Here is a 115,343-nt window from a genome sequence, read left to right as displayed (position 1 = left end):
TGGCCGGGGGCCGCGCCCTTCGCGTCCTGCCATTCGCCGCTCTTGCCGCCGTCGGTGACGTTCTGCCAGCCGCGGCCGTAGTAGGCCAGGCCGAGCGTCAGCTTGCGCGGATTGACCCCCGCGTCGAGGTACGGCTTGACCGCGTTCTCGACGCTGAAGTGGAACGGGTACGGGTCGTCGGTGTCGGTGTACAGGTTGCCCTGGTGGCCCGTCCGGTTGGGCTCCCAGGAGTTGTCGCTTCCCGCGCCGTGGAAGTCATAGCCCTGGACGTTGAAGATGTCCATGGACTTGGCGACCTCCGCCAGCTCCCAGCCGGCCTCGATCTTCGCCGGGTCGGCGGGGGTGAAGGCGGTGAGCAGGTAGCGCTGGCCGGTCGACTTCGTCATCTCGTCGAGCTGACGGCGGAACTCCTCGATCAGCAGCGTGTTGTTGCGCTTGTCGTCCTTGCCGACGTGGTTGCCCGGGTGCCCTTCGGCGCCCGGCCACTCCCAGTCGAGGTCGATGCCGTCGAAGATCCCGGCGCCGGTGCCCGGGCCGCCCTTACCGGCGTACACGGGCAGGTTGCCCTTGATGTAGATGTCGAGGCAGGACTGGACGAACTTCTTGCGGGACGCGTCGGTCTTGGCGACGTCGGAGAAGTACTTGGAGTACGTCCAGCCGCCGAGCGAGATCAGCACCTTCAGGTGCGGGTACTTCTTCTTGAGCTTCAGCAGCTGGTTGTAGTTGCCCTGGAGCTTCTCCCAGCCGCTGTCGGCCACGCCGTCCACCGACTGGGCGGCGCTGAACGGCCGTCCGTAGTCGGCCTCGGCGTCGCCCGCGCCGTCGCCCTGGTTCGGGTCCTGCGGGTTCTGCGAGGTGCCCTTGGTGACGCCGTGCAGGCAGGTCAGGTTGACCGGGTCGATGTTGCCGAACGCGTAGTTGATGTGGGTGAGCCGCCGCGCGTTCCCTGTGGTGTCCAGGTTCTTCACGAAGTACTGGCGGCCGTAGATGCCCCACTGGACGAAGTAGCCGACCTTGGCGTAGCCGTCGCCGACCACGTCGTCGGTCTGCACCTTCACGGCCGAGCTGGCCGCGGACACGTTGTCGTACATGTCGCGGGCCCGGACGGTGAAGCTGTACTCGGTCGACGGGGACAGCCCCGCGACCTTGGCGGTGGTGGCGGTCGAGGTCGTCGCGACCTTGCCGTCCACCAGCACGTCGTAGTTCGCGACGCCGATGTTGTCAGTCGAGGCGGTCCACGCGAGGGTCACGCTGGCGCCGTCCTTGCCGGTGCTGCGCAGGCCGCTGGGGACGGAAGGAGCCTGCGTGTCATCGGCCGGGTTGTTGGTCTTGACGGTGACGGGCGCGCTGGCGGCCGACAGCCCGCCCTTGCGGTCCCGCGCCTTGACCGTGAACGTGTACTCGGTGTTGGGCGTGAGGCCGGTGACCGTCGCGTTCGTCTCGGGGACGGTGGTCGCGAGCGTGCTGCCGTTGTAGACCTCGTACCCGGTGATCGGCAGGCTGCCGGGCTTGGCCGCGTCCCACTTCAGCGAGACGGTCTTCGTCGTCTTCACCGGCGAGGTCAGGCCGCCGGGGGCGGCGGGCGGCGCGTCGCCGGTGCCGTCGCAGTTGACGTCGTTGATCCGGCAGCTCGTCGGCTCCGCGCCCGACCTGCTGACCGTGAACGTCGGGCTGTACGGTTCCGTCGTCCGGCCCGGCTGGACGGTGCCGTTGTAGTGCGCGGGCGACAGGGTGACCGTGGTCCCGCTCTGGGTGAGCGAGCCGTTGTCGGCGTTGCTCGCGGTCACCCCGGAGGGCAGGTCGAACACGATCGACCAGTTCTGGATCGTCGCCGCGGAGTTGTTCGCGACGATGAACTTGGCGCGCGACCCGTCGACGGAGTACGCCGCGGTGACGCCCTCCGCCTTCGGCGGCGCCTCACCCGTGCCGTCACAAGCCGCGCCGTTCAGCAGACAGCTCGTCGGCTGTGCCGCGGTGCTCAGCGAGAACGTCGGGCTGTACGGCTCGGTGCTGCCGCCCGCGCGAAGGGTGTCGATATAGAACAGCGGACGGAGCGTCACCTTCGTCCCGTTCTGCGACAAGGTGGCGTTCTGCGGGTTGCTGGCGGTCACACCCGAGGGGAGCTCGAACTGGAGCGTCCAGCCGCTGGCGGAGGACGTGCCGGGATTGGTGACCACATATTTTCCGGTCGTCCCGGACAAGCTGAAGGTCGCCGTCAGCCGGTCCGCCGCCCGGGCGGGAGCGACGACGAGAGCGGCAACGACGACGAAAGTGGTCAGGACTGCGATTATTCGGCGCATGCCGAACACCTACTTCCGGTGGGAGTCTTCCGGGGGTCGGGATCCTTCCGGGGATCGGGGGCCGTCGGTGGATGGGGATGGGGGACGGAGAATCGCCAGCATCTGTTCGATCTGCGCCGACCGTGACCGGTCGACGCGTTCCGCCAGCCGCCGCGTCCAGGCGTCCTCGCCCCTGCCGGTCTCAAGCCGGGCCATCTGGACGGCGTCGTCCTGATGGCCGATCAGCAGGTTGAGGAACTCGCGCTCGAAACGGGCCGGCGGGGTCCGTTCCAACGCCGCCAGTTCGGCGTCGGTGGTCTCCGGCATGCCGCCGTGCGCGGCATGCTCGTGCGACTCCGCGCGCAGCGGCCGCCGCCACCCGCGCAGCCGCTCCTGCATCTGCCTCGCCTCGGCGATCTGCGTGGTCTCGATCGCCGCGGCCAGGGTCTTCACTTCGGGGCGCGCCGAATGCCGTTTCGCGAGGCGGACCAGCTTCACGCCCTGTTCCTGATGGGGAAGCATCATCTGCAGGAACATCACGTCGTCGGCGTTGAACCCGTGCCCGCCGCGGGAAGCGGGGGCGGGGCCGCCGGACGGCGAACCGCCGGCGGCCCCGCATTGGGCGAACACCAGGAGGGCGCACACGGCGAGGAGCGCCAACCCGCCGTACTTGAACACGCCGCGTTTCACCGCGGGGCGTCCCGGCGCGTGGCCATCCGCCACAGGGGGTTCGGCCGGAGGGGGTGGTTCGGCCGTGTGGCGGCCGGTCACGCGCCGGTCGGCAGCCGGGCGGTCGGCCGCGGGAGGTTCGGCCGCGGGTCGTCCTGCCGTCGGACGGCCCGTCGCGGGGTGCCCCGCCGCGCGGCGGCCCGTCGCAGGACGGTCGCTCGCGCGGCGGTCGGTCGCGTTGCGCTTCATCTGGGGAGACTCATCGCGTGCGCCTCATCCTGTCGCGCTCAGACTTTTCGCCAGAGCGCGGCGGTGTTCGCGGGTTCCCAGCCGGCCAGCGCCGTGTGCGCCTGGAGGCACTCGTAGGTCGCGCCGTTGAACGTCACCTGGTCGCCCGCGCCGTACGCGGTTCCGGTCGTCCAGGTGCCGCTCGGCGGGTCGGTGGGAGGGTCGGTCGGGGGATCGGTGGGCGGGTCCGTGGGCGGGTCGGTCGGCGGCGTGGTCGTGCCGCCGAAGTCGACGTCCGAGCAGGTGTAGAAGGCCTCCTGGCTGCCGACCACCCGCTGCCAGATCGAGTACAGGACGTGCCGCCCCGAGCGCGGCGGGATGTTGATCGTCCACTTGGTGAACGTGGTCGGGTTCTGGCGGTTGAACGTCTGGATGTGCACCAGGTCCGACCAGCGCAGCGGCATCGTCGGGTTCCAGCCGTCACGGGTGATGTAGAACTCGAAGTTGCTCGCCGAGTGCGGCGCGGTCGCGTGGTAGGTGATCGTCTGCTGCCCGGACGACATCCTCTTGGCGGGCCAGTCGGCGCGCTGCAGGTCGAGCCCGCGGTACTTCGCCCGTCCGGCGCCGCACAGCTGGCCGTCCGGGATGATCTGCCGGTGCCGCCCGCCGGCGTCCAGCAGCGACACCTCGTTCCAGTCGTAGAAGGCCTGGGTGCCGTTGGCGGCGACGGCCGCCTTGCACGCGTCCGACTTCGGGCTCTCCGGGCCCTCGTTCTTGCAGACGTACACGCGGCTCGGCGGGTCGGACATGGTCCCGTGCGCGCTCGCGCCGGACGAGGTGCCGAGCACCACCAGCGCGGACGCCGCCGGAACTGTGACCGCGACCGCGGCGGCCCTTCTGGAGCGGGTCGATCTCATGGATTTCCTTCCGGTGGGGGTGGTTTCTCCGAGGAGGTCTGTGGAAGGGGTGGCGCCGCCCTACGGGAGGCCGTTGAGGAATGGCTCGTGGGCGTTCATGAATTCCCACTTGTAGTAGCGGTCCCAGTTGATCGACCAGGTCATCAGCCCGCGCAGCGCGGGGGACGTCCCGCCGCGCAGCGTGTACGAGCCGCAGCCCGTCCCCTTGACCAGGCAGTTCACCGCCTGGTGCACCTGGGCGGGCGGGGTGTGGCCGTTGCCGGCGCTGACCGCGGCGGGCAGCCCGATGCCGATCTGGTCGGGGCGCAGCCCGGGGAACGTGTGACCGGTCTTGGCGACCGGGAATCCGGCCTTCACCATGTCGGTCATCGCGATGTGGAATTCGGGGCCGCCCATGTTCTTGTACTGGCCGTCGAGCCCCATCACGGGTCCCGAGTTGTAGTCCTGGACGTGCAGGATGGTCAGGTCGTCCCGCATCGCGTGGATCACCGGGAGGTAGGAGCCCGTCCGGCCGTCCCCGCCGCCGGCGCCGCCGTAGAACTGGTAGCCGACCTGCACGAAGAACGTCTCCGGCGCCATCGTCAGGACGAAGTCCTGCCCGTACTTGGCCTTCAGCGTCTTCAGCGCGGAGATCAGGTTCACGATCACCGGGGTGGTGGGGTTGCGGAAGTCGGTGTCGCCGCTGTTGAGGTAGAGCGAGTGGCCCTCGAAGTCGACGTCCAGGCCGTCCAGCCCGTACCTGTCGATGATCGCCGAGACGGACCGGACGAACGCGTCCCGCGCGCCCGCCGACGTGAGCTGCACCTGGCCGTTCTGGCCCCCAATGGAGATCAGCACCTTCTTGCCCTGCGCCTGCTTCGCGCGGATCGCCGCGGTGAACTCCTCCTCGCTCTCCACGTTCGGGCATTCGCTCACCGGGCACCGGTTGAAGCGGATGTCGCCGGACGTGACCGACGTCGGCTCGCCGAACGCGAGGTCGATGACGTCCCACGCGTCCGGGACGTCCGCCATCCGGATGTAGCCGGACCCGTTGGCGAAGCTCGCGTGCAGGTAGCCGATGAGCGCGTGCTTCGGGATCCCGGTGTCGGCGCAGCCGCCCGTCCGGCCGCCGACCGGCACGGACTTGGGCGACTCGCCGACGTCGTTGTAGGCGGCGACGGTGTAGCTGTGCGAGCTGCACGCCGCGAGGCCGGAGATGGTGGTGCTCGTCCCGGTCACGGTCGCGCGGACGGTGGAGCCCTCGTAGACGCGGTAGCCGGTGACGGTCCCGCTGGCGGGCTCCCACGACAGCGCGATCGAGTCGTCGGTGACCGCGCCGACCTTGGGGCCGGCGGGCGCGCCCGGCACGCCGGGCTGGGGTTCGCCGCCGGGGCCGTCCAGGACGACGTCGTCCGCGTGGTAGGCGCCGTTGCCGTACCAGCCGTGCAGGAAGATCTCCGCGGTCTTCTGGTCGGCGCCGGTCGTGAACGAGACCGACAGCCTGGTGTAGTCGGACGCGGACGGGGTCCACGTGGACGCCCCGCCGGTCACGCCCATGTACACGTAGCTGCCGCGCACCCAGGCCGACAGCGAGTACGCCGTGTTCGGCTGGACGCTGACCGTCTGCGTGCACTGGCCCGTGCTTCCGGCGGTCACGCCGCCCGCGAGAGCGTACGACCCCGTCCGCACCGGGCCGGTCACCACGGAACCGCCGCCCGCGCACGTCCAGCCGCTCAGCGACCCGTTCTCGAAACCGGCGTTGGCCAGCACGTTCTCTGCGTTCGCCGGGCTCGGGAGCCCGACGAGCAGCCCGGCGGTCAGAACCGCCGGGGCCCAGATCTTCTTCATGTCCGTCCCTCTGCGAGGCGTGTCCGGCTACGGAAGCGGGACCGGTTACGGCAGCGTGTCCAGGTGCGGGCCGACGGTCCCGGCGAACCGGCCGCCGTTCGAGACGTCCCAGTTGATCGACCAGGTCATCGCGCCGCGGATGTCCGGATACGTCTTGGACGGCTTGAAGGACCCGCAGTTCGTGCCCTTGGCCAGGCAGTCCAGTGCGTTGTTGACCAGCCCCGGCTGGACGACTCCGCCGCCCGCCGCGCCCGCGCCCGCCGGCAGTCCCAGCGCCACCTGGTCGGGACGCAGCCCGTTCTCCAGCTGGATGCACGCCAGCGCCGTCATGAAGTTCAGCGTTCCCTGCGAGTACACCTGCTGGTCGCAGCCGAGCATTGTGCCCGAGTTGTAGTACTGCATGTGGACGACCGTGAGGATGTCCTTGATGTTCAGCGCGAGCTGGAAGTAGGCCGCGCCGGTGGACTGCATGTCGACCGTCTGCGGCGCCATCGTGATGATCATTTCGCTGCCGGCCTTGGCGCGCAGGGCGCGCAGCGCCTGCCCCATGTACTGCGGGCTGATGCCGTTCTCCAGGTCGATGTCGACGCCGTCGAAGCCCCACTCGGCGATCAGCGCGGCCATGGAGTTCGTGAACAGCTCCGCCGCGGCGGAGTTGCCGACCCAGATGGCGCCCTTCTCGCCGCCGACCGACAGGATGACCTTCTTGCCCTTGGCCTGGAGCGCCTTGACGTCCGCCTTGAACTGCTCGTCGGTGTAGCCGCCGACCGCCTTGGCCAGACCCGGGTCGACCTTGAAGCTGACCTCGCCGAAGCGGCTCGTCGACTCGCCGAACGCGACCGCGACGACGTCGTACTGGTCGGGCACCTGGGAGAGCTTCAGCGGCCGGGCCTGGTTGACGAAGTCGTGCCAGTAGCCGGTCAGGAAGTGCTTGGGCAGCGCGCTGCTCACGCATCCGCTGGTCGTGCCGGTGACGGCGGTGCTGGCGGGCGACTCGCCGTCGGCGTCGTACGCCTTGACCGTGTAGCTGTGCGTCGAGCACTTCGCGAGGCCGCCGATCGTGGCGGTGGTGCCGCTGACGGTGGCCCGCAGGTCGGAGCCCTCGTAGACGTGGTAGCCGGTGGGCGTTCCGGAGGCGGCCTGCCAGCCGAGCGTCAGCGAGGTCTCGGTCCGCGCGGTGACCGCCGGGGTGCCGGGCGCGCCGAGCTCACCGGGGTTGCCGGTGTCGCCGCCCGCGCACGGGGCGCCGTTGAACGTGCAGTTCACGGGGGCGCCGGGACCGTTCCCGAGGAATCCGAACGTGACGGAACCGCCGGCCGGTACCGCGGCGTTGTAGTCGCGGTTCTCGAACACCTGGTGCTGGCCGTCCTTGGTCAGGAGGGCGTCCCAGTAGGAGCCGACAGTGGTCCCGGCCGGCAGGTCGAACTCGACCTTCCAGCCGTTGATCGCCGCGGTGGACCCGTTGGTGAGCGTGAAGCGCCCCTCCCAGCCGGAGCCCCAGTCGGAGGGCTTGCTGAACGTCGCGGCGGGAGCGTCGGCGCGGGCGGGGGAGGCCCCGCCGAGCGGCGCGAGGAGCGCGACGAGGAGGACGGCGAGAACACCGAGAACGGAACGGGGGCGCAAGTCTGCGTGGGGGCGCAACTCTCACTCCATCGGTAGGAAGCTGGCGGATTCCCCCGAACCCCGAGTAGGTCACACTGTTTGTCTCTAGATCGCCTGTTGTCTCTAGATCGCTAATCGATAGGAAGGTTTCCTATCAGTTTTAGAGCAAGGTAACGAGCGACCGTGACCTGGGCAAGCCCTTTCCCGAACCTCCTCCACCTGCATAGGGCAACCACCCCAGCTTGAACACCGAACCAGCGCGGGCCCTCCCGAATATCGGCACTACTTGCCTGAGCCTGGCCTCATCTGATGGCCATTCTCGCCAATTAGCCCATGCGGGCCGGTAGCCGGAAAACCACCCACGTGCGCCAATCGGTGGTGGAACGGGTAGCCGGGGCCCGTCGTCCGTCGTCCGGCTCGGCGGGGCGAAAGGGTGCGGCCCGCGTCCCCGGAGCTGGGACGCGGGCCGCCTGGGGAATGGTCAGAAACCGGCTGTGATCTTGGAGAACTGCCAGTCGGTCTGGTCGGTGCCGCTGCCGGGACGGTCGCGGTTGACCGCCCAGAACGTCAGCCGGGACAGACCCTTGGACTTCGACCAATCACGGATCTGGGTCCAGATCGCGGGGGTCGTGATCTCGCCCACGTCGGACCGGCCGTTCATGCCGGAGATGCCCATGTGCGTGTAGGCGACCTCGTCGGTCCACTTGTTGGCGGCCTTCAGGGTCTCCTTGAGTCCCTCGGACGACTTGACGGTGTTGCCGTACATGTCCGAGTGGCCGTTGAAGTTGAACGGCATGATCGACCAGATGTCCACCGGAACCTGCAGCTCGGCAGCGCGGTCGATGAGGCGCTTGCCCCACGAGTTCGGCCCGCTGCTGAGGACCGGGAGCGTCAGGATCGTCTGGATGCCGGGGTTCTTCTGCTCGACGATCTTGAGCGCGCCGAGGATCCGGTCCTGGACCGCCGGGCTCTCGAACTCGTCGGTGTTCTCGATGTCGACGTCGATCGACTTCAGGCCGTAGGCGTCGATGACCTTCTGGTAGGCGCCGGCCAGGGCCTCGGGCGTCGAGCAGTTCGGGCCGAGCTTGTTGCCGGACCAGCCGCCGATGGACGGGATGATGTCACCGCCGGCCGCGCGGATCTTCGCGATCGCCTGCTCGTCCACGCCGCCCTTCAGCGGACGCTGGCTGTCCCAGGCCGGGTTGCAGCCGTTCTGCGCCAGGATGAACGCCATCGTGAACATGTTGGTCCCGGACGCCTTCATGACGGTGACCGGGTCGGGCGGGTTGCCCCAGCCCAGGTAGAGGTAGGGAGCGGCGTGCTTGCCGACGGCCGGCGTGACGCAGCCGTCCGTCGTGCCGGACACCGAGGTTCCCCCGGACTCGCCGGCGTCGTTGTACGCCTTGATCGTGTAGGTGTGGTTGGAGCAGGTCTCCAGCCCGGAGAGGGTGGCGCTCGTGGCGTTCACCGTCGCGCGGACGCTGGAGCCCTCGTAGACCTTGTAGCCGGTGACCGTCCCGGATGAGGGGGCCCACGACAGGGTCAGGGAGCTGTTCGTCTTGCCGGTCACGGACGCGTCGCCGGGCGCGGAGGGCGCCCCCGGCGTGCTGTCGCCGGTACAGGAACCGCTGTTGATGGTGCAGTTCGCCGGCGCGCCGGGACCGTTGACGAGGAACCCGAACGACACGGACGCGCCGGCGGCGATGCCCGAGTTGTAGTTCCGGTTCGTGAAGGTGGCGTGCTGCCCGGACTGGCTGAGCAGCGCGTCCCAGTAGGAGCCGATGGTCGAGCCGGACGGGAGGTCGAACTCGACCTTCCAGCCCGAGATCGCCGAGCCGGTCCCGTTGGTGATCGTGTACTTGGCCTCGTAGCCCGAGCCCCAGTCCGCGGCCTTGGTGAAGGTCGCCGTCGCCGTCGTCGCGGCGTTGGCCGGAGTCGGGACGAGCAGGGCGAGGACGAGGGCGAAGAGGGCGGTGAAGAGGAGGCCAGGGCGAAGTCTTCTCAATGTCACTCCCGGGAAGGAGATGGAACAGGCGGGAATCCCCCGAACCCCGAGGTACGTCGTACGGCATGGCGGAGGGCTGGCGGGGGGCGAGCGGGGCACGGGTGGGACCTCTGATCTGATAGGAAACTTTCCTTTTAATCGACTGAACGGTAACCAGCCCGCCGCCGCCCGGCAACCCCGTCCCGCCGGCGGGCCGCCGCCCCAGCTCAGCCCACCCCAGCTAATGGACCGAACCACACCGGCACCAGGAGAATGTCGGCACTTCTCGCCAACGAAGGCCCCGATCCTTGGGCAAGATCAGGCCGGACCCGCCGGCGAGACCTCCTGGCGGTGGACGATCACGTCGAACCACTCCGACAGCGCGCCTCCGGTCGTGATCGAATCCGGCCCGAAATACGGGAGTCCCCTGGTCACAGTGGGCGCGCTCAGCCAGCGGCGTACCGGCGCGGGCGCGGGGGCGCGCAGGTCCAGGACGAACTGCGCCGCGCCGACCCCACCGAACCGCCGCTCGAACCAGTTCGGCGCCGGACGCGCGAGGGCGACCGTCCGCCCGGGGCCGAGGAGCGCGGCGCCGTGGTCGAAGGTGAAGCCGATCGACCGGTACCGGCCGCCGTACCGGCGCCGCAGGTGCGAGCCGGCGGCCGGGTAGCGCAGGTCCTGGCCGTCCTGGGCGGTGACGTGCAGCGCGGGGGCGTTCGCCGTGTGTGCGCTCGCGGCCCAGTAGACGATCCTGTCGCCGCCGCTGTGCCCGCGCCACCACGCCAGGTTCCCCGCGGCGTGGGCGTCCCGGTAGGCGTTGGCCTCGTTGAACTCCAGGACGAAGTGCTCGTAGAACGACACGATCTGCCGGGCGTGGTGCAGCGCCAGCCTGTGGTCGCGGCCTCCGTCCGGGAGGTGCTTCACCAGGTCGTACACCTGGCGGGCGTGCCGGACGTACGAGTGCTTGTCCTGCACCGTCTCGCGGTACCAGGTGGTGTACTTCAGCATGTTCGACGTCCACGGGCGGACCACCTTGTGTTTCCGCAGGTCGGCGAGCCTTTCCGGGGCCGTCTTCGCGACCTGGGCCTTGATCGCGTCGTAGGCCGACGGGCGCGTGAAGTAGTACTCGACGCCTACGAACTCGACCTTGTCGCCGTCCTGGCGACCGGCGTTGTAGCCGCGGAGCCACCGCAGGACGTCCGCCACCTCCCGGTTCTGATACTGGGGGCTCATCTCCCGCACGAGCGCGGCCGGATCGCCCTTCCCCGTCCGGACGTACTCGTTGATCTTGAGCCCCATCGTCCAGTCCTCCTCCCAGGCGAGGGAGCGGAAGCCCATCCGCTCGACGAGGAAGCGGAGGGCGCGCAGCTTGAGCGCGGTCTGCTCCGCCGTCCCGTGCACCGACTCGCCGAGCCCGACGACCGCCGCGTCCCCGACCGACCGGCGGAGGGAGGCCAGGTCGTCCAGCGGCGCGGACGGGTCGGCGGTCGCCAGCGGGACGGCCTGCCGCGCGATCCACCGCTCCACCGACCCGGGCGGCTGGGACGGCCGGGCTGACTGGGGTGGCTGGGCGGCGTTCGCCGCGGGCGCGCCGCCGAGCAGCACCGCGATGCCGACACCCGGGGCGAGCCACGTGAGAGCGCGAATCCGACGGTTCATGAGAGCCCTGCCTTTCTGGGGAACCCCAGGCCCCCCGCTCGATGCCGCCGCAACGATCGCGTCTCCGTCCAGGCCCGGACATCCCCCAGCGGGCTGCACGCCGGCTACGCCGCCGGGAGTACGTCGACCACGACGCCCGCGGCCCGGGTTGTTTAGGCGACCTCGCGCTGCGCAGATTGTCAGAGGGGTGGCGAGCCGTCACGGGGGGTGGCGCGGTGCGGATTCATGGGTGCGGGCCTGCGGCCGCCGGGGCCGGGCTGTGCCTCGCGATGCTGGCCGCGTGCGGAGGGTCCTCCGACGACGACCGGCCGTCGTCCCCGGCCACAGCGACCACCGGCGGGTCGCCGGCGTCCACCGCGACCGGCGGCGGTGGGTCGGCGGTGAGCGGAAAGGTCATCGTCATCGATCCGGGTCACAACGGCGGGAACGCCGACCACCCTGACGAGATCAACAAGAAGGTGTTCATCGGCAACGGCTACAAGGCCTGCAACACGGTCGGCACCAGCACGCGGGACGACTACAGCGAGCACGCCTTCACCTGGGACGTCGCCGAACGGCTGGCGCGGATCCTGCGCGACCGGGGCGCCCAGGTGACGCTGACGCGGAAGGACGACACCGGCGTCGGGCCCTGCGTCACCGAGCGGGCGGAGATCGGCAACCGGCTGCGCGCCGAGGCCGCCCTGTCGATCCACGCCGACGGCGCCGACCCGGCCGGGCACGGGTTCCACGTCATCGAGCCGGTGGCCGTGGGGAGGAACGCGCCGATCGTCGAGCCGTCCCGGAGGCTCGGCACGGCGGTCCGCGACGCGTACCGCTCCGGCACCGGCATCCCCTACTCGACCTACCGGGGGCAGGACGGCCTGGACCGGCGCGGCGACCTCGGCGGGCTGAACATGTCCACGGTGCCGATCGTGTTCATCGAGTGCGGCAACATGCAGAACCCGGGGGACGCGGCCAAGCTGTCCAGCGCCCCGTTCCGGCAGCGCATGGCCGAGGCCCTGGCCGCGGGCTTCGAGACCTACCTACGCTGACCTCGGTCTCCGCCGACCTTGGATACTTTCTTCGGGAAGTATTCCTTTCTGAAGAAAGAGTCGGGTCAGGCCAGCCGCGCGGACATCCTGGTCAGCAGGACGCGCAGCAGCGCCAGTTCCTCCTGGCCCACGGTGTCCTGCACGCGGCGCCACTCGTCCTCGATCGCGGTGGTCAGCCGGTCGAAAGACGCGCGGCCATGTTCGGACAGGAACGCCAGTACCCTGCGCCGGTCGGCGTCGTCCACGCGCCGGAACACCAGCCCCGCCGACACCAGTCGGTCGATCACCTTGGTGAGCGTCGGCGCGGGGAGCAGGGCGAAATCGGCAATCTCGGTCATCGTGTGCCCGGCGCCGTCGGCGAGCAGGGAGATCACGCGCCATTCCTCGACGGTGGAGCCGGCCGTCTTCAGCGCGGCGGCGAGCCTGGCGGCGATGCCGCGTTCGACCCGCGCGAGCACCCGCGGCAGGTCCAGCTCGTCCTGCGCCATACCTGTTGTAGTCATCGCGAGACACAAGATTACCGTCTCATCGAAACTATTTTGGGCGAGCATCCACTAACGTCCCGGATATGGACGACTTGGGCGTCGCCCTGGTGGTGCCGCGTCAGGGGCCCGCGGGACTCTTCGGGCCCTCCGCCGAGCTGTGCGCCCGGCTCGCCGAGGAGGAGATCAACGAGGAGGCGGGCGTGCTCGGCCGCCGCCTCCGGCTGACCGTCGTGGACGGCGGCGCGCCGCCCGCGCGGGTCGCCGACCAGGTCGGCGCGATGGTCGGGTCGGGCGCCGTGCAGGCGGTCACCGGCTGGCACGTCTCGACCGTCCGGCAGCGCCTCGTCCCGCGCATCGCGGGCCGCGTCCCGTACGTCTACACCGCGCTCTACGAGGGCGGCGAGCGCTCGCCCGGCGTCTTCCTCACCGGCGAGACGCCCGAGCGCCAGCTCCGTCCCGCGCTGCGGTGGCTGGCGTCCGAGCTGGGCATCCGGCGCTGGACGATCGTCGGTGACGACTACGTCTGGCCGCGCGGCACGGCCCGGGCCGTCCGGTCCTATCTGGCCGAGCAGGACGCCGTCCTGTGCGACGAGATCTACGTCCGGCTCGGCACGCAGGACTTCGGCGAGCCGCTGCGCAGGATCGAGACGAGCGGGTGCGAGGCCGTCCTCATGCTGCTGGTCGGCGACGACGCGGTCGCATTCAACCGCGCGTTCGGCGCGGCTGGCCTGGAGCAGCTGCGGTTCAGCCCGCTGATGGACGAGAACATGCTGCTCGCGTCGGGCGTGGAGGGCACCCGCGGCCTGTTCGCCGCGGCGGGGTTCTTCGAGACGCTCCCGACCGGCGACGGGCTGGACTTCGGCGCCCGCTACCACCGGCGCTTCGGCCCGCAGGCGCCGCCGCTCAACAGCATGGGGGAGTCCTGCTACGAGGGCGTGCGGCTGCTGGCCGAGCTGTTCCGGCGCAGCGGCGGCGACCCGGACGTCCGCCGGATGACCGCCGTCTCCGAGGGCCTCGGCTACGACGGGCCGCGCGGCCCGGTCGAGGTCCGCGACCGGCACCTGCGGCAGAAGGTGTTCCTGGCCGCCGCCGACGGCCTGGAGTTCGACGTGCTGTACCAGCTTCCCCGCGACCCCCTTGACCATTGATTCCGCACGAAATAGTTTCAGCAGGAACTAAGGGGGGCTTATGGCCACGACCTATGACCTTGGCGACTTCGTCCTGCAGGGCGGCGCGACCCTGCGCGGGGCGCAGCTGACCTACGAGACCTACGGCGACCTGGCCGCCGACAAGAGCAACGCGATCGTCTACCCCACCTGGTACTCGGGCCGTCATCAGGACAACGAGTGGCTGATCGGCGAAGGCATGGCGCTGGACCCGGCCCGTTACTTCATCATCGTGCCGAACATGCTCGGCAACGGCCTGTCCAGCTCGCCCAGCAACACCCCGCCCCCCTACGACCGGGCCCGCTTCCCGAACGTCACCATGTACGACAACGTCGAGGCCCAGTACCGTCTCGTCACCGAGCACTTCGGCATCGAACGCCTGCCCCTCGTGACGGGCTGGTCCATGGGCGCCGGGCAGACCTACCAGTGGGCCGTCAGCCACCCCGAGATGGTGGACCGCATCGCCCCGTTCTGCGGCTCGTCCCGCTGCAGCCTCCACAACTTCGTGTTCCTCGAAGGTGTGAAGGCCGCGCTCACCGCCGACGCCGCGTTCGAGTACGGCTGGTACACCAGCCCGCCCACCAGGGGCCTCCGCGCCGCCGCCCGCGTCTACGCCGGCTGGGGCTTCTCCCAGGCGTTCTACTGGGACCGCCTCTACGAGCAGCTCGGCTACAGCTCGCTCGAAGACTTCCTCGTCGGCTTCTGGGAGGGCTTCTTCCTGGACGACCGCGACGCCAACAACCTCCTCACCATGCTGTGGACGTGGCAGAACTCCGACGTCGGCCGCACCCCCGGCTTCGACGGGGACACCAAGGCGGCCCTCGCGTCCATCAAGGCCAAGGCGCTGGTCATGCCCGGCGAGAAGGACCTGTACTTCCCGCCCGAGGACGAGGCGTGGGCCGTCCAGCACATCCCCGGCGCCGAACTCCGCGTCATCCCGAGCGTCTGGGGCCACTTCGCGGGCCATGGCAGCAACCCCGTCGACACCGCGTTCATCGACGCCGCCCTGAAGGAGCTCCTCGCCCGCTGATCTCCCGCGCCGGCGGCTCCGCTTTCGTCGGGATTTGCCATTACCCCGCCGCCGCGGTGATCACTACGTTGGGGCGCTATGAGACCGCGCTGGACCGTCGTCACGCTGGCCGCCGCCCTGGCCGCCGCGCTCCTGCCCGCGGGCGCCGCCCAGGCGTCGCCGGCGTCCCCCGCCGGCGGCGGGCACAAGGTCCGGTGCGTGTTCACCCCCACGCCCGACAACCCGCCCGCGAAGCCGGTGCGCCCGCCCCGGTCCAAGGCCCGCGCCCACGGCGAGGTCGACGTCGTCCTGGTGACCAACTTCGGCCCCGTCGCCATCCGGATGAACCGGGGGAACGCGCCGTGCGCGGTGCACAACTTCGCGAGCCTCACCCGGCAGCGGTTCTACGACCGCACGCGGTGCTGGCGGCTGACCAACTCGAAGCGGCTCGGCGTCCTGCAGTGCGGCGACATCTACGAGGCGGAGAAGGGCGGGCCCGGCTACAAGTTCGACGACGAGCTGACCGGCAAGGAGACCTACCCGCGCGGGACCGTCGCCATGGGCAACTGGGGCCCGGACACCAACGGCAGCCAGTTCTTCCTCGTCCACTCCCGCGCCGACATCCCGCCCGCGTACACCGTCCTGGGCAAGGTCACCTGGGGCCTCCCGGTCCTCGACCGGATCGTGAAGGGCGGCATCATCCCCGGCCCGAACGGGCCCGAGGACGGCGAGCCCGCCAAGCCGGTCAAGATCCACCGCGTCTTCGTCCGCGGCTGACCCCTGCGCGTGCCGCGCTCCCCGGGCGCGTGCCGCGCTCCCCGGCTCGGCGGGATCGGCGATCGGGGCCGCTTCATCTGGATCTCCGAGGGCACGAACTACGCCGACGCCGCCCGGTGGCGGTGGCCGGCCGCCGTGCGGAGGGTCTCGGCCTCACATCCGGCCGGGCTGCGTCGTCAGGAGGGTGAGACAGCCGACGCTCCAAGGAGGCCACCATGGACGCCCGTATCGACTACCACGGCATTCCCATCGCGGCGAAGTACATGAAGTACATCCAGTCGGCGGGCAAGGTCCTGTCCGACTCGGCGCTGCCGGCCGCGACGCGGGAGCTGGTGCACATCCGCGCCAGCCAGATCAACGGCTGCGGAGTCTGCGTCGACATGCACACCAAGGACGCCGAGCACGCCGGGGAGACCTCGGTCCGCCTCAACCTGATCGCGGCCTGGCGGGAGGCGAAGGTCTTCACCGAGGCCGAGCGCGCCGCCCTGGAACTGACCGAACAGGGAACCCGCATCGCCGACGCCGCGGGCGGCGTGACCGACGACGCGTGGGCGAACGCCGCCAAGCACTACGACGACGACCAGCTCGCCGCGCTGGTGTCCGAGATCGCCCTCATCAACGCCTGGAACCGGGTGAACGTCCTCGTCCGGCAGCCCGCCGGCGACTACCGGCCCGGCCAGTGGGGGTGAGCGGAAGGACGGCGTGAACGCCGAACAGCCGAGGCCTCGCCGGCGTCCCGATTCGGCGGGGCCTTCGCACGTGCCCGCAACACCACCCCCGTGGTCGGCCGGCCGGCGTGGAATGGTCCGCGGACGCGGTCCTCCGGGCCGAGCGGCCTGAACGCCGCACGACGTCCGCCGTGCCGGCGCGATCGGCGGCATTATGCCGACAACGGCCGGGTCTCTGCAATTTGTTTTCCGGCCGCCCGCCGGTCCGCACCTCGCCGAGGCCGTTCGGCGATCGCCGGAAATCCGATGTGCGATCCATTGACCACATAGCGTTACGGTCGCCGATCGGCCGTACTCGGAAATCGCCAGGTCACATTTCCGGTCGCGGCCTCGAAGCGGGTCCTGAAGGGGCGTACCCCTGACACTGGTACCCCTCGCGGTGACACTTGCGTCCGGCAATCTCGGCATGCAAGGTTGCTCCCAACCGCCGTTCGGCGTGCCATTAGGCCGCCGACGGGGCGGCGGTCGACCGGTTTGGCGCACCTGCTCATCGGATCTGGGGGCAGTTCTTCGAGCTTGAAGGGTGTGAACACATGTCCGCGAATGTGAGAAGTCTTCACAAGATCGCGAACGGGGAATTTCTCGGTGCAGACAATCAACGGCTACTGCATGGCTACGAGTATGTCATCGAGCACATTTCCATCGGCGAGATCGTGCACGGGGACTCCCCACGTCTTTCCGGGGAGAGCGACGCACACATTCGCCTGCTAGTCGAGTTATCGGGAGACCTTCCGCTCATTCTCGTCAACCGCAGGACGATGCGGGTCATCGACGGCCTGCACCGCGTGGCGGCGGCGAAGCTGCGCGGCGAGAGCACGATGGAGGCCGTGCTGGTCGATCTGGACGAGCGGGAGGCGTTCCTGCTCGCCGTCCAGGCCAACGCGGAGCACGGGCTGCCGCTGACGCGAGCCGACCGGAACGCCGCGGCCGAACGGCTGATCACCTCGTATCCGGGCTGGTCGGATCGCTCCATCGCGCGGACCGTCGGGCTGGCGCCCGGCACGGTGGGCGCGATCCGGGAGCGTTCAACTGGCCAGATCGGACAGCTGAACACGCGGGCCGGCCTGGACGGACGGCTGCGTCCCGCCGGCACCACGGAGGCGCGGCGCCGCGCGGCGGAGATCATCCGCGCCCGGCCCGACACACCGCTCCGCCAGGTCGCCAAGGAGTCGGGCCTCTCGCTCGGCACCGCGCACGACGTCCGGCAGCGGCTCTGCCGCGGGCAGAGCCCGGTTCCCGGCGGCGAGGAGATCACCGAGCCGCCCGCCGCGCCCCGCCAGAGCCGGAACCGCGGCCGGGCCCGGAGCAGGAACGGCGGCGGCGAGGTCTCCTGGCCCTCGGTGCGGCACCAGGTGGTCAAGGATCCGACGATCCGGTACGCCGACTGGGGCCGCGCCTTCGTCCAGTGGCTCGACGCCAACGCCGGGAACTGCGGCGAGTGGAAGCACCTGGTCGACAACATTCCGCGCTACTGGGTCGACGTGATGATCGACGTCGCGTTCTCCTGCCGGGACGAATGGCAGGACTTCGCGCTGGCGCTCGAACGGCGCAAGAGCGACGCGCCCTGACCGGACCCGCGCACCGGACCCGCGCACCGGACCCGCGCACCGGACCCGCGCACCGGATCTGAGGAGAGGCATATTCATGGGCGGCATGGCATTTCTTTTTCCTGGGCAGGGCTCCCAGAAGCCGGGCATGGGGAAAGACCTGGTGGCTCGCTATCCGTATCTGCGGGCCCGCTATTTCGACGCGGCGGACGAGATCCTGGGCAGACCCCTGAGCCGGATGTGCTTCGAGGGGGACGCCGAGGAGCTGAACCGCACCGAGAACACCCAGCCCGCGGTCTTCGTGGTGAGCATGGCGATCCTGGACGTCCTGCGGGCGGCGGGGCTCGAACCGGACGCCGTCGCGGGCCACAGCCTGGGCGAGTACTCGGCGCTGGTCTGCGCCGGGGCCCTTGACTTCCCCGCTGCGCTCCGCCTCGTCGACCGGCGCGGCACGCTGATGTCGCAGGTCAACGCGGCGAACCCGGGCGCGATGGCGGCGCTGATCGGGGTGCCGGCCGACCGGGTGGGCGCGATCTGCGCGGAGGCCCGGCTGCACACCGGGGAGGTGGTCGAACCGGCGAACTTCAACGAGCCGGAGCAGACCGTCGTCTCGGGTACCGAGCGGGGCGTCGACCACGCGATGCGGCTCGGCCGGGACGCGGGCGCCCGCGTCGTGCGCCTGCGCGTGGGAGCGCCTTTCCACTGCAGCCTGATGTCCCAGGTCGCCGAGCGTTTCGCCGCCGACCTGGAGGCCGCGCCCTTCACCGACCCCGACCTGCCGGTGATCGCGAACGTCACCGCCGCGCCCCTGTCGACCGCGCGTGCGGCGCGGCAGGCCCTGGTCCGGCAGATCGCGAGCCCGGTCAGGTGGTCCGAGACCATGCGGCTGCTGGTCGACGACGGCTGCCGGACCTTCGTCGAGGTCGGCCCGGGGCGCGCGCTGTCCGGCTTCGCGATGAAGATCGCCCCGGACGTCCCGGTCCACAGCACGGGCCAGGCCCGCCGCGTCGACAAACTGCTCGAACATTTCGAGATGGCATCCGTCACACCTATCTGACCCGAAAGGATTCCCCTGAGCGCGGCCATTCGGCCGCGCTTTTTTCTTGCCCGGCAAAATGTTCTCGCCGCGCAATGCATGAACGGCTGAGAATTGCTGCGCCCGCCGATCGGCCGTGTGATTCTAGGTCCGCAGAGAAGAACCGCATGAGGCTTCGTACAGGGGGCAGGGCATGACGCAGACCACGACCATCACCGATATCCAGGACGCCGTTCTCGTGGCGGTGGCCGACGCGCTCGGGCTAGAGACGGACGAGGTCACACCCGAGTCCACGCTGATGGACGAGCTCGGCGCCGAGTCCATCGATCTGCTCGACATCCTGTTCCGGCTGGAGCGCGCGACCGGCATCAAGATCCAGGCCGCGGACCTGTCCGAGCACGTCCAGGGCGGGATCCCCGACGAGGAGTTCGGGGACGAGGACGAGGTCATCACGGCCAAGGGCCTCGCCCAGCTCAAGAAGGTCATGCCGCAGATCGACGTCGACGCGCTCGCGGGCGAGCTCACCGCCGAGCAGGTCATGGGCCACTTCACCGTGGCCAACCTGGTCGCGCTCGTGGTGCAGCGCGCCGGGAACTGAGATGGATCTCACCGAACGGGTGGCCCTCGTCACCGGGGCGTCCCGCGGCATCGGACGGGCGGTCGCGCTGCGGCTGGCCGCCGAGGGAGCGGCGGTCGGCGTCAACTACCGCAGCGGGCAGGAGGCGGCGCTCGACGTCGTCGAGCGGATCGAGGACGCCGGCGGCCGGGCCGTCGCCGTCCAGGGCGACGTCTCCGACCCCGCCCAGGCCGAGGCGGCGGTCGCCAAGACCATTGCGGAATTCGGCGGCCTCCACGTGCTGGTCAACAACGCGGGCATCGCCAAGGACGCGCTCATCTTCACGATGGAGCCCGCCGAATGGCTGGACGTCATGAAGGTGAACTTCGGCGGCGTCTTCAACTGCACCAAGGCGGCGCTACCACATTTCGCCGGGCAGCGCGACGGCGTCATCGTGAACATGTCGTCGATGATGGGCGAGCGCGGCTGGACGGGCGAGGCCAACTACGCGGCGTCCAAGGGCGCGATCAACGCCTTCACCCGCTGCTGCGCGGTCGAGCTGGCGCGCTTCGGCATCAGGGTCAACGCCGTCCTCCCCGGGTTCTCGCCGACCGACCTGGTCGCCGGGCTCCTGGACAAGGACGGCGGCAAGTCCATCAAGAAGCAGATCCCGATGCGCGACTTCGCCTCGGTGGAGGACGTCGCGCAGGCGGTGCTGTACCTGGCCTCGTCCCGGTCCGCGTATCTCACCGGCACGCTGCTGCCGGTGGACGGCGGCGTCGGCGGCCAGCTCGGCCTCGGGCGGGTGAGCTGGTGAGGACGGACGAGCCGGTGTCGTCGCGCGGCTCAAGTGAGCCGGTGACGGCGGGTGAAACAGCTCGGGCGGGCGGCTGCGACGTCCGGGTCGGCGTCGACCTGGCCGAGGTGGCGCGGGTCGGGCGGCTGCTGGCCGACCATCCGGGCGGCGTGCACGAGCTGTTCACTCCCCGCGAGATCGCCTACTGCCGCCGCAAGCGCGACCAGGACGTGCACTTCGCGGGCCGCTTCGCCGCCAAGGAGGCGGTGCTCAAGGCGCTCGGCACCGGGCTCGGGCCGCGGATGCGGTGGACCGACGTCGAGGTCGTCAACGAGGCGCTCGGCCGGCCGGTCGTCCGGCTGCACGGCGAGGTGGCGGCCCGCGCGAACCGGCGCGGGCTGGCCGGGATCGACGTGTCGCTGTCGCACTCGGGACCGCTCGCGATCGCGGGCGTCGTGACCGTCTGGACCGGGGGAGGCGCACCGTGCGGTTCCACCTGATCGACCGGATCGACGACTACGAGGCGGGCAAGAGCGTCCGCGGACGGAAACTGACCTCGGCCGGCGAGGAGATCTGGGACGAGTCGCCCGGCGGGCCGGTCATGTCCCCGCCGCTCGTCCTGGAGTCGCTGTGCCAGGCCGCGACCTGGCTGATCGTCGCCAGCACGGGACGGCGCAAGCGGGCCGCGCTGCTGCAGCTCGGCTCGGTCCGGTTCGACGGCGACGTCGTCCCGGGCGACGTGCTGGAGCTCTCCGGCGAGATCGAGACCATGTCCGCGGAGATGGCCGTCCTGTCCGGCACCGCCGCCGTCGGCGACCGGTCCGTGCTGCGCGCGGACGACATCATGTGCGCGCTCATCGACGCCGACGACCTCGAAGGCGCCCCGGAGACGGAAGTGATGCTGCGCCGGCTGACGAGGGAGGCCTCCTGATGGACAGAGCAGTCGCCGTCACGGGCGTCGGAGCGGTCACGCCGCTCGGCAACGACACCGCGGCCACCTGGGACGGGCTCGTCTCCGGACGCAGCGGGATCGGCCCGATCACCACGTTCGACGCGGAGAACTTCCCGGTCCGGATCGCGGGCATGGTCAAGGACTTCGACGTCGAGCCCTACCTGCCGTCCCCGGGGTTCGGCCGGCACTTCAGCCGCGCCGCCAGCTTCGGCTTCGCGGCGACGGACCAGGCCGTGCGCCAGGCCGGCGACCTCGGCGGCTACGCGCCCGAGGAGCGCGGCATCGCGATGGGCGCCAGCGCGGGCCGGCCCGAGCAGCAGGAGCTGGCCGAGGTCATGGCGGCCAGGGCGCGCGGCGAGGTGATCGCGCAGGCGCCGACCAGCCTGCTGGCGCGCCAGCAGAACCTCGGCGTCGAGGCCATGGCCCGCCGCTGGGGCCTCGAAGGCCCGATGGTCGGCGTGAGCACCGCCTGCGCGGCGTCCACGCACGCGATCGGCGAGGCCTTCCGGCACATCCAGGAGGGCGACGCCAAGGTCATGGTGGCGGGCGGCTTCGACGCCCTGACCACCTGGCTGGACGTGCTCGGCTTCACGCTCCTCGGCGCGCTCGCCGAGGCCAACGACGACCCCGGGCACGCGTCGCGTCCGTTCGCGAAGGACCGGGCCGGGTTCGTCCTCGCGGAGGGCGCCGTGACGCTCGTCCTGGAAGACCTGGAGTCCGCGCGGGAGCGCGGCGCGACGGTCCTCGCCGAGCTGGCCGGCTACGGCACGAGCCTGAACGCCTACCGGATCACCGACGCCCCGCCAAGCGGGGACGGTCCTATCCAGGCGATGCGGTGGGCGCTCGACGACGCCGGGCTCGGCCCCGCCGACGTCGACGTGGTCGTCGCGCACGGCACCAGCACGCCGGGCAACGACCTGTGCGAGACGAACGCGATCCGCGCGGTCCTCGGCCCGGACGCCGACCGGGTCGCGGTGACCGCGCCGAAGTCGATGGCGGGGCACCTGACCGCCGCGTCCGGGGCCCTGAACGCGCTGGTCGGCGTGCAGGCGATCCGGACGGGCGTCGTCCCGCCGACCGTCAACCTGGACGTCCCCGACCCGAAGCTGGACCTCGACTACGTCCCGCACCGGGCCAGGCGCACGCCGGTGCGGGCGGTCGTGGCCAACGCGTTCGCGTTCGGCGGGACGAACGGCGCGCTCATCCTCAGGGAGGCGTCATGAGACCGCCGACGCTCGACCGCATCGTCTCGATCGAACCCGGCGAACGGGCCACGGCCCTGCGCAACGTCCCGCACACGCTGGCGATCTTCGACACGCACTTTCCCCGCCGTCCCGTCCTGCCGGGCGTGCTGGTGCTCGCGAGCATGGGCGAGCTCGCAGGCGTCCTGCTCGGCGGGCAGGACGGCGCGCACTGGCGGCTGGCGGGGGCCGACCGGGTCCGCTACCGGCACTTCGTCCAGCCGGGCGACCAGATGGAGATCGAGGTGAAGATCATGGAGCACGGCGACGCCACGGCGGTGCTCGGATCCGCGGTCCGGGTCGACGGCAGGGTCGTCACCAGCGCGGGAGCCCTGCGGATGGTGCGGTCATGAAGCGGGTCGTCATCACCGGGATCGGTGTGATCAGCGCGCTCGGCACGGGCGCCGGGGAGAACTGGCGCGGCCTGCTCGACGGGCGCAGCGGGATCGGACCCGTCACGACGTTCGACGCGTCCTCGCTGCGGACCCGGCTGGCCGCCGAGGCCACCGGCTTCGACCCCAAGACGCTGCCCGACCGGCGCAGCGCCAGGAAGATGACCCGGAACGAGCAGTTCGCGGTCGGCGCCGCGGCGCTCGCCGTCCAGGACGCCGGGCTCGACGGGCTGCTGGACGCCGAGCGCACCGCGGTCTACGCGGGCGGCAGCAAGGAGGTCTCCGACCTGGACAAACTGGTCGACGCGGTCGTGGCGTCCACCGAGGGCGGCAAGTTCGACGTCGCCAAGGTCGGCACGAACATCTCCCTCTTCCACCCCCTGTTCTACGTCGAGGGCCTCCAGGGCGCGTCCCTGTTCTACATCTCCGCGGCGTTCGGGCTGAAGGGCGCGAACACCTACTACGCGGGGACGTCCGAGGCGGGCCTGACCGCGGTCGGGCGGGCGTTCCGCGCCGTCCGCCGGGGCGAGGCCGACCGCGCGATCGCCGGCGGGTCCGACGACCCGGTGTGGTGGTGGCCGATGTCGTCGTTCGACGCGCTCGGCGTGCTGAGCGGCGCCAGCGATCGGGGCGCGGAGGCGTTCCGGCCGTTCGACCGCGACGGCGACGGCGCCGTGCTCGGCGAGGGCGCCGCGTTCCTGATGCTGGAGGAGTACGAGACGGCACGCGCGCGCGGGGCGCGGATCTACGCCGAGGTCTCCGGCTACGGCAACGCGGGCGACGCGCACAAGCTCGCCACCCCGCACCCCGACGGACGTGGCCTGGTCCGCGCGCTGCGCCGGGCGCTCGACGACGCGCGCACGGCGCCGGACGACGTCCGCTACGTCGCCGCCCACGGCAGCGCGACACCGCTGGGCGACCTCAGCGAAGCAAGGGCCCTGCGCACGGTGTTCGGCGACCGCGGCCCCGCGGCCAGCAGCGTCAAACCCGCGACGGGACATCTGGTCGGCGGCGCGGGAGCGCTCAACGCGGCGGTCGCCGCGCTGGCCGTCCGGGAGGGCGCCGTGCCGCCCACCCTCAACCACGAGCGGACGCGGCCCGGCTGCGAGTTCGACTGGGTCCCCGGCACGGCCCGCGAACTTCCCGTCTCCGCCGCGCTGGCCGTGGCCCGCGGGCTGGAGGGCCAGAACGCCGTGCTCGCCCTGCGATCGGTCTAGGAGTTGATGAACATGTCGTATCCTCGCGTCGCCGTCGTCGGGCTCGGTGCGATCACCTCGCAGGGAGGGACCGCGCGCGAGCTCTGGGACGGCACCAGGGCCGGACGGGTCGCGATCCGCCCGGTGGAGCACCTGCCGATGGACGGCTACCGGACGCGCGTCGCCGGTGAGATCCGGCGGCACCGCGAACCGTCCGCCGACGCCGGCTACCCCGCCGGCTACCGGGACAGGGCGCTCGACTTCCTGCTGACCGCCACCGCGGAGGCGCTGGCCGCCGCGCCGCGCGTCCGGGAGGCGGTGCCGCCCGAGCGCGTCGGGCTGGTCCTCGGCACGTGCAACGCCGGGCTGATCAGCGGCGAGCACTGGTACCGGGCCCGGCTGGACGGCACGCAGGCCGATCCGCGGCTCGCGCTCTTCGTCCCGCCGCAGGCGCTGGCGGAGGCCGCCGCGGGCGCCCATGGCGTGCTCGGCCCGGTGCTCTCCGTCGACACGGCCTGCGCGGCGGGCGCCAACGCGATCGGCTACGCCGCCGACCTGATCCGCTTCGGCCGGGCGGACGCCTGCCTCGCGGGCGGGACGGACGCGCTCTCCGACGTGCTGTTCGCCGGGTTCAACTGCCTGGAGTCGCTGTCCCCCGAGCCGGCCGCGCCCTACTCCAAGGACCGGCTGGGCCTCTCCCTCGGCGAGGGCAGCGGGATGATGCTGCTCGTCCGGCACGACCTCGCCGAGTCGCTCGGCCTGCCGTGCACGGCCGAGGTCGCCGGGTACGGCCTGTCCGCCGACGGCTACCACGCGACGGCCCCGCACCCCGAGGGCCGGGGCGCGGCCCGCGCGATCCAGGTCGCGCTCGGCGCGGCGGGCGTGGCGCCGGAGGACGTCGGCTACGTCAACAGCCACGGCACCGGGACGGCGAAGAACGACCCGGCGGAGACCAGGGCCACCCGGCTGGGGCTCGGCAACGCGGCCAAGGCCGTCCCGGTGAGCAGCACCAAGTCGATGATCGGGCACCTGCTCGGCGCCGCCGGGGCCGTCGAGGGCATCGTGACGGCGCGGGCCCTGGAGGAGCAGATCGCGCCGCCGACCGCGAACTTCACCGAACCGGACCCGGACTGCGATCTCGACTACGTGCCCAACACGGCCCGCCCTGTCCGGATGTCGGTCGCGGTCTCGAACAACTTCGCGTTCGCGGGCGCCAACGCGTCCGTCGTATTCACCCGCGGCCGGGACGAGACCCCGCCGCCGCCCGCCACCGACCGCGTCGTGATCACCGGTCTGGCCGCGCTCACCTCGGCGGGCCCGGACCTGGACGCCCTGTGGGACGCCTTCGCCAAAGGACGGGACTGCACGTCCGAGGAGGACGGTGTCCGGCTGGGGCGCGCCTCCGTCGAGACGGACGGGCTCCTCACCCCGCGCGACCGGCGCCGCATGGACCGGCTCGGCGTGCTGTCGGTCGTCGCGTCCGCACACGCCCTCGCCGACGCCGGGCTGGACCTCGACGACGCCGACCGCGAGCGCGTCGGCGTGATCTTCGGGACCGGGGTCGGGCCGATGGAGGCGATGGAACGGTTCTCGCGCCCCCTCTTCGAGGACGGCCCGCGGGCCGCGAACCCCGCCGTCTTCCCGAACACCGTCTACAACGCCGCCGCAGGGCAGGTCGCGATGCGGCTCGGCACGATCGGGCCGACGTCGACGGTCACGACGGGGCACGCCGCCTCGTCCGGCGCGCTGGTCTACGCGCGCGACCTCCTCGAAGCGGACCGCGCCGACGGGATCATCGCCGTCGGCGCCGACAGCCTCACCGGCACCGTCGTGGACGCCTACCGGGGTCTCGGCGCGCTGGCCCCGGAGACCGGCTTCGGGCTGGCCGAGGCCGGGATCGCGGTGGTCCTTGAACGGCGTACGGCGGCGCTCAGGCGCGGAGCGTCGCCGTACGCGGAGGTCCTCGGCTACGGGATCGCGTCCGACGGGCGGGGCCCGGGCCGCTGGGACCTGCGCGGCCGCGGCGTGGAGCGCGCGATCCGCACCGCGTTGGACGCGGCCGGTCTCGCCGCAGCCGACGTCGGATCCGTGTGGACGTCCGCGGCCGGCCTGCGCACGGCCGACCGTCCGGAGGCCGCGGCGGTCAGGCGCGTCCTCGGCCCGGACGTCGCGGAGTTCGCGCCGAAACGGCGGCTGGGCGAGCCGATGGGCGCGGGCGGGGCGCTGAACGCCGTCCTCGCCTCGCTCAGCCTGCGCCGCGGGCACACGGCGGGCCCGGCGCTGGTGCTCAGCTCCTCGCTCGGCGGCACCCACATCGCCCTGCTCATCGACGGCTGACCACCAGGGGAGACACATGACGCTGCAGAAGGCCGAAGTCCTGGGCACCGGCGCGTACCTGCCGGGGGACCCCATCACCAACGAGGACGTGGAACGGCTCGTCGGCCCGCTGCCGGAGGACATCCTGGACGGGCTCCAGGTCGGCGTCCGGCACTGGATCATCGATCCGGAGACGGGCGAGCACCGGGAGGGCAACTGCGATCTGGCGTACAAGGCGACGCTGGACGCGCTGGAGCGGTCGGGCGTCGAGCCCGCCGAGGTCGATCTGATCATCACTTCGACGGCCAGCCCCGACTACCTTCTCCCGCCGATGGCCACGTTCCTCCAGGAGCGGCTCGGCCTGCGGGCCTGCTCGGTCGTCGAGGTCCGCTCGGGCTGCGCCGGGTTCGTGGAGGCGGCCGACATCGCGCGGCTCTACCTCGAACGCGGCCTGAAGCGGACGGCCGTGATCGTCGGCTCCGAGACCATCTCGCCGCTGCTGGTCCCGGTGTACCGCGGCGTGGAGCCGCGGAAGATCCGGATGCGCGACCGGATGAACCCCTACAACTTCGGCGACGGCGCCGCCGCGATGGTCATGCGCGCCGCCGCGAACGAGGGCGACGAAAGCGGCGCGGGCGGCGGCCGGGGCGGCGGCGTCCTGGGCGGGGCGATCGCCTGCGTCGGCGGCGACCACAAGCCCGGCATGCAGATCTTCGGCGCGGGCGGCACGCACGCCCCGATCCACCGGCAGCTGGAGGCCAAGCGGCTCATCGACCTGAAGGTGGACGTGATCGAGTCGGGCCGCTTCACCCCGCACGTGATCACCGAGGCCATGCGGGAGACGCTCGCGGCCACCGGCCTCGCCGCCGGGGACGTCGATCTCTGCGTGCTCCCCGAGGGCAACGCCGGCTACCTCACCGAGGAGCTGGCGGAGGCCGGGCTGCTGACCCCGGAGTGGACGGCCCTCCAGCCGAAGATCTTCGAGAACCTGGCGCTCGTGGCCGCGACCGGCTCGGCCGCGGTGCCCCTGGCGCTCGACCACGCCTGGCGGACCGGCGCGGTCAAGCCGGACGACCTGGTGATGCTGCTGGCCATCGAGACCAGCAAGTGGAAGTACGCGGGGCTGGCCGTCCGCTGGACCGCCGCCCCGCCCGCCTGACCTCCCGAGAACCATGACGCTCCCGACATCAAGGAGGATTTCCATGAGTGACGTTCAGCGGAACAAGGCCCTCGTCCAGAGCTTCTTCGACGAGGTCTGGAACAAGGGCAACTTCGACTACATGGACGACATCTACACGGCGGACTTCCAGCTCAACGCCCTGTGGGAGAACACGTCGCTCGGCCGGTCGGGGACCGCCGCCAAGGACGAGGCCAGGACGACGATCGAGGGCTGGCTCGACGGCTTCCCCGACATGCACGTCACCGTCGAGGAGCAGATCGCCGAGGGCGACTACGTGGCGTCCCGGCACATCGCCGTCGGCACCCAGGCCCGGGAGTTCCGCGGGCTGCCGAACACCGGCAAGCGCGGCGCGATCACCGGCATCACGATCAACCGGGTCAGCGGCGACCGCATCGCCGAGGTCTGGACCTGCTGGGACGCGGCGGGCATGATGCAGCAGCTCGGCATCTTCCCCGGCCCCGACCCGGAGCTCTCGTCCGAGGAGACCACCGCGATGTGGGCGGCGCTCCCGTCCCTTCCGGCGCCGGACGGAGCCGCGGCCGGGGACGTCAAGGCCGTCGTCCGCCGCCTCTACGACGAGGTGTGGACCGGCGGCGACCTTTCGGCGGCCGGCGCCCTGGTCGACGACGGCTATGTCGGGCACGCGTCCGGCCGGTCCCTCGTCCGCGGGCCCGGCGGTCTGGGGGAGTTGGCCGCGCAGTGGCGGGAGGCCGTCCCCGACCTGACCTTCGAGCTCCACGCCCAGCACGCCGAGGGCTCGCGGTGCGTGACGCGGCTGACCGCGAGCGGCACCCACAAGGGCGACTGGCTCGGCCTGCCCGCGACGGGCCGGGTGCTCAAGCTGTCGGGCGTCTCGATCGCCCGCGTCGCCGGCGGCAAGGTCGTCTCGGAATGGAGCGAGTTCGACGCGATCGGACTGCTGGGCCAGCTCTCGTAGGCGGGGTAGCGGGTAGCGGGGTAGCGGGGTAGCGCCGCTCGTGTCAGCTCGCCGGGGGGAAGTCGGGATGGGTGAACTCGATCGGGCCCAAGTCCCTTTCGAGCAGCGCCAGCTGGGCCGTGTGCAGGCCCGAGACGAGGGCGCGCAGCGATCCCGTGCCGGGCTGCGTCCAGTGCCCGGCGAGCAGGAGCCCCTTCAGCGGCGTCACGTGCGGGGACCGCTTCGCGCCGGTCTGGTTGGGCGTGTTCGCCCAGCCGTAGGCCGCTCCGGCGCGGTTGGCGGTGTGCCTCTCCAGGGCCCGGGGCGTGGCCGTCTCCAGATGGACGAGGGAGTCGCGCAGCCCCGGGAAGACGGGCTCGAAGGCGTCCAGCACCCGCTCCTCGTACACCTTCACCTCGTCCGCCCACGGCCGGCCGATGTCGTAGGGGGCCGTGCAGTGGACGGTGAGCAGGTGCTGGCCCTCGGGCGCCATCGACGGGGACGCGATGGTCGGGACGGTCCCGTACATGCCGCCCGGCCTCCCGGCGAGGACGTCCCGGTAGGTCTCCTCATGATCGAGGTGCAGGGGCCGGAACACCTCGTGCACCGCGCCCGCGCCCGGCAGGTCCATCCCGGTCGCCATGAACACGATCGCGGCGGACGTGGACGGCGTCATCCGGCGCAGCCGCTTCATGAAACCGGACGGCAGGTGCTCGTCGCCCACCAGCTCGGTGAACGTCGCGGTGGCGTCGGCGTTCGAGACGACCGTCCCGGCCCGGACGACCTCGCCGTCGTCGAGCTCGACCCCGGCGGCGCGGCCGTCCTCGACGAGGATCCTCGTCACCGTCCGGCCGAGGACCACCTCGCCGCCCGCCTTGCGCAGCGCCGTGTGGAAGGCGTCGGCGAGCGACTGGAAGCCGCCTTCGGGATAGAAGCACCCCTCCAGGTAGACGTTGAGGATCGTGGAGAACGTGACGAAGTCGAGCCGTGACGGCGGCGACCCGAGGTACGGCCACAGCACGCTGACCGCCGACTTCACGACCGGGTCGTCGAAGTACTCGTCGAGCACGTCGGCGGTCGTCGCCTTGGCGTAGCGGAAGAGCACGGGGAAACGGCGCGCCGCCTCGTCGAGCCCGGCGAGGCCAACCCGGGGCGGGAGGTCGTGCGCCTCCTTGTGCAGCCGCTTGCAGAGCGCGAAGAATTCCCGCAGCGGGCCGGCGTATTCGGGGAAGAGCTCGCAGTGCACGTCGGTGAACTCCGCTAGCCCGAAAGGCGTCTCGAACTCGAAGCCGGGGAAAACGGCTTTGTAGTTCGAGTCGAGCGGCACGAATCGGCATTCGTCGCGGACGCCCAGCCATTCGAGCAGCGCGGCGGGCAGGGCATGGTCATGGCCCTGCGGAAAAACCGACATGGCGGGATCGAAGGTGTACGGCCCGCGCCGGAAAGCGCGCGCGTAGCCGCCGACGCCCCCGGTCCTTTCCACGAGCAGGACCCGCTGGCCCGACCTGGCCAGGCTCGCGGCCGTGACCAGGCCGCCGATCCCTGCCCCGATGATCACGAAGTCGTACATCGAAGACGACACCCCTTCCCGGGCGGAGAATGCTCGATCCGTGTGAGAGTGGCGCACCGGCTCCACCGAAAGCAAGAGAAAATGTCATCCGGTCGGGCGGGCGACGGTAAATCCGGATGAACACCGATGGGCCGCTGAATCGCTGGCCGATTCCGCGTGTTCTGGCGACACTGGAGAAATGTCGATCACCTCTCCGGTCAGCCCACCGCGGCGGGAAGAACGGCCGCCGGCCGTTCCCGACCGACCTGTCGCCGTTCCCGAGCGACCCGCGGCCGATACCGAACGGCCCGCGGCGGACAGCGCAAAGCTCGCGACCGACGCCGCAAAGCCCGCGACCGAAACAGAATGGACCCATTGCCCGCGCTGCCGGGCCACCCTTTACCGGCGCCGCCTGGCGCGCCTGCGGCACGTGTGCCCGGAATGCGGGCACCACCACCGCCTCGGCGCGGCCGACCGGGTGGAGCAGCTCCTCGACCCGGGCTCCTTCAGCCCCCTGGAGCCCGTCTTCGGCGCCGATCCCCTCGGCTTCGCCGACGCCAAGCCGTACACGGCGCGCCTGGCGTCCGCCCGGGGGAGGCGCGGCCTGGCCGACGCCGTGCTGAGCGGGACCGGCGCGATCGGCGGCGAGCCCGTCGTGGTCGCCGCGATGGACTTCGGCTTCCTCGGCGGCAGCATGGGCTCCGCGGTCGGCGAGGCGGTGACGCGCGCGGCGGAGGAGTCGCTGCGCCTGCGGGTCCCGCTGCTGCTGGTGTCGTCGTCCGGGGGCGCCCGCATGCAGGAGGGGGCCCTGTCGCTGATGCAGATGGCGAAGACCGCGCGGGCCGTCCGCGACCTGCGCCGCGCGGGCGTGCTCAGCGTCGGGCTGCTCGCCGACCCCACGTTCGGCGGCGTCACCGCGTCGTTCGCGACGCTCGCCGACGTGCTGGTCGCCGAGCGGGGCGCGCTGATCGGCTTCGCCGGTCCGCGGGTGATCGCCAACGCGACCAGGGAGCGGCTGCCCGACGGCTTCCAGACCGCGGAGTTCCTGTTCGAGCGCGGCATGCTGGACCGGGTCGAGGACCGCGACGGCCTCCGCCCTCTCCTGACGCAGCTGCTCCGCCTCGGACGCCGGGCGGAGACACCGCCACCGAACGCCCCCGCCCAGCTCGCGCACGCCGCCGCCGAGCGCGCGGACGTCCCCGCCGAGCGCGCGGAGCGGGCGTCGTCGCTCAGCGCCTGGGAGACCGTGCGCTTAGCGCGCGACACCGGCCGCCCGACCACCCTCGACTACCTCGGACGGATCTGCGACGACTTCGTCGAACTCCACGGCGACCGGACCGCGGGCGACGACCCGTCGATCGTAGGCGGTCTCGCCGACATCGACGGGCTGCGGGTCGTGGTCGTCGGCCACCAGAAGGGACACGACACCCGCGAACTGGTGGCGCGCAACTTCGGGATGCCGCAGCCGGAGGGCTACCGGAAGGCGCTGCGCCTGATGCGGCTCGCCGAGGCGCTCGGCCTGCCGGTGGTGACGCTGGTCGACACCCAGGGCGCGGCGCCCGGCGTCCAGGCGGAGGAGCGCGGGCAGGCGTGGGCCATCGCCGAGTCGATCGCGGGCATGGCGGAGCTGAGGGTGCCGGTGGTGAGCGTGGTGACGGGCGAGGGCGGCAGCGGCGGGGCGCTCGCGCTCGCCGTGTCCAACGTGGTGCTCATGCTGGAGCACGCCGTCTACTCGGTGATCAGCCCGGAGAGCTGCTCGACGATCCTGCACGGGGACCCGTCGCAGGCGGCCGGGATGGCGGCGGCCCTGCGGATGACGGCGCCGGACCTGGTCGCGCTCGGGGTCGCGGACGGCATCGTCGCCGAGCCCGCGGGCGGCGCGCAGGCGGACCACGCCGCGGCGGCGGCCGCGCTCAAGGCGGCGGTGCTCGGCGCGCTGCACCGCCTCCGCGACCTTGGGCCCGAGGAACTCGTCCTGCACAGGCACGCGCGTTTCCGAAGGCAGGGAGAGGTGGCGGAATGAGGGAGGACGAGGTCACGGCCATCCGGCTGCTGCGCGAGGAGGTGCACGCCCTCGCGAACGGGACGCCCGGCAGGGTCGCGCACGTCTCCCTGCGGGTCGGCGACGTCGAGATCCGGGTCGGCTGGGAACCGCCGCCCGCCGCCGCGCCGCCCGCTCCCGCGCAACCCCTGCCGTCGGCCGCCGAAGCAGGCGGACAGGACGTGGCGTCCGCGCCGTCCATGGAGCCTCCGCAGGCGGCGGCCGTCGACGAGGACGAGGGCGTCCGCAGCGTCGTCGCCCCGCTCGTCGGCACGTTCTACGTCGCTCCCGAACCGGGCGCCGGCCCCTTCGTGGCGCCCGGTGACCTGGTCGTGCCCGGGCAGGCCGTCGGGATCGTCGAGGCCATGAAGCTGATGAACCAGGTGACCTCGGACTGGACGGGCGAGGTCGTCGAGGTGCTCGTCAAGGACGGGGAGCCGGTCGAGTACGGGCGGGAGCTGGTCCGCATCAGGGTGGCCGAGCGATGATCCGGAAGGTGCTGATCGCCAACCGCGGCGAGATCGCGCTGCGGATCGCCAGGACCTGCCGCGAGATGGGCATCGCGACCGTGGCCGTCCACTCGGAGGCGGACCGGTTCAGCGCGGCCGTCGAGTACGCGGACCAGGCCGTGCACATCGGGCCCGGCCCGCCGAAGAAGAGCTACCTGTACATGCCGAACATCATCGAGGCGGCGCTGCAGCACGGGGTGGACGCGATCCATCCCGGCTACGGGTTCCTCTCCGAGGATCCGGACTTCGCGCAGGCCTGCGCGGAGAACGGGCTGATCCTCATCGGCCCCCGGCCGGAGGTCATGGAGAAGGCCGGCGACAAGGCCGGGGTCCGCGCGCTGATGGCGGCGGCGGGGCTGCCGGTGCTGCCCGGCAGCGACGGCCCGGCGGGGACCGTGGGGGAGGCCGAGCGGGTCGCGGCGTCGATCGGCTTCCCGTTGATCATCAAGGCCAGCGGGGGCGGCGGCGGACGCGGGATCACCGTGGTCCACTCGCCCGCCGACTTCGCCGCCGCCTACCGGCGGACCGCCCACCAGGCTCGGATGATCTTCGGGAACGGCGAGGTCTACCTGGAGCGGTACCTGCCGGCGGCCCGCCACGTGGAGGTCCAGATCCTCGCGGACGAGCACGGCCGGACCGTGCACCTGGGCGAGCGCGACTGCTCGCTGCAGCGGCGCAACCAGAAGCTGATCGAGGAGGCCCCGGCGCCCGACCTGCCGCCCGGCCTCGCGGCACGGCTCGGCGAGTACGCGACGGCGGGGGCGCGGGCCATCGGCTACACCGGCGCCGGGACGATGGAGTTCCTGGTCGCGCCGGACGGCTCGGCCACGTTCATGGAGCTGAACGCGCGGATCCAGGTGGAGCACCCGGTGACCGAGATGGTGACGGGGCTCGACCTGGTCCGGGAGCAGATCCGGGTCGCCTCGGGGCTGCCGCTTTCCCTCACGCAGGACGAGACGCGCCCCCGCGGGGCGTCGATCGAATGCCGGAGCAACGCGGAGGATCCGGACGCCGGGTTCCGTCCGGCGGCGGGCCGCCTCAAGGTGTTCCGGCCGCCGGGCGGGCCGTTCGTCCGGGTGGACTCCGGCTTCGCCGAAGGGGACGAGATCCCGCCGCACTACGACTCGCTGATCGCCAAGGTCGTCGTGTGGGCGCCCACGCGGGACGAGGCGATCGCCCGGGCGGACCGGGCGCTCGCCGAGTTCGCGATCGACGGCCCCGGCGTGCGGACGACGGTGCCGCTGCTGCGCCGCCTGCTGGCGGAACCGGACTTCGTCCACGCCAGGCACACGACCCGCTTCGTCGACGGCCTCACCCCGTGACCGCAAGCGGCCAGCCGAGGACATGCCACGGCCAGCCGAAACGGGCCGCAGTCAGTCGAGGACGGGCCGCCGTCAGCCGGAACGGGCCGTGGTCAGTCGAGGACGGGTGGGGCGAGGCACGCCTCGGCCCAGGGCTCGTGGAGGCTGGCGAGGTCCATCGCGGCGGCCGCGTTGAGCAGCATGCCCATCGACAGGAAGCGCTGCACGTTGGCGTCCTCCAGGCCGGACAGCTCCTGGGCGGTGGTCCACAGGCTCTTGAAGCCGGTCCGGACCGTCTCGCGTATGTCGGGGTCGTCGCAGGCCGCGAAGCCGTGGAGCTGGATCAGCAGGAAGGTCTGATCGGTGAGGAGCCGCTGGTAGGCGTCGCCCATCGCGCGGAGCGCCGGGCTTCCGGTGAGCCCGGCGGCGTGCTCGGCGAAGGTCTCGTTCACCTGCTCGAAGCAGCGGGTGACGACGGCGCCGAACAGCACCTTCTTGGACCCGAAGAGCTGGAAGACATACGGCTGGGCGATGTCCGCGCGGCGGGCGATCGTCTCGACGGAGGTGCCGTGGAAGCCCTTCCTGGCGAACTCCCTGGTGGCGATCTCGAGTAGCTGGGTCCGGCGCTCGGTCGCGGTCATCCTGGCCATGCCCTGCATCAAATCACGACCCGGGCCCTGACGAGACCATTGCCTTAGTACTTGCTAAGTACTAAGTTAGCCATTGTCACCCGCCTCCCATGGAGAGACCAATGACCGAGACGGATACGAAGACGGGCAGCCGGAAAGGGCTGGCACTCCTCGTCATCGCGACCGCGCAGCTGATGGTCGTCCTCGACGGCACGATCGTGAACGTCGCGCTGCCGAACCTGCAGGGCGCGATGGACTTCTCGGGCGAGGGGCTGGAATGGGTCGTCAACGCCTACGCGCTCGCGTTCGGCGGGCTGATCCTGCTCGGCGGCCGGGCCGGTGACATCCTCGGGCGCCGCCGGGTGTTCATGGCGGGGCTCGGGGTCTTCATCGTCGCCTCCCTCGCCGGGGGCTTCGCCAACGACCAGTGGCTGCTGCTCACGGCCCGGGCCCTGCAGGGGATGGGCGCCGCCATCGTCGCACCCACCTCGCTCGCCCTGGTCAGCACCACGTTCGCCGAGGGCAAGGAGCGCGCCCAGGCGCTGGGCGTCGTCGCGGCCATGGGCGGCCTCGGCGCCACCCTCGGGCTGCTGCTCGGCGGCGTGCTCACCAGCTACATCTCCTGGCGGTGGGTGTTCTTCGTCAACGTGCCGATCGGGCTCCTCGCCCTCCTCGCGGCGCCGTCGGTCATCTCGGAGTCGACGCGCAGGCGCGGCCGGTTCGACCTGGTGGGCGCGATCCTCGGCACGGCAGGGATCACCCTGCTGACCTACGGCCTGGCCGAGGCCGCCGCGAGCCGGGACGGCAAGACCCACTGGGCGGACACGAATGTCGCCGGCTCGCTCGCCGCCTCCGTCGTCCTGCTGGTCGCCTTCGCGCTGATCGAGGCGCGCAGCCGCAACGCGCTCATGCCGCTGCGGGTCGTCGCCGACCGCAGCCGGGCCGGGTCCTACCTGATCGGGCTGTGCGTCGGCTGCTCGATCGCCGGGGTGTTCTTCTTCCTGACGCTGATCGTCCAGACCGTCTGGGGATACAGCGCGGTCAAGACCGGTATGGCCTACCTGCCGATGAGCCTCGCCATCACGGCGGCGGCGATCGGCGGGGAGGCGCTGGTCGCCAGGTTCGGGCCCCGGACGATCCTGGTGGCCGGCGGGCTGCTGACCGCGGTGGGCATGACCTGGGTGTCCCGCGTCGGCGCCGAGCCCGCCTACGTGACCGAGATGCTCGGCCCGACGCTCCTGTCCGGGTTCGGGCTCGGCCTGATCTTCACCCCGATGACGATCGTCGGCGTGTCCCGCATCCACGAGCGGGAGATGGGCGTGGCCTCCAGCCTGGAGCACGCGGGCCGCCAGGTCGGCGGCGCGATCGGGCTCGCGGTGCTCGGCACCCTGGCCTGGACCAAGGTCGTGCACGACGAGCGCGCCGGGCAGGCGGCGGGCTCGGCCCTTTCGGAGACGGTCCGGAACGAGGCGCTCGTCTCCGGGTTCTCCCGCGGCTTCCTGGCGGCGGGCCTGGTGATGCTGCTCGCCGCCGGCATCGCGGCGGTCTCGATCGTGCTGAAGCGCGACGAGATACCGCCCCCGCCGGGCGAGGCCGTGCCCGACGGCGCCGTGTCGGCCGTCTGAATGGATCCGCCGCCGCCCGGCCGGGACGCCCCCCGACCCGGCCGGGCGACGGCCCCGACTCGCACGTCCCAGCGAAAGATCAAGGGTTGATCATGATCACGAAGGCGGTCATCGCCGGCGGCGGCATCGGTGCCCTCACCACCGCGCTGGCACTCCAGCAGGACGGGGTCGAGGTGACGGTGCTGGAACGGCGCCGGCACCTCGCGGACGTGGCCGGCGGCGTCGGCCTCATGGTCTGGCACAACGGGACCAGCGTCCTCCAGCGGCTCGGCGTGGGCGCCGAGATCGCCGCGGTCAGCGCCGAGATCCGCGCGTTCGAGTTCCGGAACTGGCGCGGCGCGCACCTCATGCGCTGGGACGTCGCCGGGCTCGCCGAACGGCTCGGATCCCCCACCATCGGCATCAACCGCGGCGACCTGCACGCGGTGCTGCTGGACGCGCTCAAACCGGGCACCTTCCAGCTGGGCGTGGAATGCACCGGCTACAAGCAGGACGCCGACGGCGTCACCGTCACGTTCGCCGACGGCGGCTCCGAGCGGGGCGACGTCCTCATCGCCGCGGACGGCATCAACTCCGTGATCCGCACCCAGCTCCTCGGCCCGCGCAAACCGCGCTACGCGGGCTACACCACCTGGCGTGGCCTGGCCGACGTCCCCGAGGCGGACGCCCCGACGGACTACGCCTGCAAGTTCTGGGGCCCGGGCAAGCGGTTCCTCTACTACCGGGTCGGCGGAGGGCAGCTGTACTGGCTCGCCCTGACCCGGGCCGCCGAGGGCGGCCAGGACGCCCCCGGCGGGCGGCGCGCCGCGATGCTCGAACACCACCGCGGCTGGCACGCCCCCGTCGAGGCGATCATCGAGGCCACCCCGGAGGACGCGATCGACCGGCACGACATCACCGACCACAAGCCGTTCAAGACCTGGGGCTCCGGCCGGGTGACGCTGCTCGGCGACGCGGCGCACGCGATGACCCCGAACATGGGCCAGGGCGCCTGCCAGGCGATCGAGGACGGGCTCGTCATCGCCGCCGAGCTGGGCAAGGCGCGCGATCCCGAGCAGGGGCTGCGCTCCTACGAGGACGAGCGCCGCAAGCGGACGGCCTATTTCCAGAGCCACTCGCGCCAGGTCGGCGTGATGGGCCGCTGGAAGTCGCCCCTCGCCGTGCGGGCGCGGGACGCGATGGTCAGGGCCGCGTTCAAAGGCCGTGTCAGCCGTATGCACGAAACGGAGATGCGGACGGGCCCCTGAGTCCGATTGCGGCCACCCGCAGCCTGATTGCGGCGCCGTGAGCACCGATCGAGGCCCGCTCAGTCCGATTCTGGCCACACATTCGCCGCAGTCGACAATTAACCCCGACCCCGCTCACTCCTACTATAGGAGGTGTCAATTACGCGAACAGGAGGAAAGACGTGGTCGGTCGGAATGCTGCTGGCACCCTGGGTGCAACTCGTTAGTCATGTCCGCACTTTCGCAGCCTAGTTTTGCCGAGTATCTCCGCTATCTGCGCTCAGCCTCCCCCGCGGCCAGAGCTTCCAAGAACGGCCTGCTCAGCCGGACGAACCTGGCGGCCAGGGCGTCCGTGAGCGTCGGCTATGTCATCAAACTCGAACAGGGGCGGGCCGTCCGCCCGTCGCCCGACGTCGTCGACCGGATCGCCGGCGCCCTCGAAGTGGGCGCGGTCGAGAACCGGCATCTGCATGATCTTGCCAATTACGGTCACACCGCGGACGATCTCGCCGCGGGCGCCGCGACCTCGACCCTGATCACGCCGGTCATGCGCGAGGTCGCCGACAATCTTTACCCGCATCTGGCCGCCTACTTCGACGAAAATTGGAACATCCTCTACGCCAACTCGGAATTCAGCAGGATTCATCGCGGCATCGAGTCGACGGGAAATGTGCTCAAGTGGCTGTTCTTCAGTCCCGAGTCGCGGGCCGTCCTGGTCGACTGGGACGCCGAGGCGCGCCTCATCGTGGCCTGGTTCAGGGCGCACATGGTCCGCCGGCCGGGGAACGGCGAGTTCACCCTGCTGCTGGACGACCTGGCGAGCAGCGCCGAGTTCCGCCAGATGTGGGAGCGGCAGGAGGTGTGCATGGGCCGCCAGTCCCTCCACATGCTGGTCCGGGATCTGGACTTCGACGAGCAGACCGGCCTGCTGGCCCAGGTCTATTCGTGGCCTCCCCCTTCGGACGACGTCCAGATGTTCCTCGGCGTCAACTGCTGACGGCGCCGTCCACCGAACAAAGGCCCCCGGCCACCGAACACAGGTCCACGACCGCCGGACCGTCCCTACCGAAAGTGACTGAAGCACATGGATCTGTTCTCGGGTTTCGTCCTGCGACACAAGCTCCTCGTCGCCTTGCTCTGGCTGGCCGCTTCTATCGCGGGCGTGTTCGCGACGCTGCAGCTGGGCGACCGATTAAGTGAGGGCTTCGACCAGCCGGGCCAGGACGCCCAGCTGGCCAACAGCGCGATTGTCGACACCTACGGCACCGGTGGCGCGGGCCGGCCGCTCGTCCCGGTCATCACCCTCCCCGGCGGCACCGGGCCGGAGTCCGTCGGCAAGGCCTTCGCGGCGGGCGCCAAGGCCGTGCAGGGCCGGGCCGTCTCGTTCGCCACGACCGGTGACCGGCGGCTGGTCAGCGCCGACGGGCGGATCACGGTCGGGCTCGTGTTCCCCAAGGCCACCCCGGACGCGGGCCCCAACGCCCCCGACCTGAGCGGCCCCCTGACCGCGGCGATGCGTCCGGAACTGCCTCCAGGAGCGCAGCTGAAGGTCACCGGCATGGACGCGCTCGAAGGCGGCGGCAGCGAGAGCGAAGGGCCGGGGGTCCTCGTCGAGACGCTGGTCGGCGGGCTCGGCGCGCTGATCGTGCTGGCGTTCGTGTTCGGCTCGTTCCTCGCGCTCGTGCCGCTGCTGATCGCGGCGGCGTCCATCCTGACCTCGTTCCTGGCCGTCTACGGGCTGGCGGGGATGGTCGAGGTGAGCGTGATCGTGCAGTTCATCGTCGCGCTGATCGGGCTCGGCGTCGCGATCGACTACTCGCTGCTGCTGGTCACGCGGTGGCGCGAGGAGATCAACCGCGGGGCGTCCAGCGAGGACGCGGTGCGCGCGGCCATGAACACCTCCGGGCGGGCCGTCCTGTTCAGCGGGTTCGCGGTCGCGATCGGCCTGGTGGCGATGGTCGTCCTGCCGGTGCCGTTCCTGCGCAGCGTGGGCTACGGCGGCATGCTGATCCCGCTCCTGAGCGTTCTCGCGGTGCTCACGCTGCTGCCGATCGTGCTGGCCACCGTCGGCGAGCGGCTCGACTGGCCGCGGCTGCGCAAGGACGTCTCCGCGGGTCGCGGCTGGACGGGCTGGGCGCGCGGCGTGGTCCGCTTCCGGTGGGTCGCGCTGGTGGTGTCCGGCGCCGCGCTGGCCGGGCTCTCCCTCCTCGCGCTGGACCTCCACCTCGGCAAGCCCGAGAGCGACGCCTACGCCGGGTCGGGCACGGCCGCCGAGGGACGCGCCGCGCTCGACCGGTCCGGGATCCCCTCGGGGATGTTCACGCCGATCGACGTCCTGCTGCCCGGGAGCAGCCCGGACGCGGCGGTCGAGAAGCTGGCCCGGGTCAAGGGCGTGTGGACGGTGGTCGACGACCCGTCCCTGCGGCGGGACGGAACCTCGCTGGTCACCGTCGTTCCCGTCAAGGAGGGCGGCTCCGACGAGGGCAAGGAGGTCGTCAAGCGGCTCAGGGACGCCGTCCCGCCGGGCGCACGGGTCGGCGGCGCCACCGCGGAGGACATCGACTTCACCGACTCCGTCTACGGCGCGTTCCCGCTGATGCTCACGATCATCGCCGTCTTCACGTACCTGTTCCTGGCGCGCGCCTTCAGGTCCCTGATCCTGCCGCTGAAGGCGGTGCTGCTGAACCTGCTCTCGGTGGCCGCGATCCTCGGCGCGATGGTCCTGATCTGGCAGCGGGGCCACGGCTCCCAGCAGCTCTGGGACATCGAGCCGACGGGGACGATCACCGCCTTCATCCCGCTGGTGATCTTCGCGTTCCTCTACGGCCTGTCCATGGACTACGAGGTCTTCATCCTGCACCGGATGCGGGAGGAGTACGACCGGACGGGCAACACCACCGAGGCGATCGTCGAGGGCCTCGGCCGCACCGGACGGCTGGTGACCAGCGCGGCGCTGATCCTCTTCCTCGCGTTCGTCTCGATGGCCTCGGCCCCCGACCTCGAACTCAAGATGATCGCGACCGGTCTCGGGCTCGGCATCCTGCTGGACGCCACCCTGATCCGGGCGCTGTTCGTGCCCGCCCTGGTGGCGGTCATGGGCCGGTGGAACTGGTGGCTGCCCGGCTGGGCCGCCCGCCTGCTGCGCGTGCCGCAGTCCGTCCCGCCCCCGCCGGCGGACCGGGTCCCCGTCGGCGCCGGCCGTCCCTGAGCCCGCCGGGCGAGGCCCACACCTCACACCGTCCCTGAACCCGCCGGGCGAGGCCACAACCCCCCGCACCACGGCCTCGCCCGGCGCCGCACCCGTCCGAACCGGCGGGTCCGCGGCCGGGGGAGGACGAGCCGACCGATAAATGTCCGGGCGGCGGGTCGCTGATGGCTCTTGAATTTGGAGCCATTCGATGGGAGCGACCAAGGTTCAGGAGAAATCCGGGAGCGCGGACGGGCCTGTGGTCTGCCAAGACGACCCAGGTCACATCCTGCGGGAAGTCCATTTACTGGAGCTGCTCCAACCTTTTAAGAATTGGCGGGTCGGTCGAATGATCGGGTACCCGGTTATTGGTGAAATCGGTCATATTCGATCCAGATCGTGTTCATCTCGGATGCGACGGTAATTTCATTCCGTCTCCTTACACTGGGCGACGCCGCGGCAACGGATCGTCTCGACCCCCCGAAGGAGACACCTCCGATGAAACGTCGCACGTTCCTCCGCACCTCGGTGGCGGGAGCCGGAGCCATCGCGTTCTCCGGGACCCTGTGGGAGGGCGCCGCCCTCGCCGCGCCCGCCCAGCTCGGCCCCGGCCCCTACGGCGCCCTCCAGGCCGCCGACGCCAACGGCATCCAGCTGCCGCCCGGCTTCACCAGCCAGATCGTCGCCCGCTCCAGCCAGACGGTGAGCGGCACCTCCTACACCTGGCACAACGCCCCGGACGGCGGCGCCTGCTTCGCCGACGGCAGCGGCTGGATCTACGTGTCCAACGCGGAGATCGGCTCGGGCGGGGGCGGATGCTCGGCGCTGCGGTTCAACTCCAGCGGCGCCGTCACGTCCGCGTACTCCATCCTGTCCGGCACCAACCGCAACTGCGCCGGCGGCAAGACGCCGTGGAACACCTGGCTGTCCTGCGAGGAGGTCGACACCGGCTACGTGTACGAGACCTTCCCGTTCGGCGGCGCCGCCGTGCGCCGCGACGCCATGGGACGGTTCAACCACGAGGCCGCGGCGGCCGACCCGGTCCGCCAGGTCGTCTACCTCACCGAGGACAAGAGCGACGGCGGGCTCTACCGCTTCGTCCCGACCACCTGGGGCGAACTGTCGTCGGGCACCCTCCAGGTCCTCAAGGCCGGAACCGCCACCAGCGGCTCGTTCACCTGGGGAACGGTCCCCGACCCGGACGGCTCGCCCACCCCCACCCGCGACCAGGTCTCGGGCATGAAGATCTTCAACGGCGGTGAGGGCTGCCACTACGCCGGCGACAACGTCTGGTTCACGACCAAGGGCGACAACCGCGTCTGGCAGCTCAACCTGGCCAACAGCACCTACGAGCTGGCCTACGACGACAACCTCGTCAACCCGGGGCCGGCCCCGCTGACCGGCGTCGACAACATCACGGGCTCCACCTTCGGCGACCTGTACGTCGCCGAGGACGGCGGCAACATGGAGATCTGCCTGATCACCCCGGACGACAAGATCTCGGTGTTCCTGCGCATCAACGGGCAGTCGTCGTCGGAGATCGCCGGTCCCGCGTTCACCCCGGCGGGCAACCGGCTGTACTTCTCGTCCCAGCGCGGCACGTCCGGGTCGTCGTCCGGCGGGATCACCTACTGCGTGACCGGCCCGTTCCGGACCTGACCTCCCCGGCGGGTGCCGTCATCACCTCCCTGACGGCACCCGCCGCCCCACCTCGCGGCGGCGGGGTCCGGATCAGACCGGCTGGTAGTTCAGGATGACCACACCGGAGTCGTAGTGCCGCACGTCGGCGAGATGGAACTTGGCGTCGATCGCGTGGTGCGAGATGAGGTCGCCCGGCTCGGTGCCGCCGCAGAAGAGCGGGTGCAGCCAGATGTGCAGTTCGTCGAGGAGACGCTCGCGGATCAGGGCGGTCGTCAAGGGGCCGTACCCGTACTGCACGATGTTCTGCCCCGGCTTGTCCTTCAGGTCGCGGACCAGGCTCGGGAAGGCGTCGACCCCGGTGACCGTGGTGTTGTTCCAGGCCGGGTTCGTCAGCGTGTCGGACGCGACGAACTTCGGCAGGGCGTTCATGCGGTCGGCCATGCCGGTGTCGTCGGTCATCTTCGGCCATGCCCCGGAGAAGACCTCGTAGGTCCGGCGTCCCATGATCAGCGCGTCGGCGTCGAACAGCAGGTCCTGCGCGTACTGTGCGGCGTCTTCGCTGCGGTAGCCGAACGTCCAGCGCTGGGGCTCCTGGACGACGCCGTCGATCGACATGTAGGTCGAGTTGATGACACGTCGCATTGCCTTCTCCTTGTTTCGTCGGCCGGTGACGGGTCGAACGTCCTGATCGTGTCCCCCGGCGGACGGCGGTGACATCCGTGCCACCACTGAACCGCCACGGACCGGCCCGAAGAGACTCCGGCCCGAAATCGTTTCCTGATTCGGCGGGCGCCGGAACCCGCCTATGCTGACGAGGGCGGCCACTGTCCTTTCGCCGCCGCGCCCTGAAACGTCTGACCAGGGCGGTCATTGAATACGTAGACCTATCTTTCGATTCCTGGATTGCTTCTCCCTCCTCCTCCATTGACCGTGTGTCCCGGTGGCTGCCAGCCGCCGGGAGGTACACCCCCAACCCCCCATGGAGGAGAGGCTCATGCCGAGCACACGGCTGAGGAGATCTGGACTGGCCGCGCTGACGGTCGCCGCCGTCGTCGTGATGGGCGCCCCCGCGCAGGCCGATCTCACCCCGAGCGGTCACGGCGACGCCGCGTCGCACGAGACCGCCAAGACGCACGGCGCCAAGGCGCACGCCGGCGAGGCGCACGGAATCACCGCCGAGGAACTCGAAGCGTCGGGCTCCACGCTCATGGAGCCCCCGCCCGGCGGCTGGCCCGTCCCGAGTGACCGCAGCTACCGCCTCCAGGCGTCGTGCCAGCAGTACGCGGCGACGATCGCCCAGGGCGCGGCCGCGTGGAAGGGGCTCGACCAGAGCGGCGGGACCCCGGTGGAGTGCCGTAACAGCTACATCACCGACTGCGGCGGCGGCGGACGGATCGTCGGCTGCAACTGGGGCCAGGGCCAGCGCATCGCGCTGTACATGGGCGGCGTCAGAGACCAGAGGTTGCTCGCCGCGCACGAGTTCGGCCACGACTGGTACGGGCACAGCAGCTACCGGTGCGCCGGCTGGGGCAGTGCCCAGGAGGTCATGGCCCCGTCCATGTGCGGCATCCAGAAGGGTAAGACGACGTTGGTCCCCATCGACTGAACGTTCCGCGGCGCGTGAATGCCGCACCCACCGCACCCCGAGACGGCGTGTGTCCTCGCCAGGAAACCGGCGAGGACACACGCCGTTTTGTGCGGACCGCAGGGTGCGGGCGAACCCTCCGGCGCCACGGGCCGAGGGCCAGGGATTTTGGGTTGCGGGGTTGTCGCGGACCGGTACAAGACTTAACTTCACTGTCACCGCGGTGACCGGCTGCCAATCCCCCCGCCACAGTCCCTGCCGCGGCGTCACCCGCCGGAGTCGTCCATGAATCCCCCGCTCATTCGCACCCCGGCCGCGCCCGTTCTGATCGGCCGTACGGGCGAGCTGAACTCGTTGCTCGAAACCGTGGCCCGTCCTCCCGCCGTCGCGCTGGTCGAGGGAGAGGCCGGGATCGGCAAGTCCCGCCTGATCCACGAGGCGCTCCGGCATCCGCCGGTCCGGGACCGCGTGATCCTGCTCGGCCGCTGCCATCCGCTCCGCGAGCCGTTCCCGTACGGGCCCGTGTTCGAACTGCTGCGGCACCTCCCCATGGACCAGGTCGCCGGGCTCAGCCCGGTCTGCGGTGCGCTGCGCCCCTACCTGCCCGAGCTCGCCGACCGGCTGCCGCCCGCGCCGGAGCCGCTGCAGGACGTCCGCGCCCGCGAGCACCGGGTGTTCCGCGCCGTCCATGCGCTGCTGGACGCGCTCGGCGAGACCGTGATGGTCGTGGAGGATCTGCACTGGGCCGACGACGGCACCCGGGATCTGCTGCGGTTCCTGGTGGACGATCCGCCCGCCGGCCTGTCGGCGGTGCTCAGCTACCGTCCGGAGGATCTGTCGGGTGACCGGCTGCCGCTGGGACGCGCCTTCCGGCACCCTCCCGGCACCACGGCCCTGCTCCTGCCGCTCCGTCCGCTCGACGTGCAGGGCGTCCGCGGGTTGTTCGCCGCGGTCACCGGCGCTCCCGAGGCGGCGATGGATCTCGCCCAGGAACTGCACCGGCGCAGTGCGGGCATTCCGTTCGTGGTGGAGGAGGTCGTCCGGGCCCTGCCCGCCTCGGTGCGGGCCGAGTCGGCGGGGGACGTCGGGGTGCTCGACGGGATGGAGGTGCCCACGCTGCTCCAGGAGGCGATCGCGGATCGGATGAGACTGCTCTCGCCCGCGGCGGCCGACGCCGTCCGTGCCGCCTCGGTGCTTCGCCTGCCGGCGGGGGAGGCGCTGATCGGGGCGGTCATGGGCTGCGCGCCGGAGGGACGTCCGTCGTCCGCGGACTGCTCGTCGGCCGTCCGCGAGGCGCTGCTCGCCGGGGTGCTGTACGAGTGGGCCAAGAACAGGTACGGGTTCCGGCACGCGCTGGCCCAGCGGGCCGTCTATTCCGCGCTGCCCGGTCCGGACCGGTGCCGGTTGCACCGGCAGGCGGTGCGCGCGCTGGCGGACGAGGAGCCGCGGCCGCTCGTCCAGCTCGCCTACCACGCGAGAGAGGCCGGGATGGTGGCGGAGTGGCAGCGCTACGCCGAGGCCGCCGCGGCCTCCGCGCGGGAGATGGGCGATCTGGCGGTCGCCGTGGAACTGCTGGAAGAACTGCTGTCCGACCCCCGTCTCGGACGGGAGGAACGCGCCAGGATCGCGGTCGAGTTCAGCCGGGACGCGGTGCTCGGGCTCACCAACCGCCGGGCCGTCGAGCTGTTGCGGGCCGTCGTCCGGGACGAGCACATCCCGGACGCCGTCCGCGGGGAGATCAGGCTGAACCTGGGGCTGCTGCTCTACAACCAGATGGGCGACTACGAGGCGGGCCGGATCTGCACCGAGACCGCCGTGGAGGAGCTGCGGGAGCGTCCGGCGCTGGCGGCGCGGGGGATGGCGGCGCTGGCGATGCCGAGCTGGGACGTCCATCCGTTCCGGGTCTACCGGCGGTGGATCGAGCGTGCCGAGGAACTGGCGGCCCTGGAGCCCGACCCCGCCGTGCGGACGGCGGTACGCGGCAACCACCTCGCGCTGCTGATGATCGCGGGCGACCCGGCCGTGTGGGAACGTGCCGAGGCGCTCATCGACGGCGCGGGCGTCGACACCGACCGCAGGCAGACCGCGCGCGCCTGCGGGAACTTCGCCGACGCCGCCGCCTGGCTCGGCCACTACGCGCGGGCGCAGCGGTTCCGCACCGAGGGCGGACGGCTCGCCGCCGAATGCGGCGCCCCGTTCGTCGAGGGGATGATGGAGGGCACGGCGCTGCGCCTCGACTGGTCCGCGGGCCGCTGGGACGGGCTCGCCGAGCGGGCGCGGCGGACGCTGGAGATCGTCCAGGGCGTGTCCAGCATCGCGGCGGAAGCCCACCTCGTGCTCGGCCTGCTGGCCGCCGCGCTCGGCAACTGGCGCACCGCCGCCGCGGAACTGGACGCCGCGGGGCTCGCCCGCCCCCGGAACGCGCCCGCGACGGTCCTCGCCACCGCCTCGGGTGCGATGGCCCGCCTCCACACCGCGCGCGGCGAGCTCGACGAGGGAGTGGCCGAGGCCCGGCGGGGCATCGCCCGGATCCGCGCCAAGGGCATCTGGGTGTGGGCCGGCGACCTGGCCCCGATGTCCGTCGCGGCCCTGGTCCGCGCGGGCGCCCGCGTGGAGGCCGAGCGGGTGACCGAGGAGTTCGCCGAAGGCATCGCCGGACGGGACGCCCCGCTCGCCGCCGCCGCGCTCCCCGCCTGCCGGGGCATCCTCGCCGCGGCCCGCGACTCCATGGCGGACGCGGCCGAGGCGTTCGGCGCGGCCTGTGCGGCCTACTCCGCCCTGCCGCAGCCGTACCATGCGGCGCTCGCCGCGGAGGCGGCGGCCCGGTGCCGGATGACCATGGGCGGCGGCATCCGGGAGCTGATCGTGCTCGTGGACGAGTTCGCGGCGCTCGGCGCGTCCCGGGACGCGGCGCGCTGCCGCCGGGTGCTGCGCGGTCACGGCGTCGTCCTGCCGTCGCGCCGTGGCCGCCGCGGCTACGGCGACCAGCTCTCGCCCCGGGAGAGCGAGGTGGCCCGGCTGGTGGCGCTGGGCCACACCAACCGGCAGATCGCCGACGCGCTCGTCCTGTCGACGCGGACCGTCGAGCAGCACGTCGCCAAGGTGCTGCGCAAGCTCAACGTGCGGTCGCGGGCCCAGGTCACCCGGATGTGACCGGCCAGCGAGTCGTTGGGAACGAGGCCCGAGCCCTCGGTGGCGAGGACTCGGGCCACGCGCCGCCTTCGGCGACGTCCCGCCTCAGGTGGCCTTGCCGTGGGCGATGTAGAGGTTCATGCCGGTGAAGTCGAGGGTGACGTTGTAGGGCTTGTAGAAGCTGTGGGAGAAGTGGCCCAGCACGTCGAACCCGAAGTCGCCGGGCCCACCGGCCTCTGCGGCGCCGGCCAGGGCGGCGTTGCCCTGGGCGTCCGCGGACGCGAAGCCGCCGGTCCCGCCGCCCTTGTCCGCGTAGCAGTAGACGTTCTTGGCGGCGGCGTCGCCGAGGCGGACCTCCTTCGGGTAGCAGGGGTAGCTGATGACCGGCTGACCACCGGCATAAGCCTCCAGCGGGCGCTCGTAGTCGGTGCGGACCCGCAATTGTGCGGCCGTTTCCACGGACATGCCCGCGACCTGTTCTCCGGTTCCGCCGATGTCCAGGGCCACCACCTTCGTCCCGGAGTCGGCGATGCTGCCCTGGCTGTGCAGCAGGTGCTCACGGGCCAGCCACAGCGGCAGCGGCTTGACGCCCGCGCGGGCGGCGTCGGCGCGTGCTTTCCTGGCCGTCTCGGGAGTCCGGCGGCGCAGGATCAGCGACCGGCCCGCATAGTCGACCGTGGTCAGGAAGTGGTACAGGATCCACGTGCCGATGATTCCGTCGTGGGTGGGAGCGTCCGCGTCGTCCGACCATTGCACGGGGATGTTGCGCAGCTCGATGCCGCCGAGCTTGAAGGAGCCCAGCACCCCGAAGTACATCCAGATGGTGCGGCCCGCGTACTCGATCTTCTGGCTGGCGACGGCGCTCAGCCCGGCCTCCTTGGCCGTCCTCGCGGAAACGCCCAGCCACGCGACGCGGGTGTAGAACATGAAGTTCTTCGGCGGTCCGCCGTTGATCGAGCCCTCCAGCAGCGGAAACGGGTCCATCTGCCGCCACGGCACACGTCCTGTGTCGCCGTGGACCTGGTACGGCTCGCCGCGGAACGCCGCGAACCATTTCGCGTAGACGTCCTCGCCCGCCGCCTGCCAATGCGGGACGGCGAGAGAGAACTTGTCCTGCCGGGTGTAGCAGTCGGCCAGGAACTGGCTGGCCTCCTTGTCGCCGGGCGCCAGCCCGAGGGCCATCGTGAGATATTTCTCGGCCTCGGGGAATCTGTTGCTCAGCAGCCCGACATAGCCGCGCCGGCGGGCCGCGTGCACGTTCTTTGGGTCCTTTTTCAGGATCTCCTCGTAGGCGCGGCCGGCCCGCTCGAACTCCCCGGCCCGGAACAACGCGTCCGCGTCGTCCGCGTCGCCGGGGCCGGCGTGCGCCGTGGCCGCCTTGCCCAGCAGCGGTGCGGTCGCGGCGGCGCCGGCCACCACGGCGGCGCCGCGGAGCAGCGAACGCCGGTTCCATCCTCCGTCAACGGGCACGTGTTTCTCCTCTTTGTGGTCACCTTCGGAAGCCGGGGCGCCATGCCCCCGGCACGGACCGCGTGGTCCGTGGCTCCACCCAAGAGGGAGAACTGTTGTGGCGGCGTATGCGATTTTCGATACGCCCGCGATACACCCCGTCGATCTAGTGGAACCCGTTCGGGGACGGCGCCTGCGGCTGGTGGGGGAGCCGGATCGTGACGAGGAGGCCCCCAGAGAGGCGGGGCGCGAGATCGAGGGTTCCGCCGTGCGCCCGGACGATGCTCTGCACGATGGCCAGCCCGAGCCCGACACCGGCGTGCTGGTCGGTGCGAATGCGTTGTGTTCCGCGCTGGAATGGCTCGGTAAGGGTCGGTACCAGTTCCTCAGGGACCCGATGCCCGGTGTTCTCGACCTGCAGCACGCTCGCGTCGTGCAGCGCCCTGGTGTGGACCGTCACGGAGCCGCCGGCGGGAAGGTTGTGCACGATCGCGTTCTGGACGAGGTTGGTCACCATCCGCAGCAGGAGCGCCTCGGAGCCGACGGTCTGCGCCCTCTCGCCGGTGACCTCCACCGTGATCTGACGGTGCTCGGCGAAGGGGAGCAGCGTCTCGGCGGCCTCCTCGGCGATGAGGGACAGGTCGACCGGCTCGCGGGTGAAGCTCTGCCGGTCGGCGCGGCTGAGCAGCAGGAGGGCCTCGGTGAGGTCGATCGCCCGCGTGTTGACGGTGTGCAGGCGGTCGAGGACCTCGCCCTGGTCCCGCGCCGGGTCGTTGCGGGCGACGTCCAGCAGCGTCCGCGAGATCGCCAGCGGGGTGCGCAGCTCGTGGGAGGCGTTGGCGGCGAACCGCTGCTGTTCGGCGACGTGGGATTCGAGCTGTTCGAGCATGATGTCGAACGCGTCGGCGAGTTCGCGGAACTCGTCGTTGGAGCCGCCCAGGCGGATCCGGTGGGACAGCGACCCGTTGGCGGCGAGCCGCGCCGCGTCCGCGATCCGGGTGAGCGGCGCGAGCATCCGGCCGGCGAGGATCCACCCACCCAGGAGCCCGAACACCAGGAGGAAGCCCAGCGCCTGGAGCGCGCGGGGGACGAAGGCGCGCTGGAGGTCGGAGCGGTTGGGGATGAACGGCGGCGAAGGCTCCCCGCCGCGCGGGCCGCGCCACGGGCCGACGTCGATCGTGCCGTCGGGTACGTAGCGCAGCAGGAACACCCACACCACGGCCAGCAGGAGCGTGCCGGCGACCAGGAGGAACGCGGCGTAGCTGAGGGTGAGCTTCATCCGGGCGCTGAGCCCCGGCTGTCTATTCATGAGTGTCACCCGGGCGGACGGGGTCGTCATCGGGCTCGTCTCCGGGGTCGATGCGGTAGCCGACGCCGGGCACGGTGGCGATGAGCCACGGCTCGCCGAGCCGTTTGCGCAGGGCGGAGACGGTGATGCGGACGGCGTTGGTGAAGGGGTCGGCGTTGGCGTCCCAAGCCCGCTCCAGCAGCTCCTCGGCGCTGACGACGCCGCCCTGGGCGGCGACGAGGACCTCGAGCACCGCGAACTGCTTGCGGGTGAGCGCGACGTAGCGACCGTCGCGGAAGACCTCCCGCCGGAAGGGGTCGAGCCGCAGGCCCGCGATCTCGCTGACCGGGGGCCTGGCGTGCGCGCGCCGCCGGTCCAGCGCCCGCAGCCGCAGGACGAGCTCCCGGAGCTCGAACGGCTTGGTGAGGTAGTCGTCGGCGCCGAGCCCGAACCCCGAGGCCTTGTCGTCGATCCGGTCGGCCGCGGTGAGCATGAGGATCGGGATCCCGCTGCCGGAGGCGACGATCCGCTGCGCGACCTCGTCGCCGGACGGGCCCGGGATGTCACGGTCCAGGACCGCCAGGTCGTAGGAGTTGACGCTGAGCATCTCCAGGGCGGCGTCGCCGTCGCCGGCGATGTCCGCGGCGATGGCCTCCAGCCGCAGACCGTCCCGGACGGCTTCGGCCAGGTAGGGCTCGTCCTCCACGATCAGCACGCGCATACACGCAGGGTATGCAAGACGACCTATCGTCGGCATATGCGAAGCGGACGCCCCCGCCGCGGCGGCCATGATCTCCACCGCCGTTCGCGTCCACGCGGCCTTCCCGGGTCGGCGGGATCATGGCCTCAGACGCTCAGCTCCTCGGGCCGGTGGGTCCGGGGGACCGTGGCGGCGTCGACCAGGCGTGCGACCAACTGTTCGTAGGTCAGTCCGGCGGCGGCGAACATTCTGGGCACCTGGGAGTGGGCCGTCATTCCCGGCATGGTGTTGATCTCGTTGAGGACGGGTCCGTGCTCGGTGAGGAAGAAGTCGACGCGGGCGACCCCGGCGCAGCCGAGCGCGTCGAACATCCGCAGCGCCGCCCCGGTCAGGGCCGCCAGGTCCGCGCCGCCGAGGTCGGCGGGCACGCTGAACCGGGCCGAACCGTCGTACTTCGACCGGGTGTCGAACAGGCCGTCGGCGTGGATCTCCAGCGGCGGCGCCGCCCATCGGCGTCCGCCGGCCTCACGCAGCACGCCCACGTCGATCTCCCGGCCCTCGACGACGTCCTCGACCAGGATCCGGTCGTCGAACCGCGCCGCGTCGCGCAGGGCGTCGCGTAGCCCGGACGCGTCGCGGGCCAGGGCGACCCCGTAACTCGACCCGGCCGAGACCGGCTTCACCACCGCGGGCGCCTCGAACTCGACGCCGTCGACGTCCGCCGCCGCGACCAGCCGTCCGGGAGCGGTGCGGATCCCGACGGCCTGCGCCACGAGCTTGGTCGCCCACTTGTCCATGCCGAGCGCCCCGGAGCGCAGCCCCGAGCCGACCATCGGCGTGTCCGCCAGGGCGCACAACGCCGCGAGCGTCCCGTCCTCGCCGGACGGGCCGTGCACCGCGGGGAAGACGGCGTCGGCGCCCTCGATGACGCCCAGCGCCGCAGCCAGGGACCCGATCGCCCGCGACCCGAGCGCGTCGGCTCCGCGCCGCCACGTCCCGTCGCGCCCGATGGTCAGCTCCTCGACGTCGAATCCGCCGGAACGCAGCGCCCCCGCGACCGCAGCGGCCGTGCTCAGGGACACGTCATGCTCGGCGTTGGCCCCGCCCCCGATCACCACGACCCGCCGCATCACACCCTGCTCTCTTTCACGCTTTGCTCCCCTTCGCACGCTGCTCCCGTTCATGCGCTGCTCCCCTTCATGCGGCGGTCGTCTCACACTCGGCTCCTTTCAAGCGCTGGTCCTTTTCGCGCGCTGCTCTTCTCAAGCGGTGTTCCTTTCAGCGCATTTCCTTCAGGCGGTCGTCCTTTTCACGCGCGGTCCGATGCCGGTGACGATGGTGTGCGGAATGGTCCCGGCCCAGCGGGCCCAGTCCTGGACGGACGGCGTCGCGCCCCCGTCCGGGCCGAAGACGGTCGCCGTCGTGCCGGCGGGGAAGGACGCGGCGCCGGTGTCGATCACGATCTGGTCCATCGAGACGCGTCCCACGACCGGGAAACGGCGCCCGCGGATCTCAACGCCCGCCTGGGACGAGCACTCCCGCGGGATCCCGTCGGCGTACCCGACGGGCAGGACGCTCAGATGGGTCGCGCGATCGGTGACGTACGCGCCGGAGTAGCCGACCGGCGTCCCGGCCGCGGCCGCCGTCGTATGCACGATCGTCGCGGTCAGACGGGACGCGCCGCGCATTTCCACGGTCTCCGAGGGGTCGATGCCAACCAGTCCGGCGCCGACCCGGACCATGTCGAAATGCGTCGCCGGGTCGGTCAGCGTCCCCGACGTGGCCGCGAGATGCGCCGGCGGCGTCCCGAGCCCCGCCGCCCGGACGGCCCGCCGCGCCTCGCGCATACCGGCGACCGCCGCCGCGTTCGCCGCGGGGTCGGCCCGATCGGCCAGCGCGAGATGCCCCATGACGCCCCCGACGCTGACCCTCCCGATCTGCTGACCGCGCTGAGCGAGACCGATGAGCTCGTCCCACTGCCCGCGGGGGCAGCCGCCCCGCGACATCCCGGTGTCCATGTGCAGATGGACCCGCACCGTCGAGGGGGCTCGCGCGACGAGCGCGTCGAGTTCGTCCACCGACCCGACCGCCACGTCGACGCCTGCGGCCACCGCCGCCTCGGCGTCGATCCCGTAAGGGTGCAGCCAGGTGAGGATCGGCACCGCCAGCCCCGCGGCGCGCAACGCGCAGGCCTCCGCGACGCTCGTCGTCCCGAGCCACCCGGCGCCGGCGGCGACGGCGGCCCTGGCGACCGTGACGGCGCCGTGACCGTAGCCGTCGGCCTTGACCACCGCCATGATCGTGCTCGCGGTCCGCGCGCGGACCCTGGCCACGTTCGCGGTCACCGCCACCGGCAGCGTCTGCAGGGTCGGCGGCCGCACGGCGCCCGACCGCCGCTCAAGCGCGACCGGGACCCGGCTCACGGCCGCGACCTCGGGTCCTCGGCCGGATCCGCGAACATCGGCGGGCGGCCGTCGCCGGCGGCACCGGGGCGCAGCCCGTAATGCCAGGAGTCATCGCCGTAGGTCCGGCACAGTCCGTACACGGCGCCGTGCTCAGGCGGCCAGGCCGCGGCGTCCGGATGCGGCAGCCGGACCGGTTCGACCGTGCGGTACTCGAAGTGCCACCACTCGTTGTCGTAGACGCGGTAGAGCCCGTACCGTCCGCCGTGCCGTTCGAGCCACCGCGCGCCCTCGGTCGGCCGGACGTCGAGCGCGAGCCCCCGCACGTGGCTGGACTCCTGCGGCGGCAGCACCCGGCGCCGCGCCGCGGACACCGAACCGGTGCGCCGCACCTCCGCGGCGAAGATCCGGTGCTGCTCGGCCGGGTCGCGGTATCCCGAGGTGAGGCCGATCAGCTGCCCGTCGCGCCAGAACGCCTCGGCCCGCGCGTGCGTGAACGCCGCCAGCGCCTCCGGCGCCAGCCCGCGCAGGTCCTCGGCGGGGAAGCGCAGCCCGAGCGCCCACTGGCAGGCCAGGAAGCGGGCCCGGCCCGGTGCGCGGCAGCACGCGACCGGCACCAGCAACACCGCGACGAGCCGGGTGACGGCCGCCAGGACGCGCACTTTGATCGCCATGGATGGATCCGCCATGACTACCGCGCGAGGGTCGGGCCGTGATCAGGGCCCCGGTCGGCGAGAGCGGGGCGTGATGCGCTGTGTTCCATGCCTTCACTGAAGGCGGAGGGCCGTTGCGACGGCGTATGCGGTTTTCGATACGCCCGCAATACACCGCAGCCACCACCTCTAACCCTCCGGGTAGAGGAGGAACAGCGTGCAGCCCGCCGTCGTCCGCGGGACGTGCGAGGTACCTGGGTGCGCGCGGATACCTGGGAACAGCTCGCGGATGGGGGCGTCCTGGACGGCGGACCACACGTGGTCTGGCGTGTTCTGCTCTGCTCTCATGAGGCCAGCCTGGCCGACCGGGCACCGCCTCGCCGAGTGTCATGAATGACATCGGGAGGTACTTTCCGGCCATGCCCCGGGGTCGTGGACGGCGCCGGAGCGAAACCATGCCGACCGTTTCCGGCCATTCGCGGATGCGCGTACCGCCCGCCCGTCGTCCTGCGCGGCGCACGGAACGCCTGTTGGAACGATGCTTTGTCAAAGAGTCGACACTGCCGCTCGATAATCGATGATCAAGCCGGCCGAGACGCCTCTCGCCTGTCAGTTCAAGTGAATCGAAATGTTGAAAACACTTGATTGACACTACTTAACCATTGAGGTTACCATTCGTCCAGATCTTAAGCATGTAGCCATTTGACGATCCGTTCAATCCATACCTACAGCGGAAAATCTAGTTTCGAGCAGGGGAATCGCATGCGTAAAGGGATCGCAATTTCTGCCGCCGCCGCGCTCGCCATGACCGCGGTGTCCGTCGCCCCCGCCGCCGCGTCCGAGCAATTGCTCGAACACGGCCCCAAGGGGGTCACCATCGACATCGCGACCGTCAACGGCACCGGATGCCCGCCCGGCACCGCCGCGATCGCCCTGTCGGACGACAACGACGCCTTCACGGTCACGTACAGCAAGTACGTCGCCCAGACGGGCGGCTCGTCCGCGCCCACCGACGACCGCAAGAACTGCCAGATCAACCTCAGAGTGCACGTCCCCCAGGGCTTCACCTACGCCGTCTCGTCGACGGACTACCGCGGCTACGCCTCATTGCAGAAGGGCGCGAGCGCCACCCAGCTCGCCGGCTACTACTTCCAGGGCGATCCGAACACCAGGGAGTTCTCGCATTCCCTGGCGGGCCCCTTCGAGGACAACTGGCAGAACACCGACCGCGTCGACGTGTCCCAGCTCGTGTGGTCACCCTGCGGTGAGCAGCGGAACTTCAACATCAACACGGAAGTACGAGCCGACCAGGGGACGTCGGACGCGTCGCAGGTCAGCTACATCGGCATGGACTCCGCCGACGGCAGCATCGAGACGACCTACCACTACTCCTGGAAGCAGTGCCCGTAATCGGAACACGCACCCGAGCGGCGCTCAACGGGTGCGGACGTCGATCACGAAGCGGCAGGCGCGGGCCTGCCGCTTTGATCATCGTCGGCCTGTCCGGGCAGCTCGGCTGACCGGTGGCCTGGAACCCGCGCACGGCCGTTGGACGTCGGGGTCCGCGCTGCTCATGGAACGCAGGGCAGGGCCGGGCCGGGCGGTGAGCCCGGCCCGCAGGTCGGGGCGGGCTCACCGTGGCGGTCGTCCGGTGGGAGTCAGCTCGGGTCGAGTGCGATGGCGACGTCGGTGATGGCGAGAGGGAATCTGCCCACCGGGGTGGCCGCGCCGGTGAGCGGATCGGCGGTGTAGAAGGTGGCGCCGCCGCCGGCCGGGACGAAGGTCCCGAAGGCCGAGTTCGAGATCGTCTTGCCCTTGCTGAGGTCGCTGTAGATGTCGAGGCCGGCGTTGGGCCCCGCGTTCACGCCAAGGGAGCCGGTCGCGACCAGGGTGCCGTTGTTGGGCGGGGACTGGATGACGACCTGGTCGGTGTCGGTGCCGACGTCGAACAACGTGGTCGCGGTGTCGGGGTTGAGGTCGTTGTTGGTGTAGGCGGCGGCAGTGACGTTCGTGGCGGACAGGGGGCTGTCAATGGCCGTGGTGTTGGTGTTGAGGTCGTGCCGGAGGTTCTGGCCGGTGTCGCTGATCAGGCGCAGCCGGTCGGCCGCCGGATTGAAGTCGACCCCGAAATAGGTGCCCTTCAGTGCCACGGTGAGCTGGGAGACCTTCGTGAGGGTGCATTCGGATCCCGCGTCGAGCGACACCGTGTAGATGCCGCCGTAGTTGCCGACGGCGTACAACTTGCCGTCCTGCACCCGGAAGTCGATCCCGATCAGCGAGGTGTCGGTGACCAGGCCCACCGGGTTTCTCACCCAGTCGAGCACCTGCGGGTTGTCGGTCTTGAACCCGGCCATCAGCGTGCCGTCGCTGGAGATCCCGTAGGCGTTCAGCTTGACGGTATCGGCTGAGCCGTTGCCCGGAACCACGGCGACCAACGCCGCCGCGGTGGCCAGAGCGGTCATTCCCCACTTGATTCGTGCCTTCATCGACCCTCTCCTTTCACAAGCCATGCCGGACGATCCGGTGGCTTCGCCAGAAAACGCCATGGGTGATCGAGGCCATGTGCGGTTTTATGCAGGCGAAATTGGCCGGGCGATTCTTCGTGCCGGCCTCGAGAGAAAAGCGCGACTGTCGGGGGAGCGGTGCGGAAGGCGGCTTTTCGTCCTCCGCACGCTCATCGTGCACCAGGTGCGGGGACGGGTCATCGCCGACGGCTGTCCGCAGACGGTCATTCCAGGGTGACCTGCGGGTTTCGCCGAACGTCCGCACCAGGACATCGCCTGGCCCTGCCGATGCGGGGAGATGGCCTTTAATACGCGTGCCCGGCCAGCGGATGGCGGCTGCTGGCCGGGCATGAGTTTCGTGCGGCGACGCCTGGACTTATGCGTCGTCTGCCTAAGGACTTTATGCGTCCTGCTTGAACTGGATGATCTGGAGGTAGTTGCCGTCCGGGTCTGCGAACGTCCCGAAGCGGCCGGCGGGGCGGTCCGCGACGGGAACGACCCAGTCCACGCCGGCCGCCCGCAGCTGCGCCTCGACGGCGTCGAAGTCGTCGACGTGGAAGTTGAGGATCATCCGGCCCGGCTCGTTGTTCTTCACGTCGACGTCGTCGCGCTGGTCGATGACCAGGAGGAGGCCGCCGAGATCGATCGGCCCTTCGCCTTCGTGTCCCGGCGCGAGCGCCTTGCGGTACCAGTCGCGCAGTTCCGCGGGCCGGGTGGTGCCAAGAAGGATGCTGCCGGGTTTCGGCGTGATCATTCCAGATCTCCTCGTCGTCGATTCATGCGCGGGACTGCTCGGCCCGCTCGGCCGGCCGTGGTGAAATTCCGACCCTGAGCCGCTTGCATCATGCAAGTCACCGTAACCTAGACGCTTTCATGAAGCAAGTACCCCCGGTAGACTCGAGTGCATGCTGGGGAAGACCTACGACTCACAGGTGTGCTCGATCGCCCGCGCACTGGAGGTGGTCGGCGAACGCTGGAGCCTGCTGATCGTTCGCGACGCCCTGTTCGGGGGCGCGACCCGCTACAGCGACTTCCAGCGCGGCCTGGGCATCGCGACCAACGTCCTCAAGGCCCGGCTCGACGGCTTCGTCGACGCCGGGATCATGCGGCGCCACAGGTATTCCGAGCAGCCCGCACTGTACGAGTACCTGCTGACCGACAAGGGGCGTGCGCTCGCGCCCGCGCTGGTGGCGCTCTCCATGTGGGGCGACCGGTGGGAGACCGACGGGGAGCCGCCGATCATCTACACCCACTCGGTGTGCGGCTCAGGAATCACCCAGCAGACGGTGTGCGCGCACTGCGGCCGCGTCGACGACCCGGCCGAGATCCAGGCCACGATCGGCCCCGGCATGCCCTCCGCCCCCGCGGCAAAGGCCGCAGGCCCGAGCTGAGCCCACGCTGGCAGGACGAGCCGACGCGCTGACGGACGCCTTTGTCCGTCGGCCGAGTCCCAATTCTTCGCCTTTGCAGAAAGGCTCGTTGAGGCTTCTGATCGTTCGCTTGGGCGGGTTGGCCGGTAATGCGTCAGCGTTCGGTCAGCCCTATGTCAAGAATGGTTGGCATATTGGGCGTCACCCATCAGATCGGAGAACGCCATGCGGCTGCCCGCTCCCCGAGGACCCGTCAGCACCGGGCTGTTCGCCTGCCTGGCCGGCGAACCCGGACCGGTGCCGTCCCAGCTCGCCGAGCTGGTCGACGCGCTCCCTGAGACCACCGCGGACGCCCGGTCCGATGAGGACGTCCAGATCAGCTTGTGGACCTGCTACGGGCTCACCTACGACGGCTTCGACGGCGTCGACGAGCGGTGGGAGTGGCAGCCGTCGCTGCTGGCCGTGCGCGGCGCGCTGGAGGACGTGTACGACCGGGACGTCCTCGCCGAGGTGCGGCCGCCCGAGGGCCTGACCCCGGAGGGGGTGCCCGCGTTCCTGATGGACGTCTGCGGCCCCGCCACCCCGGCCGGGCTGCTGAAGTTCATGCACCAGAACGCGACCATCGAGCAGTTCAAGGAAATGGTGATCCACCGGTCGATCGACGGCCTGCACGAGGCCGACGCCCACACGTGGGCCATCCCGCGGGTGAACGGCCGCGCCAAGAGCGCGCTGATCGAGATCCAGGCCGACGAGTACGGCGGCGGAATGCCGGGCCGCAGCCACGCCGACCTGTACGCGATCCTGATGTCCGAACTGGACCTCGACCCGGAGTACGGGGCGTACGTCGACCGGATCCCGGCCGTCGCGCTCAGCATCCACAACCTCAGGTCGATGTTCGGCCTGCACCGCCGCTGGCGCGGGCGGATTCTCGGCAACCTCGCGGCGACCGAGATCGGCTCGTCGTTCATCAACCGCCGCTTCAGCGAGGGCCTGGGCCGGGTCGGCGCGTCGAAGAAGGCGCGCTGGTTCTACGACGAGCACGTCCTCGCCGACGCCGTCCACGAGCAGCTGGCCGCCCACGACATGTGCGGCGCGTTCGTCGCCGACTACCCGGCCGAATGGGACCGCGTCGTCGTCGGCGCGCTGGCCACGCTCAACGTCCGGGGCCTGTTCGCCCGCACGGTCGTCGACGCGTGGGCGGCGGAGGGCACGTCGCTGCACGAGCTCGCCGCGGTCTGAGAGAGAGCAGGAGCAGATCATGTCGGACGAGCAGCCACCGGTCGAGATCACCGTCTACGAGAACGGACCGGCCGTCGTGCGGGGCGCCTACAGGCTCCAGGACAAAGACCGCGAGGAGATCGACCCCGGACGGGAGACCATCGCGCTCTGCCGGTGCGGCCTGTCCGCCCTCAAGCCGTTCTGCGACGGCAACCACGCGCTGCGCGGCGCCGCCCGCAGCGCCACCTGAGCCGTTCCCGCGCTCGACACCCGGACGCTCAGAGCGTGTGGGTGCGGGCGACCAGCGTCTTACCGGAATCGATGGCCGACCAGGTCAGGTCGGCCGGGAGCGCGGTGCCGAGCGCGGCGGCCGGAACGGTGCCGGTCTCCGCCGTCAGCCGCATGCGGACGGGCCCGGGGCCCTTGATCCGCAGCGCCAGATCGACCCGCTCGCCGGGCCCGGCGAACTCGACGCCCCATTTCCAGGCGCCGTCCGCGAACGGCCGGTTCCTTCCGCCGTGCACCGCGGCGCCGTCGACGCGGGCCGCCTCGACGGTCTGCCGCCGCACGTCGAGGTAGACGCCGAGGACCGACGCCTTCCCGGGCCCGATGGTCACCCGGACCCGGAACTCCCGGACGCCCGGCGCCACGTCCTTCACCGTCGCCTTGGAAACGGCCGGTGCGGGCACCGGCGCGATCGGTGCGGGCCCTGTGCGGTATCCGCCGGGCGCGAGCAGAGCGGGGAAATCGTCCTCAAGATTGGTGGAGCGGCCGGGCGTACGACGGTCCACCCACGCGGGGCCGGACGATTCGCTCGCCCACCGGGCCGTCCCTCGATCGGCGTCCACGAGGTAGGCGAGGGAGACGTGCGCCGGGTGCCGCGCGTCGGCCGTGTCACGGACGGCTCCCGCGCCGAGGACGAGCACCCCCGCGACCGCGCAGACCGCGACGGCGACCCGAGGACGGGGCAGCCGGGCGACCAGCGGAGCACCGGCGAGCCCGCTGAGCGTCAGCAGGACGAGCGGCGCCATCCCCAGCGGCAGCCCCAGGACCGGGAACAGCAGCACGGCGAACGGGACCACCAGGACGATCGTCGTGGCCGCGAAGAGCGCCCCGGCCGCCATCCGCCATCCCCGGACGGCGAACGGGAGGAACGCGACCGTCCCCGCGAGGGCCGGCAGCGTGAACAGGTAGTGCGCGCCGGGCACGACCAGCGCGGTCAGCACGGACAGGAGGCAGAGCCAGCCGGTCACCGTCGCGATGAGCTCCGGGGTGCGGAGCCTTCGGCGGGCCTTGAAGATCCACGCCAGCGCGGGCGCCGCAGCGAGGAGCGCCAGCCCGGCCGCGAGGGGCCCGGCCCGGTAGGGCTCGCCGGTCGGCAGCGTCCCGTAGCCGGGACGCGCCATGGCCAGCACCGTCCAGCCCGCCCAGCCGACGACGGCCGAGGCGAGGAGCGGGAGCGGCAGGGACGCCGCGCCGATCGCGACCTCCCGCGGCCGGATTCTCTCCCGCCGCCGCGACCACCACAGGGCGGCGGCGAAGGCCGCGATCCCGGCGAGCGCCAGCGGGAGCGCCAGCCAACCGGGATAGACCACGAGCTGTCCGAACACGGTGAAGAACACCGCGTCCGGCCCCCGGGCGGCGCCGAGGTCGGAGCGGGCGAGCTCCCGGGTCGCCGCCAGCACGACGGTCCCCATGTCCTGGAGGCTGTCCTGGCTGAAGTTCCGGATGCTGTCCTCGGCGGTGTGGTAGCGGGCGCCTCCGCCGACGATCGCGAAGTTCATCCCGGTGAAGCCGGCGTCGCGGAACTCGGTGAAATCGGTGTCGTTGGGCAGGCGCCGATACACCTCGTCCGCGACCGACGTGGTGAACGGCGGCGCGTGGCGTAGCGACGAAACCAGCCGCCGCCCGCCGGGGCCGGTCTCGAACATGAGCACCGGGCCGCTCGTCCCGCGGGCCTCCAGGTTGAGCACCACCGACCGGTCCGGGGACGGCGCCTGCCCGCCGTGCAGGTACGCGTGGGCGCCGAGCAGCCCCCGCTCCTCGCCGTCGGTGAAGAGCAGCACGACGTCGTTGCGTGGGCGCGGCCCGGCCGTCAGGACGCGCGCGATCTCCAGCAGCGCGGACACGCCGATCCCGTCGTCGGACGCCCCCGGGGACTTCGGCGCCGAGTCGTAGTGGGCCACCAGGATCACCGTCCCGGTGCTCCGCCGTCCGGGCACGGTGGCGTGGACGTTCTCGACCTTCCCGGCGAGATGGTCCCGGCGGGACGCCCCGGCCGCGGTGCCGGCCGACTGCACGCGGGGCGCGAGCCCGAGCCCGCGCAGCCGCTCGACGATGTGCGCCCGCACCGCGCGGGCGGCGTCGGACCCGGTCGGATGGGGCCGCGCCGCGATCGCCCGGACGTCGGCGCGCGCACGCCCGGCGGAGAACTCGGCGGCGGGCGCGCCGGCCGGGGACGGGTCCCGCGGCTCCAGGGGCCGGAGGGCCAGGAGGCCGAGCACCACGACCGCCAGGACGAGGGCGGCAAGGATCAATCGGTCGGCGCGCACGCGCATCCGGCGATCGCCTCCATTTCGGTCCTGGCGGAAATGTGCGGGGCACGCCGATCATTTCGCCGCCGGATCCCCGATCTCAGTCGGGACTTCCCCCTACTTGCGGCGCGTCAGAGGGGTGGCAACGCTCGACGGAAGGAGAAGGCCGGGACCGCACAGTGAAGGCCGGGACCGCACAGTGACGGAGGCAACACCGCGTGAACGATCGTGTCGACGGCCCGAGCGACGTGAACGACGAGCTGCTCCAGGCCTATGAGTCGCTGTCGGCGGACGAGCGTGATCTGCTGATGACGGAGCTCGCCCGGCGGCGGCACGCCGAGCCGGAGATACCCCAGGTCGACCGGGGCCAGGGGCCGCCGCCCGCCTCCTCAGCCCAGGAGCGCGTGTGGTTCCTCGACCAGCTCGACCCGGGGTCGGTGGCGTACCTGATGCCGGGCAGCGTACGGCTCCGTGGCCGCCTGGACGTCGACGCGCTCACACGCGGCCTCACCGAGATCGTCCGGCGGCACGAGATGCTGCGCACGACGTTCACCGCCGTCGACGGGCGCCCACGCCAGGTCGTGGCGGCCCCGGCCCCGGCGCCGGTGCCGCTCCCCGTCACCGACCTGCGGGGCCTCCCCGCCGCCGACCGGGAGGCCGCGGTGCGCACCCGGCAGCGGGAGGAGGCCGGCACGCCCTTCGACATCGGCGCCGAGCCCGGACTGCGCGCGCGCCTGCTGGTGACCGGCGACGAGGAGCACGTCCTGCTGGTCACGATGCATCACATCGCGTCCGACGGCTGGTCGCTTGGCGTCTTCCTGCGCGAGCTCGCGGCCCTGTACGAGGCGTACGTCGCGGGGGCGGCGTCACCGCTGGCCGACCTCCCGATCCAGTACGCGGACTTCGCCGCGTGGCAGCTCGGCCGGGTCGAGGACGTCCTGGACGCGCACCTGGAGTACTGGCGGCGTTACCTGGCCCACGCACCCGTGCTGGAGCTGCCCGCCGACCGGCCGCGACCGGCGGTGGCCACGTCCGCCGGAGCGGCGGTGCGGTGGCGGCTGGAACCCGCGGTCATGAAGCGGGTGGACACGCTGGCGGGCTCCGTCCGCGCCACCCCGTTCATGGTGCTGCAGGCCGCGTTCGCGGTCCTGCTCTGGCGGTGGAGCGGCCAGGAGGACCTGGTGATCGGCTACCCGATCGCCGGACGCCCCCACCCGGACCTCGAAGGGCTGATCGGCTTCTTCGCCAACACGCTCCCGCTCCGGGCCGACCTCGGCGACCGGCCCGCCTTCACCGAACTGCTCGGACGGGTCCGCGACGACTGCGCCGACGCCTACGAGCACCAAGAGGTGCCGTTCGACCAGATCGTCCGGGAGCTGCACCCCGACCGGTCCGCCGGGCAGGTGCCGCTGATCCAGGTCATGCTCGCCCTGCGCGACGTGCCGATGCCGGAGTTCCGGCTGTCCGGCCTGACGCTGGAGCCCCTCGCGCCGCCCTCCCTGTCCGCCAAGTTCGACCTGTACCTCGACCTTGTCCCGGACGGAGCGGGCGGCCTCGACGTGGGCGCGGAATACCGCACCGGCCTGTTCGACGCAGAGACCGTCGAGCGCATGATGCGCTGCTTCCGCGTGCTGCTCGACGGGCTGCTCGACGACCCCGGAGCCCCCGTGTCGGCGGCGCCCATGCTGGACCGCGCCGAGGCCGGCCGGATCGTCGCGGAGCTGGCGGGCGAGGACGCGCCCGTCCACGGCACGCTGCACGGCCTCTTCGAGGAACGGGCCGACGCCGACCCGCACGCGGTCGCCGTCCTCGCCGGAGACGCGCGGCTCACCTACCGGGAGCTGGAGCGGCGCGCCAACCGGCTCGCGGCGTACCTGCGGGACCGCGGCGTCGGCCCGGAGGACGTCGTCGGGGTGTGCCTGCCCCGGTCGGCGGAAATGGTCGTGGCGCTGCTGGGGATACTCAAGGCGGGCGCGGCCTACGTACCGCTCGACCCGCTCTACCCGCGCCGCCGGGTCTCCTTCATGCTCTCCGACGCGCGGGCACGGCTGGTGCTCACGGTCGACTCGGTGGCCGCGTCGGGCCTGTTCGACGCCGACGCCGACGACGCACACCCCGCGGCCGCCGCGCCGGGTCTGCTGCTCCTGGACGGCGAGGCCGGCGCGATCGCGGCCGCCCCGTCCGGCCGTCCGTCCGACCGCCCGGCCCCGGCCGCCACCGAACGCAGCCTGGCGTACCTGATCTACACGTCCGGGTCGACCGGCACGCCCAAGGGCGTGATGAACGTGCACGGCGGGATCGCCGGGAGCATGCGCGGCATGAACGGCCTGTACGACCTGACGCCGGACGACCGCATGCTCGCAATCTCGTCGCTCAGCTTCGACATGTCGGTGTACGAGATCTTCGGGACGCTGGCCGCCGGCGCGACCGTCGTCGTGCCGTCCGACATCGAGATCACCGACCCGGTCCAGCTCCTCGCCCTCCTCCGCCGCCAGGGCGTGACGACCTGGAGCTCGGCGCCGGCGCTGCTCGACATGCTGGTCAACCACGCTCACGACCACGACGGCATGCCCGGCGTGCGGCTGCGCGCCGTCGCCCTCAGCGGCGACCGGATGCCGCCGACCCTGCCGGTGCGGCTGCACGCGCTCGTCCCCGGCGTCCGGCTGTTCAACACGGCCGGCGCGACCGAGGCCTCGTACATGTCGACGGCGCACCTCGTGCGCGACACGGGCGAGCCGCGCCCGGTCATGAACTGGGGCCGGCCGCTTCCCGGCCACCGCGTCTACGTCCTGGACCAGCGACTGAGGCCGACTCCGGTCGGGGTGCCCGGCGAGCTGTACCTCGGCGGCGCCGGGCCCGGCCGCGGCTACTGGCGGCGGCCCGGCCCGACCGCCTGCCGGTTCGTGGCCGACCCGTACGCGAGCGGGCCTCCCGGCCGGATGTACGCCACCGGCGACAGCGCCCGGTTCCTGCCCGACGGGAGCCTGGAGTTCCTCGGCCGGCTCGACCACCAGCTGAAGATCCGCGGGTTCCGGATCGAGGCCGGCGAGGTGGAGGCCGCCGTCGCCGCGCACCCGGCCGTGGTGGAGCCCGTCGTCACCACGTACGAGCAGCCCGGAGCGGACCGGGTGCTCGTCGCCTACCTGACGACGCGGGACGACGGCGACCCGCCGCCCAGCGCCGCTGAGCTGCGCCGCTTCCTGGAGGAGCGGCTGCCCAGGCACATGGTCCCCGCGAAGGTCGTGTTCCTCGACGAGTTGCCGCGGCTGCCGAACGGCAAGCTGAACCGGGCCGCGCTGCCCGACCCCTTCGCGTCGTCGCCGTCGCTCGACACCCCCTACGCGCCGCCGGACGGCCCGCTGGAGCGAGTGCTGGCGGACCTCCTGTCGGGCGTCCTGGAGGTCGAGAAGGTCGGCGCGCTGGACGACTTCTTCGATCTGGGCGGGCACTCGCTGCTGGCGACCCAGGCCGTGTCCCGCATCAGGGAGCTGTTCCGGGTCGGCCTGACGATCCCGGTGTTCCTCGGCGCCGGACGGGTGCGCGAGCTGGCGCAGGAGCTCCGCGATCTCGGGATGCGGGGCGGCGTGGACGTGGACGCCGTCGCGGAGTTCGTGCTGCAGGTCGCCGACTGAACGACCCCCTCCCGACGGTCCTCCCGGACTTCTCAGCGGACCGGGACGCAGGCTCAGCGGACCGGGACCTCGCGGCCGTCCCTGTACAGGCGGACGGCGCCGGACGGGCAGGCCCGGGCCACGTCGCGCGCCCGGTCCTCGGGCAGGGCGCCGGCCGCGCCGGGGATCGGCTCGGCCAGCGTGTCGGCGTCGAACCTGAACGCGCCGGGTTCGTCCAGCACGCACCGGCCCGAGCTCATGCACACGTCCTTGTCGATGTCGATCGCGATGTCGAGCGGCTCTTCCATCCGATGCTCCAGCGGTGGGGACGGCGGCATTGCGGACATCGCGGAAAGTACTCCGCGGGCGCCTCGGCGGCACGTCGGGAATTGACCCGACGTGCCGCCCATCAGGCCGCGGCCGAAGATTGAGCGGAAGCCGGCGCCCTTTGCCGCCGCACCATGACGAGACCAGGGGTTTCTCACTATGGCGTCCATCCGCTCGTGCCGCCGACCCGGCGAGAGGCGTCGGGCATCGTGAGCCGTACGGCCATGTCCGCCGACCGGGTCAGGCTTCTCGCCCGGCTGCTGGACGAGAAGGGGATCGCGCCGGCCACGTCGTCGATCTCCCGGCGCGCGGCCGGCCGCGAGGACGTTCCGCTCTCGTTCGCGCAGCAGCGCATCTGGTTCTTCCACCAGCTGCAGCCCACCTCCACGCTGTACAACATCGCGGGGACGGCGCGGCTGCGCGGTCGCCTCGACGTGGACGTGCTCCGGCGGTGCCTCGCCGAGGTCGTCCGCCGCCACGAGATCCTGCGCACGACGTACCGGCTCGCCGACGGCCACCCGGTGCAGGTCGTCGGTGCGGCGCCCGCCGCCCTGGACCTGCCGGTGGCGGACCTGACCGGACTTGCCGCCGCCGAGCGCGGCGCGGCCGAGCGCGCCTGGCGGCAACGTCTCGCCGACCGGCCGTTCGACCTGGCGAAGGAGATACCGCTGCGGGCCGCGCTGCTGCGGACCGCGCCGGACGAGCACCGCTTCCTGCTCGTCCAGGACCACATCGCCACCGACGGGTGGTCGCTGGGCGTGCTGCTGCGCGAGCTCGCCGCGCTCTACCCGGCCTTCCGCGACGGGCGGCCCTCACCGCTGCCGGAGCCGCCGGTGCAGTACGCCGACTTCACGCTCTGGCAGCGGGAGTGGCTCGCCGGCGACGTGGAGCGCGACCAGCTCGACTACTGGCGCGAGCGGCTGGCGGGCGCGACCCTCCTGGAGCTGCCCACCGGACGGCCGCGGGCCGCGCGGACGGGCTGGGACGGCGGACGGGTCCCGTTCGGCCTCCCGCCCGACCTGGTCAGGCGCCTGTCGGCGCTGGGCAACTCGGAGCGCGCCACGCTCTACATGGTCCTGCTGGCGGCGTCCGCGGTGGTCTTCTCCCGGTGGAGCGGGCAGGACGACGTGGTGATCGGGTCGCCGATCGCCAACCGCAACCAGCTCGACGTCGAGGACCTCATCGGGTGCTTCGTCAACACCCTGCCGCTGCGGCTCGACACCTCCGCCGACCCCACGTTCCGCTCCCTCCTCCGCCAGGCGCGCGAGGTGTGCCTGGGCGCCTACTCCCACCAGGACGCGCAGTTCGAGCGGATCGTCGAGGCCGTCAACCCCCAGCGCGGCGCGGGCGGGCAGACGCCTCTCGTCCGCCACATGCTCGGCCTGCACAACGCGCCCCGGCCGGTGCTCGACCTGCCGGACCTCGACATCGACTTCGACGACGTCAGTACCGGCAAGGCGCGGTTCGAGCTGGAGCTGGAACTGGAGCTGACTCCCGAGGGCGGCATCGGCGGCCGCGTCTGGTTCGCGACGGACCTGTTCGACGAGGCCACGGTCGAGCGGCTGCTGGGCTGCCTGCGCACGGTCCTCGCCGCCGCGGCGGACGACCCGGGCCTGCCCGTCGAGCGGATGCCGATGCTGCCCGAGGGGGAGCGGGTCCGCCTGATCGAGAGGTTCAGCGGCGCCGCCGAAGCCGCCGCCGAAGCCGCCGCCGACGCCGCCGCCGGTGCCGCGCCCGCCGGCCCCGTGGGCGAGCTGGCCGGGCGGTGGACGGCGGCCGCGCCGGAGGCGGTGGCCGTCACCGACGCGCGGCGCGACTGGACGTACGGCGAACTGGCCGCCGAGGCCGCCGATGCGGCGCGGCGGCTCCGCACGCCGGGCGCACTGCCGGACCGGACGGCATCGGCGCCGGACGACGGCCGGTCCGTCGCCGCCGCGCTGGCCGCCCTCGAAGCCGGCCCGGCCGCACCGGCCGCGCACCTCCTCGCCTTCGCGGACTGGGCGCGCGACGCGCTAGGCCTGCGTCCGGGCGAGGCCGTCCTCCGCCTCGGACCGCCGCCCACCCCGGAGACGCCGGTCGAGGCGGTGGCGCCGCTACTGCTCGGCGGGCGCGTCGTGCTGCCGGACAGCGGCCGCGCGGCCGAGGCCCTGGCGGCCGAGCGGCCCGCCGTCCTCATCTGCTCCCCGTCGCAGCTGGCCGCGCTGCTGGCGAGCGACCCGGCCGGCGTCCGGGCGCCCCGGCACGTCCTGCTCGGCGGCGAGCCGCCGTGGCCGGAGCTGCTCGCCGAGTGCCGGCGCGTCCTGTCCGGCGCCACCGTGTGGAGCCTGTACCGCTGTGGCGGGCTCCCGGTGATGGCCGGCCGCCTGGAGCCGGGCGGCCCCGGAACGCGCCTTGTCGGCCGGCCCATCGCCGGTGCCGTCCTGTACGTTCTCGACCGGCACGCCGGGCTCGCGCCGATCGGGGTGACCGGCGACCTGTACTGCGGCGGGACGGTCGCGGGCTCCGTCCCGGACCCGCACCGTCCGGGCGGCACCCTCGTCCGCACGGGCGAGCGCGCCCGGTGGCTCGCCGACGGGGAACTGGAGATCATCGGCCCGGCCGGCGGCGCGGCGCGGGCGGCCGACGTGCGGGACGCGCTGCTGGCCCTCCCCATGGTCGAGCGCGCCGAGGTCGCCGGTCCGGCCGCCTACCTCTCGCTGCGCCGCGACGAGACGTCCCGCGGCGACCCGCGGGCGGCGTTCGAGGAGCGCTACGCGGGCCGGAGCGTCGAGGACGACCCCGCGCTCAACCCCACGGGCTGGACCAGCCCCTCGACCGGCGCGCGGCTGACCGCCGAGGAGCTGCGCGAATGGTCCGACGCCACGGCACGGCGGGTCCTGGACCTCGGGCCGCGCCGGGTCCTGGAGGTCGGCTGCCGGAACGGGGCCCTGCTGCTCCGGCTGGCGCCGCAGTGCGAGGGCTACTGCGCGACCGACCTGTCGGCCCGCGCCCTGAACCACATCCGCGAGAGCAAGGACTGGGTCGCCGGACGGGACGACGCCGTCCGGCTCCTGCGCCGGGCGCCCGACGACTTCGCGGGCCTGGAGCCGGAGAGCTTCGACCTGGTGCTGGTCAACTCGCTCGCGCAGTACGCCCCCGGCCCCGGCTACCTCGAACGGATGATCACCGGGGCGGCCGCCGTCGTGCGTCGCGGCGGGACCGTCCTCGTCGCCGACGTGCGGAGCCTGCCGCTGCTTCCCGCGCTGCACGCCGGTGCGGTGTGCCGCGCCGAGCCCGGCATGCCCGCCGCGGAGCTGCGCCGTACCGTGGCCGATCGGATCGACCAGGAAGAGGAGCTGTTGGTCGACCCGGCCTGGTTCACGGGCGTGGCCGGGCGGCTGCCGGGCATCGCGGCCGTCACCGTGCTCGCCCGGACCGGTAGCCGGGAGGGCGAGCTGGCCGGGTACCGCTACGACGTCCTCCTGCGCGTCGGGCGGCGCGACGACGCCGAGCCCGTCCGCTGGCTGGAGCCGCCGGACGCCGGATCCGCAGCGGACCTCCTCGACCGCGAGACGGCGGACCAGGTCGGCGTCCGCGCGGTGGCGGACGGCGACGTCCGCGTCGCGGCCCGCGCCGCCGAGCTGATGTCCGGCGGCGGGGCCGGGGACGCCGGCGAGCTGTGGGCCGAGGCGGCCGCCGAGGTCGCCCCGGCCCTCACCCTGGCCGCCCTGCGCGACGCCGCCGGGCGCGCCGGGTACCGCACGGTGCTGCCGGGCCCCTCGTCCACGGGGGTCCCCGGGCTGCTCGACGTGGTGCTGCGCCGCCCGTCCGCCCGTGGCGCGCCGCCGCCCACGCCGCCTTCTCCACCCGGGCCGCTGGGCTACGCCAACGATCCCGGGCACCCGGCCCGCGCCCGCGTCGCCGTGCCACTCCTCCAGGGGCAGCTGCGGGAGCGGCTGCCCGAGCACGCCCTCCCGGACGAGCTGGTCGTGCTCCGCGCGTGGCCGATCGGGCCGGGCGGCGTGGTCGACCGCGAGGCGCTGCCCGCGCCGCGCTCCGCGCCCGAGGCGGCCGCCCCCGGCCGCCGCCCGCCCGAGACCGAGACCGAGAAGGCGGTCGCCGGGATCTGGGCGGACGTGCTGGGCATCGACCGGATCGGAGCCGACGACGACTTCTTCGCGCTCGGCGGCCACTCGCTCATGGCCGCCGAGCTCGTCGAGCGGATTCGCGTCGAGTTTGGCCTCGACCTGCCGCTGGGCCGGCTGTTCGACGGGCCGACCGTGGCGGCGGTGGCGGAGTACGTAACCAGCGCCCCGATCGAGGCCGCGCCGGCGCCCGCGATCCGCCGCGCCGACCGCCGCCGCCGTGCGTCCGGCCCCACCGGACGGGGCTGAGGTGCCCGGCCCGCCGGAGCGGCCGCCCGGCCACCGACCCGGAGTCCGCCGGACGGCCGACTCCCAGAACCGATTGGGAACCCAGACATGAGGATGCCTCAGCCGGTGCCGCCCGACGAGGTCGACCTGGACGCGGTCGACCTCACGGACCCACGCCTGTACAGCGAGGGCGACGCGCACTCCGTGTGGCGCGCCCTGCGGCGGCGCGACCCGGTGCGCTGGCATCCGGTGGGCGACAGCCTCGGCTTCTGGTCCGTCAGCCGGTACGCGGAGGCCGACCGCGTGCTCCGCGACCACGCGTACTTCACCTCGCAGCGCGGCACCCTGCTCAACCTGCTCGGCAAGGACGATCCCGCGGGCGGCCGCCAGATGGCCGCGACGGACCCGCCACGGCACACCAGGATGCGGGAACCCGTGCAGCGGGCGCTGTCCGTCAAGTCGGTGTCCCGGCACGAGGAGCGCGTCCGGGCCGAGGTGCGGCGGCTGCTCGCACCGGCCGCCACCGGCGAGCCGTACGACTTCGGCGCGGCGATGATGGCGCTGCCGATGGCGGTGACCGGCACCCTCATGGGGCTGCCCCAGGAGGACTGGCCGCACCTCGTACGGCTGACGACCATGTCGATCGCCCCGGACGACCCGGAGTACGCGCTCGACGCAGGACCGGAGGCCACGCTGGGGGTCGCGCACCGCGAGCTGTTCGCCTACTTCCAGGACATCGTGACGCGGCGCCGCGAGGCCCCGGGGGACGACCTCATCAGCATGCTGCTCTCGATGGACGTCGGCGGGCGCGCGCTCGGCCCCGGCGAGATCCTCTCCAACTGCTACAGCCTGCTGCTGGGCGCCAACGTGACCACGCCGTGCGTGCCGACCGCGGCGGTGCTCGAACTGGCCGGCACGCCCCGGCTCGCCGACTGGGCGGACCATCCCGAGCTCGTCATGAGCGGCGTCGAGGAGGCGCTGCGCTGGGCGTCGCCGGCGGTGCACTTCATGCGCCACGCCATCCGGGACGTCGAGCTCGCCGGCAGCAGGATCCGGTCCGGGGACGCCGTCGTGGTCTGGCTGGCGTCGGCGAACCGCGACGAGGACGCGTTTCCGGACCCGTACGCCTTCGACGTCCGGCGTCGTCCCAACCGGCACATCGCGTTCGGCTCCGGCGCGCACTACTGCGTCGGCCACAGCGTCGCCCGCCTCAGCCTGCGTTTCCTCTTCGAGGAGCTGCTCGGGAACTTCCGCGACGTCACCCTCGCCGCCGAGCCCGAGCATCTGTGCTCCAACTTCGTCGCCGGGATCAAGCACATGACCATCACGGCGCGGCCGAAGCGTGGCGCGGCGTCCACGCTCGCGGCGCCGGGCCGCTGAGCTCGCCGAGCTCGCGGATATTCGCGGATATTCGAGGAAAGGAGGCGTTTCCATGCCGGATCCCCGGTCGAGCCGCTGGTTCCTGCGCCCGCCGGCGCCGGACCCCGCCGCGCGCCTGTTCTGCCTGCCCTACTCCGGCTGCGGCGCGAGCATGTACCGGAACTGGCCGGCGGTGGTGGGCGACGTGGAGGTCTGCCCGATCCAGCTTCCCGGGAGGGAGAACCGGCTCCGGGAGGAGGCCCCGGACACCTACGAGGAGCTGGCGGCGGACATGGTCGAGGCGCTGCTCCCGTATCTCGACCGGCCGTTCGCGTTCTTCGGCCACTGCGCCTCGGCGCTGTCCGGGTACGCGGCGGCCGTGCGGCTCGCCGTCCGCTCCTACCCGGTGCCCGCGCGCCTCTTCGTCTCGTCGCAGGTGGCGCCGCACCAGGGCCCGCACGGCAGGTTCCTGGAGATGACCGGCGACGAGTTGCGCAAGGAGGTCCACGAGCTGATCGTGCGGGCCGGCGGCAGGCCGCTGCCCACCCTGGTCGACCTGAGCCTGGAGGTGCTGCGCTCGGACGTCGAGATGAACAGGCGCTACCGTCCGGAGGCTCCGGTACGGCTGCCGTGCCCGATCACCGCGATCGGCTGGCGGCAGGACGCCGAGGTGGACCCCGGGCTGATGTCCGGGTGGGCCGAGTGCGGGGAGACGGAGTTCCGATCGCTGGACGGCGAGCACTACCGGTTCATGGAGGCCCCGGCCGAGCTGATGAGCCTGTTCCCGCTCGATCTGGGGCGTCCCGCGTGGTTCTGAGCCCGGAGCCCGGGCCCCTCGTCGTGCCCGGCCGGTTCAACGGCCCGCCCGCCGGGGCGAACGGCGGGTACGCGTGCGGCCTCCTGGCCGGCGCGGCGGCCGGTCACCTCGACGGGCCGCCGCAGGTGGCGCTCCACCTGCCCGTGCCGCTCGACACTCCGCTGGAGTACGAGAAGGCGGGCCGCCGGGGCCACGCCTACGCGCGCGGCGACCTCGTCGCCACCGTGTCGACGGCGAGGCGCGCCGTGCCGCCCGTCGAGCCGGTCCCGGCCGAGGCCGCGGCGACCGCCCACGAGGGGTTCGCCGGCCGCTCCGGACATCCGTTCCCGACCTGCTTCGTCTGCGGGACCGACCGGCCCGGCGACGGTCTCGGGCTGACACCCGGGCCGGCGGGACCTCCCGGCACGGTCGCCTGCGTGTGGACGCCGAGCGCGGCGCTCGCGGCGCCCGGCGGCCGGGTGCCCGCCGAGATCGTCTGGGGCGCCCTGGACTGCCCGGGCGGCTGGACCGGCGACCTCGTGGCCGAGCCCCGCGTCCTGGCCTCGATGTCCGCACGGATCGAGGCGCTGCCGCGCGCGGGGCGACGTCACGTGATCGTCGGACGGCGCGTCGGCGTCGCCGGGCGGACCGCCACCACGGCGACCGCACTGTACGACGCCGAGGGCGTCCTCCTGGCCGGCGCGCTCGCCAACTGGGTCACCGTGGCCGGCTGACAAGGTCACCGGCCGCCTCGCCGCCGGACGGATTCGTCCATTTGTTTCGCAACATAAAATTCGCTGGCCGATGCGCGTGTGGGGAATATCCCCGACTGGTCACCTTCGGTCTTGCCGGTGCATTCTTGGTCATTGTTCGAATGACTTCCCCGGCGAGGCACGCCGACATCCGTGCGCGGAGGTGAACCGGTGACCACCCTGCTGGAGGAGTTCGCCAGGACCGGCGTCGCGCGGCTCTGGGCGGAGGACGCGGACCTGGCGGAGCTGCTGGCCGCCGAGTACCGCCGCCAGCGCGACGAGCTGTGCCTGGTGGCCTCGTCGAGCGTGGCGCACCCGTCGGTGCTCGCGGCGCAGGCCACCGTCGCCGACAACCTCACCACCGAGGGTTATCCGGGCCGCCGCTACCACGGCGGCTGCGCGTACGCCGACGAGATCGAGCGGCTGGCCGTACTGCGCTGCCGCGCGCTGTTCGGCGCCCGCTACGCCAACGTGCAGCCGTACTCCGGCAGCATGGCCAACAACGTGGTGCTGTTCAGCCTGCTCGCGCCGGGCGACACCGTGCTCAGCCTCGACCTGGCCGCGGGAGGCCACCTGTCCCATGGGGCCAGGGCGGCGGCGTCCGGCAAGTTCTTCCGGGTCGTGCCGTACGGTGTCGGGCCGGACGGGCACATCGACTACGCCTCGGTGCGCGCGCTGGCCGAACGGGAGCGGCCGCGGATCGTGATCGCGGGCGCGAGCTCGTACCCGAGGACGATCGACTTCGACCGCTTCCGGGAGATCGCCGACGCCGTGGACGCCCTGCTGCTGGCCGACATCTCCCACATCTCCGGACTGGTCGCCACCGGGCTCCACCCGAGCCCGATCGACGCGGCGCACGTCACGACGACCTCGACGTACAAGCAGCTCGGCGGCCCGCGCGGCGGATTGATCCTCTCCGGCCGCGACCACGAGCGCCCGGTCGGCCACCGCGGTACGCCGCTGGGCGCCGCGATCGACCACGCGGTGTTCCCGTTCTTCCAGGGCACGCCGAGCATCGGCTCGATCGCCGCCAAGGCCCGGGCGCTGGCCCTGGCCGCGGAGCCCGAGTTCGCCCGGTGGACGCGGCGCGTGGCCGCGACGGCGCAGGAGCTCGCCCGCGGGCTGGCCGAGCGCGGCCTGACTCTCGTGACCGGAGGCACCGACAACCACATCGTCCTGGTCGACCTCACCGCCACCGGGGTCACCGGGGCGGCGGCGCAGACCGCGCTGGAGCGGTGCGGCATCGTGGTCAACAAGAACATGATCCCGGGCGACCGCCGCCCGCCCCTCCTGAGCAGCGGCCTGCGCCTCGGCACCAACGTGACGGCGCTGCGGGGGATCGCGGGACCGGACGTCGCCGAGTGCGCGGACCTCGTCGCCGACGTCGTCACCGCTCTCTCGGCGGGCGGCGGCGGCACGCTCGCCCCGGACGTGCGGGCGACCGTCGCCCAGCGGGTCGCGACCCTGACCAAGCGTTTCCCGATCCCGTACTACCCGGCGTAAGCGCAGGAACAGGCACGCCGCCGACACCCGACCCGCCCACTGGGCCGGACTCGCCCACTGGGCCGGGCAGGCCGTTCCTCACGTGCCGGTGACGCCGTCGGCCATCTCTCTGAGCAGGTCGATGTGGCCGTTGTGCCGCGCGGTCTCCTCGATCAGATGGAGCAGGATCCACCGCAACGTCACGTACTCGCCCGTCCGGAGCGGCGACGCGGCCCGAGCGTCGAGATCATGGGAGGCGGCCAGCTCCCGGTAGCGGGCGCAACCGGACTCGTAGTCGGCGAGCAACCGGCGGATCGGCGTCCCCGTGGCGATGCGCATCTCCCGGTCGGGATCGTCCTCGGTCCACGGCCCGCGGTCCTCGCGGCCGAGGAAGACCACCTCGAACCACCAGTACTCTACCCACCGCAGGTGGCTGACGAGCCCCGAGATCGTCGTCAGCGGTGAGCCGGGCAGCGGCGCGCGGCGGGCGTCGTCCTCGACGATGCCGGCGCATTTCGCGTGCACCGTGGCGCGCGCGTAGTCCAGCAGTGTCGTCAGAACCGTTCGCTCGTCCCAAGCGGACGGGATGTCCGTACGGGGGGTGAGCGTCACTCCGTCGCGGCCGCGTCCATGGCGCGGATCAGGCTCTTGGGGCGCATGTCCGTCCAGTTCCGTTCGACGTACTCCAGGCAGGACGCGCGATCGGCCTCGCCGTGCACGGCCGTCCAGCCCGCGGGCGTCTCGATGAAGGCGGGCCAGAGCGAATGCTGGCCCTCGTCGTTCACCAGCACGAAGAACCGGCCGTCGGGGTCGTCGAAGGGGTTCGTCATCGAGGATGCCTCCAGCGCGAGGGTCCGGCACCGATCCGGGTCACCTCACAGGCTCGCAGAAGAATCGTCCGCGTACAGGTCAGGAAAGCTCCCGACAGCGTTCCGGAAACACGTACCAGAGCACTGATCGACCATTCGACGATCACATTTGGAAGGCGTGTGAATTCCCCTGATCGCCGTGGCCCCGGTCAGGGGTAACCCTGACTGACCCGCCCCTCTCCGATTCCATACATTCGGGGGATGAGGATCACCACGCCCGCGCCGGCGGACCGGATCGACCTCGACGACGTGGACCTGGCCGATCCCATGCTCTACACCAGGGGTGACGCGCACCTGGCGTGGCAGACGCTGCGGGCCGAGCGACCGGTCTTCTGGCAGCGGCGGCGGACCGGTCCCGGCTTCTGGGCGGTGACCCGGTACGCCGACGTGCGGCGCGTGCTGCGCGATCACGAGACCTTCGGCTCCGAGCACGGGACGAGCATCACCATGATCGGCGTCCCCGACCCGGGGGCGGGCAGGATGATGCAGTCCACCGACCCGCCGCGGCACCGGGGGCTGCGCGGCGAGATCGGCCGGCCGCTGGCCCCGCGTGCCGTGGGGGACCGTGCCGAGACGATCCGGTCGCTCGTCCGGCGCTGCATCGAGCCCGCCCGCGACGGCGGCGTCTGGGACGCGGCCGCCGCGTTCACCCGGATGACAGGCCAGATCGCGGCCAGGTTCATGGAGTTCCCGGACGACGACGTCGACCGGCTGCTGAGCCTGTCCTACGCGACGCAGGCCCCCCTGGACCCCCACTACCGGCTGGGATCACAGCAGCTGACGCTGCGCCTGGCGCACCACGAGATCATGTCGTACTTCGCCGAGCGCCTGCGCGCGCGGCCGCGGAGCGGCCTGCTCGCCCACCTCACCGGCATCGAGATCGACGGGCGGCGGCTGACGCACGAGGAACTGCTGCTCAACTGCCACAGCCTGATCGTCGCGTTCGTGATGACCACCGCGCAGACCGCCAGCACCACGATGATCGCGCTCGCCGGGCAGGGCGGCGGCGAGGGGCGCTGGCCGCCGGGAACGCCGATGCAGGAGGCGGTCGAGGAGGCGCTCCGCTGGGCGTCCCCGGCCACGCACTTCGTGCGGCAGGCACGCCGCGACGTGGAACTGCACGGCGTGAAGATCAAGGCGGGCGAGCCGGTCACGGCGTGGCTCGCCTCGGCGAACCGCGACCCCGCGGTCTTCGCCCGGCCGTACGCCCTCGACCTCGGACGCTCGCCGAACCGGCACGTCGCCTTCGGCTCCGGCCCGCACCGCTGCGTGGGCGCCCCGCTGGCCCGCCTGGTGCTGGCGACCCTGTTCGAGGAGCTGTTCGCCCACATCGAGAGCTTCGAGCTCGCCGGCGATCCCGAGCACCTGGTGTCCAACGAGATCGGCGGGATCGTCGGCCTGCCCCTGCGGGTGAGGCCCCGCCCCGGCGGGCCCTGGGCCTGACCCCGCCGCCGACGGCGGACCGAGCCTGTCAGCCGACGCCGAGCACGTACCAGCCCCACGCCGAGCACAGACCAGCCCGAGGTGCCCGTGAACTCAAGACCCGATGTCCGCCGCTGCCGAATTCGGGTCAGCGGTGTGGTCCAGGGCGTTGGATACCGCCCGTTCGTGTGCAAGGCGGCGCGGTCGCGGGGCCTGGCCGGATGGGTTCTGAACGACCCGCGGGGCGTCCTCATCGAGGTGGACGGACCACCCGACGAGATAAGCCGGTTCTGCGAGGAACTGCGAGAAAGCGCACCGGTATTGGCGAAGGTGACGGGGGTCGCGGTGGAGGCGATTCCGGTCTCCGAGCCGTTGCCGCCGACGTTCGAGATCAGGGAGAGCGACCGGGCGGGGCAGCCGATCACGATCGTCCCGCCGGATTCGCACGTCTGCGACGACTGTCTCCGCGAGATCTACACACCGGCGGACCGCCGGTACCGGTACCCGTTCACGAACTGCACGAACTGCGGCCCGCGATACTCGCTCATCCGTTCGCTGCCGTACGACCGGAGCCAGACCACGATGGCCGTGTTCACCATGTGCGGCCACTGCCGGCGCGAGTACTCCGATCCGATGGACCGGCGCTATCACGCACAGCCCAACGCCTGTCCGGCCTGTGGCCCGAAGCTCTCGCTGGCCGATGCCCGGGGCGATCTCGCCGAGGGGGACGAGGCTCTGCGGCGCGCGGCCGGCGCCCTGGCGGACGGACGGATCGTCGCGGTCAAGAGCGTCGGCGGCTTCCACCTGGCGGCCGACGCGCGGAACGGGGCGGCGGTCGCCGAGCTGCGAAAGCGCAAGAGGCGGGACGCCAAGCCGTTCGCGATCATGACCGCGGACGTCGCGGACGCGACCCGGGTCGCGGAGATCGGCGACCACGAGGCGGAGCTGATGACGTCTCCGGCACGGCCGATCGTGCTGGTGAGGAAGCGTCCCGGCGCCCTGCCGGAGCAGGTGGCGCCGCGCAACCCGAACCTCGGCGTCATGCTCCCGTCCGCGCCGCTGCATCACCTGCTGCTCTCCGGGTCCGGTCTGGACGTGCTGGTGATGACCAGCGGGAACGTGTCCGGGCGGCCGATCGTGTTCCGCGACGAGGACGCCCTGACGGAATTGTTCGAGGTCGCCGATCTCGTCCTCCACCACGACCGCGCCATCGAGGTGCGGGTCGACGACTCGGTGCTGCGCTACTCCGTCCACCCCGAGCTGGACGAACCGCTGATCACGTTTCTCCGGCGGTCACGGGGATACGCGCCCTATCCGGTCGAGGTGGCGGAGGAGCTGCCGTCCGTCGTCGCCTACGGCGCCGAGCTGAAGACCACCGTGGCCGTGACGGACGGCGACCGGGTCTACCTCAGCCAGCACATCGGCGACCTGAAGAACGACGAGACGTTCGAGTCCCATCGCCGGACCGTCGAGCACCTCACGGCCCTGCACGACCTGAAGCCCGCCTATGCCGCCTGCGACCTCCACCCGGCGTTCAGATCCACCCGGTCGGCACTGGTGGAGTACGAGGGCAGGCTGCTCCAGGTCCAGCATCACCACGCTCACATGGCGTCGTGCATGGCGGAGAACCGGTTGTCGGGACCCACGATCGGCGTCGTGTTCGACGGCGCGGGCTACGGACCGGACGGGACGATCTGGGGCGGCGAGTTCCTCCTGGGGGACTACACCGCGGTCCGCCGGGTCGCGCATCTGCGGCCGGTCCCGCTGCTCGGCGGGGACAAGGCCGTGCACGAGCCGATCCGCACCGGTTTCGCCCTGGCGCTGGACGCCGTCGGCGACTTGGCCGGCGCGGCGTTCCCCGTCCTCGCCAGGCTGACGGAGGACGAGCAGGCGGTGTACGCCCGGATGGCACGCCGCGGGCTGAACTCCCCGTTGACGTCCAGCATGGGCCGGCTCTTCGACGGAGTCGCGGCCCTCCTGGACGTCTGCACGCACGCGGAGTACGAGGCGCACGGCCCGATCGAGCTCGAAGGGCTGCTGGGCCGGGACGTCACCATGGGCGAGCCGTACCCGTTCGGCCGGATCGAGCGGGACGGAGTGATCGAGGTGGACACCCGTCCCGCCGTGGTCCGGCTGGCCGCCGATCTGGCCGCGGGAGCGGGCCCGCGCGAGATGAGCCTCGGGTTCCATTCCGGTGTCGTGGCGATGGTGCTGGCGCGGTGCGAGGAGCTGCGGCGCGCGCACGGCGTCGACCAGGTGGTCCTCTCGGGCGGGGTCTTCCTCAACGAGTTCGTTCTCGTCAACTGCATGGTGGCGCTGCGCCGCGCGGGCTTCGACGCCCACTGCCACCGGTACGTGCCCACGAACGACGGCGGGATCGCGTTGGGGCAGGCGATGGTCGCGGGCGCCCATTTCCCTCGGGGCTCTGCCACCGGAGGAGATGGCTGACAGCCGCCTGAGCGATGTGCGAGATGCGTCAGAGGCGTTCGAAGCCGCGTGCCAGTTCCCAGTCGGTCACGGCGGCGTCGAAGGCGTCGAGCTCGACCCGGGCGTTGTTGGCGTAGTGGGCGGCCACCTCCGCGCCGAAGGCGTCCCGGACCACCTCCGACGCCTCCCACCGGGCCAGCGCGTCGCGCAGCGTGGCCGGTACCCGGGGCGCGGAGTCGTCGGCGTACGCGTTTCCGGCGAACTCGGCCTGGAGGGTGAGCTCGTGCTCCAGACCGTGGACGGCGCCGGCGATCATGGCGGCGATCGCCAGGTGGGGGTTGACGTCCGCGCCTGGCACCCGGTTCTCCAGCCGGGTGGCGGCGCCGTGCCCGGCCACCCGCAGCGCGCACGTCCGGTTGTCGGCGCCCCAGCGGAGCGCGGTCGGGGCGAACGAACCCGGCTGGTAGCGCTTGTACGAATTGATGTGCGGCGCGTAGAGCAGGCTGAAGTCCGGCATCGTGGCCAGCAGTCCGGCGGCGATCCGCCGCCCGGCGGCCGACAGGCGCCCGGGCCCGTCGCCGGGGATCGCGGGCGCGCCGTCCGCGTCGCGGACCGAGAAGTGAATATGGCAGGAGCTGCCCTCGCGCCGGTTCGGCTTGGCCATGAACGTGATCGACATGCCCTCCTGGGCGGCGATCTCCTTGGCGCCGTTCTTGTAGATCGCGTGCTGGTCGGCGGTGGTCAGCGCGTCGGCGTACCGGAAGACGATCTCGTGCTGGCCGAGGTTGCACTCGCCCTTGGCGCTCTCGGGGGCGAGCCCGGCGCCGGCCATCTCGGTGCGGATCCTGCGCAGCAGGGGCTCCGTACGGGCGGTGCCCAGCAGCGAGTAGTCGACGTTGTAGAGGGTCGCCGGGGTCAGGTCGCGGTAGCCGCGCCGCCGGGCGTCCTCGTACGAGTCGCGGTAGAGCACGAACTCGGCCTCGGCGCCGGCGAACGCGGTCAGCCCGTGGCCGGCCAGCCGGTCGATCTGCCGGCGCAGGATCCGCCGGGGCGCGGGGGCCACGTCCGCGCCGTCCGGCCCGACCGGGTCGGCGAGCAGCAGCGCGGCGCCCGGCTGCCACGGGATCCGCCGCAGGGTGGACGGGTCGGGCCGCATCGTGAAGTCGCCGTAGCCGGTCTCCCAGTTCGAGATCCGGTACCCGGGCACGGGGTTCATGTCGACGTCCACGGCCAGCAGGTAGTCGGACGCCTCGCTGCCGCCGGCGAGCACCTCGTCGACGAAGTACCGGGCGTGGAAGCGCTTGCCCTGCAGCCGCCCCTGCATGTCGACCAGGGCCATGACCACGGTGTCGATTCCGCCGGCGGCCACCTCGGCGATCAGCTCCTCGACCGCCAGCGGGGGACGCGCGGTCGTCCGCGATGCCTCCACGGTCATGGCCTAGCCCCGCTTCGCGATGACCAGCTCGCGCACCGGAAGCCTCGACGCCTTCGTCAGGCGCGTGACCGACTCGGCCCGCCCGATCTGCGCGAACGCCGCGTGGACGACGTCGATGTAGCCCTTGCGGATGCAGACCGTCCGGCCGTCGGCGAGCGCGTCCCGGACGCGCTGGCGCACGTCCGGGCGAGGGACGTAGGCGTGCACCACGCAGTCGCCGGGCTTTCCGGCCCAGGTGACCGACGGCGTCACGTCCACCCGGTCGTAGCTGCGTTCCCGGCGGTCGAAGTCGGCCAGATCGGCGCCGGTCACGGGGATGACGGCCCCGTCGCATTCCGAGCCGTCGCGCTGTTCGATGCCGAGCGCGACGGTCACGCCGTCGAACTCGGAGCCGTCCGGCAGCAGGAAGGTCCGCTCGGGGTGGGACACCTTGTCCGAAGCGACGTTCCACGCCCGCTCCCAGCCCGACAGGACGGCGCCGCTCATCCGTTCCGGGTCGAACGGGTGGTCGAGCGTGGCCACGACCTGCTCGGGGCTGACCAATATCCCGTAGACGAAAAGGAACGTTTCGCGGTCTCCCATGTCACGGGCTCACGATCTGCTTCTGCGGGAGCTCGCCGTGCGCGTCGAGGACCTTGAGGATCTCGGCCGACGGCGCCACCGTCGCGCAGTATCCGTCCAGCCATTCCAGCGCCCTGGCCGTGTCCTCCGGACGCGCCGAGATGACGCAGTCGCTCGGAACCCACACCTTGTAATTGCGGAAGTAGGCGTCGGCCGCCGTCGTCTGGACGCAGATCTGCGTCTGCATTCCGGTGACGACCACCGTGTCGACCCAGAGGTTCTGCAGGCGCTCGTGCAGGTCCGTCTCGTAGAATCCGCTGTCCTTGTTCTTCTCCAGGACGATGTCGCCCTCGCCGAGGAACTCCGGCAGGATGGCGGCGCCCTCGGTGCCCTTCTGCACCGGGAGGAATCCGTTGTAGCGTTCCGCGACCGGGTCGTCGGGCGGGTTGATCATCTGCAGGTGGACGACCTGGTGGCCGCGGGCGCGCATCGCCCGGAGGAACTCGACATATCCGGGCGTGGCCTTCTCGACCGCGTTCTTCCGCTCGTCGTTCTTGTTGACGAGATCGCCTTGGAGATCGTTGGTGAGAACCGCGATTTTGCTCATGTGAGCTCCTTGCGCGTGGAACGGACGAGGCGGCAGAAGGCGCGCCGGACGCAATGACGCAATGACGTCCGGATGCGATTACGGTGCCACGCGCGGGCGCGGCGTCCACAGTCGGGGAAACCCCCGACTCGCGAGAGCACGCCGATTCACGGCGGGCCGAACCGGGACGGGCCGAAGGTCGCGAAGCGCTCCTCCGGGTCCGGCCCGGTCAGTGCCTGGACGACCAGCTCGGCGGTCAGCGGAGCGAGCAGGATTCCGTTCTGGTAGTGGCCCGTGGCGACGATGACGTCCGGCCGCCAGGGCAGCGGGCCCATGATCGGGGCGCCGTCCGGGGTCGCGGGCCGGTGCCGGACGCACGCCTCGGCCAGCTCGTACCCGGCCAGCTCGGGCACCAGATCGGTCGCGGCGCGCAGCAGCTCCACCACGGCGCCCGCGGTCACCAGGCGGTCGGACCGCTCCTCCATGGTGGCGCCGGCCACCACCTCCCCGCCGGGCCGCGGCACCAGGTAGACCGGGCGGCCGCCGGCGTACCCGCGGATCACGTGCCGGAAGCACGGCGCCCGCCCGTCCGGCGGACGCAGCCGCAGGACCTGCCCCTTGACCGGGCGGACCGGCAGCCCGGTCAGCGCCGCCGAGCCGCAGCCGGCCGCCACCACCGCCCGGCCGTCCGGCAGGTCCGCCAGGTCGCTCACCCGGGCCCGCGCGAAGGTCACGCCGGCGGCCCGGCACGCGGCGCGCAGCGCGATCATCATCCGCCGCGGGTCCACCTGCCGGTCGCCGGGCAGGTACGCGCCGCCGCGCACCCGGAGCGCCAGGGACGGCTCGCACCCGCGCAGCTCGGCGGCGGTCCGCGGGTGCGCCGCCAGCCCCAGGCCGGTCTGGTAGTCCCGCACCCGCCGCGCCTCGGTCTCGTCGGCGGCGGTGAGCGCCACCATCAGCGTCCCCTCGGTGCGGTAGCCGATGTCCAGCCCGGTGGCGGCCTCCAGCTCGGCGGCGAACGCCGGCCACACCGCGGAGGACTCCACCAGCAGACCGCTCAGCTCGTCCTCGCCGACGGTCTCCGCGGACACCGGCGCCAGGATGCCGGCGGCGGCGTACCAGGCCCCCGCGCCGTCCGGGCCCGCGTCGTGCACCGTCACCGCGAGGCCGCGCTCCGCGGCCCGCCAGGCGACCGCCAGGCCGATCGGCCCCGCCCCGACCACCGCCAGGTCAGACATGACCGGCCTGCCCGGCCGTCCATGGGACGCGGCGCGTCACCTGGGGACACCCTCCCGGTACCGCGCGAAGCGGGCGCCCAGCTCGCGGGCGCGGTCCTCGGCGTCGGACAGCGGCATCTTGACGCAGTGGTACCCGAGCTCGCGGCGCATCACGTCCATCGCGGACTCCTCGAACAGGACGCTCCCGTCGTCGCCGATCTCGCGGATGCCGTCCTCGACCTGGCCGCTCCGGTTGACGGCCAGGGCCTCCTCGTCCGTCATCCCGGGCGGCAGCGCCAGCCGCACCGGCCCCGGCCCGACCACCACCGGGTACCCGCCGGGCAGGCCGAGCGGGCCCGGCGCGTGCACCACGGCCTCGCGCCGCTCCAGCAACGGCACCAGCACGCTCATGGCCGACGCCGCGGTCATCGCCTGCCCGGCCAGCCCGCCCGTGCGGCGGTACTCGGTGGTCAGCGGCTTCAGCAGCGGGGTCAGCCCGACGTCCGGCATCGCGTCCCGGCCCCCGGCGAGGATCGCGATCCGCAGCTGGGACGGGTCGATGTCGCTCGTCCGGGAGAGCCGGTGGCTGACGTAGTGGTGGGTGACCACGCGGACGTCCACCTCCGCCGGAGCGGTCCCGAGGATCTCGGCCGCGGAGCAGCGCAGCGCCGGCACGTTGTTCGCGACGTTCCCGATGCCGACGTGCGGCGCGAGCCCGACCCCGGCCAGGACCGGATGCACGGCGTCCGGGTACGCGGCGTTCACCACGATCGCCCCGCTGCCCGCCGCCCGGACCGCCAGCATCGCCTTGTGGACCGGCACCAGGTGCATGGGCAGCCACGGGCCGAAGTTCGCCGCGTACAGCCGCTGGAACCGCTCGGCCGGGAGCGTGCCGATCACCCACCACGACTGGAGGCTGGCGGCGAGGAACACGACGTCCGGGGCGAAGCCGGCGATGACCTCGGCGGTCCGGTCGACGTCGTCCAGGTCGGCCAGGGCGTGGTCGACCCGGCTTTTGTAGCCGCGCTGGAGAGCGCTGAAGCGGATCAGGTTGACGTGCCGCCGCACCTCGTCCTCGGCGCGGCCGACGAGGCGGACCTCCCACCGCCGGTCGCTGTGCGCGAGCTCATGGCACACGCGGACGCCGAGGTCGCCCGCCCCGATGATCATGATCTTCCGCATCCTGTCTCCTGTCTCGAAAGGTCGCTCCGGGTGTCTCAGAAGGTCGCTCCGGGTGCGGGACGGGGCGGTGCCGTCAGATCAGGTCGGGCAGCTGCGCCATATGGGCGAAGGCCGTGACGCCGTCGCCGTACGCCGCGAGCTCCCGGCCGTTCGTGAACTGGAGGACCCGCATCCCGGCGCGGACGGCGGCGCGCACCCCCACCGCGCTGTCCTCGACGACCACGCAGGCCGACGGCGGCACCCGGTGGCCCGCCGCCGCGGAGAGGAACAGTCCGGGATCGGGCTTCCAGACGTTTGCGTCGTACGCCGACCAGAGGCGATCCCCGAAGTGGCCGAGGAGCCCGCTCGCCCGGAGCCGCCGCTCCATCAGGTCACGCGGGCTGTTGGAGGCGACGCACTTCGGCGCCGTGATGCGCCGCAGGGCGTCCTCGACCCCGTCCACCGGCTCGATCCGCGGGCCGAGGATCCGCTCGCACTCGGCGCGGACGAACTCGGACGCGTCCGCCGGAGCGGCCCGGCCGGAGCGCGCCTCCAGCAGCTCGACGCAGGTGGCGAGCCGCTTGCCGGAGAAGAGCTCGCTCGCCTCGTCGTCGCCGAGCGTCAGGCCCATGCGCCGTGCCAGCAGGGTCAGGCCGGCGTCCTCGGCGTACTGCGTGTCGACCAGCACGCCGTCCATGTCGAACACCACCAGGCGTACGGGCCGCCGGACGGCGCGCCCCGGGTCGCCGGCGCCCACGCGGGGATCGGCCGCGGGATCGAGCACCGTGGAACGTGCCCGTGCTCCCGGTTCCGCGTCGCTCGACATGTGCCCACCCCGTTCGCGTTCCTGGTCCCGCATGGCGACGCCCCTAATCTGCACCCGCCGGGAGGTCGTCCGGACGTCGGTACTTCTCCCGACCCGCGGCTTCCCGGCCCCGGCTTCCGGCGCCCGGCCCCCGGCTTCCGGCGCCCGGCGCCGGGCGGCCTCAGACGTCCAGGGCGTTGCCGAGGATCCCGTCGGCGAGGCCGTTCCGGAGGGCGCGCGCGGGCGAACTGGACGGCTTCCGTTCCGCCTGATCCCGGAAACACGCCAGGTACTCCTTCGCGATGCCCGCACGGGGCAGGCGGCGCAGCACGCCCGCCTTGAACTCCGCGGGGAAGTCGTCCATGTACCGGCCGGAGACGTCCATGCTGGTCGACCTCTCCAGCAGGAACCCCTCCGGGTGGACGTCGGCGTCCACCACGTCCCACGTGTGGCTGAGGACGACGTCGACCAGCGCCGCGCGCCTCGCCGCGTCCCAGCCCGCGCCGGTGGCGAAGACGTGGGCCACGTGGCCGCTCGCCTCGTCGAAGCCGACGAAATGGCTGTCGAATTCGGGTACCAGTCCGATGTCGTGCAGCAGCGACCCGACGTACAACAGCTCGGGGTCGTACGGCACGCCTTCGCGGGAGCCGTACGCCGCCGCCCATACGTACGAGCGAAGGCAGTGATTGAGCAGCGCCCGCGAACAGTACTTCTCGGCGATCTCCCGGGCACCGGCGCTCGCCGGCGTCCGGGGGAACGCGGGCGGTTCGGTCGTCACGGCCGCTCACCCCTCCCTGTGCGCAGGCCGGAATGACTTGCTCCACGCCGCCGGGTGTCCGGCCGAGGCAAGGCCGAGCCCGGCCGGCGCCTCGCCGCCCGGGCCGACCAGCGCGGCGGCGCACAGCGCCAGCGCCCGCTGGACCAGCGGCGACTCCGGATCGGCCGCCACGCCATGCGGGGCGCGCCGGGGCAGCCTGGCCACTCGCGCGGCGAGCTTCTCGGGCGGCTCGGCCGCCCGGACCGCGGCGGCGAAGATGTCCGCGAGATCGACCAGCTCGGCGCCGGTCAGCCCCCGGTACGTGGGCTCGTTGAGCCCGATGCGGACCGCCTGACCCGCGACTCGCGGCAGCCCGGCCATGAAGTTGACGCGGATACCCGCCCGGAAGAGGCGGTCGCTCGCCGTCCGCGGCGCGACGCCGTCCGCGCCGGTGTCCAGCCACAGCTGGTGCCCGGCGGAGAAGCCGCGATCCGCGGCCATCACGGTGATGCCGCGCTCGGCCAGCAGGGCGCCGAACCTGCGGGTGTTGTCCACCACGGCGCGCGCGTACCCGGCGCCGAACTCGCGGAACTCCAGCAGCGCGATGCCGAGGCTGATGGTCGCGGCGAAGTGATGGCTGCTGATCAGGTACTCCTGCGTCTCCTCGACCTGGTCCGCGACCCGCGGGTCACGGGTGAGGAAGACGCCCTTCTGCGGGCCCGGGAAGGTCTTGTGCGTGGAGCCGCCGAAGCTGTCCGCGCCGAGGTCGAGAGGGTTGGCGAACACGCCGCCGAGGATGAGCCCGAGCCACTGGCTGGTGTCGACGTGCACGCGGGTGCGGGGCGACGCCCGCCGCACCGTCTCGACGAGGCCCGCCACGTCGACGGGGAACAGGCAGTGGGACTGGTCGACGTACACGAGCGTGGGCCGGACCGCGGCCACCCGCTCGTGGGCGCGGTCGAGGTCGAGCCCGTGCGGATCGGGGCCGCCGAGCTCATGGACCCGCAGCCCGAGCCTGGTCGCGAGCCGCCTGGTCGCGTAGTGGCCGCCGACGTCGGGAGACAGCGTCATGACGTCCGAGCCTGGCGGCCCGCCGAGCGACGCCAGCACCAGGGTCATCGCGCCCAGCCCGCTCAGCGGGCGCACGGACACCCGTTCGGCCCGGCCCAGTTCCGCCAGCAGCGGCACGGTCAGGCCCATCTCCAGCTCGCGCAGGTCCTGCCCGCCGCGGAAATGCCAGCTCTCGGGGTCGCCGCCCTCGTTGAAGAAGTACCGGTGGTACGCGTCGAGCAGCAGCGGCAGCTTGGCGATGCCCGACATCGCGGTCTCGGACGGCACCATGGCCAGTGCCCGGTCCGCCGCCCGCTCGTGCTCCGCCAGCAGGCGCAGCACGTCCGTCAACCCGAGCACACGTTCGCCCATCAGCTCCTCCTCGGTCCGTTCACGACGCCTCCCCGCCCGGCCCGCGCACGCGGATCAGCCGGCGTCCGGCCCGCAACCCTCATGCCCGTGCCGTCAAGACGGCCGGTTCCGTCAGCACAGCCGGGGCAGTTCGGCGCCGTGGAGTTCGTCGATCGCGTCGACGCGCCCGTCCGGTCTGGTGACGCGCACCTCGCGGTCGTCCGCCTCGACCACGGTCCCGACGATCGCCGCCTGCCGGCCGTAGGGATGGCGGCGCAGGACGTCGAGCACCCCGTCGGCCGCGGACTGCTCGACGAACAGGCACAGGCAGCCCTCGTTCGCCGTGTTCATTGGGTTGATGCCGAGCATGTCGCACGCCATCCGCACCGGCCGCTCGATCGGCAGCGCCTCCTCGACCAGGTGCGGCGCCAGACCGGTCGCCCGCGCGTACTCGTGCAGCACCGCGGTGAGCCCGCCCCGGGTGACGTCGCGGATGGAGTGCACCGCGTGGCCGAACGGCGACCTCAGCAGGGACGCGACCAGCCCGTTCAGCGGAGCGCAGTCGCTCAGGACGTCCCGCTCGAACCCGAGCCCCTCCCGCACCGACAGCAGGTGCACGGTGTGGTTGCCGATGGGTCCGGTGAGCAGGATGCCGTCGCCGGCCGTCACGTGGGCCATGCGCAGCGGAGGGCGCCGGAACACGCCGATACCGGTGGTGTTGAGGTAGATCTGGTCGGCCTCGCCCGGCCGCACCACCTTGGTGTCGCCGGCGACGATCACCACGCCGGCCTCGCGCGCCGCGTCGCGGACGGACCGCAGGACGGCCGCGTACCTGGCGACCGGCAGCCCGGTCTCCAGGATGACGCCGAGGGTCAGGTAGCGGGGCTCGGCGCCGAGTACCGCCAGGTCGTTGACGGTGCCGCAGACGGCCACCCTGCCGATGTCCCCGTTGCCGAAGAACGGCGGGTCGACGACGAACGAGTCGGTCGTGATCGCCAGCGCCTCGCCGGTCTCCCGCACGATCGCGCTGTCCTCCATTTCGCCGACGTACACGTCGCCGAGCAGTTCGGCGGTGAACTCGACCAGCTCCCGGCTCAGCCGCGCACCGGTGCCGTGATCGAGGACGATTTCCTGGTCGACGATGGTTGTGTTCAGCATCCCGTCCCAAGCCCTCTACGGGCGAGGCCGTGCGCTCGCCACCCGCCGACCGTCTCATCCGCTGTCGGCCGCCTGGCAGTCGGACGAAGCCCTGACAGATTCCAACGCGCGACAACAGGTGCCGCATTGGTGCCGCGGACATTCCGGAATCACTTCTTGGAAGTGTCAGGAGCCTTCCCGACTTTCGCGTCGACGTCGCCGCACTGAATAGTTCGGGAGTCTGCGCGAAAGTGGCGTAAAGGCGGCCCTTGCTCGGAGGAGGTCGGTTGGTGGCGCGTCCATGGACCGATCCGAGCCGAGCCGAGCCGGGGGCGCTCCTGCCACTGAGCCCGGCGCAGGAACAGCTGCTCTTCCACGCGGTCTACGACGACGAGGCGCCGGACGTCCACGTCGGTCAGGTGACCGCCGAGCTCGACGGTCCGGTCGACCTCGGCGGGCTGCGTCCGGCCATGGCGGACCTGCTGGCGCGGCACCCGGACCTGACGTCCTGCTTCGGTGAACGCGACGGACGGCCGATGCGGCGGCTTGCCCCGCGTTCCGAACCGCCGTGGCGCGAACTCGACCTGTCGGCGCTGCCGCCCGCGCGCCGCGGTCCGGAGTCGCGCCGGCTCCGCGACGAGGAACTGACCCGGCCTTTCGACTGGGCCGTTCCGCCGCTGTTGCGGATCGCCGTGGTGCGGCTGGAGCCCGAACGCCACGTCCTCGTGCTCACCTACCATCGCCTCGTCCTCGACGGTGCGTCCGCTCGTCGTGCGGTGTGGGAGCTGCTGACGGGCGCTCCGTCCGAGCGGGAACGCGACGTCGACGCCTCGCCGATTACCTGGCCGATTAGGCGAGCCGGGAGCGACGACCACCAGACGCTGCTGTTTCCCTCCGCGCCGCCCACCGGACAGCGGTGGCCTCGGCCGTTGCTGGTCTCGGGTCCGCCCGACTTGGAATCCCGGCTGGACGCCTTCACCCGGCGACAAGGCGTCTCACAGGACGCGGTGTTCCGGTCGGCTTGGGCGATCGTGCTGGGTGCTCTCACCGGCCGCACCAACGTGGTCTTCGGCGCCACGGTGCCCGCGCCGTCGCGGGAACCGGCCACCGCGCTCGGCCAGTTCTCCGTCACCGTGCCAGTGCGCCTGGAACTGGACCCGGGCGAACCGATGCTCGGGCTGGTACGGCGTTCGGACGACGATCGTGGCACCCGGCCGGAGGGGAGCGGAGGTCGTTTCGACACGGTTCTCGCTCCGTACGACGACGATCCCGTGCGCGGGCCGTACGCCCCCCCGCGAGTCGTGGCGGTGGACGGCTGGGAGTGCGGCCACCACCCGTTGCGCATCGCACCGCTGCCCGGCGGGCGGCTGCGGCTGGTCTACCGGCCCGACGCGCTGGACGAGCGGTCAGCCCGCCGCCTCGCCGATCGCCTGCTGCGGGTGGTACGGGAGATCGTGACCTCTCCGGCGACGGCACGGGTCGGCCAGATCGACACCCTCCTGCCTGCGGAACGCCGAAGCCCACCCGCCGAAACCGCCCGGACGGACAAGACCGGCCGTCCGGCGACGGTGCCGGAGATGTTCGAGGCCCAGGTCGCCCGCTCGCCCGACGGGATCGCCCTGGAAACGGCCGAGGCCACCCTCGGCTACGCCGAGCTGGACCGGCGCGCCAACCGGCTGGCCCACCACCTGATCGACCTCGGCGCCGGACCGGAACGGATCGTGGCGATCGCGCTGCCCCCGTCGTCCCCGGACCTGGTGGTCGCCACGCTGGCGACGCTGAAGGCGGGTGCGGCGTACCTGCCGATCGATCCGGAGTACCCGCCGCGCCGGATCGCCCACATGCTGGACGACGCCAGACCGTCGGCCCTGATCACGACAACGGAGCTGGACACCGGCCGGGCGGGCGCGGTCCGTGTCCTGCTGGACCGGCCGGAACTGATCGAGGCCGTCGGACGGTGCGACGAGCGGAACCCCACGGTGCCGTTGCGGCCCGGCCACCCGGCCTACGTGATCTACACGTCGGGCTCGACGGGCCGCCCGAAGGGGGTCGTCGTCCCGCACACCGGCGTCGCGAGCATGGTCGCCGCGCAGGCCGAGCGGCTCGGGGCGGGCCCGGGCGGCAGGGTGTTGCAGTTCGCGTCGTGGAGCTTCGACGCCGCCGTATGGGAGATGTGCATGGCGCTGCTCCACGGCGGCACGCTGGTCCTGCCTCCGGGAGAGCGGCTCGCGCTGCTGGCCCGGCCGGCCGCCACGATCGCCCAGCGGCGGATCACGCACCTGACGTTGCCGCCGTCGGCGCTGGCCGCGCTGTCGCCCGGCGGCCTCTCCGGCGTCACGACGCTCACGGTCGCGGGGGAGGCGGTCCCGGCGGCGCTGGCCCGCCGATGGTCGGCGGACCGGGTGCTGGTCAACGCCTACGGGCCGAGCGAGTTCACGGTCTGCGCCACCACGAGCGGGCCGCTGTCGGGCGACGCGGAACCGCCGATCGGACGCCCGATCGCCAACGCCCGCGCGCACGTCCTGGACGGCTGGCTGCGCCCGGTGCCCGCCGGGACGCCGGGCGAGCTGTACCTGGCGGGAGCGGGGCTGGCGCGCTGCTACCTGAATCGACCGGCGCTCTCGGCCGGACGCTTCGTGGCGAACCCGTTCGGCGCGCCAGGGGACCGGATGTACCGGACCGGCGATCTCGTGCGCCGGGACGAGGACGGCGAGCTGTACTTCGCCGGCAGGCTCGACGAGCAGGCCAAGATCCGTGGCTTCCGCGTCGAACCCGGCGAGGTCGAAGCGGTCCTGATCGCCCATCCCGATGTCGGCCAGGCCGCGGTCGTGGTCGACGACCGGTCACCGGCGGGCCCGTCGCTGCTGGCCTACGTCGCCGGGCGGGCGGGACGCCCTCGTCCCACGCCCGCCGGTCTGCGCGAGTTCGGCGAGGCCCGGTTGCCCCGCCACATGGTGCCGTCGGACTTCGTCGTCCTCGACGCACTTCCGCTCACCCCGAACGGGAAACTGGATCGCACTGCTCTCCGCGAGACCTCCGCGCCCGCCGGGGCCGAGGCCGGCCCGGCCGGGCGGGCTCCCCGTACGCCCCGCGAACGCATCCTGTGCGACGTGTACGCCGAGGTGCTGGGCACCGGACAGGTCGGCATCGACGACGGCTTCTTCGCCCTGGGCGGCGACAGCGCGTCGGCGATCCGGCTGGTCGCCGGGATCGAGGCCGCCCTGGGCGTGCGGCCACCGGTCCGAGCCGTCTTCGAGGCGCCGGCCGTCGCGGCGCTGATCACCCGGCTCGGCGGGAGCGGACGGCCGAGGCTCCGCCCCTTCGGCACCCCACCCGAGACCGGAAGGACGACGCCGTGACAGCGATCCCGAACCTGGCCGACCCGAGGAGCCACGCCGAGCACGACCTGGCCGAGGTCTGGCGCGGGCTGCGGTCCGGCGATCCGGTCCACTGGCAGCCCGAGACCGAGCACGGCCCGGGATTCTGGGCCGTCACCCGGCACCGCGACGTGTCCGGCGTGCTGCGCGACCCGGCCCGGTTCACGTCGGAACGGGGCAACGTGCTCGTCACCCTGCTCCACGGCGAGGACGCCGGTTCCGGGCGGATGCTCGCGGTGACCGACGGGCCGCGCCACACGGAGCTGCGCAGACTCCTGCTGCGCGCGTTCGCCCCACGCGCGCTGGAGGGCGTGGTCCGGCAGGTGCGCCGGACCACCCGGAGGCTCCTGGTGGAGGCCCTGGAGAAGACGCGGGACACCGAAGCGTGCGACTTCGCCCAGGCGATCGCGTCGTACATTCCGCTCGCCACGATCTGCGACCTGCTGGACGTGCCCGCCGCCGACCGGGACCACGTGCTGGCGCTCACCAGGTCGGCGCTGGCCTCGGACTACGAGCGTCCCGAAGCCGGCGCGGACCGGGCGGCCCGCGGGGAGATCCTGCTCTACTTCACCGATCTGGTGCGAGCGCGGCGCCGTGCCCCGGGCGCCGACGTGATCAGCCTGCTGGCGACCGCCGACCTGGGCGGCGGCGGGCGGCTCGGCGACGAGGACATCGTCCTCAACTGCTACAGCCTGATCATGGGCGGGGACGAGACCAGCCGGCTGGCGATGATCGGAGCGGTCCGGGCGCTGATCGACAATCCGGATCAGTGGCGGGCGCTCAGGCGGGGCGACGTGACCGTGGAGAGCGCCGCCGAGGAGGTTCTGCGCTGGACCACGCCGACCATGCATTTCGGCCGGGTGGCGACCAGCGACGTCGAGCTGTGCGGCCGGACCATCGCCGCCGGTGACGTGGTCACGCTCTGGCTGGCCTCGGCCAACCGCGACGAGTCGGTGTTCGCCGAGCCGGACCGCTTCGACCTGGCGCGCTCGCCGAACCCCCACCTCTCGCTGGGATACGGCCCGCACTTCTGCCTGGGCGCCTATCTCGGCCGCGTCGAGATCAGCACCGTCCTGGACGCGCTGCGGACGTTCGTGAGCGGGATCGACCGCGCCGGTCCCGAGCGGCGCATCTACTCGAACTTCCTGTCCGGGCTGAGCAGCCTGCCCGTCACGATGCGGGCCGATCCCAGCGGACCGGCGCGGTGGACGGAATGACCGAACGGTAGGAGAGCCGTCCAGAGCCGGGCGGTGCCTGGGCCGTGTCGGGAGTTCGACCGACTGTCGCCCGCTCCGGCCCGCGCATCGAATGGAGACACGATGAGCAGGGATGAGCAGGAGGACGGCGTGACCGACGATGTCTTCGTAGTGGAGACTTCGCTCGCCCAGCGAAGTCTGTGGTTCGTCAACGAGATGGATCCCGGTCTGCCCGCCTACAACGTCACGGCCGTGGTGCGGATCCGGGGCCCGCTGGCCGTCGACGTGCTGCGGCGGGCGCTCGGGGTGATCGTCGACCGTCACGAGATCCTGCGCACGCTCTTCCGGGAGGAGGCCGGCAGCGCCGTTCAGGTCATCTACGAGGAGATGCCGGTCGACGTGTCGGTCACCGATGTCGACGAGGACATCACCGGGCCCACCGTGCGGCGGCTCGTCCAGGAATGGGTGCGGACCCCTTTCGACCTGGCGAACGGCCCGCTGCTCCGGATGCGGCTGCTGCGGGTGGACGAGCAGAACCACGTCGCCGTGCTGGTGATGCACCACATCGTCACCGACGCCTGGTCGTCGGTCATCTTCTTCCGGGAGCTGTCCGCCTGCTACGAGGCCTTCGCCGACGGCCGCGAACCCGACCTGGAACCGCTGCCGATCCAGTACGCCGACTACGCGGTCTGGGAGAACGAGACGCTGCGCGGGGAACGGCTGGAGAAGCTCGTCGACTACTGGCGCTGGCAGCTCGCCGACCTCGGTCCGGTCGGGTTGCCCGTCGACCGCGTCCCGTCCGGGGAGCCGTCCTTCGACGGCGACGTCGTCCGGTTCCCGCTGCCGGGGACGGTCCGGGCCGATGTCGAACGGCTGGCCCGCGAACACGGCGTGACGCCGTTCGTCCTCCTGCTCGCCGTGTTCGCGACCCTGCTGGCGAGGAACTCCGGGCAGGACGACATCGCGGTCGCGACCCCGGTCGCCAACCGGGAGCGGCCGGAGCTGAGGGGCTTGATCGGCTACTTCGTCAACATGCTCGTCATGCGGACCGATCTCTCCGGCGATCCCACGTTCGCCGAGCTGCTCTCCCGGGCCCGTGCGGTGTGGTCCGGCGCGATCCGCCACCAGCAGCTCCCGTTCGCGAAGCTCGTGGAGGTGCTGCGACCGCAACGGCACGTCGGCGTCGGCACGCCGCTGGCCCAGGTGATGTTCGGCTTCCAGGACGTGCCGGGCCAGCCGTGGAAGTGCGCCGATCTGACGCTCGAACCGACCTGGACGCCGACCGGGACCGCCAAGTTCGAGATGGCCCTGTCGATCGAGCCGGACGGCGACGAGCAGATGGGCGTCCTGGAATACAGCACTGAGCTGTTCGACCGGCGTACGGCGGAACGGCTGGCCAGGCAGTTCCGCACCTTGCTGCGCGGGGCGCTCGACCACCCCGGACGGCGGATCTCGGAACTGCCGCTGCTGCCCGACGACGAGCGACTGCAACTCCTGGGACGAGGCCGCGCCAGCCGCTCCGGGGACCCGACCCGGCGCGGAACCGCCGACTCCGCTCAAGGATCCGTCCTGGGGCTGCTGGACCGGGTCGTCCGAGAGCAACCGGAGGCCGTCGCGGCGGAGGACGCCGACCGGCGGGTCACCTACCAGGAGCTGTCGGCCCGCGCCGGCCGGCTGGCGCACGAGCTGCGAGCGTCCGGCGTCGAACCTGAGACCCCGGTCGCCGTCGTGCTGGACCGCCCGGTCGAGCTGATCGTCGGCTGGCTCGCCGTGCTCGGCTCCGGCGGCGTCCTGGTTCCGGTCGATCCGGACTCGCCGCCGGAACGGACCGCCCGCCTGCTGGACCGTTCTGGGACGCGGCACGTGGTGACCGGGTCGGCGACGCGCGACCGTCTGGACGGCACTCCGGTTCGCGTCGTCCTGCTGGACGAGCTCCCAAACGGCGCCGCCACAACGCCCGAAACCGCGTTGGACGTTCGAGTGCCGTCCGACCAACTGGCCTGTGTGGCGTACGCCGCCGACGGCGCGCCCGGCCCCGGCCACATGATCACGCACGCGGACCTCGCGGCCATGGCGGCCTCGCACCGCCCCGGCGCGGCAGGACGTTCCCCCGGCCCGGCAACGTTCCTGGACATCTTCGCTGGCCTGGTCGCCGGAGTGCCGGTGCCGCTCCCGGCCAGTGCTGGCTCCGACCGCGCGCCCGCGCCCGCGCTCGGGCCCGGGGCCGAAGCCGTCGTTCCGTTGGGTCTGCCGCTGGACGCGGTCGATGCCTATGTGCTGGACGAGCGGATGGAACCGGTCCCACCGGGGGTGGTCGGTGAGCTCTATGTCGGCGGTCCGTCGGCCGGACGCGGCTACTGGCGCGAGCCGGCGCCGACCGCGGAGCGGTTCGTCCCGGATCCGTTCACCGGTGACCCCGGCGCTCGGCTGTACCGCACCGGCCACGTCGCGAAGCTCGTCGGGTCCGGCATCGACGTCGTCGGACGGGCCGATCGCCGGGTGAAGATCCGTGGCTTCCCCGTCTCGCCCGAGCAACTGGAGGCGCTGCTCGCCCGGCATCCGGATGTCGCGGACTGTGCGGTCGTACCGGTCCGGGGCGACGCGGGCGGCCTGGAGTCGCACGCCTTCGTGGTTCCGGTGGCCGGTCGCCGCCCCTCCCTGCCGGACCTCCGGCAGCAGCTGGCCTCCGCGCGGCAGCCGAATTTCGTGCTGCCCACGCGGATCGACCTGGTCGACGACATCCCACGGACGGCGGGCGGCGCCGTGGATCAGGACGCACTGCCGGTCACCCGTCCCGCGCACGGCGAACGGGCCGCCGCGCCGCCGAGAACGCCGGTCGAACAGGAGCTCGCCGCGATGGTGGCCGAGCTGCTCGCCGTGAACCAGGTCGACATGAACGAGAACTTCATCGAGCTGGGCGGCCATTCGCTGATCGCCATCCAGCTCGTGTCGCGTGTCCGGGAGGAGTTCGGCGTCGAGCTGCCGTTGCGGCTGCTCTACTCGCCGGACGCCACGCTCGGGGACTTCGCCGAGGTCATGTTCGACGAGATGGTCCGCGACGACCCGGTGGAGTCCGAGGTGCCGGGATGACGCGCGACCAGGCCATGGAGAGCCGCATCGAGCGGGAGCGCGCGCTGCTGAGCCGCCGGCGGGCGCGCACCGGCGCGATCCCGGCGTTGCCCCGTACGGGCGACACCCACAGCTTTCCGGCGTCGTACCTGCAGGAGGCGATGTGGGTGCAGGCCCAGGCCGAGGGCGAGCCGGACCCGCTCGTCGTGGCCGGGCTCCGCCTGCACGGGCCGCTCGACGTCGAGGTGCTGTCCCGATCGCTCGCCGCGCTGACCGGCCGGCACGAGACCCTGCGGACGATGTTCCGGATGCGGGACGGCCACCTGCGGCAGATCGTCGAACAACCGCGACCCTGCGCCATTCCCGTGGAGCGGATCACGCTCGACCAGTTCGAGCAGGTGACGTGGCGCGAGGTGGACCGGCCGTTCGACCTGGAAAGCGAGCCCGCGTACCGGCTGCGGCTGCTCCGGCTGGCCGAGGACGACCACATCGCGATGCTGCTGCTCCACCACATCATCGGTGACGCGAGGGCGGTGGAGGTCTTCATCCGCGACCTGGCCGCCTACTACATGGCGTTCCGCGGCGGAACGCGGCCCGAGTTGCCGCGCCTCCCCGTCCAGTACGGGGACTTCGCCGCCTGGCATCGTGCACGACTCGACGGAAGGCACGGCGCGGAACAGCTGGACTACTGGGTGGCTCGGCTGTCCGGCGCGGTCCCGGCCTGGCTTCCCGCTGACCTGCGGCCGCCCGGAAGATCGTTCGACGGCACGGCCGACGGGTTCAGGTCCAGGCCGGGGCACACGCTGATCGTTCCCGTCGCGCCCGAGCTCTTCGCCGGCGTGGAGGACCTGGCCAGGCGGCACCGGACGACGCTCTACATCGTCTCCTGCGTCGCCTTCCAGGTCCTGCTGGCGCGCTACTCCGGGGAGCGGGACATCGCGGTGCGCGCGCCGATCAGCTTCCGGAACTGGCGCGAGGTCGAGGACCTGATCGCCGACTTCGGCAACGACATCGTGTTCCGCACCGACCTGTCGGGCGACCCGTCCTTCGCGGAGCTCTTCGCCCGGGTACGGGAGCCGGCGACCCGGGACTTCGCGTGCAACGAGCTGCCGCCGTCCTTGCTGGAGCCCGAGCTCGGGAACGACCCGGCGTTGCTCGGACGGCTGTTCCACGTGCAGTTCACCGCCGAGACCGATCCCGACCTGTCCATCCCGCTCGGCGACCTGCGGGTCGAGCCGATGCCCCCGCCCTGGCAGTACGCGTTCCGGCCGCTCGCGCTGCGCCTCAGGAAATCGGCGTCGGGGCCCGTCTGCATCGCGACCTACCGCACGGCGGTGTTCTCCCGGCAACGCGCCGACGACCTCGTCCACGACTACATCGACGTGCTGGCCGAGCTGGTCGCCGATCCGGACCGCCGCGTCTTCGCCCCACCCGTACGGCAGCGAATCCCCGCACGAATCCCGGCATGAGAGGACATTTCCATGACCCGACAGGATGCCGACGTCCGATCCGCCGAGAAGGACGCTCCCTCGGCAGGCTCGGCCGGACGCAAGCTCCGCGAGGACGGCTGGTTCATCTGGTCCTCGGAGACCCTGTTCGAACGGATCGGCGCCACCGAGAAGACCTGGAGCCGGTTCGCCGACAACTGGGACGATCTCACGCTGGACACCCACATGGGTGACGGCGGCGTCTACCGCTACCGCCGGTACGGGCGATTCGGGTACGACGCCGACACGGAGGAGCTGACCCGGATCTCGCACCACAGCTATTTCCAGGAGGCCGACGTCAACCCGCTGAACGGGGGAGTGGTCCGGCACTTCGACCCGCTCACCGACGCGTTCGACAAGGACCCGCTGCTGGAGCCGCTGGTGCGGACCCTCGGAGAGATCATCAGCGCCGCCGAGGGCGTTCGCAGGTGGTACGTAGAGCTGCACCCGGTCCGGATCGTCACCGGCAACGGGCAGCTCGGCAAGCCCACCCCGCAGGGCGTGCACCGGGACGGGGTCACCTACGTCGCGACGCTGGTGACGCGCCGCACGAACATCACGGGCGGGAAGAGCTCGGTGTACACCGACGACCGCGAGTGCCAGCAGTCGCTGACGCTCCAGCCCGGCGACTTCATGACGTTCGACGACAGGCGGATGCTGCACCACGTCACACCGGTCGAGCCGATCGACGAGGGAGCCCCGGCGTCGAGGGACGTGCTGATCGTCGATTTCACGCTCCCCGACGCGGGTCACGCCGCGCGCAACGGGCTGGCGGATCCGAACGCGCAAGGGTGAGGAACACCGGACACGTGGCCGACATGACCGGCGGGACCGGCGATACCGGCGGGACCGGACCGGGCACGATCGTCGAGGTGCTGCGGGCGCGGGCCGCCGCGACCCCCGGCGCGACCGCGTTCGTCTTCGCCGACCGCGATCCGGAGCGGGCGCTGAGCTACGCCGAGCTGGATCGGCGTGCGCGGGCGGTCGCCGCGCGCCTGCTCGGCACCGGCCGGCGCCGGGCGCTGCTGATGTACCCGCCGGGGGCCGACTACGTCGCCGCCTTCTTCGGCTGCCTGTACGCGGGCGTCGAGGCCGTCCCGGTCTACCCGCCGACGGGGACCCGCGGCACGGAACGGACTGCGGGCATCGTCGCGGACGCGGGCACCGACCTCGTCCTCACCGACCGGGACACCGCCGAGACGTTCGACGGGGACGGCGGCGGCCTGGACGAGTCCACGCTCGTACTCCGTACCGACTTGGAGGCGCCGGACCCCGGGGTCGCCCCGGCGGCCGGGTGGGCGGGGACGCCGCCTTCGCGGGACGACGTGGCGTTCCTGCAGTACACCTCGGGCTCGACGGCGGCGCCCAAGGGCGTCCTGATCGGCCACGACAACCTCATGCACAACCTGGCCACGATCGCCCGGACCTACGACCTCGGCCCCGGCAGCGTCGGTGTCAGCTGGCTGCCGCCCTACCACGACATGGGCTGATCGGCGGGATCCTGGAGCCGGTCTACGGCGGCTTCCCGTGCGTGCTGCTGTCGCCGATGACGTTCCTGCGGCGGCCCGTCCGCTGGCTGGAGGCGATCAGCCGGCACCGCGCGACGATCAGCGTCGCGCCCGACTTCGGGTACGCCGAGTGCACCCGCCGGGTCACCAAGACCGAACGGGCCGGGCTGGACCTCGCGGCCTGGCGGCACGCCCTCGTGGGCGCCGAACCGGTCCGCGCCGCAACCCTCGACGCCTTCGCGGAGCGGTTCGCGCCGAACGGCTTCGGCGACGACGTCTTCCGGCCGTGCTACGGGCTGGCGGAGGCGACGCTGCTGGTCACCAGCGTCGGGCGGGGCGAGCGGCCGCGCCGGCTCGAAGTCACGCGCGACGCGCTCGCCCGCGACCTGGTGGAGCCGGCCGGCGAGGCGCCGGGGGAGCCCACCGTGACGCTGGTGGGGTGCGGCCGCGCACGCGGCGCGGACGCGGTCGCCGTGGTGGACCGGGCGACCGGCCGGCGGTGCCCCGACGGAACGGTGGGGGAGATCTGGGTCGGCGGACCGACCGTGGCCCGCGGATACTGGCGCCCGGACCGCGAGGCGACCCCCCTCGCCGACGCCTCGCTCCCCGACGCGTCTCGCGCCGACGCCTCGCTCGCCGACGCGTCGCTCGCCGACGGCGGTTCCGGTCCCGGGCGGTACCTGCGCACCGGCGATCTCGGCTTCCGCTGGGACGGCGAGCTCTACCTCATCGACCGGATCAAGGACCTGATGGTGATCCGCGGGCGGAACCACCACGCCCCGGACGTGGAGGAGACCGTCCGCGGAGCGGATCCGGCGCTGCGCGCCAGAGGTGTGGTGTTCGGCCACGACGACGGCGCCCGGGAGCGGGTCGTCGCCGTCCACGAGGCGGCACCCGGCCTGGACGGTGCGCGCGCCGCCGCCGTCGTCGAGGAGATCCGCACGGCCGTGGCCGCAACGCACGGCCTGGCCCTCGACGACGTCCTGCTCGTCCGGCCCGGCACGGTGCCGTACACCACCAGCGGGAAGCCTCGGCGGCGCGCCTGCCGGGAGCTGTACCTGTCCGGCGCCCTGTCCGCCAGGCTGATCGCGGCGAATGCCGGGAGCGGAACAGCCGGGAAGACGACGGCGGAGCCCGCCACGAGCCCGACCAGACCGGACCTGACCAGGCTGGCGGCGACCGCGCTCGACGTGGGTCCGGACGACGTGGCCCACGAGGTTCCGCTCGCTGCCCAGGGCCTGGACTCCCTCCGTGCGGCGCGGTTGCGCGCGGCCCTCGCGGACGAGCTGGGCATCGAGGTCCCGTTGCGGCGGCTGCTGGACGGGACGACCGTCGCCGACCTCGCCGCACTCACGGCCCCGTCAGCGCCGACGGGCCAGCGGGGCCGGGGCCCGCACCCGCACGACGGGACGGAACCGGCGCCGGCCTCGTCGGGACAGCGCCGGATGTGGCTCGCGGACCAGCTCGGCGCCGGACCGGCGTACACGATCAGCGGCGCGGTACGGCTGACCGGACGGCTGGACGTCGACGCGCTCCGGGCCGCCGTCGGCGACCTGGTCCGCCGCCACGAAGCCCTGCGGACGGTCCTGCGCCCGGCGCCGGACGGCACGCTCGTCCAGCACGTGCTCGACGCCCCCGAGGTCGACGTCCCGGTCGTCGGATCGCCGCCGGACGACGGGCGGTCCTGGCGGGAGGCGGTCGAGGCGCGGTACGAGCGGGAGCCGGCCCGGCCGTTCGACCTGGGCCGGGACATCCCGGTGCGGGCCACCGTGCTCCGGCTCGCGCCGGACGAGCACGTCCTGCTGTTCGACACGCACCACGCGGCGGTCGACGCCTGGTCGGCCGGGCTCCTGCTGCGGGACCTGGCGGCGGCCTACCGCGCCCGCGTGTCGTCCGGGCCGGACGGGAACGCCGAGCGCCTCCCGCTCCTGCACGCCGAGCGGCCCCCGCTCCGGTACACGGACTACGCCCGATGGGAGGCGCACGAGGAGGCGGGCGACCGGCTCGCGGCCATGGCCTCGTATTGGAGAGCGGCACTCGACGGGGTCCGCGCGGTGGAGCTCCCGACCGACCGTCCCCGCTCGGCTCGCGCGGCGCCACCCGCCGGCCAGGTCCGGGTCGAGCTGTCCCCGGAGATGACGGGACGGGTCCGCCGGCTCGGCGAAGGCACCGGGGCCACCCCGTTCATGGTGTTGCTCGCCGCCCTGGGCGTCACGCTCGGCCGGTGGAGCGAACAGGAACGGCCGGCGATCGCCGTCCCGGTCGCGAACCGGGAGCTGCCGGGAACCGGGGCGATGGTGGGCTTCGTCTCCAACACGCTCCCGCTGCCGGTGGACCTCACCGGTGATCCCACGTTCTCGGAGGTGCTCGGCCGGGTCCGCAAGAACTGCCTGGACGCCTTCGAGAACGCGGATCTCCCGTACGAGCGGATCCTCCGCGAGGCTGCCGCCGACCGGGACCCGTCCGGGTTCCTGCGCTGCGCCTTCGTGCTGCGCGAAAGGGTGGACCTCGGATGGGACGTCGAAGGGGTCGCCGCGGACGTCCACGAGCTCCCTCCGGCCGGTGCGGCGTTCGAGCTGGCGCTCTATCTGGCGCCGACCGCCGGCGGCGGCCTCGCCGGCTCGATGCGGTACGCCGCCGACCTGTTCGACCAGGCCACCGTGGACCAGGTGCGCAAGAGCCTCGGGCAGATCCTGGCGGGCGCGGTCGAGCGACCGGACTCCGCGGTCAGGACGCTCCCGCTGGTGGACGCCGCGGAGCGGAACCGGCTGATCCGGAGCTTCGGCGGCGCGGACGTCCCGCCGGTGCGCGACGGCACGGCGATCGACCTCTTCGAGCGCCAGGTCGCCGCCACGCCGGACGCTCCGGCGATCGTCGGCGCCGAGCGGCTGACCTATCGGGAACTGGACCGGAGGGCCGACCAGTTGGCCCGGTACCTGAGGGACCAGGGGACCGGGGCGGAACGCGTCGTCGGCGTCCGGCTGCCGCATTCGCCGCGGCAGGTCGTCGCCCTGCTCGCCGTCTGGAAGGCGGGCGGGACGTACCTCCCGCTCGACGTCTCCTACCCGGAGGCCCGGCTGCGCTTCATGGTCGAGGACGCGCGACCGCACACCATCGTCGATCCGACTGTCGTCGATCCGGACCGGCTCTCCGAGATCCAGGAGAACCCCGCGACCGCGCCGCCGCGCGTCACGCACGCCGACGGCGCCGCCTACGTGCTGTACACGTCGGGTTCCACCGGTGTGCCCAAGGGGGCGGTGAACACGCACGCGGGCCTCGTCAACCATCTGGCCTGGAAGCGCGCGGCGATCCCGCTCGGGCCCGGCCGGGTCGTCCTGCACCGCACCCCGCTGGGCTTCGACGTCTCGATCACGGAGCTGATGTGGCCGCTGATCTCGGGCGCCTGCCTGGCGATACCGGAGCCGCACCGGGTCAACGATCTCGCGTACCTCACGGGGTTCGTCGGCGAGCACGGGATCACCGACGCGTACCTCGTGCCGTCGGTGCTCCGTGCCTTCCTCGACGTCCCGGAGGCCGCCGCGTGCGGTGCGACGTTGCGGCGCGTGCTTGCCGTGGGCGAGGAGCTCACCCCGAGGGTCGTGGCGGACTGCCGGCGGGTGCTGCCCGGCGTGGAGCTGCTCAACCTGTACGGCCCGGCCGAGGCCGCCATCGAGGTCACCGCGTCCTGGGTGCCGCCGGGGCCGGACGGCGGCCGGCGGGTCGGGATCGGCGGCCCTATCGCGGGTGCGCGGGTCTACGTGCTCGACGAGCGGGACCAGGTCGTCCCGGTCGGCGGGGTCGGCGAGCTGTGCCTGGGCGGCGTGCCAGTGGCCCGTGGTTACCAGGGCCGCCCGGCGCTGACGGCGGAGCGCTTCCGTCCGGACCCGTTCGAACCGGGGGCGCGGCTCTACCGCACCGGCGACCGCGCCCGCTGGCGGCCGGACGGCACCCTGGAGTTCCTCGGCCGGGCGGACCACCAGGTCAAGATCCGCGGCAACCGGGTGGAGCCCGGGGAGGTCGAGCACGTCCTGCTGTCCCATCCGGCGGTCGGCGCCGCCGCCGTCGATCCCCGGACCGGTCCGGACGGCTCGATCCGGCTGGTCGGCTACGTCACGCACGACCGTACGGCGCCGTCGTCCGCGGAGCCGACCGGCACGGAGCTGCGCAGGTTCCTGTCCGGGAGGCTGCCGGACTACATGGTGCCCGACGTGTTCGTCACGCTGGCCGAGCTGCCGCTCAACGCCAACGGGAAGCTGGACCGCTCCGCGCTGCCCGAGCCGGGCCCGCGCGAGCGGCGGCGGCACGTCCCGCCGCGGACCGGGGCGGAGCGGACGCTCGCGGGCATCTGGGCGGAGGTGCTGGACGCGGACCCGGTCGGCCGGCACGACGACTTCCACGCGCTGGGCGGGCACTCCCTGCTCGCCACACAGGTGGTCGTGCGGATCGAGAAGGCGTTCGGGATCAGGCCCGCGATCACCGAGCTGCTGAGCCGTCTGACGCTCGCGGAGCTGGCGGACGCCCTCCAGCGCCGGCAGCTGACGGCGGCCGCCGAACCGGACGTGCGCACGCTGATCGAGCGGATACGCGCGATGCCCGAGGCCGCGGTCCGGCAGGCGCTCGCCCGCGAGCCCGCCGGTGACGGCGGCGGCGGTGACGGCGGCGGTGACGGCGGCGGTGACGGCGGCGGTGACGGCGGTGCCGAGTCCCGCTAGCCCCCGGGGCCGGCGTCAGGAGGGTGGATGACGGTCGAGCGGCAGGAACGGATACCGCTGCGACGCGACCGCGACTTCATGTCGTTCTGGCTCGGACAGTCGATCTCGGCCGCGGGAACGGGATTCTCGCTGGTCGCCGTGCCGCTGCTGGCGGTGCGGGATCTCGGCGCGAGCGGCGCCGGCGTCGGTTCCCTGCGGGGCGCCGTCTACGTTCCGTACCTCGTCATCCCGCTGCTCGCCGGAATCCTGGTGGACCGGGTGCGCAAGCGCCCGGTCATGATCGCCTCCGACGTCGCCCGCTTTGTGCTGATGCTCGCCATTCCCGTCCTGCTCTGGGCCGGTGCGCTGACCTTCCCGCTGCTCCTCGTCATCGCGGTGGTCGTCGGCTGCTGCACGGTCGTGTACGAGGTGGCGCAGACGGCCTACCTGCCGCTCCTGGTGAGCCGGGACCGCCTCACCGCGGCCAACTCGTGGACGATCGCGTCCGAGGAGGCGGCGGACCTGGTCGGCCCGGGGGTGTCCGGCCTGTTCGTGCAGGCCGCGAAGTCGGCTCCGCTCGCCGTGCTCGTCGACGCGTGCTCCTACCTGGTCTCGGTGATCTCGCTCGCCGCGATCCGCAAACCCGAGCCGGCCCCGGAGCCGGCCGGGGACGGGCGCGTCCGGGCCGACCTCGTCGAGGGGCTGCGGTTCGTCTTCGTGACCAGCCGGACGGTCCGCGGCATCGCCACGCAGGGGTTCGTCTTCAACTTCGGAAGCTCCATGTTCATCGTCGCGTTCCTCCTGCACGCGCTCGACGTCCAGAACGCGGGAGCCGCGTGGTACGGCGTCGCGATGACCGCCGGAGGGCTGGGCGCGCTGGTGGGGGCCACGACGGTCGCCAAGCTGATCGGGACGCTCGGCGAGGGCCGGGTCTACGTGCTGAGCGCCGTCGCGTCGACCGTGCCGTTCCTGCTCGTGCCCGTCGCCGCCGGACCGGACGTCGCGATCGGCGTCCTCTGGCTGGTCGCGCTCTTCCTCGCCAACATCGGGGCCGGCGTCTGGAACGTGATGTCCAACACCTGGCGTCAGCAGGCCACGCCCGACGCCATGCTGGGCCGGATGAGCGGGGGCATCCGGCTGCCGTTGTTCGCGGGCATCCCGCTGGGCTCGATCCTGGGCGGCCTGATCAGCGACGCCTTCGGCCCTCGGGCCGCGCTGTTCGGCTGCGTGGTGATCATGATGCTGACCCTGCCGCTCGTGCCGTCGGTGCTCTCGGCGAGGGCGGGCGACCGGTCGGGGGAAGCCATGACAGCGGGCTCGGATCGATAGCCCGGACCAGCCGCCCGGTTGTCGGGAGCTCACCGGACTACCGGCGGCGCGCCGTCCCGATGGAGTCTTGGAGCCGACGGGGCCGTCGGTCCGCGGACACGGGCGAGGGTAGGTGCTGGCACGCGTGACGATTCCGGTTTCCACGAACCCGGCCGCGGCGCTCGCCGCGCTGGTCGCCGTGTTCCATCGCCGGACGCTGCAGGAGACGTTCCGGATCCACTCGACGTCCGGGGACGGCGAGCGCCGCCGCGCCCGCGTGCAGATCGTCGACGTCTCCGACGACCCCGGCTTCGCCACGCTCGCCGGCCGCCTGGCATCCGGCCCGGCGGACGACGCCGACGCGAACAAGAGCGGCCCGGACGCGAACAAAGGCGGCACTCGCGCCGACGCCGCCTACGACATCATGCTCCAGACCCGCGCGGACGGCGTTCCGTTCGCCGTCGAGCCGCGCTGCGGCGACCTGGACCGGATCGCCGAGCAGGCGGCGGTGGCGCTGGCCGCCGGCCGGGCGGACCCGGACCGGCCGCTCTCGGCGCTGGACGTCACCCCGCCCGCCGATCGGGACCTGGTCGCCGCCTACGGCGGTCACGGTGTGCCCGCCGCCGCGCCGCGCCGGATCGACGCCCTGGTCGAGGACCGCGCCGCCGAGACGCCGGACGCCCCGGCCGTCACGGACGGCACGACCACGTTGACCTACCGGGAACTGGTCGACCACGCCGGCGCCGTGGCAGGCGAGCTGGCCGAGGCCGGCGTCCGTCCCGAGGACGTCGTCGGCGTGCTGGCCGACCGGTCGCCCGAGCTGATCGTCGCACTGCTGGCGGTGCTCCGGGCGGGCGGCGCCTACCTAGCCCTCGACCCGGACCTGCCGGACGTCAGGCTGCGGGACCTGCTGACGGACGCCTCGGTCGGCACGGTCCTCGTCACACCACGGTTCGCCCCTCGTGTCCCCCGGACGATCAGGGCGATCCCGCTGTCGTCGCCGGAGCACCTTGTCCGGCGCGCTGGGAGCGTCCGGCCGCGAACTGCCGCGCGGCCGGACGGCCTGGCCTACGTCAGCTACACCTCGGGCTCCACCGGGCGGCCGAAGGGGGTGTGCGTCCCGCACGCGGCGGTGTCCCGGCTGGTGCGCTCGCCGGACTGGGCCCGCTTCGACTCCGGCGACGTGTTCCTGCAGGCGGCCCCGGTGGCGTTCGACGCCTCGACGCTGGAGATCTGGGCGCCGCTCTGCAACGGCGGGAGGCTGGTCGTGCCGCCGCCCGGGCCGCTCGACCTCGCCGAGCTCGGCCGCACCGTGCGGGACGAGGGCGTCACCGTCCTCTGGCTGACCGCCGGGCTCTTCCACCAGATGGTCGACGGGCACGTCGAGCACCTGGCGGGCGTGCGGCACCTGATCGCGGGCGGCGACGTGGTGGCGCCCGAGGCGGTCGCGCGGCTGCTGGCGGCCCACCCGCACCTGGTGTTCACCAACGGGTACGGCCCGACCGAGAACACGACGTTCACCACCTGCGGGACGGTGCGCGGCCGCCTCCCCGACGGCCCGGTGCCGATCGGCCGCCCGATCGGCGGGACCAGCGTCCGGGTGCTCGACGCCCGCCTCCGGCCGGTCGGCGTCGGCGTCGTGGGCGAGCTGTACGCGGGCGGCGCCGGGCTCGCCCGCGGATACCTCGGCCGGCCGGCGGCGACGGCCGGGCGGTTCGTCCCCGACCCGTCGGGCGGCCCGCCGGGCGGCCGCCTCTACCGCACCGGCGACCTGGTCCGGTGGCGGCCGGACGGCGGGCTGGACTTCCTCGGGCGGGCGGACGCCCAGCTGAAGGTGAACGGGTACCGCGTGGAGCCCGGCGAGATCGAGACCGTGCTCGCCGGCCATCCGGACGTGCGGTCCGCGGCCGTGGTCTCCCAGCCCAGGCCGGACGGCGGCAACCGGCTCGTCGGCTACGCGGTACCGGCCGCGCCCGCCCGCGAAACAGCGGACGGCGAAGCGGCGGACGGGCTCGGCCGGCGGCTGCTGCCCTGGCTGCGCGAGCGGCTGCCGCCGTACCTGGTTCCGGCCTGGGTCGACGTCGTCCCCGAGCTGCCGCTGACGCGGAACGGGAAGGTCGACCGGGCCCGCCTGCCCGAGGGACGCCGGATCCCGCGTGCGGTCGCGAGCGACTACGTCCCGCCGCGTACCCCGATGGAGCGGTTCCTCTGCGATCTGTGGGGGGACGTCCTCGGCCTCGACGAGATCGGCGTCGAGGACGACTTCTTCGAGCTGGGCGGGCACTCCCTCGTCGCGGCCGAGGTGCTGGCCAGGCTGGAGCAGGAGTTCGGCGTCGAGCTGTCCGCGCGGACGCTCTACCTGAGCCCGACCGTCGGCGAGCTGGCCGAGCACGCGACGCGGGACGACTTCGAGCCGGTCGACGTCGAGCCGGCCGACGGGGCCACGAGATGAGGATCTCCGGACCGGGAGACGGCACGCCGATCGACCTGGACGCGGTGGACCTCGCCGACCCGGAACTGTACGCCCATGGCGATCCGCATCCGGTCTGGCGGGCGATGCGGCGGCTGGACCCGATCCGCTGGCACCCCGTGGACGGCGATCTCGGGTTCTGGTCGGTCACGACGTACGAGCACGCCGACCGGGTCCTCCGCGACCACACGGCGTTCACGTCCCAGCGCGGCACGCTGCTGAACCTGCTGGGCAAGGACGATCCCGCCGGCGGGCGTCAGATGGCGGCCACCGATCCGCCGCGGCACACCCGGATGCGCGAGCCGCTGCGGCGCGCGCTCGCCGCCAGGTCGGTGGAACGGTCGGCCGGCCGGATCAGGGAGCAGGTCCGCCGGCTGCTCGCTCCGGCGTCGGCGGGGGAGCCGTTCGACTTCGCGTGGACGGTCGCCGAGCTGCCGATGGCGGTGACCGGGACGATGATGGCCCTGCCGCGAGCGGACTGGCCGCGGCTGACCAGGCTCACCTTCATGTCCATCGCCCCGGACGATCCGGAGTTCGTCGTCGGCGGCGACCCCGGGGCCACGCTGGAGCAGGCGCACCGGGAGCTGTTCGCCTACTTCGCCGACATCGTCCGGCGCCGGCGGCGGGACCCGGGCGACGATCTGGTCAGCCTGCTCGCGACGGCGGACGTGGACGGGCGCGTCCTCGACCACGGCGAGATCATCTCGAACTGCTACAGCCTGCTGCTGGGCGCGAACGTCACCACCCCGCACGTGCCGTCGGCGATGCTGGACACGCTCGCGGGCACCCCGGAGCTGGCGGACGTGCTGGCGCATCCGGAGCTGGTGGCGGGCGCCGTCGAGGAGGCCCTGCGGTGGGCCTCGCCGGCCAACCACTTCATGCGGCACGCCGTCCGGGACGTGGAGCTGGCCGGCCGGAAGATCCGTTCGGGTGACGCCGTCGTGGTGTGGCTCGGCTCGGCGAACCGCGACGAGAGCGTGTTCTCCGACCCGTTCGGCTTCGACATCCGCCGCAAGCCGAACCGGCACATCGCGTTCGGCAGCGGGCCGCACTACTGCGTCGGCCACACGGTGGCCCGGGTCAGCCTGCGCATCCTCTTCGAGGAGCTGGTGAACGGCTTCGCCGCCGTCGAGCGGGCGGGCGAGACCGAGCATCTGTGCTCGAACTTCGTCGCCGGCGTCAAGCATCTCCCGGTGATCGCCGAGCCCCGATCCCGGGGAGGACGGTAGCCCATGGAATCTCGTCAGCAGGCCCGGTCCGCGCGGCCGACGGCGTGGGCGATCTGCGCCCGCGAGTTGATGTCGAGCTTCTGGAAGATCCTGCTGAGGTAAGTCTCCACGGTCTTCTGGCTCAGCGTGAGCCGGTGCGCGATCTGCTGGTTGGTGGCGCCGAGGCTGACGAGGTCGGCGACCTGCCGCTCGCGCCGGCTGAGCAGCGAGAGGACCTCGCCGCCCGCCCGCCCGGCCTCCTCCGGTGCCTCTTCCGGCGCCACCCCGGGGCTGTCGGCGCCCGTGCGGATCTTCGCGACCTGGTCCCGTACGGGTCCGTTCCCGGCGCGGACGGCCGCGTCCTCCGCGTAGTCGAGCTCCGCCGCGGCGGCTCCGGCGTCGCCGAGCTCCCTGTAGGCCCTGGACAGGGCGAGGCTAAGGTGGGCCAGCAGGCAGTCCTGCCCGTGGACGATCGCGAAGCGCAGCCCGCGCCGGAGATGGACGACCGCGTCGCCGAACCGTCCCAGGCCCAGCTCGGCCTCGCCGAGCCAGCGCAGGGTCTCCATCCGGTCGGCCAGGCGATCGTCCTGGAGCTCGTCGACGATCTCGGTGGCCGCCGCGACCGCCGCGGCCGCGTCCGCGACGTCGTCCCGGGCGAGGTGGGTGAGCGCCCGGATGCTCAGGGCCTGGGCGCGGAGCGCCGGGTCCGGCGCGTGGACGGCGGCGGGCGGCACCCGCGCGCCCGGCCCGAGGGCGACCTCGCCGGCCTCGATCGACAGCGCGACGCTCTCCAGGCCGAGCGGGATCGACCCCGGGTCGGCCCGCAGCCCGTGTTCCACGAGCCCGCGGGCGTCGTCCCACCGCCCCATCAGCCGGTGCGCGCGGACCCGCCATTCGGCCGCGTCGGCCCGGAGCTCGGCGGGGATCGCGTCGGCACGGCACTGCGTCTCCGCGTACAGCCGCAGGCTTTCGGGGAGCATGCCGAGGAGCGCGTGCGCCTTGGCGAGGAGGAACGACGCCTCCGCGGAGCCCTGGCCCGCCGCCTCGACCACGCGGGACAGCCAGCGCCTCGCGCGCACGGGCCGCATGGACAGCGACTCTCTGGCCCCCTCCAGCAGCACCGTCCGAGCGCCCGCGTCGTCGTCGGCCAGGTGCTCCAGGTGGCGGGCGAGGGTGGTGCTCGACGCCCCCCGGGCGCCGAGCACCCGCGCGGCCCGGCTCGTGGCCCCGTAGCGCCAGCCCGCGCCCGCCGAGTGGTAGGCGATCGCGCGCCCGACGGGATGCCGGAACCTGAACCGCCCGATCGTGTGCGCCGGACGGATGACGTCCTCGTCCTGCAGCTCGTCGATCGCGGCGAGGACGACGTCCTCGGGCAGCTGCGCGACCGTCCTGACGATTCCGGGCTCGAACGGATCCCCGCTGATCGCGGCGGCCGCGACGACGCGGCGCGCCGCCGGGGACAGCGCGCCGAGGTCCGGGAGGGCGCCGTCCACGATGAGGGGCGGGAATCCGTCGACGAGATCGTCGGCGGAATAGGCGTCCTCCGGGTCCGTCGAGAGCAGGCGGCGCAGCGCGCCCGGATTGCCCGCCGAGTCGCGGACGACCCGGCGCCGCCGGACCGGTGAGAGGCCGCGCGGAAGGAGCGCGTCGATCTGGTCGGCGGGCAGCGGCCTCAACTCCACATAGGCCGCGCGGTCCGGCCGCGCCCCCGCCCGCTCCATGATGGCGTCGATCCTCCGGCCCGACAGTGACGAACGGTAGGCGACCGCGATGACGACCTCCGCGCTCGGAGGGTTGCGGGCCAGATACGCCAGGAGCTCGATGGAATGGTCGTCCGCCCGGTGGAAATCGTCGAGCGCCACGAGGAGGCCGGACTTCTTGGCCAGCTGGTCGAGCAGCCGGGCCATCGCCGCGAAGCGGCGCGTGTTCTCCGCGCCGCCGCTGGTCCGCGGGCCGGCCTTCTCCTCGACGTCACCGGAGAGAATCGCGTCGACCAGGTCCAGGTCCCGTGCGGGGAGGGCGGACAGATCGGCCGGGACGCGGCGTAGATTCCTGCCGAGCGCGTCGACGAAAGGTTCAAGACTGATACCGGAACGGCCCTGGACGGCCTGTCCGGACGCGACCGAATAGCCTTTGTCGCGGGCCAGGGACGAGAGCCGGGAGAGCAGCCGGGTCTTTCCAATCCACGGCTCGCCCGCGATCTGGACGATCCCGCCCAGCGGAGGGAGGGTGTGCAGGATCTCCTCGGGGAGGCCCGCCGCGTCGGGGCCCGGCGGCCGCAGGGCCAGCGCTCCTCGCGTCCGGTCGTCCGGCGCTCCTTCCGTCCGGTCGTCCAGGTCATCGCCCGGCACGGTGATCGATTCCCTGCCACGCATCGTCACATCCACCCCGTGGTCCGCGCCTGTTGATCATGGCCCGCCGTCCCCGTCCGGTTCGTTCGCCCCGCCCCCCGACGGGATCCGCACCCACATCGAAGGCGTGTTCCGGCCTCCCGGACCACCGGTCGGACGAAAGCAAACGGAATCGGACGTCCCAGAACGGACAAGATGATCACGCAGACCCGGCGGCGACCTCCGTACCTTCGGCCTTAACCGCCAGGCACGGCCGCGACCGCAACCCTCATCCACATTGGACGGAATTGAACAACACGGAAGCCTGCAACGAGCCGATGGCTACGAACCCGCGACCTCTTCCAGGATCGCGTGGAGTTCGCGGAGGGCCGTCGTCCCGCCCTGGCTGACGTACACGCCGGAAAGGTTCAGGCCGATCTCGTCGACGCCGGCCTCGGCGTAGCCGCGCAATTGCTCGCCGATGCCGGAAAGGCTTCCGGCGACGAACGCGCCCCCCTTGATCATCGCGGTCGCGGCGGCGGGCAGGTCCGCCGTGTCGACGTCGATGCCGCACCGTCGCAGCATCTCGGCGTAGTGCGGGAGCCGCAGGTGGACGGAATGTCCCGCGACCACGAGGCCGGGGAGGTCCCGGCCGTCCTCGGCGACGGCCACCGGCACCAGGGCCACCAGCCTGGGCACGGGGCGTCCCGCCGCCTCGGCCCCTTCCCGCAGCGCGGGGACGATCACGTCGCGGAGGTAGGCGGCGGGGGTCAGCCACGTGATGGCCACGTCCGCGCACTCCCCGGCGATCCGCGCCATGGCCGGGCGCAGCACGCCGGCCCCGACCTCGACCGGCGGGCCCGGCACGGTCTTCGGCGCGAAATGGCAGGAGAAGTAGTCGCCGCGGTGCTCGACCACGTCCCCGTCCAGCGCCCTCCGCACGATGGTGAGGTATTCGCGGGTGGCGGTCAGCGGGCTCCGGTAGGGCGCGCCGAGCAGCGCGCGCTGCGAGATCTCCGCTCCGGGGCCGTAGCCGGCGACGACCGGATGCCCCATGGTCACCGCGAGCGTCCGGGCGAGCGCGGCCGCGGTGGCGGGGTGGCGGTGCGGCATGATCAGCACACTCGTCCCGACCGGGACGCGGAAGCCCGACGCGGCGGCGAACGTGAAGCTCTGGTGGGGATCGCCGACGTCGGACTGGCCCTGCCACAGGCGGTGTGCCCCGCTCCATTGGGTCAGCGCGGCATAGGGCAGGATCTGCTCGGCCCGCGTGGGAGCGAACGGCATCATGATGGAGTAGGCCGTCACCGGCGCACCTTCCTTGGTCATGCACGGTCTCCGGGGTCTGGCGCGCCGGATTCGCGGACGCCGGACGCCGCGGCCCTCAGCCGGGGCAGCAGGAGCGTCAGGGCCCACAGCAGCACGGCGAAGATCAGCAGGCCCGCGCCGCCGGACAGGCGGTCGAGCATCAGGCCCGCCACGGCCGGGCCCAGCGCCGTGGCGAACTGGGTGAGGTTGAAGACGCTGTTCACCCGTCCCTGGAGGCCGTCGGGCGTGCGCAGCAGCCGGGTCGTGGTCAGCACGCTCCCGGCGACGGACATGACGGCCATGGCCAGGGCGAGCAGGACGGCCAGGACGATCCGGTCGCGGGTGGCGGCCATGAGGAGCACCAGGCAGCCGGTGATCGCGGTGGCGGCCGTGACGAGCCGTCCGAGCGGGAACCGGTTCCCGGCGATCGGGGCGAGCGCGGTGCCGGCCAGGGCCCCTCCGGTGGCGGCGGACACGATGAGGCCGACCGAGGGCGCGCTCGCGCCGCCCTGCGCGTTGACCATGATGACGAGCAGCAGGACGCCCTGGAGGATCAGGCCGAGCGCCACGGTCGCCAGCAGGCAGGTCCGCAGCAGCCCCTCCTTCCAGACGAACCGGAATCCGGCGGTGAGGTCGTTCAGGAACCGGGACCCGGCGGCTGGGGCGCCGCGCAGGGACCCGCGCACCGCGAGCACGCACGCCCCGGACACGGCGAACGAGCCGGCGTCGAACCAGAACGGGGCGCTGGGCGACACGCTGAACAGGAAGCCGCCGACGACCGGGCCGATCAGGTTCGCGGCCTGGATGCGTCCCAGCGTGACCGACACGGCCGTGGACAGCCGCGACCCTGGAACGAGCCGGGGGAGCGACGCCAGGAACGCGGCGGTGGCCGGTGCGCCCAGGAGGCCCAGGACGACGCCCACGCCCAGCAGGATCGAGACCGGCGGGTGGCCGCCGAGCGCGGCGAGGGCCAGCGCGGCACTGGCCAGTGCGCGTCCCGCCTCGCAGATCAGCAGGACGGTACCCCGGTCGAAGCGGTCCACGATCGGACCGGCCGGCACGCAGGCGAGGCCGATGGAAGCCGCCCAGACGGCCTCGACCACGCCGACCCACAGCATCGAGCCGGTCGAGTGCAGCACCACCAGCGGCAGGACCATGCCCGCCGCCGCCGTGCCCAGCTGCGACAGGCCGTTCCCGGCCGACAGGATCAGGAAGTCGCGGTTGCGGGACAGTCGCCCGTCCGCGCCCCCGGCCGGGCCCTTCGACGTCAGCGGCCTGGTCAACGGGCGGCGCTCGCCGTCAAGGACGCCGTGCCGGTGGCCCAGGCCAGCGGGCCGCCGCCGTCGAGTCGGAGTGCGCCGCCGCCGGATCCGGGCGCACTGTTGCCGAGGCCGAGGGCGCCGTGGACGGCGAGGAGCACGCCCGCCGTCCCTGTGCCGAGGTCCATGGACAGCCGGTTGAGGTCGCCCGACGGGAACGCGAGGTGCCGGTGGAAGCGGACGGCGTGCCAGCCGAGGCGGCGCAGGTGCATGTCGATCGCGGGATCGCCGTCCGGGCCCGCCAGTTGCGCCAGCACGGCCAGGACTCCCGAACGCCCCTCAAGGAGCCCCGCGGACAGCATCAGCTCCGTCCCCAGCCCGGCGCGGACGGCGTCGAGGACGCGCCGGTAGTGGTCGTCGTCCGCCCGGTGCGCGAGGTATTTGCGCAGCGCGACCGCGATGCCCGCGCTTCCCCGCATGAGGCTCAGGCGCCAGTCGGTCCCTTCCCGTACCTGGAGGCATCCGTCGGCCGGGACGCCGCAGTGGGCGATGTCCCTGGCCAGCGCGCTCGCGGCGGCGTCGAGATAGCGCGCCTGCCCGGTCACCTCGTACAGGCGGGTGAGCAGCAGCGCGACGCCCGACCAGCCGTGCATGAGGCCGGGACGGGTCACGGGCGCGACATCGCCCGCGTCTCCGCCGATCACGCGGGTGAGCCGGTCGGCGATCCGGATCGCGTCCTCGTCCACGTCTTGCTCGACGTCGCGCAGGCGCAGCAGGCCGAGCCCGATCCCGGCGAGGCCGCCGAACAGGCCGGCCGCGCTCCCGCGGAGGTCGAGGGCGCGCATCCGGCTCAGCGCGTCGCGGGCCTCGTCGTGCCGCCCCAGCTCGGCGAGGACGTACGCCACTCCCGCCAGCCCGTCGCAGAGCCCCGCGCGCGGCGGGTCGACGCGCCCGCTCGCGCGGACCAGCCAGTCGACGTGCTCCTCGAAACCGGGGTAGCCGGTCCGTGCCGTGGCGTGCAGCGCGTGGAGGACGCCCGCGGCGCCGAAGGCGAGCGTGGCGCCCTGGCCCTCGAACTGGCGGGGGTCTCCAGGGAAGAGGCGGTCCTCGCGCTCCGGCGTCGCGGCGCAGACGATCGCGTCGCGCATCCCGTCCAGGACCGCCGGCCACTCCGGATCGTCCCGGGTGACCGGCCAGTCCGGGACGGGCCGCTGCGCAGGCAGGGCGCAGTCGCGATGCCGGGACGCGGCCCGGGTCCCGGCCGCGAACTCCGGGGGCGGGGCGAGACGGTCCCGCAGCCGGCGTCCGAAGCCGTCCGGCAAGGGGAACAGCTCCTCGGCGGCGTCCACCAGGACCCCGATCTTGGCCGGATCGAACCGGACGAGCTGGGTGACGGGGACGAACAGGGCCAGGCGCAGGCAGTGCAGGGCGTAGTCGTCGGGATCGAATCCGGACCGGGCCCAGGAGGCGGCGAAGCCCGCGGTGGCCAGGCCCGACGCGGGGTCGTCCGAGACTTCGTGCGCCGTCTCGAAGTCGACCAGGCACACCCGGCCGTCCGGGCGGACGATCACGTTGCCGGGCTGGAGGTCGCCGAAGACGATCCCTCGTTCGTGCAGCTCGGCCAGAGCCGCCTCGACGCGCTCCAGGACGGTCAGCGCCCAGCGCGCGTACTCGGCCCGGCTCGCCGCGGTGTGCCCCGGACGGCGCAGCGGGTGCCGCCGGGCGACGGCGTCCTGGAGGCATTCGCCCTCGACGAATTCCTCAACGAGGAAATGGTGTTCCCAGTGCACCCGGTGGGCGAGGACCTCGGGGACCACGTCGAGGTCACGCAGCCGCCGCAGGACGGCACGCGCGCGCAGCAGGCGGGCGACGGCGTCGTCGCCCGCGTCGTCCAGCCCGGCGTGCGGCCGGGCCTCGCGAAGCACCACGGCACGGCCGGACTCCAGCTCCGTCGCGCGGTAGACGCCGCCGGCGTTCGACAGGCGCAGCGCCTTTTCGACCCGGTAGGGGAACGGCTCCGACGCATCCCCGCGCCTGGTCTTGATCCGCGTCTCGATGAACGGGGGAACCGGCGCCCAGGACGGCACCCGGAATGTGGGGCCGCGCAGGTCGGGCGTCAGGCGTCCGGCCGGGTCCCGGACGGCGGGCACGTGCTCGCCCTCGGCGGAGAAGCAGGTCCGCGGCTTGAACGCGCCATAGCGGACGTAAAGCGGCCCGGCATCCCACCGAAGGTCGCTCAGTATGTACGGTCCCTCGATTCCGGCGAGCAGTTCGGAAAGGTCGTTCAGCGCCGGTTCGAGGAGGTTTCCGGGCGGATAGACGGTGATCAGCTTTCCGCTGGACCCGCGTGCGGCCACCTTGCTGTTGGCGATTTCCATGATCTGCCTGCTGCGGAGGAATTTCAGGCTCAGCTCATTCGCGAAGCAGTAGCCGCAGACCGTGTCGATCACTTTCGCCGCGTCGGCCGCGGTGGCCGAGAGGTGGATCTTCCATCCCTGGTCCGGGAGGGTCATGCCCGGCTTGGCCAGCTGCACCCAGCCGCCGCGCTCCACCCGCGTCCAGCCGGGCGGCGTGGGCGGCCGGAACCTGGTCGCGCGGTCGTCGACGTTCTCCACCGTGTCGGCGAACAGCGGGTCCGCCGCC

At 72.5% G+C, this 115,343-nt stretch carries 85 protein-coding genes and 1 pseudogene (2 of these 86 only partly in view); 49 read left to right on the top strand and 37 right to left on the bottom strand.

From position 1 onward, the window contains the following. The 7 genes from ACH34T_RS09480 to ACH34T_RS09450 form a co-directional block, all read right to left on the bottom strand. Nucleotides 1-2,300, bottom strand: the 5' portion of a protein-coding gene (locus ACH34T_RS09480) for a glycosyl hydrolase family 18 protein (RefSeq protein WP_395991626.1). Its footprint begins 265 nt before the window's first position; only the first 2,300 of its 2,565 coding nucleotides appear in the window; its start codon is at nucleotides 2,298-2,300; its stop codon lies off the left edge, out of view. A 9-nt stretch (nucleotides 2,301-2,309) separates the two neighbouring features. After that, nucleotides 2,310-3,197 (bottom strand): DUF305 domain-containing protein, encoded by an 888-nt coding sequence (locus ACH34T_RS09475; protein ID WP_395991625.1) that lies wholly within the window; start codon nucleotides 3,195-3,197, stop codon nucleotides 2,310-2,312. A 38-nt stretch (nucleotides 3,198-3,235) separates the two neighbouring features. Further along, entirely contained in the window at nucleotides 3,236-4,093 is an 858-nt protein-coding gene (locus ACH34T_RS09470; RefSeq protein ID WP_395991624.1) for a lytic polysaccharide monooxygenase, read from the bottom strand. 60 nt (nucleotides 4,094-4,153) lie between these two features. Beyond that, the gene (locus ACH34T_RS09465; RefSeq protein ID WP_395991623.1) at nucleotides 4,154-5,920 is read right to left on the bottom strand and encodes a chitinase; all 1,767 of its coding nucleotides are present in this window, start codon (nucleotides 5,918-5,920) and stop codon (nucleotides 4,154-4,156) included. 45 nt (nucleotides 5,921-5,965) lie between these two features. Further along, complete coding sequence (locus ACH34T_RS09460) at nucleotides 5,966-7,561, bottom strand: chitinase (protein WP_395991622.1); 1,596 nt, start codon at nucleotides 7,559-7,561, stop codon at nucleotides 5,966-5,968. Nucleotides 7,562-8,003: 442 nt separating this feature from the next. Continuing rightward, nucleotides 8,004-9,527, bottom strand: coding sequence for a cellulose binding domain-containing protein (locus tag ACH34T_RS09455; RefSeq protein WP_395991621.1), 1,524 nt, complete (start codon nucleotides 9,525-9,527; stop codon nucleotides 8,004-8,006). A gap of 297 nt (nucleotides 9,528-9,824) precedes the next feature. Continuing rightward, nucleotides 9,825-11,165, bottom strand: a complete 1,341-nt coding sequence (locus tag ACH34T_RS09450) for an erythromycin esterase family protein (protein WP_395991620.1) — start codon at nucleotides 11,163-11,165, stop codon at nucleotides 9,825-9,827. A gap of 215 nt (nucleotides 11,166-11,380) precedes the next feature. Here ACH34T_RS09450 and ACH34T_RS09445 point away from each other — a divergent pair, with 215 nt between their 5' ends. Continuing rightward, nucleotides 11,381-12,196, top strand: coding sequence for an N-acetylmuramoyl-L-alanine amidase (locus ACH34T_RS09445; RefSeq protein ID WP_395991619.1), 816 nt, complete (start codon nucleotides 11,381-11,383; stop codon nucleotides 12,194-12,196). Nucleotides 12,197-12,261: 65 nt separating this feature from the next. Here the strand turns inward: ACH34T_RS09445 and ACH34T_RS09440 are convergent, their stop codons facing one another. Next, entirely contained in the window at nucleotides 12,262-12,699 is a 438-nt protein-coding gene (locus tag ACH34T_RS09440) for a MarR family winged helix-turn-helix transcriptional regulator (RefSeq protein ID WP_395991618.1), read from the bottom strand. Between the two features lie 65 nt (nucleotides 12,700-12,764). On the opposite strand from ACH34T_RS09440, the gene ACH34T_RS09435 reads away from it, so the two are divergent. From ACH34T_RS09435 to ACH34T_RS09360, 16 genes are all read left to right on the top strand, one after another. Beyond that, entirely contained in the window at nucleotides 12,765-13,829 is a 1,065-nt protein-coding gene (locus tag ACH34T_RS09435; protein ID WP_395991617.1) for a substrate-binding domain-containing protein, read from the top strand. A gap of 40 nt (nucleotides 13,830-13,869) precedes the next feature. Continuing rightward, a complete protein-coding gene (locus ACH34T_RS09430; protein WP_395991616.1) occupies nucleotides 13,870-14,877 on the top strand; it encodes an alpha/beta fold hydrolase in 1,008 nt (335 codons plus the stop codon). Nucleotides 14,878-14,955: 78 nt separating this feature from the next. Further along, the gene (locus ACH34T_RS09425) at nucleotides 14,956-15,633 is read left to right on the top strand and encodes a peptidylprolyl isomerase (protein WP_395991615.1); all 678 of its coding nucleotides are present in this window, start codon (nucleotides 14,956-14,958) and stop codon (nucleotides 15,631-15,633) included. A 215-nt stretch (nucleotides 15,634-15,848) separates the two neighbouring features. Next, on the top strand, nucleotides 15,849-16,322 hold the full coding sequence (locus tag ACH34T_RS09420; RefSeq protein ID WP_395991614.1) for a carboxymuconolactone decarboxylase family protein: 474 nt from the start codon (nucleotides 15,849-15,851) through the stop codon (nucleotides 16,320-16,322). Between the two features lie 572 nt (nucleotides 16,323-16,894). Then, complete coding sequence (locus tag ACH34T_RS09415; RefSeq protein WP_395991613.1) at nucleotides 16,895-17,929, top strand: ParB N-terminal domain-containing protein; 1,035 nt, start codon at nucleotides 16,895-16,897, stop codon at nucleotides 17,927-17,929. 76 nt (nucleotides 17,930-18,005) lie between these two features. Further along, entirely contained in the window at nucleotides 18,006-18,965 is a 960-nt protein-coding gene (gene fabD, locus ACH34T_RS09410) for an ACP S-malonyltransferase (protein WP_395991612.1), read from the top strand. A 172-nt stretch (nucleotides 18,966-19,137) separates the two neighbouring features. Continuing rightward, nucleotides 19,138-19,542, top strand: coding sequence for an acyl carrier protein (locus ACH34T_RS09405; RefSeq protein ID WP_395991611.1), 405 nt, complete (start codon nucleotides 19,138-19,140; stop codon nucleotides 19,540-19,542). Nucleotide 19,543: 1 nt separating this feature from the next. Beyond that, complete coding sequence (locus ACH34T_RS09400; RefSeq protein WP_395991610.1) at nucleotides 19,544-20,317, top strand: SDR family NAD(P)-dependent oxidoreductase; 774 nt, start codon at nucleotides 19,544-19,546, stop codon at nucleotides 20,315-20,317. Then, on the top strand, nucleotides 20,314-20,796 hold the full coding sequence (acpS, locus tag ACH34T_RS09395; RefSeq protein WP_395991609.1) for a holo-ACP synthase: 483 nt from the start codon (nucleotides 20,314-20,316) through the stop codon (nucleotides 20,794-20,796). Before ACH34T_RS09400 ends, acpS begins: the two co-directional genes overlap by 4 nt. After that, nucleotides 20,781-21,227: a hypothetical protein gene (locus tag ACH34T_RS09390; RefSeq protein ID WP_395991608.1), complete on the top strand. Its 447-nt coding sequence runs from the start codon at nucleotides 20,781-20,783 to the stop codon at nucleotides 21,225-21,227. The genes acpS and ACH34T_RS09390 overlap by 16 nt, the downstream gene beginning before the upstream one ends. Beyond that, a complete protein-coding gene (locus ACH34T_RS09385) occupies nucleotides 21,227-22,471 on the top strand; it encodes a beta-ketoacyl-[acyl-carrier-protein] synthase family protein (protein ID WP_395991607.1) in 1,245 nt (414 codons plus the stop codon). The genes ACH34T_RS09390 and ACH34T_RS09385 overlap by 1 nt, the downstream gene beginning before the upstream one ends. Continuing rightward, nucleotides 22,468-22,842, top strand: a complete 375-nt coding sequence (locus ACH34T_RS09380; RefSeq protein WP_395991606.1) for a 3-hydroxyacyl-ACP dehydratase FabZ family protein — start codon at nucleotides 22,468-22,470, stop codon at nucleotides 22,840-22,842. The genes ACH34T_RS09385 and ACH34T_RS09380 overlap by 4 nt, the downstream gene beginning before the upstream one ends. Next, nucleotides 22,839-24,098: a beta-ketoacyl-[acyl-carrier-protein] synthase family protein gene (locus tag ACH34T_RS09375; RefSeq protein ID WP_395991605.1), complete on the top strand. Its 1,260-nt coding sequence runs from the start codon at nucleotides 22,839-22,841 to the stop codon at nucleotides 24,096-24,098. The genes ACH34T_RS09380 and ACH34T_RS09375 overlap by 4 nt, the downstream gene beginning before the upstream one ends. Before the next feature lie 12 nt (nucleotides 24,099-24,110). Further along, on the top strand, nucleotides 24,111-26,414 hold the full coding sequence (locus tag ACH34T_RS09370) for a beta-ketoacyl synthase N-terminal-like domain-containing protein (RefSeq protein ID WP_395991604.1): 2,304 nt from the start codon (nucleotides 24,111-24,113) through the stop codon (nucleotides 26,412-26,414). A 16-nt stretch (nucleotides 26,415-26,430) separates the two neighbouring features. Further along, entirely contained in the window at nucleotides 26,431-27,552 is a 1,122-nt protein-coding gene (locus ACH34T_RS09365; RefSeq protein WP_395991603.1) for a 3-oxoacyl-ACP synthase III family protein, read from the top strand. Nucleotides 27,553-27,595: 43 nt separating this feature from the next. Continuing rightward, the gene (locus ACH34T_RS09360; RefSeq protein ID WP_395991602.1) at nucleotides 27,596-28,510 is read left to right on the top strand and encodes an ester cyclase; all 915 of its coding nucleotides are present in this window, start codon (nucleotides 27,596-27,598) and stop codon (nucleotides 28,508-28,510) included. Between the two features lie 43 nt (nucleotides 28,511-28,553). Here the strand turns inward: ACH34T_RS09360 and ACH34T_RS09355 are convergent, their stop codons facing one another. Further along, the gene (locus ACH34T_RS09355; RefSeq protein WP_395991601.1) at nucleotides 28,554-30,059 is read right to left on the bottom strand and encodes a phytoene desaturase family protein; all 1,506 of its coding nucleotides are present in this window, start codon (nucleotides 30,057-30,059) and stop codon (nucleotides 28,554-28,556) included. Nucleotides 30,060-30,237: 178 nt separating this feature from the next. On the opposite strand from ACH34T_RS09355, the gene ACH34T_RS09350 reads away from it, so the two are divergent. Genes ACH34T_RS09350 through ACH34T_RS09340 form a run of 3 tightly spaced genes read left to right on the top strand, consistent with a single transcriptional unit; the run spans nucleotide 30,238 to nucleotide 33,910 of the window. Continuing rightward, a complete protein-coding gene (locus tag ACH34T_RS09350; protein WP_395991600.1) occupies nucleotides 30,238-32,061 on the top strand; it encodes an acetyl-CoA carboxylase carboxyltransferase subunit alpha in 1,824 nt (607 codons plus the stop codon). Continuing rightward, nucleotides 32,058-32,567 carry an acetyl-CoA carboxylase biotin carboxyl carrier protein gene (accB, locus tag ACH34T_RS09345; RefSeq protein WP_395991599.1) on the top strand — a complete coding sequence of 170 codons (510 nt, stop codon included), beginning with the start codon at nucleotides 32,058-32,060 and terminating at the stop codon, nucleotides 32,565-32,567. The genes ACH34T_RS09350 and accB overlap by 4 nt, the downstream gene beginning before the upstream one ends. After that, nucleotides 32,564-33,910: an acetyl/propionyl/methylcrotonyl-CoA carboxylase subunit alpha gene (locus ACH34T_RS09340; protein ID WP_395991598.1), complete on the top strand. Its 1,347-nt coding sequence runs from the start codon at nucleotides 32,564-32,566 to the stop codon at nucleotides 33,908-33,910. The genes accB and ACH34T_RS09340 overlap by 4 nt, the downstream gene beginning before the upstream one ends. A gap of 92 nt (nucleotides 33,911-34,002) precedes the next feature. On the opposite strand, the gene ACH34T_RS09335 is transcribed toward ACH34T_RS09340, so the two are convergent. Next, complete coding sequence (locus ACH34T_RS09335; RefSeq protein ID WP_395991597.1) at nucleotides 34,003-34,539, bottom strand: TetR/AcrR family transcriptional regulator; 537 nt, start codon at nucleotides 34,537-34,539, stop codon at nucleotides 34,003-34,005. Between the two features lie 101 nt (nucleotides 34,540-34,640). On the opposite strand from ACH34T_RS09335, the gene ACH34T_RS09330 reads away from it, so the two are divergent. The 5 genes from ACH34T_RS09330 to ACH34T_RS09310 all read left to right on the top strand — a co-directional run bounded on the left by ACH34T_RS09330 (nucleotide 34,641) and on the right by ACH34T_RS09310 (nucleotide 42,215). Further along, the gene (locus ACH34T_RS09330) at nucleotides 34,641-36,143 is read left to right on the top strand and encodes an MFS transporter (protein ID WP_395991596.1); all 1,503 of its coding nucleotides are present in this window, start codon (nucleotides 34,641-34,643) and stop codon (nucleotides 36,141-36,143) included. Between the two features lie 92 nt (nucleotides 36,144-36,235). Then, complete coding sequence (locus ACH34T_RS09325) at nucleotides 36,236-37,390, top strand: FAD-dependent monooxygenase (protein ID WP_395991595.1); 1,155 nt, start codon at nucleotides 36,236-36,238, stop codon at nucleotides 37,388-37,390. Nucleotides 37,391-37,598: 208 nt separating this feature from the next. Further along, the gene (locus ACH34T_RS09320) at nucleotides 37,599-38,366 is read left to right on the top strand and encodes a helix-turn-helix domain-containing protein (RefSeq protein ID WP_395991594.1); all 768 of its coding nucleotides are present in this window, start codon (nucleotides 37,599-37,601) and stop codon (nucleotides 38,364-38,366) included. Between the two features lie 87 nt (nucleotides 38,367-38,453). Beyond that, nucleotides 38,454-40,577: an MMPL family transporter gene (locus ACH34T_RS09315; protein ID WP_395991593.1), complete on the top strand. Its 2,124-nt coding sequence runs from the start codon at nucleotides 38,454-38,456 to the stop codon at nucleotides 40,575-40,577. Between the two features lie 477 nt (nucleotides 40,578-41,054). Next, complete coding sequence (locus tag ACH34T_RS09310; RefSeq protein WP_395991592.1) at nucleotides 41,055-42,215, top strand: alkaline phosphatase PhoX; 1,161 nt, start codon at nucleotides 41,055-41,057, stop codon at nucleotides 42,213-42,215. A gap of 72 nt (nucleotides 42,216-42,287) precedes the next feature. Here ACH34T_RS09310 and ACH34T_RS09305 read toward each other — a convergent pair whose 3' ends face one another. After that, nucleotides 42,288-42,839: a dihydrofolate reductase family protein gene (locus tag ACH34T_RS09305; RefSeq protein ID WP_395991591.1), complete on the bottom strand. Its 552-nt coding sequence runs from the start codon at nucleotides 42,837-42,839 to the stop codon at nucleotides 42,288-42,290. Nucleotides 42,840-43,191: 352 nt separating this feature from the next. On the opposite strand from ACH34T_RS09305, the gene ACH34T_RS09300 reads away from it, so the two are divergent. Together ACH34T_RS09300 and ACH34T_RS09295 are read left to right on the top strand one after the other, a co-directional pair. Next, nucleotides 43,192-43,803 carry a hypothetical protein gene (locus tag ACH34T_RS09300; RefSeq protein ID WP_395991590.1) on the top strand — a complete coding sequence of 204 codons (612 nt, stop codon included), beginning with the start codon at nucleotides 43,192-43,194 and terminating at the stop codon, nucleotides 43,801-43,803. Between the two features lie 264 nt (nucleotides 43,804-44,067). Further along, nucleotides 44,068-46,935 carry an ATP-binding protein gene (locus tag ACH34T_RS09295; protein ID WP_395991589.1) on the top strand — a complete coding sequence of 956 codons (2,868 nt, stop codon included), beginning with the start codon at nucleotides 44,068-44,070 and terminating at the stop codon, nucleotides 46,933-46,935. Nucleotides 46,936-47,019: 84 nt separating this feature from the next. On the opposite strand, the gene ACH34T_RS09290 is transcribed toward ACH34T_RS09295, so the two are convergent. The 7 genes from ACH34T_RS09290 to ACH34T_RS09260 all read right to left on the bottom strand — a co-directional run bounded on the left by ACH34T_RS09290 (nucleotide 47,020) and on the right by ACH34T_RS09260 (nucleotide 53,754). Continuing rightward, the gene (locus tag ACH34T_RS09290) at nucleotides 47,020-48,384 is read right to left on the bottom strand and encodes a tetratricopeptide repeat protein (protein ID WP_395991588.1); all 1,365 of its coding nucleotides are present in this window, start codon (nucleotides 48,382-48,384) and stop codon (nucleotides 47,020-47,022) included. 145 nt (nucleotides 48,385-48,529) lie between these two features. Then, nucleotides 48,530-49,672 (bottom strand): sensor histidine kinase, encoded by a 1,143-nt coding sequence (locus ACH34T_RS09285; RefSeq protein WP_395991587.1) that lies wholly within the window; start codon nucleotides 49,670-49,672, stop codon nucleotides 48,530-48,532. Continuing rightward, nucleotides 49,665-50,372 (bottom strand): response regulator transcription factor, encoded by a 708-nt coding sequence (locus ACH34T_RS09280; protein WP_395991586.1) that lies wholly within the window; start codon nucleotides 50,370-50,372, stop codon nucleotides 49,665-49,667. Before ACH34T_RS09280 ends, ACH34T_RS09285 begins: the two co-directional genes overlap by 8 nt. A 125-nt stretch (nucleotides 50,373-50,497) precedes the next feature. After that, entirely contained in the window at nucleotides 50,498-51,481 is a 984-nt protein-coding gene (locus tag ACH34T_RS09275) for a D-alanine--D-alanine ligase (RefSeq protein ID WP_395991585.1), read from the bottom strand. Nucleotides 51,482-51,643: 162 nt separating this feature from the next. Continuing rightward, nucleotides 51,644-52,774, bottom strand: coding sequence for an alanine racemase (alr, locus tag ACH34T_RS09270; RefSeq protein WP_395991584.1), 1,131 nt, complete (start codon nucleotides 52,772-52,774; stop codon nucleotides 51,644-51,646). Beyond that, complete coding sequence (locus ACH34T_RS09265) at nucleotides 52,771-53,427, bottom strand: M15 family metallopeptidase (RefSeq protein ID WP_395991583.1); 657 nt, start codon at nucleotides 53,425-53,427, stop codon at nucleotides 52,771-52,773. Before ACH34T_RS09265 ends, alr begins: the two co-directional genes overlap by 4 nt. A gap of 168 nt (nucleotides 53,428-53,595) precedes the next feature. Beyond that, the gene (locus ACH34T_RS09260) at nucleotides 53,596-53,754 is read right to left on the bottom strand and encodes a hypothetical protein (protein WP_395991582.1); all 159 of its coding nucleotides are present in this window, start codon (nucleotides 53,752-53,754) and stop codon (nucleotides 53,596-53,598) included. Between the two features lie 414 nt (nucleotides 53,755-54,168). Between ACH34T_RS09260 and ACH34T_RS09255 the strand changes: the two genes are divergently transcribed. Then, complete coding sequence (locus ACH34T_RS09255) at nucleotides 54,169-54,816, top strand: DUF4360 domain-containing protein (protein WP_395991581.1); 648 nt, start codon at nucleotides 54,169-54,171, stop codon at nucleotides 54,814-54,816. Nucleotides 54,817-55,064: 248 nt separating this feature from the next. Here the strand turns inward: ACH34T_RS09255 and ACH34T_RS09250 are convergent, their stop codons facing one another. Together ACH34T_RS09250 and ACH34T_RS09245 are read right to left on the bottom strand one after the other, a co-directional pair. Further along, entirely contained in the window at nucleotides 55,065-55,892 is an 828-nt protein-coding gene (locus ACH34T_RS09250; RefSeq protein WP_395991580.1) for a DUF4394 domain-containing protein, read from the bottom strand. Between the two features lie 418 nt (nucleotides 55,893-56,310). Then, a complete protein-coding gene (locus tag ACH34T_RS09245; protein WP_395991579.1) occupies nucleotides 56,311-56,664 on the bottom strand; it encodes a VOC family protein in 354 nt (117 codons plus the stop codon). Nucleotides 56,665-56,815: 151 nt separating this feature from the next. Here ACH34T_RS09245 and ACH34T_RS09240 point away from each other — a divergent pair, with 151 nt between their 5' ends. The 3 genes from ACH34T_RS09240 to ACH34T_RS09230 all read left to right on the top strand — a co-directional run bounded on the left by ACH34T_RS09240 (nucleotide 56,816) and on the right by ACH34T_RS09230 (nucleotide 58,748). Then, nucleotides 56,816-57,301, top strand: a complete 486-nt coding sequence (locus ACH34T_RS09240; protein ID WP_395991578.1) for a winged helix-turn-helix transcriptional regulator — start codon at nucleotides 56,816-56,818, stop codon at nucleotides 57,299-57,301. Between the two features lie 204 nt (nucleotides 57,302-57,505). Next, the gene (locus ACH34T_RS09235) at nucleotides 57,506-58,519 is read left to right on the top strand and encodes an iron-containing redox enzyme family protein (protein ID WP_395991577.1); all 1,014 of its coding nucleotides are present in this window, start codon (nucleotides 57,506-57,508) and stop codon (nucleotides 58,517-58,519) included. A gap of 19 nt (nucleotides 58,520-58,538) precedes the next feature. Further along, on the top strand, nucleotides 58,539-58,748 hold the full coding sequence (locus ACH34T_RS09230; protein ID WP_395991576.1) for a CDGSH iron-sulfur domain-containing protein: 210 nt from the start codon (nucleotides 58,539-58,541) through the stop codon (nucleotides 58,746-58,748). Nucleotides 58,749-58,776: 28 nt separating this feature from the next. Here the strand turns inward: ACH34T_RS09230 and ACH34T_RS09225 are convergent, their stop codons facing one another. Next, on the bottom strand, nucleotides 58,777-61,056 hold the full coding sequence (locus tag ACH34T_RS09225; protein WP_395991575.1) for a M28 family peptidase: 2,280 nt from the start codon (nucleotides 61,054-61,056) through the stop codon (nucleotides 58,777-58,779). Nucleotides 61,057-61,250: 194 nt separating this feature from the next. Here ACH34T_RS09225 and ACH34T_RS09220 point away from each other — a divergent pair, with 194 nt between their 5' ends. Next, nucleotides 61,251-64,664 (top strand): amino acid adenylation domain-containing protein, encoded by a 3,414-nt coding sequence (locus ACH34T_RS09220; RefSeq protein ID WP_395991574.1) that lies wholly within the window; start codon nucleotides 61,251-61,253, stop codon nucleotides 64,662-64,664. A 53-nt stretch (nucleotides 64,665-64,717) separates the two neighbouring features. Here ACH34T_RS09220 and ACH34T_RS09215 read toward each other — a convergent pair whose 3' ends face one another. Further along, nucleotides 64,718-64,951: a ferredoxin gene (locus ACH34T_RS09215; protein ID WP_395991573.1), complete on the bottom strand. Its 234-nt coding sequence runs from the start codon at nucleotides 64,949-64,951 to the stop codon at nucleotides 64,718-64,720. 228 nt (nucleotides 64,952-65,179) lie between these two features. Here ACH34T_RS09215 and ACH34T_RS09210 point away from each other — a divergent pair, with 228 nt between their 5' ends. The 5 genes from ACH34T_RS09210 (at nucleotide 65,180) to glyA (ending at nucleotide 73,732) form a co-directional block, all read left to right on the top strand. Next, nucleotides 65,180-69,343 (top strand): condensation domain-containing protein, encoded by a 4,164-nt coding sequence (locus ACH34T_RS09210; RefSeq protein WP_395991572.1) that lies wholly within the window; start codon nucleotides 65,180-65,182, stop codon nucleotides 69,341-69,343. A gap of 87 nt (nucleotides 69,344-69,430) precedes the next feature. Further along, nucleotides 69,431-70,702: a cytochrome P450 gene (locus tag ACH34T_RS09205; protein ID WP_395991571.1), complete on the top strand. Its 1,272-nt coding sequence runs from the start codon at nucleotides 69,431-69,433 to the stop codon at nucleotides 70,700-70,702. Nucleotides 70,703-70,754: 52 nt separating this feature from the next. Further along, a complete protein-coding gene (locus ACH34T_RS09200) occupies nucleotides 70,755-71,498 on the top strand; it encodes a thioesterase II family protein (RefSeq protein ID WP_395991570.1) in 744 nt (247 codons plus the stop codon). Beyond that, a complete protein-coding gene (locus ACH34T_RS09195) occupies nucleotides 71,489-72,211 on the top strand; it encodes a hypothetical protein (RefSeq protein WP_395991569.1) in 723 nt (240 codons plus the stop codon). Before ACH34T_RS09200 ends, ACH34T_RS09195 begins: the two co-directional genes overlap by 10 nt. A 189-nt stretch (nucleotides 72,212-72,400) precedes the next feature. Continuing rightward, nucleotides 72,401-73,732 carry a serine hydroxymethyltransferase gene (gene glyA / locus ACH34T_RS09190; RefSeq protein WP_395991568.1) on the top strand — a complete coding sequence of 444 codons (1,332 nt, stop codon included), beginning with the start codon at nucleotides 72,401-72,403 and terminating at the stop codon, nucleotides 73,730-73,732. Between the two features lie 78 nt (nucleotides 73,733-73,810). Here glyA and ACH34T_RS09185 read toward each other — a convergent pair whose 3' ends face one another. Both ACH34T_RS09185 and ACH34T_RS09180 read right to left on the bottom strand, forming a co-directional pair. Beyond that, nucleotides 73,811-74,323 carry a DinB family protein gene (locus ACH34T_RS09185; protein WP_395991567.1) on the bottom strand — a complete coding sequence of 171 codons (513 nt, stop codon included), beginning with the start codon at nucleotides 74,321-74,323 and terminating at the stop codon, nucleotides 73,811-73,813. Continuing rightward, nucleotides 74,320-74,541, bottom strand: coding sequence for an MbtH family protein (locus ACH34T_RS09180; RefSeq protein WP_395991566.1), 222 nt, complete (start codon nucleotides 74,539-74,541; stop codon nucleotides 74,320-74,322). The genes ACH34T_RS09185 and ACH34T_RS09180 overlap by 4 nt, the downstream gene beginning before the upstream one ends. Nucleotides 74,542-74,781: 240 nt before the next feature. On the opposite strand from ACH34T_RS09180, the gene ACH34T_RS09175 reads away from it, so the two are divergent. Further along, nucleotides 74,782-76,023 (top strand): cytochrome P450, encoded by a 1,242-nt coding sequence (locus tag ACH34T_RS09175; RefSeq protein WP_395991565.1) that lies wholly within the window; start codon nucleotides 74,782-74,784, stop codon nucleotides 76,021-76,023. Between the two features lie 81 nt (nucleotides 76,024-76,104). Beyond that, nucleotides 76,105-78,450, top strand: a complete 2,346-nt coding sequence (hypF, locus tag ACH34T_RS09170; protein ID WP_395991564.1) for a carbamoyltransferase HypF — start codon at nucleotides 76,105-76,107, stop codon at nucleotides 78,448-78,450. Nucleotides 78,451-78,478: 28 nt separating this feature from the next. Here the strand turns inward: hypF and ACH34T_RS09165 are convergent, their stop codons facing one another. From ACH34T_RS09165 to hypE, 9 genes are all read right to left on the bottom strand, one after another. Next, nucleotides 78,479-79,864, bottom strand: a complete 1,386-nt coding sequence (locus ACH34T_RS09165; protein ID WP_395991563.1) for a glutamine synthetase family protein — start codon at nucleotides 79,862-79,864, stop codon at nucleotides 78,479-78,481. A 3-nt stretch (nucleotides 79,865-79,867) separates the two neighbouring features. Beyond that, entirely contained in the window at nucleotides 79,868-80,446 is a 579-nt protein-coding gene (locus ACH34T_RS09160) for a gamma-glutamylcyclotransferase family protein (RefSeq protein ID WP_395991562.1), read from the bottom strand. Nucleotide 80,447: 1 nt separating this feature from the next. Further along, a complete protein-coding gene (locus tag ACH34T_RS09155) occupies nucleotides 80,448-81,032 on the bottom strand; it encodes an isochorismatase family cysteine hydrolase (RefSeq protein ID WP_395991561.1) in 585 nt (194 codons plus the stop codon). Between the two features lie 146 nt (nucleotides 81,033-81,178). Beyond that, complete coding sequence (gene thiO, locus ACH34T_RS09150) at nucleotides 81,179-82,249, bottom strand: glycine oxidase ThiO (protein ID WP_395991560.1); 1,071 nt, start codon at nucleotides 82,247-82,249, stop codon at nucleotides 81,179-81,181. Between the two features lie 36 nt (nucleotides 82,250-82,285). Next, on the bottom strand, nucleotides 82,286-83,410 hold the full coding sequence (locus ACH34T_RS09145) for a hypothetical protein (protein ID WP_395991559.1): 1,125 nt from the start codon (nucleotides 83,408-83,410) through the stop codon (nucleotides 82,286-82,288). Between the two features lie 73 nt (nucleotides 83,411-83,483). Further along, nucleotides 83,484-84,215 (bottom strand): HAD family hydrolase, encoded by a 732-nt coding sequence (locus ACH34T_RS09140; protein WP_395991558.1) that lies wholly within the window; start codon nucleotides 84,213-84,215, stop codon nucleotides 83,484-83,486. Between the two features lie 160 nt (nucleotides 84,216-84,375). Then, a complete protein-coding gene (locus ACH34T_RS09135) occupies nucleotides 84,376-84,972 on the bottom strand; it encodes an HD domain-containing protein (RefSeq protein WP_395991557.1) in 597 nt (198 codons plus the stop codon). A gap of 6 nt (nucleotides 84,973-84,978) precedes the next feature. Beyond that, entirely contained in the window at nucleotides 84,979-86,373 is a 1,395-nt protein-coding gene (locus ACH34T_RS09130) for a hypothetical protein (RefSeq protein WP_395991556.1), read from the bottom strand. Nucleotides 86,374-86,484: 111 nt separating this feature from the next. Then, on the bottom strand, nucleotides 86,485-87,510 hold the full coding sequence (hypE, locus tag ACH34T_RS09125) for a hydrogenase expression/formation protein HypE (RefSeq protein WP_395991555.1): 1,026 nt from the start codon (nucleotides 87,508-87,510) through the stop codon (nucleotides 86,485-86,487). Nucleotides 87,511-87,779: 269 nt separating this feature from the next. Here hypE and ACH34T_RS09120 point away from each other — a divergent pair, with 269 nt between their 5' ends. The 10 genes and pseudogenes from ACH34T_RS09120 to ACH34T_RS09075 all read left to right on the top strand — a co-directional run bounded on the left by ACH34T_RS09120 (nucleotide 87,780) and on the right by ACH34T_RS09075 (nucleotide 107,824). Continuing rightward, nucleotides 87,780-90,848, top strand: coding sequence for an amino acid adenylation domain-containing protein (locus ACH34T_RS09120; RefSeq protein ID WP_395991554.1), 3,069 nt, complete (start codon nucleotides 87,780-87,782; stop codon nucleotides 90,846-90,848). Continuing rightward, nucleotides 90,845-92,083: a cytochrome P450 gene (locus ACH34T_RS09115; protein ID WP_395991553.1), complete on the top strand. Its 1,239-nt coding sequence runs from the start codon at nucleotides 90,845-90,847 to the stop codon at nucleotides 92,081-92,083. Before ACH34T_RS09120 ends, ACH34T_RS09115 begins: the two co-directional genes overlap by 4 nt. A 102-nt stretch (nucleotides 92,084-92,185) precedes the next feature. Further along, a complete protein-coding gene (locus ACH34T_RS09110) occupies nucleotides 92,186-95,152 on the top strand; it encodes a condensation domain-containing protein (RefSeq protein WP_395991552.1) in 2,967 nt (988 codons plus the stop codon). Beyond that, the gene (locus ACH34T_RS09105) at nucleotides 95,149-96,600 is read left to right on the top strand and encodes a condensation domain-containing protein (RefSeq protein WP_395991551.1); all 1,452 of its coding nucleotides are present in this window, start codon (nucleotides 95,149-95,151) and stop codon (nucleotides 96,598-96,600) included. The genes ACH34T_RS09110 and ACH34T_RS09105 overlap by 4 nt, the downstream gene beginning before the upstream one ends. Nucleotides 96,601-96,612: 12 nt before the next feature. Next, complete coding sequence (locus ACH34T_RS09100) at nucleotides 96,613-97,413, top strand: 2OG-Fe dioxygenase family protein (protein WP_395991550.1); 801 nt, start codon at nucleotides 96,613-96,615, stop codon at nucleotides 97,411-97,413. Nucleotides 97,414-97,436: 23 nt separating this feature from the next. Then, a pseudogene (locus ACH34T_RS09095) lies at nucleotides 97,437-98,629 on the top strand (AMP-binding protein); the annotation flags it as partial. 246 nt (nucleotides 98,630-98,875) lie between these two features. Continuing rightward, nucleotides 98,876-102,838 carry an amino acid adenylation domain-containing protein gene (locus ACH34T_RS09090; RefSeq protein WP_395991793.1) on the top strand — a complete coding sequence of 1,321 codons (3,963 nt, stop codon included), beginning with the start codon at nucleotides 98,876-98,878 and terminating at the stop codon, nucleotides 102,836-102,838. Between the two features lie 27 nt (nucleotides 102,839-102,865). Continuing rightward, nucleotides 102,866-104,146, top strand: a complete 1,281-nt coding sequence (locus ACH34T_RS09085) for an MFS transporter (protein ID WP_395991549.1) — start codon at nucleotides 102,866-102,868, stop codon at nucleotides 104,144-104,146. 124 nt (nucleotides 104,147-104,270) lie between these two features. Then, nucleotides 104,271-106,577, top strand: a complete 2,307-nt coding sequence (locus ACH34T_RS09080) for an amino acid adenylation domain-containing protein (protein ID WP_395991548.1) — start codon at nucleotides 104,271-104,273, stop codon at nucleotides 106,575-106,577. Further along, nucleotides 106,574-107,824 (top strand): cytochrome P450, encoded by a 1,251-nt coding sequence (locus ACH34T_RS09075; protein WP_395991547.1) that lies wholly within the window; start codon nucleotides 106,574-106,576, stop codon nucleotides 107,822-107,824. Before ACH34T_RS09080 ends, ACH34T_RS09075 begins: the two co-directional genes overlap by 4 nt. Nucleotides 107,825-107,838: 14 nt before the next feature. On the opposite strand, the gene ACH34T_RS09070 is transcribed toward ACH34T_RS09075, so the two are convergent. From ACH34T_RS09070 to lanKC, 4 genes are all read right to left on the bottom strand, one after another. Continuing rightward, nucleotides 107,839-110,178, bottom strand: coding sequence for a LuxR C-terminal-related transcriptional regulator (locus ACH34T_RS09070; RefSeq protein WP_395991546.1), 2,340 nt, complete (start codon nucleotides 110,176-110,178; stop codon nucleotides 107,839-107,841). A 297-nt stretch (nucleotides 110,179-110,475) separates the two neighbouring features. Further along, on the bottom strand, nucleotides 110,476-111,462 hold the full coding sequence (locus ACH34T_RS09065) for an LLM class flavin-dependent oxidoreductase (RefSeq protein WP_395991545.1): 987 nt from the start codon (nucleotides 111,460-111,462) through the stop codon (nucleotides 110,476-110,478). Further along, nucleotides 111,459-112,724, bottom strand: coding sequence for an MFS transporter (locus ACH34T_RS09060; RefSeq protein ID WP_395991544.1), 1,266 nt, complete (start codon nucleotides 112,722-112,724; stop codon nucleotides 111,459-111,461). The genes ACH34T_RS09065 and ACH34T_RS09060 overlap by 4 nt, the downstream gene beginning before the upstream one ends. Then, on the bottom strand, nucleotides 112,721-115,343 hold the 3' portion of the coding sequence (gene lanKC, locus ACH34T_RS09055; RefSeq protein ID WP_395991543.1) for a class III lanthionine synthetase LanKC. Its footprint extends 20 nt past the window's final position; the window shows 2,623 of its 2,643 coding nt (coding positions 21-2,643); its start codon lies beyond the right edge, outside the window; it ends in the stop codon at nucleotides 112,721-112,723. The genes ACH34T_RS09060 and lanKC overlap by 4 nt, the downstream gene beginning before the upstream one ends.

Origin of the sequence: Actinomadura sp. 9N215 (genome assembly GCF_044326345.1) — a bacterium.
Lineage (GTDB): Bacteria > Actinomycetota > Actinomycetes > Streptosporangiales > Streptosporangiaceae > Spirillospora.
The sequence above is the reverse complement of the archived record's forward strand: the minus strand, read 5'-3'. Positions and strand labels throughout refer to the sequence as shown.

Coding starts and splice junctions, on each gene's coding strand:
- ACH34T_RS09430 (WP_395991616.1), top strand. CDS start 13,870: ATGGCCACGACCTATGACCTTGGCGACTTCGTCCTGCAGGGCGGCGCG.
- ACH34T_RS09440 (WP_395991618.1), bottom strand. CDS start 12,699: ATGACTACAACAGGTATGGCGCAGGACGAGCTGGACCTGCCGCGGGTG.
- ACH34T_RS09340 (WP_395991598.1), top strand. CDS start 32,564: ATGATCCGGAAGGTGCTGATCGCCAACCGCGGCGAGATCGCGCTGCGG.
- ACH34T_RS09105 (WP_395991551.1), top strand. CDS start 95,149: ATGACGCGCGACCAGGCCATGGAGAGCCGCATCGAGCGGGAGCGCGCG.
- thiO (WP_395991560.1), bottom strand. CDS start 82,249: ATGTCTGACCTGGCGGTGGTCGGGGCGGGGCCGATCGGCCTGGCGGTC.
- ACH34T_RS09375 (WP_395991605.1), top strand. CDS start 22,839: ATGAAGCGGGTCGTCATCACCGGGATCGGTGTGATCAGCGCGCTCGGC.
- ACH34T_RS09155 (WP_395991561.1), bottom strand. CDS start 81,032: ATGAGCAAAATCGCGGTTCTCACCAACGATCTCCAAGGCGATCTCGTC.
- ACH34T_RS09265 (WP_395991583.1), bottom strand. CDS start 53,427: ATGGCGATCAAAGTGCGCGTCCTGGCGGCCGTCACCCGGCTCGTCGCG.
- ACH34T_RS09225 (WP_395991575.1), bottom strand. CDS start 61,056: ATGCGCGTGCGCGCCGACCGATTGATCCTTGCCGCCCTCGTCCTGGCG.
- ACH34T_RS09315 (WP_395991593.1), top strand. CDS start 38,454: ATGGATCTGTTCTCGGGTTTCGTCCTGCGACACAAGCTCCTCGTCGCC.
- ACH34T_RS09420 (WP_395991614.1), top strand. CDS start 15,849: ATGGACGCCCGTATCGACTACCACGGCATTCCCATCGCGGCGAAGTAC.
- ACH34T_RS09325 (WP_395991595.1), top strand. CDS start 36,236: ATGATCACGAAGGCGGTCATCGCCGGCGGCGGCATCGGTGCCCTCACC.
- ACH34T_RS09335 (WP_395991597.1), bottom strand. CDS start 34,539: ATGGCCAGGATGACCGCGACCGAGCGCCGGACCCAGCTACTCGAGATC.
- ACH34T_RS09470 (WP_395991624.1), bottom strand. CDS start 4,093: ATGAGATCGACCCGCTCCAGAAGGGCCGCCGCGGTCGCGGTCACAGTT.
- ACH34T_RS09425 (WP_395991615.1), top strand. CDS start 14,956: ATGAGACCGCGCTGGACCGTCGTCACGCTGGCCGCCGCCCTGGCCGCC.
- ACH34T_RS09145 (WP_395991559.1), bottom strand. CDS start 83,410: ATGCGGAAGATCATGATCATCGGGGCGGGCGACCTCGGCGTCCGCGTG.
- ACH34T_RS09175 (WP_395991565.1), top strand. CDS start 74,782: ATGAGGATCACCACGCCCGCGCCGGCGGACCGGATCGACCTCGACGAC.
- ACH34T_RS09130 (WP_395991556.1), bottom strand. CDS start 86,373: ATGGGCGAACGTGTGCTCGGGTTGACGGACGTGCTGCGCCTGCTGGCG.
- accB (WP_395991599.1), top strand. CDS start 32,058: ATGAGGGAGGACGAGGTCACGGCCATCCGGCTGCTGCGCGAGGAGGTG.
- ACH34T_RS09285 (WP_395991587.1), bottom strand. CDS start 49,672: ATGAATAGACAGCCGGGGCTCAGCGCCCGGATGAAGCTCACCCTCAGC.
- ACH34T_RS09065 (WP_395991545.1), bottom strand. CDS start 111,462: ATGACCAAGGAAGGTGCGCCGGTGACGGCCTACTCCATCATGATGCCG.
- ACH34T_RS09110 (WP_395991552.1), top strand. CDS start 92,186: ATGAGCAGGGATGAGCAGGAGGACGGCGTGACCGACGATGTCTTCGTA.
- ACH34T_RS09235 (WP_395991577.1), top strand. CDS start 57,506: ATGCGGCTGCCCGCTCCCCGAGGACCCGTCAGCACCGGGCTGTTCGCC.
- ACH34T_RS09085 (WP_395991549.1), top strand. CDS start 102,866: ATGACGGTCGAGCGGCAGGAACGGATACCGCTGCGACGCGACCGCGAC.
- ACH34T_RS09355 (WP_395991601.1), bottom strand. CDS start 30,059: ATGTACGACTTCGTGATCATCGGGGCAGGGATCGGCGGCCTGGTCACG.
- ACH34T_RS09075 (WP_395991547.1), top strand. CDS start 106,574: ATGAGGATCTCCGGACCGGGAGACGGCACGCCGATCGACCTGGACGCG.
- ACH34T_RS09400 (WP_395991610.1), top strand. CDS start 19,544: ATGGATCTCACCGAACGGGTGGCCCTCGTCACCGGGGCGTCCCGCGGC.
- ACH34T_RS09350 (WP_395991600.1), top strand. CDS start 30,238: ATGTCGATCACCTCTCCGGTCAGCCCACCGCGGCGGGAAGAACGGCCG.
- ACH34T_RS09160 (WP_395991562.1), bottom strand. CDS start 80,446: ATGGGAGACCGCGAAACGTTCCTTTTCGTCTACGGGATATTGGTCAGC.
- ACH34T_RS09280 (WP_395991586.1), bottom strand. CDS start 50,372: ATGCGCGTGCTGATCGTGGAGGACGAGCCCTACCTGGCCGAAGCCGTC.
- ACH34T_RS09165 (WP_395991563.1), bottom strand. CDS start 79,864: ATGACCGTGGAGGCATCGCGGACGACCGCGCGTCCCCCGCTGGCGGTC.
- ACH34T_RS09260 (WP_395991582.1), bottom strand. CDS start 53,754: ATGAGAGCAGAGCAGAACACGCCAGACCACGTGTGGTCCGCCGTCCAG.
- ACH34T_RS09320 (WP_395991594.1), top strand. CDS start 37,599: ATGTCCGCACTTTCGCAGCCTAGTTTTGCCGAGTATCTCCGCTATCTG.
- ACH34T_RS09090 (WP_395991793.1), top strand. CDS start 98,876: ATGGTGATCCGCGGGCGGAACCACCACGCCCCGGACGTGGAGGAGACC.
- ACH34T_RS09200 (WP_395991570.1), top strand. CDS start 70,755: ATGCCGGATCCCCGGTCGAGCCGCTGGTTCCTGCGCCCGCCGGCGCCG.
- ACH34T_RS09205 (WP_395991571.1), top strand. CDS start 69,431: ATGAGGATGCCTCAGCCGGTGCCGCCCGACGAGGTCGACCTGGACGCG.
- ACH34T_RS09255 (WP_395991581.1), top strand. CDS start 54,169: ATGCGTAAAGGGATCGCAATTTCTGCCGCCGCCGCGCTCGCCATGACC.
- ACH34T_RS09140 (WP_395991558.1), bottom strand. CDS start 84,215: ATGTCGAGCGACGCGGAACCGGGAGCACGGGCACGTTCCACGGTGCTC.
- ACH34T_RS09415 (WP_395991613.1), top strand. CDS start 16,895: ATGTCCGCGAATGTGAGAAGTCTTCACAAGATCGCGAACGGGGAATTT.
- ACH34T_RS09070 (WP_395991546.1), bottom strand. CDS start 110,178: ATGCGTGGCAGGGAATCGATCACCGTGCCGGGCGATGACCTGGACGAC.
- ACH34T_RS09305 (WP_395991591.1), bottom strand. CDS start 42,839: ATGCGACGTGTCATCAACTCGACCTACATGTCGATCGACGGCGTCGTC.
- ACH34T_RS09275 (WP_395991585.1), bottom strand. CDS start 51,481: ATGCGGCGGGTCGTGGTGATCGGGGGCGGGGCCAACGCCGAGCATGAC.
- ACH34T_RS09365 (WP_395991603.1), top strand. CDS start 26,431: ATGACGCTGCAGAAGGCCGAAGTCCTGGGCACCGGCGCGTACCTGCCG.
- ACH34T_RS09100 (WP_395991550.1), top strand. CDS start 96,613: ATGACCCGACAGGATGCCGACGTCCGATCCGCCGAGAAGGACGCTCCC.
- ACH34T_RS09295 (WP_395991589.1), top strand. CDS start 44,068: ATGAATCCCCCGCTCATTCGCACCCCGGCCGCGCCCGTTCTGATCGGC.
- fabD (WP_395991612.1), top strand. CDS start 18,006: ATGGGCGGCATGGCATTTCTTTTTCCTGGGCAGGGCTCCCAGAAGCCG.
- ACH34T_RS09405 (WP_395991611.1), top strand. CDS start 19,138: ATGACGCAGACCACGACCATCACCGATATCCAGGACGCCGTTCTCGTG.
- ACH34T_RS09465 (WP_395991623.1), bottom strand. CDS start 5,920: ATGAAGAAGATCTGGGCCCCGGCGGTTCTGACCGCCGGGCTGCTCGTC.
- ACH34T_RS09475 (WP_395991625.1), bottom strand. CDS start 3,197: ATGAAGCGCAACGCGACCGACCGCCGCGCGAGCGACCGTCCTGCGACG.
- ACH34T_RS09245 (WP_395991579.1), bottom strand. CDS start 56,664: ATGATCACGCCGAAACCCGGCAGCATCCTTCTTGGCACCACCCGGCCC.
- ACH34T_RS09360 (WP_395991602.1), top strand. CDS start 27,596: ATGAGTGACGTTCAGCGGAACAAGGCCCTCGTCCAGAGCTTCTTCGAC.
- ACH34T_RS09300 (WP_395991590.1), top strand. CDS start 43,192: ATGCCGAGCACACGGCTGAGGAGATCTGGACTGGCCGCGCTGACGGTC.
- ACH34T_RS09385 (WP_395991607.1), top strand. CDS start 21,227: ATGGACAGAGCAGTCGCCGTCACGGGCGTCGGAGCGGTCACGCCGCTC.
- ACH34T_RS09435 (WP_395991617.1), top strand. CDS start 12,765: ATGGACGACTTGGGCGTCGCCCTGGTGGTGCCGCGTCAGGGGCCCGCG.
- ACH34T_RS09370 (WP_395991604.1), top strand. CDS start 24,111: ATGTCGTATCCTCGCGTCGCCGTCGTCGGGCTCGGTGCGATCACCTCG.
- ACH34T_RS09180 (WP_395991566.1), bottom strand. CDS start 74,541: ATGACGAACCCCTTCGACGACCCCGACGGCCGGTTCTTCGTGCTGGTG.
- ACH34T_RS09230 (WP_395991576.1), top strand. CDS start 58,539: ATGTCGGACGAGCAGCCACCGGTCGAGATCACCGTCTACGAGAACGGA.
- ACH34T_RS09250 (WP_395991580.1), bottom strand. CDS start 55,892: ATGAAGGCACGAATCAAGTGGGGAATGACCGCTCTGGCCACCGCGGCG.
- hypE (WP_395991555.1), bottom strand. CDS start 87,510: ATGCTGAACACAACCATCGTCGACCAGGAAATCGTCCTCGATCACGGC.
- ACH34T_RS09215 (WP_395991573.1), bottom strand. CDS start 64,951: ATGGAAGAGCCGCTCGACATCGCGATCGACATCGACAAGGACGTGTGC.
- ACH34T_RS09240 (WP_395991578.1), top strand. CDS start 56,816: ATGCTGGGGAAGACCTACGACTCACAGGTGTGCTCGATCGCCCGCGCA.
- ACH34T_RS09330 (WP_395991596.1), top strand. CDS start 34,641: ATGACCGAGACGGATACGAAGACGGGCAGCCGGAAAGGGCTGGCACTC.
- ACH34T_RS09310 (WP_395991592.1), top strand. CDS start 41,055: ATGAAACGTCGCACGTTCCTCCGCACCTCGGTGGCGGGAGCCGGAGCC.
- ACH34T_RS09380 (WP_395991606.1), top strand. CDS start 22,468: ATGAGACCGCCGACGCTCGACCGCATCGTCTCGATCGAACCCGGCGAA.
- ACH34T_RS09450 (WP_395991620.1), bottom strand. CDS start 11,165: ATGAACCGTCGGATTCGCGCTCTCACGTGGCTCGCCCCGGGTGTCGGC.